119 protein-coding genes, 2 tRNA genes, 1 pseudogene, 4 riboswitches and 2 other annotated features (2 of these 128 only partly in view) are annotated in these 115,343 nt (G+C 32.8%); of the genes and pseudogenes, 107 read left to right on the plus strand and 15 right to left on the minus strand.

Features of this window, described 5'->3' with window-relative positions; all coding sequences use genetic code 11:
- The 59 genes from thyX to rpsI all read left to right on the plus strand — a co-directional run.
- Window positions 1-561 carry the 3' portion of an FAD-dependent thymidylate synthase gene (gene thyX, locus ACWJJT_RS12495; protein ID WP_462954922.1) on the plus strand. 243 nt of this gene lie to the left of the window's left edge, so only the last 561 of its 804 coding nucleotides appear in the window; the start codon falls outside the window, past its left edge; its stop codon occupies window positions 559-561.
- Window positions 562-921: 360 nt separating this feature from the next.
- A complete protein-coding gene (rlmB, locus tag ACWJJT_RS12500; protein ID WP_462956771.1) occupies window positions 922-1,659 on the plus strand; it encodes a 23S rRNA (guanosine(2251)-2'-O)-methyltransferase RlmB in 738 nt (245 codons plus the stop codon).
- A 9-nt stretch (window positions 1,660-1,668) separates the two neighbouring features.
- On the plus strand, window positions 1,669-2,178 hold the full coding sequence (locus ACWJJT_RS12505) for an NYN domain-containing protein (protein WP_462954923.1): 510 nt from the start codon (window positions 1,669-1,671) through the stop codon (window positions 2,176-2,178).
- Between the two features lie 99 nt (window positions 2,179-2,277).
- The gene (gene sigH, locus ACWJJT_RS12510; RefSeq protein ID WP_165414377.1) at window positions 2,278-2,895 is read left to right on the plus strand and encodes an RNA polymerase sporulation sigma factor SigH; all 618 of its coding nucleotides are present in this window, start codon (window positions 2,278-2,280) and stop codon (window positions 2,893-2,895) included.
- 69 nt (window positions 2,896-2,964) lie between these two features.
- Window positions 2,965-3,039: transfer RNA gene (locus tag ACWJJT_RS12515), tRNA-Gly, on the plus strand.
- 9 nt (window positions 3,040-3,048) lie between these two features.
- A tRNA-Thr gene (locus ACWJJT_RS12520) sits at window positions 3,049-3,124 on the plus strand.
- An 81-nt stretch (window positions 3,125-3,205) separates the two neighbouring features.
- Window positions 3,206-4,399, plus strand: coding sequence for an elongation factor Tu (tuf, locus tag ACWJJT_RS12525; RefSeq protein WP_462954924.1), 1,194 nt, complete (start codon window positions 3,206-3,208; stop codon window positions 4,397-4,399).
- Between the two features lie 190 nt (window positions 4,400-4,589).
- Window positions 4,590-4,739 carry a 50S ribosomal protein L33 gene (gene rpmG / locus ACWJJT_RS12530; RefSeq protein WP_125002828.1) on the plus strand — a complete coding sequence of 50 codons (150 nt, stop codon included), beginning with the start codon at window positions 4,590-4,592 and terminating at the stop codon, window positions 4,737-4,739.
- A gap of 38 nt (window positions 4,740-4,777) precedes the next feature.
- On the plus strand, window positions 4,778-5,002 hold the full coding sequence (gene secE, locus ACWJJT_RS12535; RefSeq protein WP_462954925.1) for a preprotein translocase subunit SecE: 225 nt from the start codon (window positions 4,778-4,780) through the stop codon (window positions 5,000-5,002).
- 46 nt (window positions 5,003-5,048) lie between these two features.
- The gene (gene nusG, locus ACWJJT_RS12540; RefSeq protein WP_216302360.1) at window positions 5,049-5,570 is read left to right on the plus strand and encodes a transcription termination/antitermination protein NusG; all 522 of its coding nucleotides are present in this window, start codon (window positions 5,049-5,051) and stop codon (window positions 5,568-5,570) included.
- Window positions 5,571-5,647: 77 nt separating this feature from the next.
- Complete coding sequence (gene rplK, locus ACWJJT_RS12545; protein ID WP_071614644.1) at window positions 5,648-6,073, plus strand: 50S ribosomal protein L11; 426 nt, start codon at window positions 5,648-5,650, stop codon at window positions 6,071-6,073.
- Window positions 6,074-6,131: 58 nt separating this feature from the next.
- Window positions 6,132-6,821 (plus strand): 50S ribosomal protein L1, encoded by a 690-nt coding sequence (gene rplA, locus ACWJJT_RS12550; RefSeq protein WP_462954926.1) that lies wholly within the window; start codon window positions 6,132-6,134, stop codon window positions 6,819-6,821.
- A 37-nt stretch (window positions 6,822-6,858) separates the two neighbouring features.
- Window positions 6,859-6,995: a sequence feature (ribosomal protein L10 leader region), on the plus strand.
- A gap of 34 nt (window positions 6,996-7,029) precedes the next feature.
- Entirely contained in the window at window positions 7,030-7,530 is a 501-nt protein-coding gene (rplJ, locus tag ACWJJT_RS12555) for a 50S ribosomal protein L10 (protein ID WP_462954927.1), read from the plus strand.
- 119 nt (window positions 7,531-7,649) lie between these two features.
- Window positions 7,650-8,009 carry a 50S ribosomal protein L7/L12 gene (gene rplL, locus ACWJJT_RS12560; protein ID WP_462954928.1) on the plus strand — a complete coding sequence of 120 codons (360 nt, stop codon included), beginning with the start codon at window positions 7,650-7,652 and terminating at the stop codon, window positions 8,007-8,009.
- A gap of 259 nt (window positions 8,010-8,268) precedes the next feature.
- Window positions 8,269-11,982, plus strand: a complete 3,714-nt coding sequence (gene rpoB / locus ACWJJT_RS12565) for a DNA-directed RNA polymerase subunit beta (RefSeq protein ID WP_462954929.1) — start codon at window positions 8,269-8,271, stop codon at window positions 11,980-11,982.
- Between the two features lie 20 nt (window positions 11,983-12,002).
- Window positions 12,003-15,536, plus strand: a complete 3,534-nt coding sequence (gene rpoC, locus ACWJJT_RS12570) for a DNA-directed RNA polymerase subunit beta' (RefSeq protein ID WP_462954930.1) — start codon at window positions 12,003-12,005, stop codon at window positions 15,534-15,536.
- Between the two features lie 121 nt (window positions 15,537-15,657).
- Window positions 15,658-15,900, plus strand: a complete 243-nt coding sequence (locus ACWJJT_RS12575) for a ribosomal L7Ae/L30e/S12e/Gadd45 family protein (RefSeq protein ID WP_165414406.1) — start codon at window positions 15,658-15,660, stop codon at window positions 15,898-15,900.
- Window positions 15,901-16,017: 117 nt separating this feature from the next.
- On the plus strand, window positions 16,018-16,398 hold the full coding sequence (gene rpsL, locus ACWJJT_RS12580; protein WP_165414407.1) for a 30S ribosomal protein S12: 381 nt from the start codon (window positions 16,018-16,020) through the stop codon (window positions 16,396-16,398).
- A gap of 143 nt (window positions 16,399-16,541) precedes the next feature.
- Window positions 16,542-17,012, plus strand: a complete 471-nt coding sequence (rpsG, locus tag ACWJJT_RS12585; RefSeq protein ID WP_165414408.1) for a 30S ribosomal protein S7 — start codon at window positions 16,542-16,544, stop codon at window positions 17,010-17,012.
- A gap of 74 nt (window positions 17,013-17,086) precedes the next feature.
- Window positions 17,087-19,150 (plus strand): elongation factor G, encoded by a 2,064-nt coding sequence (gene fusA / locus ACWJJT_RS12590; protein ID WP_462954931.1) that lies wholly within the window; start codon window positions 17,087-17,089, stop codon window positions 19,148-19,150.
- A 45-nt stretch (window positions 19,151-19,195) separates the two neighbouring features.
- Window positions 19,196-20,389, plus strand: coding sequence for an elongation factor Tu (gene tuf, locus ACWJJT_RS12595; RefSeq protein WP_462954924.1), 1,194 nt, complete (start codon window positions 19,196-19,198; stop codon window positions 20,387-20,389).
- A 410-nt stretch (window positions 20,390-20,799) separates the two neighbouring features.
- Complete coding sequence (gene rpsJ, locus ACWJJT_RS12600; RefSeq protein ID WP_071614633.1) at window positions 20,800-21,108, plus strand: 30S ribosomal protein S10; 309 nt, start codon at window positions 20,800-20,802, stop codon at window positions 21,106-21,108.
- 120 nt (window positions 21,109-21,228) lie between these two features.
- Window positions 21,229-21,858 (plus strand): 50S ribosomal protein L3, encoded by a 630-nt coding sequence (gene rplC / locus ACWJJT_RS12605; RefSeq protein ID WP_462954932.1) that lies wholly within the window; start codon window positions 21,229-21,231, stop codon window positions 21,856-21,858.
- A 23-nt stretch (window positions 21,859-21,881) separates the two neighbouring features.
- Complete coding sequence (gene rplD / locus ACWJJT_RS12610) at window positions 21,882-22,502, plus strand: 50S ribosomal protein L4 (protein ID WP_462954933.1); 621 nt, start codon at window positions 21,882-21,884, stop codon at window positions 22,500-22,502.
- Window positions 22,502-22,795 carry a 50S ribosomal protein L23 gene (gene rplW, locus ACWJJT_RS12615; protein WP_165414238.1) on the plus strand — a complete coding sequence of 98 codons (294 nt, stop codon included), beginning with the start codon at window positions 22,502-22,504 and terminating at the stop codon, window positions 22,793-22,795. The genes rplD and rplW overlap by 1 nt, the downstream gene beginning before the upstream one ends.
- A gap of 56 nt (window positions 22,796-22,851) precedes the next feature.
- Window positions 22,852-23,685 carry a 50S ribosomal protein L2 gene (gene rplB / locus ACWJJT_RS12620; RefSeq protein ID WP_165414239.1) on the plus strand — a complete coding sequence of 278 codons (834 nt, stop codon included), beginning with the start codon at window positions 22,852-22,854 and terminating at the stop codon, window positions 23,683-23,685.
- Window positions 23,686-23,747: 62 nt separating this feature from the next.
- A complete protein-coding gene (gene rpsS / locus ACWJJT_RS12625) occupies window positions 23,748-24,029 on the plus strand; it encodes a 30S ribosomal protein S19 (protein ID WP_462954934.1) in 282 nt (93 codons plus the stop codon).
- Window positions 24,030-24,049: 20 nt separating this feature from the next.
- Window positions 24,050-24,385 (plus strand): 50S ribosomal protein L22, encoded by a 336-nt coding sequence (gene rplV / locus ACWJJT_RS12630; RefSeq protein ID WP_165414241.1) that lies wholly within the window; start codon window positions 24,050-24,052, stop codon window positions 24,383-24,385.
- A 16-nt stretch (window positions 24,386-24,401) separates the two neighbouring features.
- On the plus strand, window positions 24,402-25,067 hold the full coding sequence (rpsC, locus tag ACWJJT_RS12635; protein WP_165414242.1) for a 30S ribosomal protein S3: 666 nt from the start codon (window positions 24,402-24,404) through the stop codon (window positions 25,065-25,067).
- A 25-nt stretch (window positions 25,068-25,092) separates the two neighbouring features.
- Entirely contained in the window at window positions 25,093-25,536 is a 444-nt protein-coding gene (gene rplP, locus ACWJJT_RS12640) for a 50S ribosomal protein L16 (RefSeq protein WP_165414243.1), read from the plus strand.
- Complete coding sequence (gene rpmC / locus ACWJJT_RS12645; protein ID WP_165414244.1) at window positions 25,526-25,738, plus strand: 50S ribosomal protein L29; 213 nt, start codon at window positions 25,526-25,528, stop codon at window positions 25,736-25,738. The genes rplP and rpmC overlap by 11 nt, the downstream gene beginning before the upstream one ends.
- Window positions 25,739-25,759: 21 nt before the next feature.
- A complete protein-coding gene (gene rpsQ / locus ACWJJT_RS12650) occupies window positions 25,760-26,014 on the plus strand; it encodes a 30S ribosomal protein S17 (protein WP_165414245.1) in 255 nt (84 codons plus the stop codon).
- 36 nt (window positions 26,015-26,050) lie between these two features.
- Window positions 26,051-26,419 carry a 50S ribosomal protein L14 gene (gene rplN, locus ACWJJT_RS12655; protein ID WP_165414246.1) on the plus strand — a complete coding sequence of 123 codons (369 nt, stop codon included), beginning with the start codon at window positions 26,051-26,053 and terminating at the stop codon, window positions 26,417-26,419.
- Window positions 26,420-26,436: 17 nt separating this feature from the next.
- Window positions 26,437-26,760: a 50S ribosomal protein L24 gene (gene rplX, locus ACWJJT_RS12660; RefSeq protein WP_224579081.1), complete on the plus strand. Its 324-nt coding sequence runs from the start codon at window positions 26,437-26,439 to the stop codon at window positions 26,758-26,760.
- Window positions 26,761-26,782: 22 nt separating this feature from the next.
- Window positions 26,783-27,325 carry a 50S ribosomal protein L5 gene (gene rplE / locus ACWJJT_RS12665; RefSeq protein WP_165414247.1) on the plus strand — a complete coding sequence of 181 codons (543 nt, stop codon included), beginning with the start codon at window positions 26,783-26,785 and terminating at the stop codon, window positions 27,323-27,325.
- Window positions 27,326-27,340: 15 nt separating this feature from the next.
- Entirely contained in the window at window positions 27,341-27,526 is a 186-nt protein-coding gene (locus tag ACWJJT_RS12670; protein WP_165414248.1) for a type Z 30S ribosomal protein S14, read from the plus strand.
- Window positions 27,527-27,558: 32 nt separating this feature from the next.
- Entirely contained in the window at window positions 27,559-27,957 is a 399-nt protein-coding gene (gene rpsH, locus ACWJJT_RS12675) for a 30S ribosomal protein S8 (protein ID WP_165414249.1), read from the plus strand.
- Window positions 27,958-28,158: 201 nt separating this feature from the next.
- A complete protein-coding gene (gene rplF / locus ACWJJT_RS12680) occupies window positions 28,159-28,698 on the plus strand; it encodes a 50S ribosomal protein L6 (protein ID WP_462954935.1) in 540 nt (179 codons plus the stop codon).
- Between the two features lie 20 nt (window positions 28,699-28,718).
- Entirely contained in the window at window positions 28,719-29,081 is a 363-nt protein-coding gene (gene rplR, locus ACWJJT_RS12685; protein ID WP_165414251.1) for a 50S ribosomal protein L18, read from the plus strand.
- 17 nt (window positions 29,082-29,098) lie between these two features.
- A complete protein-coding gene (rpsE, locus tag ACWJJT_RS12690; protein ID WP_165414252.1) occupies window positions 29,099-29,596 on the plus strand; it encodes a 30S ribosomal protein S5 in 498 nt (165 codons plus the stop codon).
- Window positions 29,597-29,608: 12 nt separating this feature from the next.
- On the plus strand, window positions 29,609-29,788 hold the full coding sequence (gene rpmD, locus ACWJJT_RS12695) for a 50S ribosomal protein L30 (protein ID WP_462954936.1): 180 nt from the start codon (window positions 29,609-29,611) through the stop codon (window positions 29,786-29,788).
- Between the two features lie 18 nt (window positions 29,789-29,806).
- Complete coding sequence (rplO, locus tag ACWJJT_RS12700) at window positions 29,807-30,247, plus strand: 50S ribosomal protein L15 (protein ID WP_165414254.1); 441 nt, start codon at window positions 29,807-29,809, stop codon at window positions 30,245-30,247.
- Window positions 30,248-31,528 carry a preprotein translocase subunit SecY gene (gene secY / locus ACWJJT_RS12705; protein ID WP_462954937.1) on the plus strand — a complete coding sequence of 427 codons (1,281 nt, stop codon included), beginning with the start codon at window positions 30,248-30,250 and terminating at the stop codon, window positions 31,526-31,528.
- Between the two features lie 22 nt (window positions 31,529-31,550).
- Window positions 31,551-32,204 carry an adenylate kinase gene (locus tag ACWJJT_RS12710; RefSeq protein WP_462954938.1) on the plus strand — a complete coding sequence of 218 codons (654 nt, stop codon included), beginning with the start codon at window positions 31,551-31,553 and terminating at the stop codon, window positions 32,202-32,204.
- A complete protein-coding gene (gene map / locus ACWJJT_RS12715; RefSeq protein ID WP_462954939.1) occupies window positions 32,201-32,947 on the plus strand; it encodes a type I methionyl aminopeptidase in 747 nt (248 codons plus the stop codon). Before ACWJJT_RS12710 ends, map begins: the two co-directional genes overlap by 4 nt.
- A 5-nt stretch (window positions 32,948-32,952) precedes the next feature.
- Window positions 32,953-33,243, plus strand: a complete 291-nt coding sequence (locus ACWJJT_RS12720) for an RNA-binding protein (RefSeq protein WP_462954940.1) — start codon at window positions 32,953-32,955, stop codon at window positions 33,241-33,243.
- A gap of 7 nt (window positions 33,244-33,250) precedes the next feature.
- Window positions 33,251-33,469: a translation initiation factor IF-1 gene (gene infA, locus ACWJJT_RS12725; RefSeq protein ID WP_125002904.1), complete on the plus strand. Its 219-nt coding sequence runs from the start codon at window positions 33,251-33,253 to the stop codon at window positions 33,467-33,469.
- A gap of 15 nt (window positions 33,470-33,484) precedes the next feature.
- The gene (rpmJ, locus tag ACWJJT_RS12730) at window positions 33,485-33,598 is read left to right on the plus strand and encodes a 50S ribosomal protein L36 (protein ID WP_021122033.1); all 114 of its coding nucleotides are present in this window, start codon (window positions 33,485-33,487) and stop codon (window positions 33,596-33,598) included.
- 129 nt (window positions 33,599-33,727) lie between these two features.
- The gene (rpsM, locus tag ACWJJT_RS12735; protein WP_462954941.1) at window positions 33,728-34,096 is read left to right on the plus strand and encodes a 30S ribosomal protein S13; all 369 of its coding nucleotides are present in this window, start codon (window positions 33,728-33,730) and stop codon (window positions 34,094-34,096) included.
- A 15-nt stretch (window positions 34,097-34,111) separates the two neighbouring features.
- Entirely contained in the window at window positions 34,112-34,504 is a 393-nt protein-coding gene (gene rpsK, locus ACWJJT_RS12740) for a 30S ribosomal protein S11 (RefSeq protein ID WP_165414260.1), read from the plus strand.
- Between the two features lie 33 nt (window positions 34,505-34,537).
- Entirely contained in the window at window positions 34,538-35,158 is a 621-nt protein-coding gene (rpsD, locus tag ACWJJT_RS12745; protein WP_165414261.1) for a 30S ribosomal protein S4, read from the plus strand.
- Window positions 35,159-35,221: 63 nt separating this feature from the next.
- The gene (locus ACWJJT_RS12750) at window positions 35,222-36,169 is read left to right on the plus strand and encodes a DNA-directed RNA polymerase subunit alpha (protein ID WP_216302374.1); all 948 of its coding nucleotides are present in this window, start codon (window positions 35,222-35,224) and stop codon (window positions 36,167-36,169) included.
- Window positions 36,170-36,181: 12 nt separating this feature from the next.
- Window positions 36,182-36,523, plus strand: coding sequence for a 50S ribosomal protein L17 (rplQ, locus tag ACWJJT_RS12755; protein ID WP_165414263.1), 342 nt, complete (start codon window positions 36,182-36,184; stop codon window positions 36,521-36,523).
- 80 nt (window positions 36,524-36,603) lie between these two features.
- On the plus strand, window positions 36,604-37,449 hold the full coding sequence (locus ACWJJT_RS12760; protein ID WP_462954942.1) for an energy-coupling factor transporter ATPase: 846 nt from the start codon (window positions 36,604-36,606) through the stop codon (window positions 37,447-37,449).
- Window positions 37,434-38,288 carry an energy-coupling factor transporter ATPase gene (locus tag ACWJJT_RS12765; protein ID WP_462954943.1) on the plus strand — a complete coding sequence of 285 codons (855 nt, stop codon included), beginning with the start codon at window positions 37,434-37,436 and terminating at the stop codon, window positions 38,286-38,288. Before ACWJJT_RS12760 ends, ACWJJT_RS12765 begins: the two co-directional genes overlap by 16 nt.
- A gap of 78 nt (window positions 38,289-38,366) precedes the next feature.
- Entirely contained in the window at window positions 38,367-39,170 is an 804-nt protein-coding gene (locus tag ACWJJT_RS12770; protein WP_462954944.1) for an energy-coupling factor transporter transmembrane component T family protein, read from the plus strand.
- 62 nt (window positions 39,171-39,232) lie between these two features.
- Entirely contained in the window at window positions 39,233-39,973 is a 741-nt protein-coding gene (gene truA / locus ACWJJT_RS12775) for a tRNA pseudouridine(38-40) synthase TruA (RefSeq protein ID WP_462954945.1), read from the plus strand.
- A gap of 164 nt (window positions 39,974-40,137) precedes the next feature.
- Window positions 40,138-40,572, plus strand: a complete 435-nt coding sequence (gene rplM / locus ACWJJT_RS12780) for a 50S ribosomal protein L13 (RefSeq protein WP_462954946.1) — start codon at window positions 40,138-40,140, stop codon at window positions 40,570-40,572.
- Between the two features lie 24 nt (window positions 40,573-40,596).
- A complete protein-coding gene (gene rpsI / locus ACWJJT_RS12785) occupies window positions 40,597-40,989 on the plus strand; it encodes a 30S ribosomal protein S9 (protein WP_165414269.1) in 393 nt (130 codons plus the stop codon).
- A gap of 116 nt (window positions 40,990-41,105) precedes the next feature.
- Here the strand turns inward: rpsI and ACWJJT_RS12790 are convergent, their stop codons facing one another.
- Window positions 41,106-41,750, minus strand: a complete 645-nt coding sequence (locus tag ACWJJT_RS12790; RefSeq protein WP_462954947.1) for a superoxide dismutase — start codon at window positions 41,748-41,750, stop codon at window positions 41,106-41,108.
- A 404-nt stretch (window positions 41,751-42,154) separates the two neighbouring features.
- Here ACWJJT_RS12790 and ACWJJT_RS12795 point away from each other — a divergent pair, with 404 nt between their 5' ends.
- The gene (locus ACWJJT_RS12795; protein ID WP_462954948.1) at window positions 42,155-43,771 is read left to right on the plus strand and encodes a Na/Pi cotransporter family protein; all 1,617 of its coding nucleotides are present in this window, start codon (window positions 42,155-42,157) and stop codon (window positions 43,769-43,771) included.
- A 224-nt stretch (window positions 43,772-43,995) separates the two neighbouring features.
- Window positions 43,996-44,709, plus strand: a complete 714-nt coding sequence (cwlD, locus tag ACWJJT_RS12800) for an N-acetylmuramoyl-L-alanine amidase CwlD (RefSeq protein WP_462954949.1) — start codon at window positions 43,996-43,998, stop codon at window positions 44,707-44,709.
- Between the two features lie 174 nt (window positions 44,710-44,883).
- Here cwlD and ACWJJT_RS12805 read toward each other — a convergent pair whose 3' ends face one another.
- Complete coding sequence (locus ACWJJT_RS12805; protein WP_462954950.1) at window positions 44,884-45,663, minus strand: DUF3048 C-terminal domain-containing protein; 780 nt, start codon at window positions 45,661-45,663, stop codon at window positions 44,884-44,886.
- Window positions 45,664-45,947: 284 nt separating this feature from the next.
- Between ACWJJT_RS12805 and ACWJJT_RS12810 the strand changes: the two genes are divergently transcribed.
- The 3 genes from ACWJJT_RS12810 (at window position 45,948) to ACWJJT_RS12820 (ending at window position 48,886) form a co-directional block, all read left to right on the plus strand.
- On the plus strand, window positions 45,948-47,267 hold the full coding sequence (locus tag ACWJJT_RS12810; protein WP_462954951.1) for a tetratricopeptide repeat protein: 1,320 nt from the start codon (window positions 45,948-45,950) through the stop codon (window positions 47,265-47,267).
- 223 nt (window positions 47,268-47,490) lie between these two features.
- A complete protein-coding gene (trxA, locus tag ACWJJT_RS12815; RefSeq protein ID WP_462954952.1) occupies window positions 47,491-47,808 on the plus strand; it encodes a thioredoxin in 318 nt (105 codons plus the stop codon).
- A gap of 208 nt (window positions 47,809-48,016) precedes the next feature.
- Window positions 48,017-48,886, plus strand: a complete 870-nt coding sequence (locus tag ACWJJT_RS12820; RefSeq protein WP_462954953.1) for an NAD(P)/FAD-dependent oxidoreductase — start codon at window positions 48,017-48,019, stop codon at window positions 48,884-48,886.
- Window positions 48,887-49,015: 129 nt separating this feature from the next.
- Here the strand turns inward: ACWJJT_RS12820 and ACWJJT_RS12825 are convergent, their stop codons facing one another.
- Together ACWJJT_RS12825 and ACWJJT_RS12830 are read right to left on the minus strand one after the other, a co-directional pair.
- Window positions 49,016-49,570 carry a cell wall hydrolase gene (locus tag ACWJJT_RS12825; protein WP_462954954.1) on the minus strand — a complete coding sequence of 185 codons (555 nt, stop codon included), beginning with the start codon at window positions 49,568-49,570 and terminating at the stop codon, window positions 49,016-49,018.
- Window positions 49,571-49,692, minus strand: a riboswitch (cyclic di-AMP (ydaO/yuaA leader).
- Window positions 49,693-49,771: 79 nt separating this feature from the next.
- Window positions 49,772-50,806 (minus strand): hypothetical protein, encoded by a 1,035-nt coding sequence (locus tag ACWJJT_RS12830; RefSeq protein WP_462954955.1) that lies wholly within the window; start codon window positions 50,804-50,806, stop codon window positions 49,772-49,774.
- Between the two features lie 235 nt (window positions 50,807-51,041).
- Between ACWJJT_RS12830 and cdaA the strand changes: the two genes are divergently transcribed.
- The 12 genes from cdaA (at window position 51,042) to ACWJJT_RS12890 (ending at window position 64,347) form a co-directional block, all read left to right on the plus strand.
- Window positions 51,042-51,890: a diadenylate cyclase CdaA gene (cdaA, locus tag ACWJJT_RS12835; protein ID WP_462954956.1), complete on the plus strand. Its 849-nt coding sequence runs from the start codon at window positions 51,042-51,044 to the stop codon at window positions 51,888-51,890.
- Complete coding sequence (locus ACWJJT_RS12840; protein ID WP_462954957.1) at window positions 51,860-53,134, plus strand: CdaR family protein; 1,275 nt, start codon at window positions 51,860-51,862, stop codon at window positions 53,132-53,134. The genes cdaA and ACWJJT_RS12840 overlap by 31 nt, the downstream gene beginning before the upstream one ends.
- Window positions 53,115-54,713 (plus strand): NAD(P)/FAD-dependent oxidoreductase, encoded by a 1,599-nt coding sequence (locus tag ACWJJT_RS12845; protein ID WP_462954958.1) that lies wholly within the window; start codon window positions 53,115-53,117, stop codon window positions 54,711-54,713. Before ACWJJT_RS12840 ends, ACWJJT_RS12845 begins: the two co-directional genes overlap by 20 nt.
- 90 nt (window positions 54,714-54,803) lie before the next feature.
- Complete coding sequence (ptb, locus tag ACWJJT_RS12850; protein WP_462954959.1) at window positions 54,804-55,712, plus strand: phosphate butyryltransferase; 909 nt, start codon at window positions 54,804-54,806, stop codon at window positions 55,710-55,712.
- A 107-nt stretch (window positions 55,713-55,819) separates the two neighbouring features.
- Entirely contained in the window at window positions 55,820-56,890 is a 1,071-nt protein-coding gene (gene buk, locus ACWJJT_RS12855; RefSeq protein WP_462954960.1) for a butyrate kinase, read from the plus strand.
- A gap of 336 nt (window positions 56,891-57,226) precedes the next feature.
- A complete protein-coding gene (locus ACWJJT_RS12860; protein ID WP_462954961.1) occupies window positions 57,227-57,613 on the plus strand; it encodes a DUF2089 family protein in 387 nt (128 codons plus the stop codon).
- Window positions 57,613-58,029 carry an SHOCT-like domain-containing protein gene (locus ACWJJT_RS12865; protein WP_462954962.1) on the plus strand — a complete coding sequence of 139 codons (417 nt, stop codon included), beginning with the start codon at window positions 57,613-57,615 and terminating at the stop codon, window positions 58,027-58,029. The genes ACWJJT_RS12860 and ACWJJT_RS12865 overlap by 1 nt, the downstream gene beginning before the upstream one ends.
- 285 nt (window positions 58,030-58,314) lie before the next feature.
- Window positions 58,315-59,664 carry a phosphoglucosamine mutase gene (gene glmM, locus ACWJJT_RS12870; RefSeq protein ID WP_462954963.1) on the plus strand — a complete coding sequence of 450 codons (1,350 nt, stop codon included), beginning with the start codon at window positions 58,315-58,317 and terminating at the stop codon, window positions 59,662-59,664.
- A 479-nt stretch (window positions 59,665-60,143) separates the two neighbouring features.
- Window positions 60,144-61,970, plus strand: a complete 1,827-nt coding sequence (gene glmS / locus ACWJJT_RS12875; protein WP_462954964.1) for a glutamine--fructose-6-phosphate transaminase (isomerizing) — start codon at window positions 60,144-60,146, stop codon at window positions 61,968-61,970.
- A 344-nt stretch (window positions 61,971-62,314) separates the two neighbouring features.
- Complete coding sequence (locus ACWJJT_RS12880) at window positions 62,315-62,575, plus strand: hypothetical protein (RefSeq protein WP_462954965.1); 261 nt, start codon at window positions 62,315-62,317, stop codon at window positions 62,573-62,575.
- The gene (locus ACWJJT_RS12885) at window positions 62,572-62,733 is read left to right on the plus strand and encodes a hypothetical protein (protein WP_462953449.1); all 162 of its coding nucleotides are present in this window, start codon (window positions 62,572-62,574) and stop codon (window positions 62,731-62,733) included. The genes ACWJJT_RS12880 and ACWJJT_RS12885 overlap by 4 nt, the downstream gene beginning before the upstream one ends.
- A 267-nt stretch (window positions 62,734-63,000) precedes the next feature.
- Window positions 63,001-64,347, plus strand: a complete 1,347-nt coding sequence (locus ACWJJT_RS12890) for a B12-binding domain-containing radical SAM protein (RefSeq protein ID WP_462954966.1) — start codon at window positions 63,001-63,003, stop codon at window positions 64,345-64,347.
- A 290-nt stretch (window positions 64,348-64,637) separates the two neighbouring features.
- On the opposite strand, the gene ACWJJT_RS12895 is transcribed toward ACWJJT_RS12890, so the two are convergent.
- The gene (locus tag ACWJJT_RS12895; RefSeq protein WP_462954968.1) at window positions 64,638-67,124 is read right to left on the minus strand and encodes a transglycosylase domain-containing protein; all 2,487 of its coding nucleotides are present in this window, start codon (window positions 67,122-67,124) and stop codon (window positions 64,638-64,640) included.
- Window positions 67,125-67,721: 597 nt separating this feature from the next.
- Here ACWJJT_RS12895 and ACWJJT_RS12900 point away from each other — a divergent pair.
- The 6 genes from ACWJJT_RS12900 (at window position 67,722) to rbr (ending at window position 74,328) form a co-directional block, all read left to right on the plus strand.
- Window positions 67,722-68,783, plus strand: coding sequence for an IS30 family transposase (locus tag ACWJJT_RS12900; protein ID WP_462954875.1), 1,062 nt, complete (start codon window positions 67,722-67,724; stop codon window positions 68,781-68,783).
- A gap of 130 nt (window positions 68,784-68,913) precedes the next feature.
- Window positions 68,914-69,033, plus strand: a riboswitch (SAM riboswitch).
- Between the two features lie 92 nt (window positions 69,034-69,125).
- Window positions 69,126-69,229, plus strand: a riboswitch (SAM riboswitch).
- A gap of 117 nt (window positions 69,230-69,346) precedes the next feature.
- Window positions 69,347-70,354, plus strand: a complete 1,008-nt coding sequence (locus ACWJJT_RS12905; RefSeq protein WP_462954969.1) for a methionine ABC transporter ATP-binding protein — start codon at window positions 69,347-69,349, stop codon at window positions 70,352-70,354.
- The gene (locus ACWJJT_RS12910) at window positions 70,344-70,988 is read left to right on the plus strand and encodes a methionine ABC transporter permease (RefSeq protein ID WP_462954970.1); all 645 of its coding nucleotides are present in this window, start codon (window positions 70,344-70,346) and stop codon (window positions 70,986-70,988) included. The genes ACWJJT_RS12905 and ACWJJT_RS12910 overlap by 11 nt, the downstream gene beginning before the upstream one ends.
- Before the next feature lie 49 nt (window positions 70,989-71,037).
- Window positions 71,038-71,841, plus strand: coding sequence for a MetQ/NlpA family ABC transporter substrate-binding protein (locus ACWJJT_RS12915; RefSeq protein ID WP_462954971.1), 804 nt, complete (start codon window positions 71,038-71,040; stop codon window positions 71,839-71,841).
- A gap of 224 nt (window positions 71,842-72,065) precedes the next feature.
- Entirely contained in the window at window positions 72,066-73,595 is a 1,530-nt protein-coding gene (locus tag ACWJJT_RS12920) for an alanine/glycine:cation symporter family protein (RefSeq protein WP_462954972.1), read from the plus strand.
- Between the two features lie 148 nt (window positions 73,596-73,743).
- Window positions 73,744-74,328 (plus strand): rubrerythrin, encoded by a 585-nt coding sequence (gene rbr, locus ACWJJT_RS12925; RefSeq protein ID WP_462954973.1) that lies wholly within the window; start codon window positions 73,744-73,746, stop codon window positions 74,326-74,328.
- 269 nt (window positions 74,329-74,597) lie between these two features.
- Here rbr and ACWJJT_RS12930 read toward each other — a convergent pair whose 3' ends face one another.
- On the minus strand, window positions 74,598-75,140 hold the full coding sequence (locus tag ACWJJT_RS12930; protein ID WP_462954974.1) for a DUF1003 domain-containing protein: 543 nt from the start codon (window positions 75,138-75,140) through the stop codon (window positions 74,598-74,600).
- Between the two features lie 194 nt (window positions 75,141-75,334).
- Entirely contained in the window at window positions 75,335-76,189 is an 855-nt protein-coding gene (locus ACWJJT_RS12935) for a DMT family transporter (RefSeq protein ID WP_462954975.1), read from the minus strand.
- Between the two features lie 289 nt (window positions 76,190-76,478).
- Between ACWJJT_RS12935 and ACWJJT_RS12940 the strand changes: the two genes are divergently transcribed.
- The 3 genes from ACWJJT_RS12940 to ACWJJT_RS12950 are packed head-to-tail and all read left to right on the plus strand — an operon-like array spanning window position 76,479 to window position 78,207.
- Window positions 76,479-76,883, plus strand: a complete 405-nt coding sequence (locus ACWJJT_RS12940) for an ArsR/SmtB family transcription factor (RefSeq protein ID WP_462956772.1) — start codon at window positions 76,479-76,481, stop codon at window positions 76,881-76,883.
- A gap of 52 nt (window positions 76,884-76,935) precedes the next feature.
- Entirely contained in the window at window positions 76,936-77,952 is a 1,017-nt protein-coding gene (locus ACWJJT_RS12945) for a permease (protein ID WP_462954976.1), read from the plus strand.
- Between the two features lie 27 nt (window positions 77,953-77,979).
- The gene (locus tag ACWJJT_RS12950) at window positions 77,980-78,207 is read left to right on the plus strand and encodes a thioredoxin family protein (protein WP_462954977.1); all 228 of its coding nucleotides are present in this window, start codon (window positions 77,980-77,982) and stop codon (window positions 78,205-78,207) included.
- 114 nt (window positions 78,208-78,321) lie between these two features.
- Here ACWJJT_RS12950 and ACWJJT_RS12955 read toward each other — a convergent pair whose 3' ends face one another.
- On the minus strand, window positions 78,322-78,759 hold the full coding sequence (locus ACWJJT_RS12955) for a hypothetical protein (protein WP_462954978.1): 438 nt from the start codon (window positions 78,757-78,759) through the stop codon (window positions 78,322-78,324).
- A gap of 1 nt (window position 78,760) precedes the next feature.
- Window positions 78,761-78,958, minus strand: a complete 198-nt coding sequence (locus tag ACWJJT_RS12960) for a helix-turn-helix transcriptional regulator (RefSeq protein ID WP_462954979.1) — start codon at window positions 78,956-78,958, stop codon at window positions 78,761-78,763.
- 374 nt (window positions 78,959-79,332) lie between these two features.
- On the opposite strand from ACWJJT_RS12960, the gene arsB reads away from it, so the two are divergent.
- From arsB to ACWJJT_RS13015, 11 genes and pseudogenes are all read left to right on the plus strand, one after another.
- Window positions 79,333-80,388, plus strand: coding sequence for an ACR3 family arsenite efflux transporter (arsB, locus tag ACWJJT_RS12965; RefSeq protein WP_462954980.1), 1,056 nt, complete (start codon window positions 79,333-79,335; stop codon window positions 80,386-80,388).
- A 115-nt stretch (window positions 80,389-80,503) separates the two neighbouring features.
- The gene (gene arsD, locus ACWJJT_RS12970; RefSeq protein ID WP_462954981.1) at window positions 80,504-80,899 is read left to right on the plus strand and encodes an arsenite efflux transporter metallochaperone ArsD; all 396 of its coding nucleotides are present in this window, start codon (window positions 80,504-80,506) and stop codon (window positions 80,897-80,899) included.
- A gap of 206 nt (window positions 80,900-81,105) precedes the next feature.
- Entirely contained in the window at window positions 81,106-82,848 is a 1,743-nt protein-coding gene (gene arsA, locus ACWJJT_RS12975) for an arsenical pump-driving ATPase (RefSeq protein WP_462954982.1), read from the plus strand.
- An 89-nt stretch (window positions 82,849-82,937) separates the two neighbouring features.
- Window positions 82,938-83,003: riboswitch (Fluoride riboswitch) on the plus strand.
- 64 nt (window positions 83,004-83,067) lie between these two features.
- The gene (locus ACWJJT_RS12980; RefSeq protein ID WP_462954983.1) at window positions 83,068-84,249 is read left to right on the plus strand and encodes a cation:proton antiporter; all 1,182 of its coding nucleotides are present in this window, start codon (window positions 83,068-83,070) and stop codon (window positions 84,247-84,249) included.
- 263 nt (window positions 84,250-84,512) lie between these two features.
- Window positions 84,513-84,755, plus strand: coding sequence for a hypothetical protein (locus ACWJJT_RS12985; RefSeq protein ID WP_462954984.1), 243 nt, complete (start codon window positions 84,513-84,515; stop codon window positions 84,753-84,755).
- 94 nt (window positions 84,756-84,849) lie between these two features.
- On the plus strand, window positions 84,850-85,281 hold the full coding sequence (locus tag ACWJJT_RS12990) for an arsenate reductase/protein-tyrosine-phosphatase family protein (protein WP_462954985.1): 432 nt from the start codon (window positions 84,850-84,852) through the stop codon (window positions 85,279-85,281).
- Window positions 85,282-85,888: 607 nt separating this feature from the next.
- A complete protein-coding gene (locus tag ACWJJT_RS12995; protein WP_462954986.1) occupies window positions 85,889-87,571 on the plus strand; it encodes a ribonuclease J in 1,683 nt (560 codons plus the stop codon).
- Window positions 87,572-87,894: 323 nt separating this feature from the next.
- Window positions 87,895-88,800: a metal ABC transporter substrate-binding protein gene (locus ACWJJT_RS13000; RefSeq protein WP_462956773.1), complete on the plus strand. Its 906-nt coding sequence runs from the start codon at window positions 87,895-87,897 to the stop codon at window positions 88,798-88,800.
- A gap of 244 nt (window positions 88,801-89,044) precedes the next feature.
- Window positions 89,045-89,227: pseudogene (locus tag ACWJJT_RS13005) on the plus strand (HAD hydrolase family protein); the annotation flags it as partial.
- A 117-nt stretch (window positions 89,228-89,344) separates the two neighbouring features.
- On the plus strand, window positions 89,345-90,382 hold the full coding sequence (locus tag ACWJJT_RS13010; RefSeq protein ID WP_220286313.1) for a Gfo/Idh/MocA family protein: 1,038 nt from the start codon (window positions 89,345-89,347) through the stop codon (window positions 90,380-90,382).
- Window positions 90,383-90,582: 200 nt separating this feature from the next.
- Window positions 90,583-92,241, plus strand: coding sequence for a glutamine--tRNA ligase/YqeY domain fusion protein (locus ACWJJT_RS13015; RefSeq protein ID WP_216302407.1), 1,659 nt, complete (start codon window positions 90,583-90,585; stop codon window positions 92,239-92,241).
- A gap of 54 nt (window positions 92,242-92,295) precedes the next feature.
- Here the strand turns inward: ACWJJT_RS13015 and thrS are convergent, their stop codons facing one another.
- The 3 genes from thrS to ACWJJT_RS13030 all read right to left on the minus strand — a co-directional run bounded on the left by thrS (window position 92,296) and on the right by ACWJJT_RS13030 (window position 95,990).
- On the minus strand, window positions 92,296-94,233 hold the full coding sequence (gene thrS, locus ACWJJT_RS13020) for a threonine--tRNA ligase (protein ID WP_462954987.1): 1,938 nt from the start codon (window positions 94,231-94,233) through the stop codon (window positions 92,296-92,298).
- A gap of 136 nt (window positions 94,234-94,369) precedes the next feature.
- Window positions 94,370-94,572, minus strand: a binding site (T-box leader).
- A gap of 102 nt (window positions 94,573-94,674) precedes the next feature.
- Entirely contained in the window at window positions 94,675-95,571 is an 897-nt protein-coding gene (locus tag ACWJJT_RS13025; protein WP_462954988.1) for a polysaccharide deacetylase family protein, read from the minus strand.
- Window positions 95,572-95,735: 164 nt separating this feature from the next.
- A complete protein-coding gene (locus tag ACWJJT_RS13030; RefSeq protein WP_462954989.1) occupies window positions 95,736-95,990 on the minus strand; it encodes a hypothetical protein in 255 nt (84 codons plus the stop codon).
- Window positions 95,991-96,300: 310 nt separating this feature from the next.
- On the opposite strand from ACWJJT_RS13030, the gene ACWJJT_RS13035 reads away from it, so the two are divergent.
- The 3 genes from ACWJJT_RS13035 to ACWJJT_RS13045 all read left to right on the plus strand — a co-directional run bounded on the left by ACWJJT_RS13035 (window position 96,301) and on the right by ACWJJT_RS13045 (window position 100,086).
- The gene (locus tag ACWJJT_RS13035) at window positions 96,301-97,368 is read left to right on the plus strand and encodes a C40 family peptidase (protein WP_462954990.1); all 1,068 of its coding nucleotides are present in this window, start codon (window positions 96,301-96,303) and stop codon (window positions 97,366-97,368) included.
- Between the two features lie 630 nt (window positions 97,369-97,998).
- Window positions 97,999-98,679, plus strand: a complete 681-nt coding sequence (locus tag ACWJJT_RS13040; RefSeq protein ID WP_165413827.1) for a response regulator transcription factor — start codon at window positions 97,999-98,001, stop codon at window positions 98,677-98,679.
- Between the two features lie 3 nt (window positions 98,680-98,682).
- Window positions 98,683-100,086: a sensor histidine kinase gene (locus ACWJJT_RS13045; RefSeq protein WP_462954991.1), complete on the plus strand. Its 1,404-nt coding sequence runs from the start codon at window positions 98,683-98,685 to the stop codon at window positions 100,084-100,086.
- Window positions 100,087-100,348: 262 nt separating this feature from the next.
- Here ACWJJT_RS13045 and ACWJJT_RS13050 read toward each other — a convergent pair whose 3' ends face one another.
- Window positions 100,349-101,266, minus strand: a complete 918-nt coding sequence (locus tag ACWJJT_RS13050; protein WP_462954992.1) for a transposase — start codon at window positions 101,264-101,266, stop codon at window positions 100,349-100,351.
- A gap of 294 nt (window positions 101,267-101,560) precedes the next feature.
- Here ACWJJT_RS13050 and ACWJJT_RS13055 point away from each other — a divergent pair, with 294 nt between their 5' ends.
- From ACWJJT_RS13055 to ACWJJT_RS13075, 5 genes are all read left to right on the plus strand, one after another.
- Entirely contained in the window at window positions 101,561-101,806 is a 246-nt protein-coding gene (locus tag ACWJJT_RS13055; protein ID WP_165413825.1) for a FeoA family protein, read from the plus strand.
- Between the two features lie 83 nt (window positions 101,807-101,889).
- A complete protein-coding gene (locus tag ACWJJT_RS13060; protein WP_462954993.1) occupies window positions 101,890-102,651 on the plus strand; it encodes a FeoB small GTPase domain-containing protein in 762 nt (253 codons plus the stop codon).
- A 13-nt stretch (window positions 102,652-102,664) separates the two neighbouring features.
- Window positions 102,665-104,059, plus strand: coding sequence for a nucleoside recognition domain-containing protein (locus ACWJJT_RS13065; RefSeq protein ID WP_462954994.1), 1,395 nt, complete (start codon window positions 102,665-102,667; stop codon window positions 104,057-104,059).
- A gap of 615 nt (window positions 104,060-104,674) precedes the next feature.
- Window positions 104,675-106,399, plus strand: coding sequence for a phospho-sugar mutase (locus ACWJJT_RS13070; RefSeq protein ID WP_462954995.1), 1,725 nt, complete (start codon window positions 104,675-104,677; stop codon window positions 106,397-106,399).
- A 208-nt stretch (window positions 106,400-106,607) separates the two neighbouring features.
- The gene (locus tag ACWJJT_RS13075) at window positions 106,608-106,952 is read left to right on the plus strand and encodes a hypothetical protein (RefSeq protein ID WP_462954996.1); all 345 of its coding nucleotides are present in this window, start codon (window positions 106,608-106,610) and stop codon (window positions 106,950-106,952) included.
- Window positions 106,953-107,049: 97 nt separating this feature from the next.
- Here ACWJJT_RS13075 and ACWJJT_RS13080 read toward each other — a convergent pair whose 3' ends face one another.
- Window positions 107,050-107,319: a late competence development ComFB family protein gene (locus ACWJJT_RS13080; protein WP_462954997.1), complete on the minus strand. Its 270-nt coding sequence runs from the start codon at window positions 107,317-107,319 to the stop codon at window positions 107,050-107,052.
- Window positions 107,320-107,565: 246 nt separating this feature from the next.
- On the opposite strand from ACWJJT_RS13080, the gene ACWJJT_RS13085 reads away from it, so the two are divergent.
- Window positions 107,566-107,892 (plus strand): ribosomal protein L7/L12, encoded by a 327-nt coding sequence (locus ACWJJT_RS13085; protein WP_462954998.1) that lies wholly within the window; start codon window positions 107,566-107,568, stop codon window positions 107,890-107,892.
- A gap of 114 nt (window positions 107,893-108,006) precedes the next feature.
- On the opposite strand, the gene ACWJJT_RS13090 is transcribed toward ACWJJT_RS13085, so the two are convergent.
- Entirely contained in the window at window positions 108,007-110,088 is a 2,082-nt protein-coding gene (locus ACWJJT_RS13090) for a methyl-accepting chemotaxis protein (RefSeq protein WP_462954999.1), read from the minus strand.
- Between the two features lie 515 nt (window positions 110,089-110,603).
- Between ACWJJT_RS13090 and addB the strand changes: the two genes are divergently transcribed.
- Window positions 110,604-114,212, plus strand: coding sequence for a helicase-exonuclease AddAB subunit AddB (gene addB, locus ACWJJT_RS13095; RefSeq protein ID WP_462955000.1), 3,609 nt, complete (start codon window positions 110,604-110,606; stop codon window positions 114,210-114,212).
- Window positions 114,212-115,343, plus strand: the 5' end (the start) of a protein-coding gene (gene addA / locus ACWJJT_RS13100; RefSeq protein WP_462955001.1) for a helicase-exonuclease AddAB subunit AddA. 2,783 nt of this gene lie beyond the right edge of the window; 1,132 of the gene's 3,915 nt are visible here — the first part of the coding sequence; its start codon is at window positions 114,212-114,214; the stop codon falls past the right edge of the window. Before addB ends, addA begins: the two co-directional genes overlap by 1 nt.

A 115,343-nucleotide genomic window follows, 5' to 3' on the forward strand; every position in this document is an offset into this window, starting at 1 on the left:
AGGGTGGCATCATATTCTCAACAGAGTCAGAGATATGTAAAGCTTAAACAATTTGAATATATAATTCCTCCCAATATTGAAAAAGATGAAGAAGCAAAAATAATATTCATAGAATCTATGCAGCGCATTCAAGAGGAATATAATCAGTTAGTAGAGATATTGTGTAGAAATGAATTGACTAATCTTTTAAAAGAAAACTTAAAGGATGAAAAATTAATAAATACTCAAGAAATTGAGAAAAAACAATATACAATTCTTAAGGGCAAAGCTGAGAAAAAGGCTATCGAAGATGCGAGATATGTATTTCCAAATGCTTGTGAAACTAAAATGATAGTTACTATGAATGCTAGAGAATTAATTCATTTCTTTAATCAGAGATGTTGCACTAGAGCTCAATGGGAAATACGTGAAATGGCAAAAAAAATGCTGATGCAAGTGAGAATTGTAGCACCTGTACTTTTTAAATATGCAGGGCCGAGTTGTGCTAGTGGACCATGCCCTGAAGGCGGTATGAGTTGTGGAAAAATGATGGAAATAAGAAAAGAATATGAAGTTAAATAGATAAAGAGAGAGGTGTTTGAAATGAGCGATAATAAAAAATATCAAGGAAATAGTGAATTTGGAAGTAGTAGGGAAGAGAAAACTGGAACAGGGTCTAAAAGAGTTAGGACGAGCGAAAAAGGTGCAAAAGAAAGTAGAGGGTTTTCAAGTAGTAAATATGATAAAGGTGGAACGTCTTCCAGAAGTTTTAGAGGTGACGAACAAGGTACAAAAGAAAGTAGAGAAGATAAAGGCAAAGTAGGTAATAAAAGAAACAAACAAAGTGAAGAGAATGCACCAGAAAACAAAAAAAATACTAGGGAAAGAACTGAAATAAGCCCTAAGAATAGTAATATTAATAATGAAGTTGAGAATAAAACCATGAGAGAGGATTTAGTTGAAGGAAGAAATGCAGTTATAGAAGCGCTAAAATCAGATAGAACCATAGAGTACATCCTTATTGCCAAAGGTGATATGGTAGGATCTATAAGCGTGGTACTCGCACTAGCCAAAGAAAAAGGAATTGTTACGAAAGAAGTGGATAGAAGAAAACTAGATGAAATATCACAAACTTCATCACATCAAGGAGTTATTGCTATAGTAACACCTTACAAATATTTTCAATTGAATGACATATTTGAATATGCTCGAGAAAGAGGAGAAAAGCCTTTTATAATTATACTAGATGAAATTGAAGATCCACATAACTTTGGGTCTATCATAAGAACTGCAGAGGTATGTGGGGCCCACGGAATAATCATACCTAAGAGAAAAAATGTGGGAGTTACTCCAACAGTGTATAAAACATCAGCTGGTGCAATTGAACATATGAAAATAGTAAAAGTAACTAATATAAATGCAACTATTGAAGAAATAAAAGGACTCGGAGTGTGGGTTTATGGTGCGGATATGGATGCCGAAAATTATGTTTTTAATACTGATTTAACTGGTGCGGTAGCTCTTGTTATTGGAAGTGAAGGTAGAGGTATTTCTAAACTTACAAAAGAAAAATGTGATGTGATAGTAAAAATACCCATGGTAGGAAAAATAACATCTTTAAATGCATCGGTTGCAGGTGGTATAATAATGTATGAAATTATGAAGCAAAAGATTAAATAGAGGTAAAAAGTGAAAACAGTTTTTGTTGATGGGTATAATGTTATAAATAGCTGGTCAAATCTTAAAAAGATTAAAGATTTTAGTTACGAATCCTCACGCATGCAGCTTATTGACACTCTTCAAAACTACTCGGGATTTAAAGGATATAAAATATTTATAGTTTTTGATGCACAGATGGTTAAAGGTAGCCTACAAAAAAAAGAAAGACAAGGGAATTTAGTTGTGATTTTTACAAAAGAGGGCGAAACGGCGGATGATTATATTGAAAGAATGGTTAACAATATAGGACGGAAAGTCGAAGTCTGTGTTGTCACATCAGACTCGTTAGAGCAACAAGTTGCCTTTCAAAGAGGGGCTACTCGAATGTCTTCCATTGAATTTTATCACGAAGTAATTAGTACACAAAAAGAGATTCAAATAAATATCGAAAAAAAGCATTTAGGAAAAAGAAATTGGTTAGAAGAGAGGATAGATGAAAAAACATTAAAAAAACTTGAAAAAATACGCAGGAGCCATTGAATTTTATTGACTATAGAAATTGCGCTAAGGTATAATCATCTATATGACACATGTTTGGTGTGGAGGGGATATTTGTTGGAAAAAATCATTAGAGCTAGTATGGATACTTCATGCTTTGAAGAAAGATTGGATGAAGAAGTAGTCATTGAAGCACAAAATGGGAATGTTAGAGCACAAGAATATTTAATTAATAAATACAGGAATTTTATTAAAGCCAAGGCTAAGTCGTATTTTTTGATTGGGGCCGATAAAGAAGATATTTACCAAGAAGGAATGATAGGTCTCTATAAGGCCATTAGAGATTTTAAGGCAGATAGATTATCTTCTTTTAGGGCTTTCGCAGAAATTTGTGTTACAAGACAGATAATTACAGCAATAAAAACAGCTACTCGCCAAAAACACATTCCCCTTAATACATATATATCTTTAAATAAGCCAATATATGACGAGGAATCGGACAGAACATTATTGGATGTGTTATCAGGTGCTAAAATTACTGATCCCGAAGAGCTAGTTATAAGCCGTGAAGAAGTAATAAGTATTCAAAATGAAATTGGCGAGGTTCTTTCAGAACTAGAGATGGAAGTATTGATGTCATACTTAGATGGTAAATCTTATCAAGAGATTGCTTGTGATTTAGATAGGCATGCAAAGTCTATTGATAATGCGCTACAAAGAGTAAAAAGAAAATTAGAAAAATGTCTAAGTAAAAGGTGAAAATACATTGACAAAAAAATAAACAGGAGTATAATCTATAATTGGTGTATAGCTTTAAGTTGTACGTCGGCGGGAGTAGCTCAGTGGTAGAGCACCAGCTTCCCAAGCTGGGTGTCGCGGGTTCGATACCCGTTTCCCGCTCCAAAATTTAATGCCCATATAGCTCAGTCGGCAGAGCGTCACCTTGGTAAGGTGGAGGTCACCGGTTCAATTCCGGTTATGGGCTCCATAACTATTAAATCCGTACAATACACTAGGATGAGTTTACTTGCACAAAAGTGTAATTATTTATATTGAGGAGGAATACAAAATGGCAAAGGCAAAGTTTGAAAGAAGCAAACCACACGTAAACATTGGAACAATAGGGCACGTAGATCACGGCAAGACAACATTAACAGCTGCAATAACAGCAGTACTCGCAACTAAAGGGTTAGCAGAAGTATCTAGGTTTGACCAAATTGACAAAGCACCTGAGGAAAGAGAAAGAGGAATTACAATAAATACATCACATGTTGAGTATGAAACAGATAATAGACATTATGCACATGTTGATTGCCCAGGACATGCAGATTATGTAAAGAACATGATCACAGGCGCAGCACAAATGGATGGAGCAATTCTAGTTGTTAGTGCAGCAGATGGCCCAATGCCTCAAACAAGAGAGCATATACTATTAGCAAGCAGAGTTGGAGTAGGATATATAGTAGTATTCTTAAACAAAGCAGATATGGTAGATGATCCAGAATTATTAGAACTTGTTGAAATGGAAGTAAGAGAATTATTAAGCGAGTATGACTTCCCTGGTGACGACATTCCAGTAGTAACAGGATCAGCATTAAAAGCATTAGAAAACCCAACTGATGCAGAAGCATCAAAATGCATAGCTGAATTAATGGAAGCAGTAGATAGCTACATTCCAACACCAACAAGAGCAACAGATAAATCGTTCTTAATGCCAGTAGAAGATGTATTCACAATCACAGGTAGAGGAACAGTTGCTACAGGAAGAGTTGAAGCTGGGATACTTAAAGTTGGAGAAGAAGTAGAAATCGTAGGACTTAGCGAAGATAAAAGAAAAGTTGTATGTACAGGAGTTGAAATGTTCAGAAAACTTCTAGATCAAGCAATGGCCGGAGACAACATCGGAGCATTACTAAGAGGAGTACAAAGAACAGATATTCAAAGAGGTCAAGTACTTTCTAAGCCAGGTTCAATACATCCACATGATAAATTTGTAGGTCAAGTATATGTACTTAAAAAAGAAGAAGGCGGAAGACATACTCCATTCTTCGATGGATATAGACCACAATTTTATTTCAGAACAACTGATGTAACAGGATCAATAAAATTACCAGACGGAATGGAAATGGTAATGCCAGGAGATCACATAGACATGAATGTTGAACTAATCACTCAAGTAGCAATGGATGAGGGATTAAGATTCGCAATCAGAGAAGGTGGAAGAACAGTAGGTTCAGGAGTTGTTACTTCAATAGTTAAATAATACAAACAAAAAATGCATTATGAATTAGAAGTAAGAAAATTGTTTAATAAAAAAACACCTTGAACTAATTCATTGACATATGTATTAAATTGTGATAACTTATTTAAGTATAACAAAAATGCTAAAGATAGCTTAACGCTTAATAAGTATGAGCTTTCTTAAATAGATGGAAAACCGGGAGGTGTAGATTGTGAGAGTAAAAGTAACTTTAGCTTGTACTGATTGCAAACAGAGAAATTACAATACAATGAAAAACAAAAAAAATAACCCAGACAGAATAGAAATGAAGAAATACTGTAAGTTCTGCCACAAACATACACTTCATAAAGAAACGAAATAATACAGCATAAAACACAAAACGGTAGGGATGTGAATAAAATGGCTGTTACTGGGAATGTTAAAGTAAAGGAAAGATCAAACCAAAAAGGTATAGTGAAGTTTTTCAATGAACTTAAGGCAGAGGCGAAAAGAATAACTTGGCCTTCAAAACAAGATGTTAAAAAGGCAACTTTTGCAGTGACAAGTTTTTGTTTTATTTTTGTGATTTTAATAGGTTTGTTGGATTATGGTTTTAAGAACCTCTATAAACTAATCTTTAAATAAGGTAAAGGAAGGAGGTAGGGGGACGGAATACTCCACCCCTTGAACTATGGCAGATAAAGCTAAATGGTATGTTGTACATACGTATTCTGGTTATGAAAATAAAGTTAAAGTCAACCTAGAAAAGGCGATCGAAAATAGAAATCTTGAAGAATATGTACACGATATTCAAGTACCTATGGAAGAAGTAGTTGAAGTAAAGGATGGAAAAAAGAAAATAACTTTAAAAAAGGTGTTTCCAGGTTATGTTATGGTTAAAATGCTTATGACAGATGAATCTTGGTATATAGTTAGAAATACCAGGGGTGTAACTGGGTTTGTAGGACCGGGTTCTAAACCGGTAGCTCTTACTGAAGATGAAGTTAGAACTATGGGTATAGCAGAAAAGACTATAGTTGTTGACTACGAAATAGGTGAGAATATTCAGGTGACATTTGGACCATTAGAAGGATTTGTTGCTTTAATACAAGAAATTCATTTGGAAAAGCAAAAAATTAAAGCACTTATAAATATGTTTGGCAGGGAAACTCCTGTTGAACTAGAATTCAATCAAATACAAAAACTAGACTAGATACTTAATAAAACGAAAGTTTTAGTAAGTGGGAGGATTTTTAATCCGCTTTACCACAATATAGGAGGTATAAATTCATGGCTAAGAAAATAACAGGAATGATAAAACTTCAACTTCCTGCAGGAAAAGCTACCCCAGCACCACCAGTTGGACCAGCACTTGGACAACACGGAGTTAATATCATGGGATTCTGTAAAGAATTCAATGCGAAAACTTCGGATCAAGCAGGTATGATAATACCAGTAGTGATAACAGTATATCAAGATAGATCTTTTAGTTTCATACTAAAAACTCCACCAGCGGCAATATTGTTAAAGAAAGCAGTTGGATTAGAAAGTGGTTCTGGTGTTCCAAACAAAACCAAAATTGCTACAGTTTCTAAAGCTAAAGTAAGAGAAATAGCAGAACTTAAGATGCCAGATTTAAATGCAGCATCAATTGAATCTGCAATGAGTATGATAGCTGGAACAGCAAGAAGTATGGGAATAGTTGTAGAAGAATAAATTTAAATTAATTACGTGGGAGGTAAAAACCGTTATTACCACGAAGGAGGATACTATTATGGGAAAGAATTACATAGAAAGCGCTAAGCTTATAGATAAAAATGCTCTATATACACCAGCAGAAGCTATGGAACTTGTGGTGAAAACATCTAAAGCTAAGTTCGATGAAACTATAGAACTCGCTATAAGCCTTGGTGTTGATCCAAGACATGCAGACCAACAAGTTAGAGGTGCAGTAGTACTTCCTCACGGAACAGGTAAAACAGTTAAAGTTTTAGTTTTTGCTAAAGGTGAGAAGGCTAAAGAAGCGGAACTTGCAGGAGCAGACTTCGTTGGGACTGATGAATTAGTTGAAAAAATACAAAAAGAAAATTGGTTTGAATTTGATATAGTTGTTGCTACTCCCGATATGATGGGTGTTGTTGGTAAGTTAGGTAGAGTACTTGGACCTAAGGGATTAATGCCGAATCCAAAGTCAGGAACAGTTACATTTGATGTTGCTAGAGCGATAAATGAAATAAAAGCTGGTAAAGTTGAGTATAGAGTTGATAAAACTTCTATAATTCATGTACCGCTTGGGAAAAAAACTTTTGGTGCTGAGAAGTTAGTTGCAAACTTTCATGCTTTAATGGAAGCAGTAGTTAAAGCTAAACCATCAGCAGCTAAAGGACAATACTTAAAATCAGTATCAGTTTCAAGCACTATGGGACCTGGAATAAAAGTCAATCAAGCTAAAGTATTAGACTAGTATTGACAAATAGGGTTAAACATGATACAATTTCCAGAGTGAAATAAATGATATTCCGTAGATAGTAGGTGCGAAAGCGTAAAAGACAACATGCCTACCGAGGATTCCTATAAGTATACTTGTATACTTATATTAGGTCTCTTCGTGTCTGCGGAGAGATTTTAATTTTTTATAAAGCAGTTAAAAACTGTTAGGAGGTGGATATATAGTGTTAAGCAATAATAGACAATTAAAAGAAGCAAAAGTAGCAGAAATAAAAGAAAAATTAGCAAAAGCTCAAGGTGTAGTATTTAGTCAATATCAAGGTCTAAATGTAGAAGAAGATACGCAACTAAGAAAAAACCTTAGAGAAGTTGGGGTAGAATATAAAGTTTATAAAAACACTTTAGTTATTCTAGCGGCTAAGGAATTAGGAATTGAAGGTATAGAAACTCACCTACAAGGATCTATTTCAATGGCATTTGGATATGAAGATGCAACTGTTGCGGCTAGAGTTTTAAATGAATTTGCAAAAACTCATAAAAAATTAGAGCTTAAAGCAGGCATAATTCAAGGAAAAATATTCGATGGTGCCGAGGTTAATGCTCTTGCATCAATACCACCAAGAAATGTTCTTATTGCAAAATTACTTGGAAGCTTCAAAGCTCCATTATCAAATCTTGCATACCTATTGAATTCAATTAAAGAGCAAAAGGAATCAGCTCAATAATATTTCAAATATTAAGCTGAAGTACATAGCAATTTTTAATTGATTCAAAGCATACCTTTTTTTAAAAAGGTAAGTACAAAACAATATTTATATGAAAAAAATTCGGAGGTGCATTTATAATGACAAGAGAAGAAATTATTCAAGCTATAAAAGATATGAGTGTTTTAGAATTAAATGAATTAGTAAAAGAGTGTGAAACAGAATTTGGAGTGAGTGCTTCTGCACCAGTTGCAGCTGCAGGAGTTGCTACAGCAGCTGTTGAAGAAAAAACTGAATTTGACGTAATTTTAACTAGTGCAGGCGCTAGCAAAATTAAAGTTATTAAAGTTGTTAGAGAAATAACTGGATTAGGATTAAAAGAAGCTAAAGATATAGTTGATGGAGCACCTAAGGCAATTAAAGAAGCTATAAGCAAAGAAGATGCAGAAGCATTAAAAGCTAAAATAGAAGAAGTTGGCGGCGCAGCAGAAATAAAATAATTTTATCATAAACAGGGTACTTTTAGATAAGAGTGCCCTTTTTTAAAATGCTATGTTGACATAGAATTATACTTATGATAATATAGCGTAATGCATTAAAATTAGTAGTTTAGCGTTGAAAAAAGAAATTATTGGTTAATGTGAATTTAATTAACAAGAATGGTTATAATAACATAATAAATATGTGAATCCAAAAGCATAAGGTCCTAGGGGAAAGTGTGTTTTTGGTTATTTTAGTTTATACAAGGGGTGAAAGCTGATGGTACATCCTGTCCAATTAGGTAAAAGAACAAGAATGAGTTTTTCAAAAATAGGTGAAGTAACTGATATGCCAAATTTAATTGAGATACAGTTAGACTCTTATAATTGGTTTTTAAAAGAAGGACTTCAAGAGGTTTTTGACGATATAAATCCTATTCAAGACTATACTGGGAATCTTGTTCTAGAGTTTGTAGGATACAAACTTGATACAGATAACATTAAGTATACTGAAGAACAATGTAAGGAAAGAGATACAACTTACGCAGCACCGTTAAAAGTTAAGGTTAGATTGCGTAATAATGAAACAGGTGAAATTAAGGAACAAGAAGTCTTTATGGGAGACTTCCCACTGATGACACCACAAGGAACATTTGTTATAAATGGAGCAGAAAGAGTTATAGTAAGTCAATTGGTTAGATCACCAGGGGTTTATTACAATTATTCTGTTGATAAAACTGGAAAAAAACTTTACTCTGCAACGGTAATCCCAAACAGAGGAGCGTGGCTCGAGTATGAAACAGATTCTAATGAAATTGTATATATTAGAATTGACAAGACAAGAAAACTGCCTATAAGTATTTTGGCCAGAGCTATGATGGACAATGGTAGTGATTTAGACTTACATCAATTATTAGGTGAAGAAGAAAGACTAAAAGCTACAATAGAAAAAGATAATACTAAAACAAGAGAAGAAGCTTTGATAGAAATATATAAGAGATTAAGGCCAGGCGAACCACCTACAGTGGATAGTGCGGTATCTCTTATTGATTCACTATTCTTTGATGCTAAGAGATATGATTTATCAAGAGTTGGTAGATATAAATTTAATAAGAAGTTATCAATTAATCACAGAATTGCAAACAAAATTGCTGCTGAGAATATTGTTAACCCTTCAACTGGCGAAGTTATAGTTGAAAAAGGTCAAAAGATAGATAGAGAAGTTGCTCTAGAAATTCAAAACTTAGGAATTAATGTAGTAGATCTTCAAGTAGAGGATAAGGTGTTAAGAGTTATAGGAAATCACTTTGTTAACATTAATAAAGTAGTTAGCTTTGATATTTCTGATCTTAATATTAGGGAAATGGTCCATTATCCAACATTAAAAGAGATATTGGATAATTTTAGTGATGAAGAATCAATTAAAGAACAAATAAAAGCTAATAAAACTAGATTAATACCTAAACATATAATTAAAGATGATATGTATGCTACAGTGAGCTACGAGTTAGGACTAACTTACGATATCGGTTATATTGATGATATTGATCATTTAGGAAACAGAAGAATTAGATCTGTAGGTGAACTTTTACAAAATCAATTTAGAATTGGTTTATCTAGAATGGAAAGAGTTGTCAAAGAAAGAATGACAATCCAAGACCAAGAAGGAATAACGCCTCAGGCGCTTATAAACATAAGGCCTGTAGCCGCAGCTATAAAAGAATTCTTTGGAAGTTCACAACTTTCTCAGTTTATGGACCAAACAAATCCATTATCAGAACTTACAAATAAAAGAAGATTATCTGCACTAGGACCAGGCGGTCTCTCTAGGGAGAGAGCTGGGTTTGAGGTTAGAGATGTTCATTACTCGCATTATGGCAGAATGTGCCCTATAGAAACTCCAGAAGGACCAAATATAGGACTTATTAATTCACTTGCGAGTTACGCTAAAGTTAATGAATATGGGTTCATTGAAACACCATATAGGATTGTAGATAAGAAAACATCGGTAGTTACAAACGAAATTGTGTATATGACTGCGGATGAAGAAGATGCATATCTAGTAGCACAGGCAAGTGAACCAATTAGTGAAGAGGGTACTTTTGTAGATGAAAAAGTAACTGTAAGAGCTAAAGAAGAAGTAATGGTTGTTCCAAAAGAAGAAGTAGATCTTATGGATATATCACCAAGACAGATAGTTTCTGTTGCTACAGCAATGATTCCATTCCTTGAAAATGATGATGCTAGTCGTGCGCTAATGGGTTCCAACATGCAACGTCAAGCAGTACCACTACTTAAATCACAATCGCCAATTGTAGCTACTGGAATAGAATATAGAGCTGCAGTAGATTCTGGTGTACTTCCGAAAGCTAAAAACGCCGGCACAGTTGAGTATGTAAGTGCTAACGAAATTAAGGTAAGAAGAGATTCAGATAGTGGATTAGATGTTTATAAAATTCTAAAGTTTAAAAGATCTAATCAGGGTACTTGTATAAATCAAAAACCTATAGTTAATAAAGGCGAAAAAGTTGAAGTAAATACTGTTTTAGCAGATGGACCTTCAACTGACCTTGGAGAAATAGCATTAGGTAAGAACATCCGTATTGGGTTTGTAACTTGGGAAGGTTATAACTATGAGGATGCGATGTTAATATCTGAAGAACTTGTTCGTGATGATATATTTACATCGGTGCACATTGAAGAATATGAATCAGATGCAAGAGATACAAAGCTTGGACCAGAAGAAATAACTAGGGATATTCCTAATGTTGGCGAAGATGCACTTAAAGATATAGATGAGGGCGGAATAATAAGAATAGGTGCTGAGATAAGATCTGGAGATATTCTAGTTGGAAAAGTAACTCCAAAGGGAGAAACAGAACTTACCGCAGAGGAAAGATTATTAAGGGCAATATTTGGAGAAAAGGCAAGAGAAGTAAGAGATACATCACTTAGAGTGCCACATGGCGAAGCTGGAATAATAGTTGACGTTAAAGTGTTCACTAGAGAAAATGGTGATGAACTTCCACCAGGTGTAAATGAACTAGTTAGATGTTATATAGCTCAAAAGAGAAAGATATCTGTAGGCGATAAGATGGCAGGAAGACATGGTAATAAAGGGGTTATATCTAGAGTATTACCAGTAGAAGATATGCCATTTTTACCTGATGGAAGGCCACTTCAAATATGCTTAAATCCACTAGGTGTTCCTTCTCGTATGAATATAGGCCAGGTATTAGAGGTCCACTTAGGATGGGCAGCTAGTGAATTAGGTTGGCATATTGCAACACCAGTATTTGATGGTGCGCTTGAGGAAGAAATTGAAGCATGCTTGGAAAAAGCAGGATATAATACAGATGGAAAAACTGATTTATATGATGGAAGAACAGGAGAAGCATTTGACAACAGAGTTACTGTTGGATATATGTATATCTTAAAGTTACATCATTTAGTAGATGACAAAATACATGCTAGATCTACAGGTCCATATTCTCTCGTAACTCAGCAACCATTAGGTGGTAAAGCACAGTTTGGTGGCCAAAGGTTTGGAGAAATGGAAGTTTGGGCATTAGAAGCTTATGGTTCAGCTCATACATTACAAGAGATTTTAACAGTTAAATCCGATGACGTTGTAGGAAGAGTTAAAACATATGAAGCAATAGTAAAAGGCGAGAATATACCAGAACCTGGTGTGCCTGAATCCTTTAAAGTTCTTATAAAGGAATTACAAGCGTTGTGTTTAAATGTTAAAGTTCTTACTGATGAATTAGAAGAAATTAAACTGAAGGAATCAGTTGATGATGAAATGGAAGAATTAAATTTAAATGTTAACATAGAAGGATCAGAAGATATAATTCCTGAAGCGCCAACGGAAGAGTACATTGAGCTTATCGATGAAGATGAAGAACTGGACATTGATATAAATTATGATGAAATACCGGCAGAAGAATTTGGTGAAGACTTAGAATTAAATGATTTTAATGATGAACATTAATATGAAGGGAGGATGAACCCTTGTTTGAATTTAATAATTTTGATGCTATTCAAATAGGATTAGCATCACCGGAACAGATCAGAGAATGGTCAAAAGGTGAAGTAAAAAAACCAGAGACTATAAACTATAGAACTTTAAAACCTGAAAGAGATGGGTTGTTTTGTGAAAGAATATTTGGACCAATTAAAGATTGGGAATGTCACTGTGGAAAATACAAGAGAGTAAGATATAAGGGAATAGTTTGTGATAGATGTGGTGTTGAAGTTACAAAATCTAAAGTAAGACGTGAAAGAATGGGGCATATCGAACTCGCTGCCCCAGTATCTCACATTTGGTATTTTAAAGGAATACCATCTCGTATGGGACTTATTTTAGATATGTCACCTAGATCTCTAGAAAAAATTCTTTATTTTGCTTCTTATGTAGTATTAGATCCAAAAGAAACATCACTACTTAAAAAACAAATCCTTAGTGAAAAAGAGTATAGAGAAGCTATTGATAAATTTGGAAATGATAGTTTTGTAGCTGGTATGGGTGCAGAATCTGTGAAAGTACTTTTACAAGATATAAACTTAGAAGAATTATCTAAGGAATTAAAAGAAGATCTAAAAACGAGTACAGGACAAAAAAGAATCAGAAGTATAAGAAGACTAGATGTGTCAGAATCATTTAGAAAATCTAAAAACAAACCTGAATGGATCATAATCGATGTAATACCAGTTATACCTCCTGATTTAAGACCGATGGTACAATTAGACGGAGGAAGATTTGCTACATCTGATTTAAATGATTTGTATAGAAGGGTAATAAACCGTAACAATAGGCTAAAAAAACTTCTAGATTTAGGTGCTCCAGATATAATTGTTAGAAATGAAAAAAGAATGCTCCAAGAAGCTGTAGATGCATTAATTGATAATGGAAGAAGAGGAAGGCCAGTTACGGGACCAGGGAACAGACCTTTAAAATCTCTATCAGACATGTTAAAAGGAAAGCAAGGAAGATTCAGGCAAAATTTACTTGGAAAACGTGTTGATTACTCAGGCCGTTCAGTTATAGTTGTTGGACCAGAGTTACAAATGTATCAATGCGGTCTTCCAAAAGAGATGGCTTTAGAATTATTTAAGCCTTTTGTTATGAAAAAGCTAGTTGGAAGTGGAGTAGCACATAATATTAAGAGTGCTAAGAGAATGGTAGAGAGAGTTATGCCTCAAGTATGGGATGTACTTGAAGAAGTAATATCTGATCACCCAGTACTATTAAATCGTGCACCTACACTTCATAGACTAGGAATTCAAGCTTTCCAACCTATACTTGTAGAAGGTAGGGCTATTAAACTACATCCGCTTGTATGTACGGCTTATAATGCTGACTTTGATGGAGATCAAATGGCGGTACATGTACCTCTATCTGTTGAAGCTCAAGCTGAAGCAAGGTTCTTAATGCTTGCTGCACATAACATTATGAAACCATCAGATGGTAAACCGGTTTGTGTGCCTACTCAAGATATGGTTTTAGGCGCTTACTATTTAACTATTGATAAAGATGGTGCTAAAGGTGAGGGAAGATCATTCTCATCACCAGATGAAGTAATAATGGCTTATCAAGTAAAGGATATTGATATTCATGCTAAAATTAAAGTTAAGTTATTTGGCACCGTTGATGGTGTAAGTATAACTTCAATTATAGAAACTACACCTGGAAAACTAATTTTCAATGAAACTATACCTCAAGATTTAGGGTTTATTGATAGAAGCATTCCTGGAAATGAATTGAAATTTGAGATAGACTTCTTGGTAAGTAAAAAGAATCTTGGTAGTATTATTGATAAATGCTACTTAAAATATGGGCCTTCAGAAACTTCTAAGATGCTAGACAAAATAAAGGCTAAGGGATATCATTACTCAACAATTGGAGCAATTACGGTTGCTACATCTGACATGGTGGTTCCAGAGGCTAAAAAAGCATTGTTAAAAGATGCGGATGAAACTGTTGAAAAAATTGAGAAGATGTATCGAAGAGGATTTATATCCGAGGAAGAAAGATACCAAAGAGTAATAGAAAAATGGACTAAAACTACAGAAGATGTGGCAAATGCACTAATGGATAGTTTGGATAAATTCAATCCGATATTCATGATGGCAGATTCAGGTGCCAGAGGGTCTAAGAGTCAGATCAAGCAACTAGCAGGTATGAGAGGCCTTATGGCTAATCCATCTGGTAAGATAATTGAGTTGCCTATTAGAGCATCCTTTAGAGATGGACTAAGTGTATTAGAGTACTTTATTTCAACACATGGAGCTAGAAAAGGTAACGCAGATACAGCACTTAAAACAGCTGACTCAGGTTATTTAACAAGAAGGCTTGTTGATGTATGCCAGGATGTTATCGTAAGACACGAAGATTGTGGAACGGATGAAGGTTTTGAAGTTTCAGAAATTCGTGATGGAAGTGAAGTAATTGAACAGTTAGTTGAAAGATTGACTGGAAGATATTCCGCTGAAGATATTATTCATCCAAAAACAGGCAAAGTATTAGTTCCTAAGAATGAGTATATGGATATTAAGTTAGCAGAAGAAGTTCAAAAGTCTGGTGTAAAAAAAGTTATGATTAGATCGGTATTTACATGTAAGGCTAAAATTGGAGTTTGTTCTAAATGTTATGGAATGAATATGGCAACGTCTCAAAAGATTAACATTGGCGAAGCCGTAGGTATAATTGCAGCTCAATCTATAGGAGAACCGGGAACTCAACTTACAATGAGAACATTCCATACAGGTGGAGTAGCGGGATCAGATATAACCCAAGGTCTTCCAAGAGTTGAGGAATTATTTGAAGCTAGGAAACCAAAGGGACTCGCAATAGTAAGTGATGTATGCGGTAGTGTTAAAATGGAAGATACTAAGAAAAAGAGAGTTGTCATTGTAATTGGTGATGCAGGAGAAGAACTAAGTTATGATATACCTTTTGGATCAAGATTAAAAGTTGCAAATGGTGATAGAATTGAGGCCGGAGATGAGATAATTGAAGGTTCAGTTAATCCGCACGATATTTTAAGAATAAAAGGCGTTAACGGAGTTAAAAATTATTTATCGTCAGAGGTACAGAAAGTTTATAGACTTCAAGGTGTTGATATAAATGATAAACATTTAGAGGTTGTTGTGAGACAGATGACAAGAAAAGTAAAGGTTGAGGAATCTGGAGATACTGAACTACTTCCAGGGAATTTAGTAGATATATTTGCTTTTGAAGATGCTAATGCAAAAATTGAAGCTGAAGGTGGCGTACCTGCTCAGGGGAAAATTTCTCTATTAGGTATAACTAAAGCGGCACTTGCAACGGAATCATTCTTGTCAGCAGCATCATTCCAGGAGACAACAAGAGTACTTACTGATGCGGCTATTAAGGGTAAAATTGATCCATTGCTTGGATTAAAAGAAAATGTAATAATTGGTAAACTGATACCTGCGGGTACTGGAATGACAAGATATAGAACAATAAAAATCAATACTGAAGATGATGAAAAGGTAGAAATTGAAAATGATTTGGAAGTATAGGTTGTAACTAGTTGACAGGGTGATAGTAAAATGATAAAATACACCTTGTGTGTGATTTAAATCAAGTAGATGAATCTTAATTAGGTAAATCTTTTGATTATAATTGTGAAGGGGGTTAGAAATGGTAGGTAAAATTGTAGGTCAGAAAGTCGTTGGAGTTAAACAAACCCTAAAAGCGTTAAAGAATAGTCGGGGTAAAGTTTTGTATATAGCCAAAGATGCTGATAGTAGTATTACTGATCCTATTCTAAAACTAGCCAAGGTTAATTCCCTACAAATAATATTTGTAGACACAATGAAAGAATTAGGAAATCTTTGTGATATAGATGTTGCATCAGCAACAGCATTGCGTTTCGAAGATTAAATTAATGCTAGCAACTAAATAATATAGATATATCCATGCGGTAACATTGACGTTTAGTTATGTTACGCTGCATTGATATAAATGAAGAACAGCTTACAAAAATGAGGGGGTGAAATCATGCCAACTATCAATCAATTAGTAAGAAAAGGCAGAAAGACATTAGCAACAAAATCAGCTGCACCAGCATTAAAGAACTGTCCGCAAAAAAGAGGAGTTTGTACAGTAGTTAAAACAACAACTCCTAAAAAGCCAAACTCAGCATTAAGAAAAGTAGCAAGAGTTAGACTTACAAACGGATACGAAGTTACTGCTTATATACCAGGTGTAGGCCACAATTTACAAGAACATAGTGTTGTACTTATAAGAGGTGGAAAAGTTAAGGATTTACCAGGAGTTAGATACCACGTCATCAGAGGGACATTAGACTCTGCTGGAGTTGCGGGCAGACTACAAAGTAGATCTAAATACGGTACTAAGAGACCAAAGCAAAAAAAATAATGCTTTGAATTAAGGTGCAATGTCTTCAGCATTTATATATATGAAAATTTATATTTACATACATTTGCAGGAGTACAGAGTACTTTGCGGTAGAGATATCGAGTACCTATGAGTTAATTAAAATTGTTAAGGAGGGAAGTAAAGTGCCGAGAAAAGGATATATTGCAAAAAGAGATGTATTACCAGATCCTATGTACAACAGCAAAGTCGTTACAAAGTTAATAAACAATGTAATGGAGGATGGTAAAAGAGGAGTAGCACAAAAAATATGCTATGAGGCTTTTGACATAATCAAAGAAAAAACAGGTAAAGAACCTTTAGAGGTTTTTGAAGAAGCATTAAATAATGTTATGCCATTACTTGAAGTAAAAGCTAGAAGAATAGGTGGAGCTAATTATCAAGTGCCTATCGAGGTTAGACCTGAGAGAAGACAGACATTAGGACTAAGATGGTTGCTTATTGCTGCAGATAATAGAGGAGAGAAGTATGCAAGAGAAAAACTTGCTAACGAATTACTCGAAGCTGCAAACAATACTGGAGCAGCAGTAAAGAAGAGAGAAGATATTCATAAAATGGCTGAAGCTAACAAGGCTTTTGCACATTACAGGTATTAATACTAAAACTGTTTTGGCTTTGCCAAGACAGTTTTGTCAAATTTAAAATCACTCGTTGACAGGAGGCGCAAATAGTGGGTAGAGAATATTCTTTAGAAAAATTCCGTAATATAGGTATTATGGCTCATATTGATGCTGGTAAAACAACAACAACTGAGCGTATATTATTCTATACAGGAAAAACACACAAGATTGGTGAGGTTCATGATGGCGGAGCTACTATGGACTGGATGGTACAAGAACAGGAAAGAGGTATAACAATAACCTCTGCGGCTACAACTTGTTTCTGGAAGGGTTATAACATAAATATCATTGATACACCAGGGCACGTAGATTTCACAGTTGAAGTTGAAAGATCTTTGAGAGTACTTGATGGTGCAGTTTCTGTATTCTGTGCAAAAGGTGGAGTAGAACCACAATCTGAAACAGTATGGAGACAGGCAACTAAATATAAGGTACCAAGAATGGCATATGTTAACAAAATGGATATAATGGGTGCAGACTTCTATCACGTTGTAGACATGATGAGAGAAAGACTTCATGCTAATGCAGTTCCAATACAGCTTCCAATAGGTAAAGAAGAAGGATTCCTAGGCATTATAGATTTAGTTAGAAATGTTGCAGAAGTCTATAATGATGATTTAGGAAAACAAATAGAAGAAATAGAAATTCCAGAAGATATGAAAGCGTTAGCAGAAGAATACAGATCGGCTATGGTTGAAGCAATAGCTGAACTAGATGAAGAGCTTATGATGAAATATCTTGATGGTGAAGAAATAAGTGAAGAAGAATTAAAAGCAGCATTACGAAAAGGTGTAATTAAGAATGAAATAGTACCTGTAATTTGTGGTTCTTCATATAAAAATAAAGGCGTTCAAATGATGATAGATGCTGTTATAGAATACATGCCGTCACCACTTGATATACCAGCTACCAAAGGACAAGATGTTGATACTGGTGAAGAAATGGAAAGGCACCCAAGTGATGATGAGCCAATGGCAGCATTAGCGTTTAAAATAGCTACAGATCCCTTTGTTGGCAGACTTGCGTTTACGAGAGTTTACTCAGGCGTAATGAAAACTGGTACATATGTATTAAATGCTAACAAAGGTAAAAAAGAAAGAGTTGGTAGACTAGTTAAAATGCATGCTAATCACAGAGAAGAAGTTGAAGAATTACGTTCAGGAGAATTAGGTGCAGTAATTGGACTTAAAAACACAACTACTGGAGAAACTTTATGTGATGAAGATCACCCAATATTGTTTGAAACCATGGTCTTCCCAGATCCAGTTATTCATGTAGCTATTGAACCAAAAACAAAAGCTGGTCAGGAAAGAATGGGTATGTCTCTTGCGAAGCTTTCTGAAGAAGATCCTACTTTTCAAACTTATACTGATCAAGAAACAGGTCAAACAATAATCGGTGGTATGGGTGAACTTCATCTAGAAATTATTGTTGATAGACTTCAAAGAGAATTTAAAGTTGAATGTAATGTAGGAAAACCACAAGTAGCTTATAAAGAAACAATACGAAAAGCAGTTAAAGCAGAGGGTAAATACATTAAACAATCAGGTGGACGTGGACAATACGGTCACTGTTGGATAGAGTTAATACCAACTACTGAACCTTACTCATTTGAAAATTGTACGGTTGGTGGATCTATTCCAAGAGAATTTATATCTCCAATTGAGAACGGAATTAAAGAAGCATCAAAGAATGGTATTCTTGGTGGATACCCAGTTCTTAACTTTAAAGTTAAAGTAGTTGATGGATCATACCATGATGTTGACTCAAACGAAATGGCATTTAAGGTTGCTGGTTCAATGGCATTCAAGAACGGTATGGCAAAAGCAGATCCAGTTTTGCTTGAACCAATAATGAAGGTCGAAGTAACAGTGCCAGAAGAGTACATGGGAGACGTTATGGGAGACATTAATTCAAGAAGAGGTAGAATAGAAGGAATGGAAGCTCAATCAGGCGCTCAAGTAATTAGGGCAATGGTTGCATTATCAGAAATGTTTGGATATGCTACGACGCTTAGATCAAGAACTCAGGGTAGAGGAGTATACAGTATGGAATTTGCTGCATATGAGCCAGTTCCAAAGGGTATTCAAGAACAAGTTATAGGAAGTAAATAACAAGCAAAATATAAGATAATATGCAAATATAAGGAGGAATACAAAATGGCAAAGGCAAAGTTTGAAAGAAGCAAACCACACGTAAACATTGGAACAATAGGGCACGTAGATCACGGCAAGACAACATTAACAGCTGCAATAACAGCAGTACTCGCAACTAAAGGGTTAGCAGAAGTATCTAGGTTTGACCAAATTGACAAAGCACCTGAGGAAAGAGAAAGAGGAATTACAATAAATACATCACATGTTGAGTATGAAACAGATAATAGACATTATGCACATGTTGATTGCCCAGGACATGCAGATTATGTAAAGAACATGATCACAGGCGCAGCACAAATGGATGGAGCAATTCTAGTTGTTAGTGCAGCAGATGGCCCAATGCCTCAAACAAGAGAGCATATACTATTAGCAAGCAGAGTTGGAGTAGGATATATAGTAGTATTCTTAAACAAAGCAGATATGGTAGATGATCCAGAATTATTAGAACTTGTTGAAATGGAAGTAAGAGAATTATTAAGCGAGTATGACTTCCCTGGTGACGACATTCCAGTAGTAACAGGATCAGCATTAAAAGCATTAGAAAACCCAACTGATGCAGAAGCATCAAAATGCATAGCTGAATTAATGGAAGCAGTAGATAGCTACATTCCAACACCAACAAGAGCAACAGATAAATCGTTCTTAATGCCAGTAGAAGATGTATTCACAATCACAGGTAGAGGAACAGTTGCTACAGGAAGAGTTGAAGCTGGGATACTTAAAGTTGGAGAAGAAGTAGAAATCGTAGGACTTAGCGAAGATAAAAGAAAAGTTGTATGTACAGGAGTTGAAATGTTCAGAAAACTTCTAGATCAAGCAATGGCCGGAGACAACATCGGAGCATTACTAAGAGGAGTACAAAGAACAGATATTCAAAGAGGTCAAGTACTTTCTAAGCCAGGTTCAATACATCCACATGATAAATTTGTAGGTCAAGTATATGTACTTAAAAAAGAAGAAGGCGGAAGACATACTCCATTCTTCGATGGATATAGACCACAATTTTATTTCAGAACAACTGATGTAACAGGATCAATAAAATTACCAGACGGAATGGAAATGGTAATGCCAGGAGATCACATAGACATGAATGTTGAACTAATCACTCAAGTAGCAATGGATGAGGGATTAAGATTCGCAATCAGAGAAGGTGGAAGAACAGTAGGTTCAGGAGTTGTTACTTCAATAGTTAAATAATCATTTACAATGTATTTATAACCATCAATTGATGAATTTCAATAATAATAAAAGCTTTTATTATTAAGGAGAAGAGGACGCTCTTCTCCTTTTAAATACAACAAAACTTTTGTATAAATATAAGCAGAAACCACAAATATAAAAATTATGAAATAATAGTGAAAAAAATACTTGTCAAAGCAAAAGAAGTGTTGTATACTTTAGAAGTTGTATTGTGGTAACAGTGATGAGGTAAGAGGTTGCCGGACTTCCGGGTAATTCTTCACCGAACATGTCCCGATCTTGAATCGGACGACGGGGTTCCTACGATTGTTTCATGCATTTATTACATGAAACACCCGGAGCAGTTTACAGAACATCCGCTGTTGCACGTAAGAAGTAGAGCGTGCGATGAAAAGGAGGAAATAATAATGATAAAACAAAAAATCAGAATTAGATTAAAGGCTTTTGATCACAACATATTAGATCAATCAGCTGAGAAAATTGTTCAAACAGCTAAAAGTACAGGAGCTAAAGTAGCTGGTCCAGTACCGCTACCTACAGAAAAAGATGTAATTACAGTGTTGAGAGCTCCGCACAAGTATAAAGATTCAAGAGAACAATTTGAAATAAGAACTCATAAGAGACTAATAGATATAATTAGTCCATCACCTAAAACTGTTGATGCCTTAATGAGATTAGACTTACCAGCTGGTGTTGATATCGAAATAAAACTATAAGCGTACATATAAGTGCGATTAAGCGTATAAGTATAATTTACTGTACGTAAGCATTAAATTAATATTACTAACTGTTATGATCACTAATGTGGTCCGCTAATAAGTAGGAGGTGTATTTTCATGAAAAAAGCAATAATGGGTAAAAAACTTGGTATGACTCAAATATTTGATGAAAATAAAAGAGTTGTTCCAGTAACAGTTGTTGAAGCAGGTCCATGTGTTGTTATTCAAAAGAAAACTATCGAAAATGATGGTTACAATGCAATTAAAGTTGGCTTTGGTGACATAAGAGAAAAGTTAGTTAACAAACCAATGCAAGGACAATTTGCTAAAGCAGGAACATCTTTAAAAAGATTCGTAAAAGAATTTAGAATGGAAGATATAAGTGCTTATGAAGTAGGTCAAGAATTTAAGGCAGATATATTTGCTGCTGGAGATAAAATTGACGTATCAGGAATATCTAAGGGAAAAGGATTCCAAGGTTGTATTAAAAGATGGAATCAACATACAGGACCAATGAGTCATGGATCTAAATTCCATAGAGCGGTTGGATCAATGGGAGCATCTTCTGATCCATCAAAAACGTTTAAAAACAAACGTATGCCAGGTCATATGGGTAATGTTAGTAGAACAGTAATAAACCTTGAAATAGTTAAAGTAATGCCTGAAAAGAACATTATATTAATTAAAGGTGGTATACCGGGACCTAACAAAGGCACAGTTGTAATAAGAAATGCTGTTAAAGCGTAACTTTAAAGAAAGGAGGATGCAGAATGCTTACATTAGATTTATTTAGTAAAGAAGGACAAAAGGTTGGAGACATTCAACTAAATGAAAATATATTTGGAGTTGAGGTCAACGCAGATGCTATGCATCAAGTTGTAGTAGCACAACTTGCAAATAAAAGACAAGGAACTCAATCAGCTAAAACTAGAGCTGAAGTTCGAGGCGGCGGTATAAAGCCTTGGAGACAAAAAGGAACTGGTAGAGCAAGACAAGGTTCTATAAGAGCACCACAATGGATACATGGTGGTATAGTATTTGCTCCAAAGCCAAGAGATTACCGTATGTCTGTACCGAAGACAATGAGAAGAGTTGCTTTCAAATCAGCTTTATCAGCTAAGGTAGCTTCGAACGAAATGATAGTTTTAGATAGTTTAGAATTTGACTCACCAAAAACTAAAGCAATGTTAGAGGTTTTAAAAGCTTTTGATGCTAAAAAAACTTTAATAGTTGTTGAAAAGTCAGAAGAAAATATCTATAAATCAGCAAGAAACATACCTGGAGTACAAGTATCACCAGTAAACAATTTGAATGTTTATGACATACTAAAGTATGAAAAATTCATAGTTACAAAGGATGCTGTATCTAAAATTGAGGAGGTGTATATATAATGAAGCTAACTAGCCATGATATTATAAGAAAACCGATAATTACTGAAAAAAGTATGGCTGTAATGGCGGAAAAAAAATACACCTTTATAGTTGATATTCATGCAAATAAAACTCAAGTTAAAAAAGCAGTAGAAGAAGTATTTGGAGTTAAAGTTGAAAATGTAAGAACACTAAGAAATATAGGTAAAACTAAAAGAGTTGGGGTTCACATTGGAAAAAGAGCTGACTTCAAAAAAGCTATTGTTACTTTAACAACAGAAAGCAAGACAATTGAGTTTTTTGATGGAATGTAATTATTAAGCAGGTATTGGCAGAGGCCAGATAAGCGAGAAAGAAGGAGGAAAGTCACATGGGAATTAAGAAATTTAGACCGACCACACCTTCAAGAAGAAATATGACTATGGCTGATTTTGCAGAAATAACAACAGATAAGCCATTAAAATCACTTCTTGTAAGCACAAAAAGATCAGGTGGTAGAAATAATCAAGGTAAAATAACTGTTCGTCACCGAGGTGGTGGAGCAAAACAAAGTTACAGACTAATAGATTTCAAGAGAACTAAAGATAATATTCCAGCAAAAGTTTCTACAATTGAGTACGATCCAAATAGATCTGCTTACATAGCTCTTGTTGCATATTCTGATGGTGAAAAAAGATACATAATTGCTCCAGTTGGATTAAAAGTTGGAGATGTAATTGTATCCGGTGCTGATTCTGATATAAAAGTTGGGAATACTCTTCCAATAATTAATATACCAACAGGTTCTACGATTCATAATATAGAACTACAAGTTGGAAAAGGTGCTCAACTTGTAAGATCAGCAGGTTCTTCAGCGCAACTTATGGCTAAAGAAGGAGAATATGCTCAAGTAAGACTTCCAAGTGGTGAAGTAAGATATGTTAGAGTAAATTGTAGAGCTACTATAGGAACGGTTTCTAATGTAACTCATGGGATTGTTAACATAGGTAAAGCAGGAAGAAAAAGACACTTAGGATTTAGACCTACAGTCAGAGGTTCAGTAATGAATCCTTGTGATCATCCACATGGTGGTGGAGAAGGTAAATCTCCTATAGGCCACGCTAGTCCGATGACTCCATGGGGTAAACCGGCACTAGGATATAAAACTAGAAAAACTAAAAAATACTCTGACAAATTTATTGTCAAGGGAAAAAATAGAAAATAGTTTGAAGAGAATTTAAATTCTTTTTAAACAATGGTTATGGTGTATGAAGGGAGGCCACAAAAATGAGTAGATCAGTTAAAAAAGGACCTTATGTACAAGAAGTTTTGTTAAGCAGAATTAACGAAATGAATAAAAATGGCGAGAAAAAAGTAATAAAGACTTGGTCAAGAAGTTCTACTATTTTCCCGCAAATGATAGGGCATACTATCGCAGTACATGATGGAAGAAAACATGTACCAGTTTATGTTTTAGAAGATATGGTAGGACATAAATTAGGCGAATTTGCTTTAACTAGAACATTTAAAGGACACATTGTTAGAGAAAAAACAAGCAGAGTAAAATAGTGTGGAAGGAGGAGACAATCATGGAGGCTAAAGCTATAGCTAAATATGTGAGAACGTCCTCAATGAAAATCGGGATTGTTCTTGATTTAATAAGAGATAAAAATGTAAATGAAGCTTTTGCTATATTACAATACACTCCAAAAAATGCAGCTGAAGTAGTAACTAAAGTACTAAAATCAGCTGTAGCAAATGCAGAGAATAATTTAAATTTAGATATCAATAGACTATACGTTGCTAAGGCTTATGCATGTCAGGGTCCAACACTTAAGAGATTTAGACCGCGTGCACAAGGAAGAGCTTATAGAATAAGAAAAAGATCTAGCCATATAACTATTATAGTTACGGAAAGATCATAAGAAGGAGGGTTTTAGCGTGGGACAAAAAGTACATCCACACGGCTTTAGGGTTGGTGTAATAAAAGACTGGAGTTCTAAATGGTATGCAGATAAAAAGAATTTTGCAGATAATCTTGTTGAAGATTTTAAGATTAGAGAATTCTTAAAAAGTAAACTTTACACAGCTGGAATTTCTAAAATTGAAATCGAAAGAGCTGCTAAAAGAGTTAAAATTAACATACACACTGCTAAACCAGGAATGGTTATCGGTAGAGGTGGCTCTGGAATTGAAGCTATAAAGTTAGACATGAAAAAAATTATAACAGATAAGAATGTTTTAATTAACATAGTAGAAGTAAAACAAGCTGAAAACAACGCTCAATTAATGGCTGAAAATGTTTCTTCGCAATTAGAAAAGAGAATTTCTTTTAGAAGAGCAATGAAACAAACAATTCAAAGAGCTATGAGATCTGGCGTAAAAGGTGTTAAAATTTCATGTGGAGGAAGACTTGGCGGAGCAGAAATAGCTAGGACTGAACACTATCATGAAGGTACAATACCATTACAAACTTTGAGAGCTGATATAGACTATGGATTTGCAGAAGCAGATACAATATACGGTAAAATTGGCGTAAAAGTTTGGGTATATAGAGGCGAAGTTCTTCCTACAAAGAAAATCGTTAAGGAAGAAATAAAAGCGTAGAAGTGTAAGGAAGGAGGAATAAGACATGTTAATGCCTAAGAGATCTAAACATCGTAAGGTTCAACGTGGTAGAATGAGAGGAAAAGCTACAAGAGGAAACTTTATTGCATATGGTGAGTATGCATTACAAGCTATGGAATGTGGCTGGGTTAAAAGTAATCAAATAGAAGCTGCCAGAGTTGCTATCAATAGAGAAGTAAAAAGAGGCGGAAAGGTTTGGATAAAAATCTTCCCTGATAAGCCAGTAACTGAAAAACCGGCTGAAACTCGTATGGGTTCTGGTAAAGGATCAGTAGAATATTGGGTAGCAGTTGTTAAGCCAGGTAGAGTCTTATTTGAAATTGCAGGAGTAACAGAAGAAGCTGCTAGAGAAGCAATGAGACTTGCTTCACACAAACTTCCAATTAAAACTAAGTTTGTATCTAGAAAAGATTTTGAGGAAATGGGTGGTGAAGTCATTGAAGGCTAATGAATTAAAAGAATTAAGACAAAGTAATCCTCAAGATTTGCTAGTGAAAATGTCTGATCTAAAGGCAGAATTATTTAACCTTAGATTTCAGTTAGCTACAGGGCAACTAGAAAACCCTATGAGAATTAAACAAGTGAAAAAATCTATAGCCCAAATTAAGACCATTCTTAGGCAAGAAGAAATAAAAGCTTTTGAACAGTAAAACTGAAAGGAGGTTGCTCTTGTGGAAAGAAATAATAGAAAAACAAGAACAGGTAAAGTAGTTTCTGATAAAATGGATAAGACAATAGTTGTTGCAATTGAAACAAAAGTTCGTCATCCACTATACGGAAAAATACTTAATACAACAACAAAATTTAAAGCTCATGATGAAAAGAATGAAGCTAAAATAAATGATAAAGTTACAATTATGGAAACTAGACCATTGTCTAAAGATAAAAGATGGAGAATTACTGGAATAGTTGAAAAAGCTAAATAGTATTTCGGTTTAACAACTGAAAGGAGGGTATTTGATATGATACAACAGCAATCGAGATTAAAAGTTGCGGATAATTCTGGTGCAAAGGAAATTATGTGTATTAGAGTATTAGGTGGTTCTAAGAGAAAATGGGGAAACATCAGCGATACAATAGTTGCTAGCGTAAAAAGTGCAACACCAGGTGGAGTTGTTAAAAAAGGTGAAGTAGTTAAGGCAGTTATAGTTAGATCAGTAAAAGGATTAAGAAGAGCGGATGGATCATACGTCAAATTTGATGATAATGCAGCTGTTATCATAAAAGACGACAAAACCCCAAAGGGAACTCGTATATTCGGACCTGTTGCAAGGGAGTTAAGAGATAAAGACTTCAGTAAGATTTTATCATTAGCGCCTGAAGTTCTATAAGATAGGAGGTGTCTAACATGGCAGTTAAAAAAATGCACGTAAGAAAAAAAGATACAGTAATGGTTATATCAGGTAAAGACAAAGGCAAAATAAGCGAAGTCTTAGCTGTATATCCTAAAACTGGTAAAGTTTTAGTGAAAGATGTTAGTGTAGTTACGAAACATCAAAAACCAAGCAAGCAAAATATGCAAGGTGGAATAACTCACAGAGAAGCGGCTATAAATAGTTCAAAAGTTATGTTATATTGTACAAAATGCAAAAACGTAACAAGAATAAGTAGCAAAATTCTAGAAGATGGAACTAAAGTAAGAGTTTGTAAGAAATGTGTAGAAACATTTTAATTCCTGAAAGGAGGTTTAACATATGAGTTCAAGACTACAAGAAAAATATGATAATGAAGTAGTTCAAGCGCTAATGGAAAAATTCGGTTATAAAAATATAATGGAAGTACCAAAGCTTGAAAAAATTGTTTTAAATATGGGAGTTGGAGAAGCTAAAGACAATTCTAAAGTTTTAGATGCAGCTCTTAGCGATATGCAAATTATAGCAGGTCAAAAACCAATTATAACAAGAGCAAAGAAGTCAATAGCTAACTTTAAGTTAAGAGAAAATACTCCAATAGGTTGTAAAGTTACATTAAGAAAAACTCAAATGTTCGAATTTGCAGATAAATTAATGAACGTTGCATTACCTAGAGTTAGAGATTTTAGAGGAGCTTCTTCTAAAGCATTTGACGGAAGAGGGAATTACGCTATAGGGATTAAAGAACAACTTATATTTCCTGAAATAGATTATGATAAAATTGATAAAATAAGAGGAATGGATATAATATTTGTTACTACAGCAAAGACAGACGAGGAAGCAAGAGAGTTATTAAGATTCCTTGGAATGCCATTTGCTCAATAATAGGGAGGGAAACATATGGCACGTAAGGCTTTAATAGAAAAATGGAAAAAAGAACCTAAATTTACAACTAGAGCTTATACAAGATGTAGACTTTGTGGAAGACCACATTCTGTTTTACAAAAATTTGGTATATGCCGTATCTGTTTTAGAGAGCTTGCACACAAGGGAGAAATTCCTGGTTGCAGAAAAGCAAGTTGGTAATTAGAACATTCTAATGAAAGGAGGCACGAAAAATGGTTATGACTGACCCAATCGCAGATTTGCTAACACGTATAAGAAATGCAAATGTTGTTAGACATGAAATAGTAGAAATACCTTCTTCAACTATAAAGAAGGAAATTGCAAATATATTGCTTCAAGAAGGATATCTTAAAAACATTGAAGAGTATAATGATGGCGTTGTTCCAATGATGAGACTTGCAATGAAGTATGGTCAAAACAAGGAAAGAGTTATCACTGGACTTAAGAGAATATCTAAACCAGGTTTAAGAGTATATTCTAAAAATGAGGATATTCCAAAGGTACTAAACGGATTAGGAGTTGCTATAATATCAACTTCAAAAGGTTTAGTAGCGGATAGAGATGCTAGAAAATTAGGTTTAGGCGGAGAAGTTATTTGTTACATTTGGTAATATAATAATTTTAATGCATAACAGTATTGAGTTATTATGTACATAGTAATAATAGATAATTCATAGAAAAACGAAATTGTTATGTGCCTAAAGTAATATGGAGACTAAACAATTAAGAATTGGTTAGTATTTAAAATGAACACACGGGACGTAACAATTAATAATTGTTATGTGTCTAAAAAGAATACAGGAGGTGTAAGTATGTCGAGAATCGGAAGACTTCCAGTAGCTATACCTAATGGAGTGACTGTTACAGTTTCACCAATGAATGTTGTAAATGTAAAAGGACCAAAAGGTGAGTTAACTCAAAGCATGAATACTAAAATGAATATAGCTATGGAAGATAATACTGTAGTAGTTACAAGACCAAGCGATGTAAAAGAACATAGAGCTCTTCATGGATTGACAAGATCATTGATAAACAATATGGTTATTGGAGTAACAGAGGGATACCAAAAAACGCTTGAGTTAGTTGGCGTTGGTTATAGAGCTCAGTTAAAAGGCACTAAAATAACATTAAGTCTTGGATATTCACATCCAGTTGAAATAGATGCAGTTGCAGGAATCCAATTTGAATTACCTGATGCTAACAAAATTATAGTAAAAGGTACTGATAAACAATTAGTTGGAGCTGTTGCAGCAACAATAAGAGCTTGGAGAAAACCAGAACCTTACAAAGGAAAAGGAATTAGATATGCTGGCGAAGTTGTCAGACGTAAGGAAGGTAAAACAGGTAAATAAAGTAGGAAGGAGTGAATGATGTGTTCAAGAAAGAAGATAGACAAAAGTCAAGAGTTAAGCGTCATCTTAGAGTTCGTAAAAAGATCTCTGGTACAGCACAAAGACCTAGATTAGCTGTATATAGAAGTGAAAAGAACATATATGCTCAAGTAATAGATGATGTTGCAAGAATCACACTAGTTTCTGCTTCAAGCGTAGATAAAGCTTTTGAACAAAAGATAGGAAGCAATAAAGATGCTGCTAAATTAGTAGGAAAAATGATTGCTGAAAGAGCGCTTGAAAAAGGAATAGAAGAAGTAGTTTTTGATAGAGGCGGATATGTATACCACGGTAGAGTGCAAATTCTCGCTGAGGGAGCAAGAGAAGCTGGACTTAAATTCTAAGAGAAGGAGGGAAACACATGAAAATAGATCCTAGCACATTAGATCTTAAAGAAAAAGTAGTTAATATAAACAGAGTTGCTAAGGTTGTTAAAGGTGGAAGAAACTTCAGATTCAGCGCACTAGTTGTTGTTGGAGACGAAAACGGACACGTTGGCGTTGGAATGGGTAAATCTGTAGAAATTCCTGAAGCAATTAGAAAAGGAATAGAAGATGCTAAAAAGAACTTAATAAATGTAGCTATGGTTGGAACAACTATTCCACATACTATTGATGGAAAGTTTGGTACTTCGGTTATACACATAATGCCGGGCGCTGAAGGTACAGGAATTTTAGCTGGTGGTCCAGTTAGAGCAGTTCTAGAATTATCAGGATTAAAGGATGTTAGAGCTAAATCTTTAGGCTCTAGTAATGCAAGAAATGTGGTTAATGCTACTATCGAAGGTTTAGCAGGTTTAAGAACAGTAGAAGACGTTGCTAAATTAAGAGGCAAGACAGTAGAAGAAATTTTAAGATAGGAGGGGAAAACCTTGGCTAAAGTTAAAATAACATTGGTTAAAAGCTTAATAGGTAGAAAGAAAGAACACATAGCTACAGTTAATGCTTTAGGATTAAGAAAAATAAGAAATAGTGTTGAGCACGAGGAAACTCCTCAGATCAAAGGTATGATAAACAAAATTATATATCTAGTAAAAGTAGAGCAAGTATAAAAAAGAGGAGGTGTTGACATGAAACTTCAAGATTTAAGACCTGCGGAAGGTTCCAAAAAATCTCCTAAGAGAATCGGTAGAGGTACTGGTTCAGGATGGGGAAAAACTGCAGGAAGAGGTCAAGATGGACAAAACTCTAGATCAGGTGGAGGAACAAGACCAGGATTTGAAGGAGGTCAGATGCCTTTATACAGAAGATTACCTAAAAGAGGGTTCACAAATATTTTTGCGAAAAAATATTCTTGTATAAATGTAGATAGACTGAATATGTTCGAAGATGGTACAGAAGTTACAACAGAATTGCTATTAGAGAGAAGAGTCATAAGAAAAGCATATGATGGAGTTAAGATACTTGGAAATGGTGATTTAGAAAAGAAATTAACTGTAAAAGTATCAAGATTCTCTAAAGGAGCAGCTGAGAAAATTGAAACAGCTGGAGGAAAAGTTGAGGTGATATAAATGTTATCAACCCTACGTAATGCCTGGAAAGTTCCTGATTTAAAAAAGCGTATGATATTCACGCTACTTATGGTTGCAATTATGAGGATGGGTATTTATATTCCTGTTCCTGGTGTAGATGCTAGCAAGCTTGTAGACTTAACTAGTAATGGTGGAACGTTGATTAGTTTTTATGATATGATGTCAGGTGGTGCATTAAGTAAATTTAGTATTTTTGCTATGGGTGCTGGTCCATACATAAACGCATCAATTATAATGCAGTTACTTGTAATAGCAATCCCATATTTAGAGCAACTTTCTAAAGAAGGGCTTGAAGGACGCAAGAAAATACAAGACCTTACTAGATATGTTTCAATAGTGCTGGGGGCTTTACAGGCCTTCGGTATGTATGCAATTATTGCAAGTACTGGAGCATTCTCAGATACATCTAGTTTAGCCATATTTCTAGTGATACTAACGATGACTACTGCATCAACATTTTTGGTGTGGATAGGTGAACAAATCACAGGTAAAGGTATAGGCAATGGTATTTCATTAATAATTTTTATTAATATTGTATCTGGATTACCTTCTACGGTGTATAAAATTGCTGAACTTCAGAAGGCAGGCACTGTAAATTTTGTAGAGGTTATAATGTTTATTATAGTTGCTATAGCATTATTAGTTGCAGTAGTAATAGCAAGTTTAGGTGAAAGAAGAATTCCAGTTCAATATGCTGGAAAAGCTGTTGGAAACAAGGTTTTTAAAGGACAATCAACACATATTCCAATTGGTGTAACCGCATCTGGAGTTATCGGTATAATTTTTGCAATGTCAGTAATGACATTCCCAGAAACAATAGCACAGTTTAAACCGACATCTTCAATTGCAAAATTCATTGTAGGAAGTCCTTGGAGCATATTTGAAAAAAACAGTTGGAAATACTCCTTGGTGTATTTTGTATTAATAGTATTCTTTACATGGTTTTATACTCAGGTAACATTTAAACCAGATGAAATGGCTGAAAATATGCATAAATCATCAGGTTTCATACCAGGGATTAGACCAGGCGAGAATACAGCAACTTATATCGATAAGGTATTGACTAAGATTTCGATACTTGGAGGAACTTTTGCCGCTGTTATAGCAATATTCCCAATTTTTATAGAGGGATATACTCACTTTAAGGGGATATATTTTGGAGGTACAATGTTATTAATCATGGTGAATGTTGCTCTTGAAACTTTAAGACAACTTGAATCACAATTAGTAATGCGACATTACCAAGGATTCCTTAAATAAATTATCACCAGGAGATGATACTATGAGAATAATCTTGTTAGGTCCTCCGGGAGCCGGAAAAGGAACGCAAGCAAAATCCATAAGTAATAAATTTTCCATACCACATATATCAACAGGGGACATATTCAGGAAGAATATTTCAGAAAAAACCCCTCTTGGAATTGAAGCTAAGAAACATATTGATAAGGGGCACTTAGTCCCAGATGAATTGACTATAGATATAATCAAGGATAGGTTAAATAATGAAGATTGTAGTAATGGATTTTTACTAGATGGCTATCCTAGAACTGTTAATCAAGGTGAAGCCTTAAAAACTTTATTAGACGGAAAGGGTAACTCCCTTGATACAGCGTTATTAATAAAGGTGCCTAGAGAATTTATTCTAGGTAGAATGACTGGTAGAAGGGTTTGTCTTACATGCGGTGCTAGCTATCATATTACATTCAATCCGCCGAAAGTGGACGGAAAATGTAATTTATGTGGAAGTGATATTGTACAAAGAGCTGATGACACTGAAGAAACCGTTAATGAACGGATAGACATATATGAGGCTCAAACACAACCATTGATAAAGTACTATGAAGATAAAAACTTACTATCAGTAGTTGATGGGACACTAGAAATTAACAGTGTGTTTGAAAGTATCTGTGATATCTTAGAAGAAATAAAAAAATGATAAACATAAAAAGTGATATGGAAATTCAATACATGAGAAGTGCGGGTAAAGTGGTTTCAGAAGCTCTTGTAATAATTGAACAGGTAATAAAACCTGGAATAACCACTGCAGAACTGGATAAATTAGCTGAAGAGTTCATAGTAAAACAAGGTGCTAAACCATCTTTTAAGGGTTATTGTGGATTTCCAGCTTCCATATGTACATCTGTTAATGATGAAGTGGTTCATGGAATTCCATCTAACCGTATTTTACTTGAAGGAGACATAATTAGCATAGATTGTGGTGCCATATTAAATGGCTATCATGGAGATGCTGCTAGAACTTTTCCAGTAGGAAAAGTATCCAATGAAGCTACAATGCTCATTGAGGTCACTAAAAACAGTTTCTTTAAGGGTGTTGAAAAAGCTATAATCGGTAATAGATTATCAGATATATCTGCTGAAATTCAGTGTTATGCTGAAGGCCGTAGGTATTCTGTGGTTAGGGATTTTGTAGGTCATGGAATTGGTAAATCAATGCATGAGGAACCAGAAATTCCTAATTATGGTGTTCCAAATAGAGGACCTAAGTTAGTTCATGGTATGGTACTTGCAATTGAACCTATGATAAATATAGGAAAGCATTATGTCAAAGTAAAGTCTAATAAGTGGACGGTAGTAACGCGAGATGGCAGTTTATCTGCACATTATGAAAATACTGTTGCTATTCTAAAAAATGGTCCTGAAATATTAACTTTGAACTAATAGAGGTGAATGATTTGGAGAAAAATAGCCTTATAGGTAAGGTAGTACATTCTAAAGCGGGAAGGGATATGCATAGAAATTTTATTGTGGTAGGAATACTAAATAACGAATATGTGTATATTTCTGATGGAGAGTTAAGAAAGATTGAAAAGCCTAAGAAAAAGAAGGTTAAACATCTAAAATTTACTCACACAGTAGCTGAGGAAATTAGAGATATAATTTTATCTAAAAAAGAGGTTACTAATTCTAAAATTAAAATATTTTTGCAGTCTGCAGATATTGGTAAGGAGGTTTAATTACCTTATGTCAAAAGATGATATAATTGAAATGCAAGGTGTGGTATTAGAAACTTTGCCCAATGCAATATTTCAAGTTGAGCTTGAGAGTGGGCATAAAATATTAGCTCATATTTCAGGAAAGTTAAGAATGAATTTCATAAGAATATTACCAGGAGACAAGGTTACAGTAGAACTTTCCCCATATGATTTGACTCGTGGGAGAATAACTTGGAGAGACAAGTAATAAGGAGGGTTAGCTATGAAAGTAAGGCCATCAGTTAAACCTATGTGTGAAAAATGTAAGGTTATAAAGAGAAAAGGAAGAGTAATGGTTATCTGTGAAAATCCTAAACATAAACAAAAGCAAGGTTAATCGGTTTTATTTACAAATGATATTGTATTAAATATCAAAGCTAATATATTAATAAATGTTTATTATATCGTTTTTAATTATAGATGTGATAAATTATAACAACAATTACGTGGGAGGTGTAAACAGTAAATGGCAAGAATAGCAGGTATTGACCTACCAAGGGAAAAAAGAGTTGAAATAGGTTTAACATATATATTTGGTATTGGTTTAACTAAATCACAGGGAATCCTTAAAACAACAGGAATAAATCCTGACACAAGAGTTAAGGACTTAACTGAAGAAGAAGTTAATGAATTAAGAACATACATCACTAAGAACTTTATTATTGAAGGTGACTTAAGAAGAAGAGTTGCATTAGATATAAAAAGGTTAATGGAAGTTGGATGTTATAGAGGAATAAGACATAGAAAAGGTCTTCCAGTAAGAGGACAAAAAACTAAAACTAATGCAAGAACAAGAAAAGGCCCTAAGAAAACAATGGCGGGTAAGAAGAAATAGTAAGGAGGGAATGTAATGGCTCAAAAAGTTAAAAGAAGTAGAAGAAAAAAAGAAAGAAAAAATGTTGAGCACGGTTGTGCACACATAAAGTCTACTTTCAATAATTCCATCGTTACACTTACAGATGCAGCTGGTAATGCTTTATCTTGGGCAAGTGCAGGTGGATTAGGTTTTAGAGGATCAAGAAAGAGTACTCCATTTGCAGCTCAGATGGCAGCAGAAGCTGCTACAAAAGCAGCTATGGAGCACGGATTAAAGAGTGTTGACGTATTCGTTAAAGGACCAGGAGCAGGTAGAGAAGCGGCAATTAGATCACTTCAAGCGGCTGGATTAGAAATTACATTAATCAAAGACGTTACTCCGATTCCACATAACGGATGTAGACCACCAAAAAGAAGAAGAGTATAGTACTTAATATAGTAAATAGGAGGTGTAATTTGAATGGCAAGATATACTGGAGCTACTTGTAGACTTTGTAGAAGAGAAGGCATGAAGCTAAACCTTAAGGGTGATAGATGCTTCACAGATAAATGTGCATTTGCCAGAAGAGGCTATGCACCAGGACAACATGGACAGAGTAAGAAAAAAATGTCTAATTATGGATTACAATTGAGAGAAAAACAAAAGGCTAAGAGAATATACGGAGTACTTGAAAGTCAATTTAGAAGATACTATGAAAAAGCTGACAAGTTAAGAGGAATAACAGGTGAAAACTTATTAAGACTTTTAGAAGTGAGACTTGATAATGTAGTTTATAGATTAGGTTACGGAAATTCAAGACAAGAGGCTAGGCAACTAGTAACTCACGGACATTTCTTAGTTAATGGTAAAAAGGTAGATATTCCTTCTTACAGTTTAACAGCAAATGAAGTAGTATCTGCATGTGAAAAAAGCAGAGCTACTGAGAAGTTTAAGGTTTTCATTGAAAATCCTAAAGCTTTACCAAATTGGTTAGAAGCTAACTTAGAGAAATTTGAAGGAAAAGTTTTAGCACAACCAACTAGGGAAGATATAGATGTTCCTGTTAATGAAACGTTAATCGTCGAGTTATACAGCAAATAGTCATTAATATAGAATCAGTTGCCCTCATAATAGGTTGCCAATTAAAAAAGAGGAGGGTTTATTATGTTAGAGATAGAAAAGCCAAAAATAGAATGTGTAGAAACAGCTGAAGATGGTTCTTATGGTAGATTCGTAATTGAACCATTGGAAAGAGGCTATGGTATAACTTTAGGGAATGCATTAAGAAGAATTCTTCTTTCTTCATTACCTGGAGTTGCTACAAGTGCAGTTAAGATTGATACAGTACTTCACGAATTCTCCACTGTTAAAGGTGTTAAAGAAGATGTTACAGAATTAATTCTAAACATCAAAAGCTTAGCACTTAAAATGGAGGGAGAAGGTCCTAAAACAATTTATATTGATGCTAAAGGACCTGGAGTAGTTACTGGAGCAGATATTAATACTGATGGAGATATAGAAGTCGTTAATACCGATTTACATATAGCAACATTAGATGATGATGCTAAATTATATATGGAACTAACTGTTAACAAAGGTAGAGGATATGTGTCTATGAGTAAAAACAAGACAGATGAATTGCCGATAGCTACAATACCAGTAGATTCAATTTACACTCCAGTTAAGAGAGTAAATTTTGCTGTTGAAAACACTAGAGTAGGCCAGATTACTGATTATGATAAATTAACTATTGAAATTTGGACTAATGGAACAATTAGACCAGATGAAGCTATTGGTTTATCAGCTAAAATCCTTATCGAACACTTTAAGTTATTTATGACATTAACAGATCATGCTGATAATGTTGAAATAATGGTTGAAAAAGAAGAAGATAAGAAAGAAAAAGTTCTTGAGATGACTATTGAAGAACTTGACCTTTCCGTTAGAAGCTATAATTGCTTAAAAAGAGCTGGAATTAATACAGTTCAAGAACTAACAGAAAGATCAATGGATGATATGATGAAAGTTAGAAATTTAGGTAAGAAATCACTTGAAGAAGTTGAACAGAAACTTCAAGCTTTGAGTTTGAACTTAAAACTAACTGAAGAGTAAGGAGGAGAACACATGGCACAATATCGTAAATTAGGACGCGCCACTGATCAAAGAATTGCAATGTTTAGAAGTCTTGCAACTAATTTGTTGAAATATGGAAAAATTGAAACTACAGTAACTAGAGCAAAAGAAACTAGAAAATTTGCTGAAAGAATGATAACTCTTGGAAAAAGAGGAGATCTTCATGCTAGAAGGCAAGCACTTGCATTTATTACTGAAGAAAGCGTTGTTAAAGATTTATTTGAGAATATTGCACCCAAGTATGCTGAGAGAAACGGCGGATATACTAGGATAATGAAAATGGGTCCAAGAAGAGGCGACGCAGCAGAAATGAGCATAATAGAATTAGTATAGTTTGAGAAAAGGGGATTAAGTGGGAACAAACTTAATCCCCATTTTCATATTCATATTTATAAACGTAGGGAGTGACACTTATGGGTGAAAAAATGGTTATATGTAATAAACTTGTTTATAAGTACCCTCGAAGTGAAGATGAACAACCTAAAGTAGCCATAGATGGATTAGATTTAGAGGTTAACAAGGGTGAATTTTTAGTAGTATTAGGTCATAATGGTTCAGGAAAATCAACCTTTGCTAAACATATAAATGCACTTTTAATACCAACTGAAGGGGAACTCTATGTATATGGATTGCAAACCTCTGTAGAATCTAATCTATGGAAAATTAGGAATGTAGCTGGCATGGTATTTCAAAATCCAGATAATCAAATTGTTGCAACGATTGTAGAAGAAGATGTAGCATTTGGTCCAGAGAACTTAGGCTTAGATCCTAAAGAAATTAGACAAAGAGTGGATGAATCATTAAAAAATGTTAAAATGTACGAATATACAAAACATGCGCCACATTTACTTTCAGGTGGTCAAAAACAAAGGGTAGCTATCGCTGGTATTCTTGCTATGAGGCCAAAGTGTATTGTTTTTGATGAACCAACAGCTATGCTTGATCCATTTGGGAGAAAAGAAGTTATTAGAACTATTAAAGAAATAAACAAAAAACATGGCATAACAATAATTTTAATAACGCACAATATGGAAGAAGCAGTAGAAGCCGATAGGATTGTAGTTATGGATAGTGGCAAAATCGTCATGAATGGAAAACCTAAAGAGATATTTAGAAATGTACCTGTTATGAAAAAAATAGGTTTAGATGTTCCAATGGTGACAGAACTCGCGTATGAACTTAAGCAAAATGGCATTAATATAGAAACAGATATATTAACTATAAATGAGATGGTGAATGCATTATGTCAATTAAAATAGAAAACTTAACGTATATATATATGCCAAAAACTCCTTTTGAAAAAAAAGCTATAGACAATGTATCTATAGAAATAAAGCAAGGGGAATTTGTAGCACTAATTGGGCATACAGGTTCAGGCAAATCTACTCTAATACAACATATAAACGGACTACTAAAACCAACATCAGGTAGAATATTAGTAGACGACATAGATATAACAAACAAAAATGTGAAATTGACAAACATAAGAAAAAAGGTTGGACTAGTATTTCAGTATCCTGAATATCAACTTTTTGAAGAAACTATTGAAAAAGACATTGCTTTTGGGCCACAAAATTTAGGCTTAGATAATGATGAAATAAACAAAAGAGTTCAGCGAGCTATGAAAATTGTTGGACTGGATTATGAAGAGTATAAGGACAAATCACCTTTTGAAATAAGTGGTGGTCAAAAGAGAAGAGTAGCTATTGCAGGAGTAGTAGCTATGCAGCCAAAGGTTTTAATTTTAGATGAACCAACTGCAGGACTCGATCCAAAAGGAAGAGACGATATCTTAAGTAAGCTTGTTGAATTGTACAACCAAAACGACATGACTATAATTTTAGTATCGCATAGTATGGAAGATGTGGCCAAGGTTGCAAATAGAATTGTAGTAATGGATAAAGGAAAGTGTATTCTAGACGGGTCGCCACAGAGGGTATTTAGTGAAATAGAATTATTAGAAAGTGTAGGTCTAGCAGTGCCACAGGCAACATACTTAATTAGGGAACTACGTAATAAAGGATTCGATTTATCACAAGATATATTTACCTTAGAAAAAGCTAAACAAGAATTGCTTAGAGTATTAAAAAAGAATTAGTATAAATTTTTTGTATTAAGAAGACATCATATATAAAGCAGTAAGATGTGCTTCTTTCAGCACAGTGGAGGAATTTGTATGATCAAAGATATTACAATAGGTCAATATATACCAGGGGAGTCTTTTGTACATAAATTAGATCCAAGATTTAAGATACTAATATCCCTTTTGTTTATTGTGGACCTATTTTTGGTAAATAATTTTATAGGCTATTTATTTATAATTATATTTCTTTTAGCCACAATAATAATAGCTAATTTGTCATTTAAGTACATTTATAATGGGTTAAAGCCTATTTTAGTTTTATTACTTATTACAGCAGTATTAAACATTTTTATGACTAGCGGGAAAGAGTTAAATTTAATTTTTCACTATGGGTTTATAAATGTTTATAAAGAAGGTCTAATAGTTGCAGCGTTTATGATTCTTAGACTTGTGTTTTTAATTATGGGAACATCAATATTGACATTAACTACATCCCCAATAGAGTTAACAGATGGCATAGAAAATCTTTTAAATCCATTTAAAAGAATAGGCGTGCCAGCCCATGAGTTAGCAATGATGATGACTATTGCATTAAGATTTATTCCAACTCTTATGGATGAGACTGATAAAATTATGAAAGCACAAATGGCAAGAGGTGCTGATTTTGAGTCTGGGAATTTGATAAGTAGAGCAAAAAGTTTAATCCCTATTTTAGTACCCTTGTTTATAAGTTCTTTTAGGCGGGCTGATGAATTAGCAATGGCTATGGAATCAAGATGTTACAAAGGTGGAGAAGGAAGAACTAAAATGAAACAACTAAAGATAACAAAAAAAGATTATGTTGCAAGTTTTGCTTTTACACTGTTGTTTATTATTACTATTGTTAGTAGAACATAATATTCTACTAAAGTGCAAAGGATTATTAAATCCTAGGTATAAATAGAAAAGGACGTGGAATAGTGAAAAATATAAAGCTCATAATAGAATACGATGGAACAAACTATTCAGGTTGGCAAAGGCAAAAGCAAAATAATGTTAGAACTATTCAAGAAAAAATAGAGCTTGCTATTGAAGAGATTACAGGTGAAAAAACTCAAATTACGGGGTCTAGTAGAACAGATGCCGGAGTTCATGCAAAAGGGTATACAGGAAACTTTTATACTGATAGTAAAATATCTGCGGAAAAATTCACAGGAGCTATAAATAGCAAGCTCCCCTTAGATATTGTGATTTTACATTCTATTGAGGTTCCATATGAGTTTCATTCAAGGTATAATAGTAAAGGGAAGCGGTACAGTTACACTATACTTAATAGGCGAGAGTCTGTTGCCGTGGGACGTAATTACATATACAACCATAAAGAGATATTAGATGTAGATGCTATGAAACTAGGGGCGTTATATTTTATAGGTACTCATGATTTTTCTGCATTCAAAAATCTGGGCAGTTCGGTTAAAACTTCTGTAAGAACTATTTCGCAACTAGATATAATAAAGGATGAAGAACTTATAAAAATAGATATTGCTGCTGACGGATTCCTTTATAATATGGTTAGAATAATAGTTGGAGCGCTAATTAGGGTTGGAGAAGGAAAAATCAAACCTAATGAAATTAAAGATATAATTGAGTCAAAAGAGAGAGCAAAGGCTGGAAAATCTGCTCCACCCGGGGGATTATGTTTGGAGGAAGTTTTTTATTAAAATAAAAAACAATAAAATTCAAACAGCACGTGTAAAAACATTGACACACCCGGTAGAATGTATTATACTTATTAATGTTTGTATAAAATATCGTGTATAAGATCCACTAGCCCCGGATCTTTAGCATAGGAAGTTAATTGTTAAAAGTTCAGGGAGGGAAAATAATGAAATCATACTTAGCAAAACCACTAGAAGTAGAAAGAAAATGGTTCGTTGTAGATGTAGAAGGAAAAGTTTTAGGAAGAGCAGCTAGTCAAATAGCAGCTATATTAAGAGGAAAGCACAAACCAACATTTACACCACATGTTGACACAGGTGACTTTGTAATTGTAATAAATGCTGATAAGATAGTTTTAACTGGTAAGAAATTAGACCAAAAAATGTTAAGACATCACTCTTTTTATCCAGGTGGATTAAAAGAAGTTCCATATAGAATAGCAATAGTTAAAAAACCTGAGTTTATTTTTGAAGAAGCAGTAAGAAGAATGCTTCCAAAGGGACCATTAGGTCGTCAAACACTTAAGAAATTAACTGTATACAGAGGATCAGAACATAAAAATGAAGCACAAAATCCAGAAACACTAGTGCTTAAATACTAATTAGATTCGGAGGGAGGATACATAATGGCAAAGGTTCAATATATAGGAACAGGAAGAAGAAAGAAATCAGTTGCTAGAGTAAGACTTGTACCTGGCGAAGGTAAAATTGTTATAAACAAAAGAAACATAGAAAATTATTTTGGATTAGAAACTTTAATTCTTATAGTTAACCAACCTTTAGTATTAACTGGAACTAAAGATAAATTTGATATTCTAGTTAATGTAAACGGTGGTGGATATACAGGTCAAGCTGGAGCAATAAGACACGGTATTTCTAGATCTTTATTAAAGGCTGACGAAACTTTAAGACCAGAGCTTAAAAAAGCAGGATTTTTAACAAGAGATCCAAGAATGAAAGAAAGAAAGAAATACGGCCTTAAAAAAGCAAGAAAAGCATCTCAGTTCTCAAAGAGATAGTCTTTATAAAGTCAAAAATCCCTCAAACAATTATGTTTGGGGGATTTTTATTTCTTTTAAACTTATAAAATGATTTAAAACCACCTATAACTGACAAATGTTTAGAAAGTTATCCATTAAAAAAGACTATATGGATAATATCTATGTTGGTTCATATTCGCGGACCTCATTGAAAAGACGTATTTTTGGAATCTGTCATTTAAAATACTCCAATTTATATTTTCAATAAACGTAGAAATATATTTTTTCTTATCTGTTCCAAAATCCATGAAATATGCATGCTCATAAACATCCATTACTAATATGGGGAAAGATTGCCATACTGCTCCAGTATCGTGTGAATCGCTTCCTATTATGTGTAATTTATTATCAAGCGAATCAATAGAAAGAACTACCCAACCTCTCATGGATAATCCTACATTTGTAAGATAGGAGATAAAATCATCATAGGTCGTAAACTGATTTATTATAGCATTAAATATGGGACCATAAGGGGTGTTACTTCCCCCAGTCATGTTTTCAAAATAAAGGTTGTGAAGCTTTACCCCATTCAGTGCATATGTTTCACCTAGTTTTAAACTGCGCATTTTGGAATAAGTGGCATTGCTATCAGTATAATTACCTGGTATATAGGGAATGTTCCAAATTTCATTTAACTTGCTTACGTAACCCGAATATAGTTTGTAATGCTCATCTAGCTGCTTCTTGGAAAAGCCATTCACCGATTTAAAATCAAAAATGTAAGGCTTTAAATTGTACATTAGATCACCTCTATAAAATATTTTATTCCATTATATTTTAATTATATGATATGTAATGGAAATTTATTATAATATTGTTTTATAAGGATAGTTAAATCATCTCCTGCGGAGCTGCGACAGCTTTGAAGAAGCTGCATTGACGACTTCAGAAGGGGCTTTATACTAGATTTATACTCCCACTGAAGTTTTTATTTGTTAGGGTATATAACTCCCACGTATAGAAGTAGGAGACTTCCCTTCTGAAATGTCGTTAAAAGTAAATACCTCATATGTTATGTTTGTGTTAAGTTTTATAAAGTCTATGTTAAATATGTCGTAAATTACTTAACATAAAGTATAAACCTATAGTATTATTTGTGTGAATGATTAAAATACTTATAATACATTAGACATGGAGGAATTTTATGCAGGCTATAAATATGGTTATAGGCCTTTTTGGAGGCGTCGGGTTATTCTTATATGGAATGAAAATGATGGGTGATGGGTTAATAAATGCATCAGGAGAAAAACTCAAAAAGATATTTGATAAAATAACATCTAATCCTATTAAAGGTGTAGCTACAGGAGCTGCAATAACAGCAGTTATTCAAAGCAGTAGTGCAACTACAGTAATGGTAGTTGGTTTTGTTAATGCAGGACTTATGGACCTATATCAGGCAGCGGCGGTAATTATGGGAGCGAATGTTGGAACCACTATAACAGCGCAGCTAATTGCATTTAAACTTGATAATATAATGCCAGTATTTTTAGGAATAGGTTCCTTAACAATATTATTTTCAAAAGATAAAAAGGGTAGGGAAACAGGCAATATTATATTAGGCTTTGGTATTCTTTTCTTAGGAATGGAATTAATGAAGAATGCTATGTCTCCACTAGCCAATTCGCCAGCTTTTGCAACTTTAATAATGAAATTGGAAGGAAATACTATCTTAGCAGTTTTAACGGGTGTACTTATGACTTCAGTACTCCAAAGTTCTTCTGCGTCCACGGGTATTTTAGTAGCATTAGCGTCTACATCAGCATTGCCACTCGGAGTGGCGGTACCAATTTTATTTGGTAATAATATAGGCACATGTATAACGGCTTTATTATCGAGTATAGGAACGTCTAAAACAGCAAAAAAAGCAGCTCTAATACATCTGTTTTTTAATATATTTGGTACATTAATTTTTATTCCGCTAATAAACCCAGTAATACAACTTGTACAGGTTATATCACCGGGTGGGGGTATGGGTATAAAAAGACAAATTGCGAATGCCCATACAATATTTAACATAACAAATACCATAATTATGGTGCCATTTATAAGATATCTTGTTTTACTTGTTAACAAGATTATACCTGGAGAAGATGAAGTTGTAATAATGGGGGTTAAGTATATAGATGATAGATTACTAGAGACGCCAGTTATTGCGGTTGGGCAAACATCGCAAGAGGTAGTTAGAATGGCTAACTTAGCAAAAGAAAATGTACAGCTTGCTATGGAGTGTTTTACTAACAATAACGAAAGTAATATAAGAACTGTTTATGAAAATGAAAAATTAATAAACTTACTTGAAGATGAAATTACATCATATTTAGTAAAGCTTTCATCAACACAATTATCGGAGGAACAAACTAAAATAGTAACTTCTATGTTCAATGTAGTAAATGATATAGAGCGTATAGGAGATCATGCTGAAAATTTAGTGGATTTAACTAGTGAAAAGATTCAAAAGAATTTGAAATTCTCAAAAGAAGCTATAGAAGAGTTAGATGGAATGTATAAATACATAGTAAATGCTCTAGAAATTAGTATTGAGAGTTTTGAAAACAATGATATTATGAAAGCGGAATCCGTTATGGCAATAGAAAGTAGAATTGATAGTTTAGAAAACGAATTAAGATCATCACATATAAGAAGATTAAATAGTAGCGGATGCGGGGCTACAGTTGGGACAATGTACCTAGATATTATTAGCAATTTTGAAAGAATAGGAGATCATGCAACCAATATCGCAGAAGTGGTAATAAACAAATAATCATAATTTATATAAGTGAAATATATTTACATATAACTTGAGGAAAGCAGAAAGCAGTCGCTATAATTTTTAGCGGGTGCTTTTTGTTTGCCGTTAAATTGTAAATATAAATACTGTTTATAGATTTTTATAAAAAAGGATCTAAAGCAAATATGAAAATACTAATAAATCATCTGCAAGTTGAATAAAGTTAACATATATTAATAAATAAAAGGGTGGATGAATTGAGGTATAAAAATAACAAATTAGTAGCTATTATCCTAGTAATCATTGTAGGGATGGTAGGCTTTATAGGCGTAAATCTAAGCTTTTCAAAAGAAACTATGAATGCGGGTAAAGGGAATAAAAAAATACTCATCGATGCCGGACATGGAGGGATGGATGGTGGCACAAGCTCTCAAAATGGTACTGTAGAAAAAGATATAAATTTAAGTATAGCAAAAAAGCTTAAAGAGAGCTTGAAAAAATCAGGATATGAAGTAGTTATGACAAGAGAAGAAGATACAGGAGCTTATTCAAAAAGTGGAACTATAAGGTCAAATTACAATGAAGATTTAAAAAATAGATGTGATTTAAAGAAATCAAGTAATTGTGATATGTTAATTAGCGTTCATTTAAATTATTTTTCACAGAGTAAATATTATGGAGCACAAGTATGGTACTCAGATTATAAAGATAGCGTTACATTAGCTAGTACAATTCAAAAAAACCTTAGGGTAGATTTGGATCCCAATAATAAGAGAATACAGAAGCCCGCTAAAAATGCTTACAAGTTATTAAGGGTGAATGACAATATGCCAAGCGTTATAGTGGAATGTGGATTTTTATCAAACAATGAAGAAGAACAAAAGTTAAAGTCAGATGAATATCAAAGAAAAATTGCAGACTCCATAAGCAAATCTGTAGACGAGTTTTTTAAAAGTAATCCAAAAGAGTAAATAAGTATATTGGAGCAAGTTTGGATTAGTTTGAAAAATAATACTTATTTAAATGCGGGCAACCTAAAAAAGCATATTATTCTAGAAATATGCTTTTTGGTTTGTAATTAAATTTTCATAATAATGCAGCCTCGAAGATGGTGCTGAACAGATTTAAAAAGGATGATTTAATTGCTAATCGTAGGCTATAGAAGAGGTTCCATCAATAAAAGTCCACCATGTAGGGCCTGGCATTAGTGAGATAGGGTCCCCTTTTCGGCCTGTAATATTTATTTTAGAATTATTCTTCCTATCCCATTTAATATCTTGAGCTTTTCCGCTACAAAATAACAATCCAGTGCCATGAGATTCAGACGAAGCTAAGGTTTCATCATTTACAATATTACCGTGGACAAATTGTACAATAACATTAGTTAGCTTTACAGGAGTATTATTATCATTATCAATGTTTAAGCCTCTATAATGATAATACTCTCCATTTTGATATAAAAAATTTGAAGATGAATCTTCATTAAAACTTATAAAAATGGAAGTTGCATTGGTACCTTTAAGGGCTTTTGTATCAACGTTATTGGAAAATTTTAATGTTGGTAAATATGAATTGCAATAATCTTTTAAATTAATTGTTGAACTAATATTTTTAGCACTTTCTTGGCTAAATATAGCTTTACAAGTAAGGCCATTAGACTTACTTAAAAACTCAAGGATCAAATCTGCATTACTAAGTCCTTTAATAGATGGTTCGTTAGTAGTATTAATAAAAGTTGCAATTTTTTTAAGTTTGGCAGAATAAGTTTTAGAAACTCTTTCACCTGTATATTTTGGTGTAGTTATTCGATCATGTAAATTAAGGTAACAAATATGCATAGAAAACCTATAAACAAATAGTGAAAGAACTAATACTAAAATAGAACTTAGAAAATATATGATAAAAGTAAAATTTTTTTTTGTCATAAGGTCCTCCCATAGTATCTATATATATTATTTTAATAGTCTTATTCAACCAGGAACAGGTCGCAAGTAGTAAAATTATTAGAAGATTAACGAGATTTTCTTTATTCAGAGAACCTCCTTATAATTAGTGCATTAATATCATAATATGAAATAATTAAAATTTTAATACAAAAAAATATAATAATATATTTTTACTATTATAATTATGAATAATTCTATTAAAAAAAATAAATCCTATGATATAATTAGATTAATTATAAATATAGGAAATAAAAGGTGAGTTTATGGACAAATCAGGGAAAATATATGTAAAAGCTATGAATAAATATAATGATGGATATATAGACAAAGCGTTAGCACTATGTGAAAGAAGTATTTCGCTAAACAATACAAATGCTGCCGCTTTAAATTTGAAGGGTATTTTGTATTATATAAAAGGTGATTTAGAAACTGCTAAAAAAATGTGGAATATAAATTATAAAAGAAACAATGATCAGGTATCAAAAAAATATCTAAATGATAGTATACGTGATAAGGGAAAATTACAGCTGTATGTCAATACCATGCAGCTAATTAAGCAATTTAATATACTTGGGGCTCTTGAGAATTTAAAACAGTGCGAAACCAGTCACTTTAATTTTATAAATGTGAATAATCATATTAGTGGATGCTACATAAAGCAAGGGGAATATGAGAAAGCACTACATTACATAAATGAGGTTATAAAAGTAGATAAAAAAAATACACAAGCTATTATGAACAAAAAAATATTAATAGAATATGGTAGCTTAAAGAGAGAAATAAACTATAAGAAAATAGTTATAGTTACTGCTAGTATATGTTTATCTGTAACGCTGCTACTTCTAGGCAAAGTTTATATGTATAAGGCAAAAAACATATCAACAACTGCTATAAAAAAAGCGCAAAGCGTAATAGCGTTAATTAATAAAGAAGATAAAGAGGAAACTAAAAACAAAGTAGAAATAGAAAATCAAAATTTTCAAGAAGTTAAAGATAATACTGAAGTAGAGAATCAAGGTACAAGTAAGAATAAAAAAAACACAATAAAAAATAAATCACAAGAAATGACGAAATTCCCACAAGAACAATTTAAAGAAAGTATAAATAGTAATGATATAGAGCAAATGATTGAATATATAAATAGGTGGAAGAATGATGACTTGGGAATGAATGATAAGTTACTTATGGTAAAAGGAGAAGAAATTATTAAAAATAGTGGAGTGCCAATTTTTTATGAAAAAGGTATAAATTGTATGAATGATAAAATGTTTGTTGAAGCTCGGAAATATTTTTTATATGCATTACCATATTCTAAAGATAGTTATTTACAAGAGCATATTGTTTATATGCTAGCTTTAAGTTACAAATCTATTTCTGACTTTCAAAATGCTGTTAAATACTATGAACTTAGTTTAAAACAATTTCCTAGTGGAAGTTACACTAATGAAGTTTTATATAATTTAATTCTTATAAATAAAGATTTAGATTCAAATAAAGCAAAGGTTTATGCAGAAAAACTAGTGAAACAATTTCCAAATTCGCAATATAATAACGCTATAGTGAAAAAGATATTAGGAACATAAAAATAAGTAATAATACAAAGGAGTATAGACATTTTTAAGATTTGCTTTGGGTATACTAATCTTGAAATGTGTATATAAATTTAGAAATTTTACAATATTTACAGTTATACAAAAAAACTTAAATCCAACAGATTTAAGTTGAAATATTGACTAGTAAAATAATAAGGTATACAATTAAGATATAAACATACCCTGGTGGGGTATAATAATTGGAGGTAATAATATGATTAAAGAAGTTAATGATAAAAATTTTAATGAGGAAATTGGAAATTCAGATAACATAGTTGTAGTTGATTTTTGGGCACCTTGGTGTGGACCTTGTAAAATGTTAACTCCAGTAATTGAAGAATTAGCAAAAGAAATGGGAACAAAAGTTAAATTTGCAAAAGTAAATGTAGATGAGAGTCCTATGATATCATCAAAGTATAAAATTTCAAGTATTCCAACAGTTATGGTATTTAGAAAAGACGCGGTTAAAGAAACTATGGTAGGATTCAGACCTAAAGCAGATTTAAAGAAAATAATAGAAAATCATATATAAAATCTTACAGTACTAAAAATGATGATTGATATGGTAATAAGGTTAAATAAAGTAATGTAAGTATTAAATAGAAATGTTGGAGATAGATATTTTAAATTTTTATAATTTAAATAAATATCTCCATTTTCTAAGTGAAGAATTTTTACTTATCATAGGGTCAAATAAGTAGAATAGTTTTATTAGGATGAAAACATTAGGAGGAAAAATTATGGGTGAGAGATATGATATAGCTATAATTGGAACAGGCCCAGCAGGCCTTGAAGCAGCTATTAGTGCTAAAATTAGAAATAAAAACATAATAATTTTTGGAAGCAAAGAATTAAGTCCAAAACTAGTAAAAGCAGCAAAGGTAAACAATTTTCTAGGGTTCTATAACGTTTCAGGAAAGGAACTTAAGAATGAATTTGCAACACATGTTGATGCCATGGGGATAGGTATTGTAAATGAGAGAATAAATAATGTTTATGCCATGGGGGATTATTTTGCTTTGATGGTAAACGAAAAAATATATGAGGCTAAAGCAATAATTTTAGCTACGGGGATAGAATACACGAAAGCATTAAAAGGAGAAGAAGAGTTTTTAGGAAAAGGAGTAGGGTACTGTGCTACTTGCGATGCTCCATTATATAAAGGAAAAACAGTTGTTATAGTCGGATATAATAAAGAAAGCGAAGAAGAAACTAATTATGTAAGTGAATTGAGTGGAAAAACATATTATATCCCTATGTACAAAGGGGAATATGATTTAAATTCTAACGTGGAGATAATAAAAAATAAGCCTTTAGAAATAGTTGGTGAAGATGTGGTAACTAAGGTTATTTTAGAGAAGGGCGAGATAACTACAGATGGAATTTTCATGCTAAGAGATAGTGTGTCTCCTAGTCAATTGGTGCCAGGTCTTGAAATCGAAGAGGGACATATAAAAGTTGATAGAAGTATGAAAACCAATATAGAAGGATGTTTTGCAGCAGGCGACTGCGTAGGGAAGCCATATCAGTATATTAAGGCTGCAGGTGAAGGATTAGTAGCAGCATTAAGTGCAGTTACCTATTTAGATAAAGAACATAAAAATAAATAAGATAGATGCTGACTATTGATTTTTATGTTATTAACAATAAAATTAGGTAGCTAACTGTAGTTAGAACTAGCTGTAGCTAGAATTAACTAAAGTGAGCTACCTGACTGTAGTTTATAACTACAGTTTTTTTTATTTAACTACAAAGAAAACATGATTTCCTATAGTTTTTACATTTGTTTTTTTTATACCTATCATCCACTGAGAAGTAGATATTTCAGGGTTATAAAAGAAAACAGCATTATATGTAGGATCTTTACCTTTTAATGCATCTAATACAGCAGTGTAACAAGCAGAATCGGGAATAACATTCGATTTGCCATTGTGAATTATTTTCCCATCTTTAACACAAGAAAAAGCGTTTTTTTGATTTATAACACCAGAAATAGATTTTGGGAAATGACCATCACGAGCACGATTTAGTATAACGGATGCTACTGCGAGTTTGCCGATATCAGGTTCACCACAACTCTCGGCGTATACAACTTGCGACATTAAATAAATATCGTTATCACTAATGTAAATTGAGCTATTTGACTGCTTAAATACTGCTACTGCTTTTAGTTTATCATTATATAAATCTTTAATTTCTGAATCAAATGAGTATAAATTTTTACCATTTACTCTTAAACTAGGCAATACTAATAAGAATGTTAGCATACAAGATAAAAAAGCAAATTTTTTCATAGTATCTCTCCTTTTGCCTACGGAGTTAGCTGACGGGTTCGGGAAAGGTTTAACCTACACAATAAGTGATTCACCCCAAATGCTTGGTTCCTCCGTATTTTTTACTTAGGCTAATAATAGTGTGACCAAGAGTACGAAAATAATACACTGAATTTTTATATTATAACGAAAAACAATTAAGTTATAATAATATATACGTATTTATTTATTATTCTTTAGCTGAGAATAGACTTTAATAAAATCATTATAAGAACGTTCCACTTGTGTAAATAGCACATTAGAAGAATTGTATAGAGCATCTAATGCGGCGGTGTCTACAGCCGTACTTAAAGTTTGAACTTTCTCACTTGTTAGCGCAAGTTTAAAATCCCTTAAATAGCTTTCCTGGTTATCTAATAAAAGTTTGAAGGATTCATAAGTAGTAATAGCCGCAGGAGGCACAGATAAACCTTTAAATGTAGTTTGCATTTCGCTTAATTTTGTAAAATCACTATCTACTAGTGACAAAAGGTCATCATAGGATATCTCTTTTTTTCTTGCTTTTATTACATTTGAGTAAAAATCAGTTTTAGAATCTAAAAAATCCACGGATAAGCTATCAGTTTTATTGATAAATTCTTGGGTTTGTTCCGATTTAATATCTGTTTCTTTTCTTATCATTACGGCGCTATAACTGTAATTAAGTACATTGTCAATGAAGACTAAAGATGTTCTTGGCAGTGTTATTTCAATATTACGAATATCTACTAAGGAGTAAAAATTCATGCAATCATTTCTAAAGGTTTTAAGATCCTCCACGGATTTTTCTACATCTCGACCAGAAGGATTATTTAAAATTGCTAGTGTTTGTCTGTATATTAATAGGTTTTTGTCTAAGCCTGATTTTAAATTTTCATGGTCTTTTTTATATTTCGCGGTAGGCTCTGAATTTGATAAATTATCACGGAGCTTAGCTAAATCTTTAATAATACTAGGTAATTGTTCTTTGGCATAACCAACATCTATTGTTTGGCCACTATTAAACTGTCCTGTATTGTTATTAACCCTATTGATAACATTAATATTAGTTATTAAGGCGGTTTTATAGGAATCATATACCTTATTTATAGATTTGTAATAGATAGTGAAGGAAATACCTATAGAGATCATGATAATAGATAGAAAAAGTATGATTTTAAATGTTTTTCCTTTGTTATTAGTATCTATAATATCTACATTTTCTTTTTGCTCGTTCAAAAAAACTCACTCCCTTATTATTTGTCTTATATTCATATATTAATTTAATACATATATTATTCTAGTTTAATTATAGAATTATACTCTTAGAATCTAAAATGGGTATAAATTGAATAGAATTACCTTGAAATGTGAGCTTAATTGTTATAATAAAATTAACTTATAATATATACTAATAAAGCAAATCATGGTGTATAATTGTAAATAGGAGTTTTAGTAGAGGGGTGTGAGCTTTATGGAAGTATTTAAGTTAATGATAAGCACAATCAAAAATATAAGCATATTTTCAATTTTGGATATATTAGTGGTGGCGTTTATATTCTATAAAAGTTACATGCTAATGAAAGAAACAAGAGCTATACAGTTATTAAAAGGAATGATTTTTATTTTTGTGCTTATTCCGATAAGCCAATTGCTTAATTTAACAGTATTAAATTGGGTTTTAAATAAGACAATAACAATTGGTGTTTTGACTATTGTTATCATATTTCAACCAGAAATAAGAAGGGCTTTAGAGCACATCGGAAGGACCGCTTTTGCTGATAAACACGTATTTGAAGATGAACAAATAATGGAGAAGGTTATAACTGAAATCGTAAATGCCATTGAAATTTTATCAAAAAGTAAAACAGGTGCACTAATAGTAATAGAACAAAGGACAGGTATTGCAGAAATTATTAAAACAGGAACCACATTGGATGCTGTAATATCTACAGCTTTACTAGAAAATATATTTGTAGTTAATACCCCGCTTCATGATGGGGCTACAATAATTAGAAATGATAGGATAATCGCGGCAGGATGCTTTCTGCCTTTAACAAATAATGATGTAATAAGTAAGAAACTAGGAACGCGGCATAGAGCGGCAATAGGAATAACGGAAACTTCAGATGCTCTAACGATAATAGTATCAGAAGAAACAGGAACTATATCTATAGCAATGAATGGAAGATTGCTAAGGAACTATGACAAGGATAAGCTTAAAAAAATACTTCTTCAAATAATAAGAAGAAGACAAATTAAAAAAATAACCTTAAAGGAGAGAGTAAAGGCATGGATAAAAACGGAAAACAAGAATTTATAATTAAAATTTGCTGCGTAATAGCTGCCTTTGCTTTATGGCTTTTTATATCAAGCACAGAAAATCCACTTACTGCTTATAAGCTTCAAAACATACCTGTACAGCTTTTAAATACAAATGTATTAACCCAGTCAAATCTCGTTTTAGTACCAGGGCAAGATTTAACAACATCCATAAATATTAAAGGGGCTAGTACTAGTATAATTTTGGGTAAGAAAGCAGAAGATTTCACATTAGTTGCAGATTTAAGTGCATATGCTCTTAAAACTGGAGAACAAATGATTCCTATTGAAATAAGAAAAAGCCCTAATAATATAACCGTGGTAAATAGTAATGGTCTTTTTGTAAAGGTAAACTTAGATAAACGGATTGAATCTAATTTACCTATAAATGTAATTACAAGTGGAAAACCCAAAGAAGGCTTCTATGCATCTGAACCAGAAATATCCCAAAGTAATGCTAAAGTAGTAGGTGGTTCAAAGTTTGTAAATGCAGTGAAAAAAATATTAGTAGAAGTTAATATACAAGACGTGGAATCAAATATTGCAAAAACATACACGCTTAAACCAGTAGATGAAGAAGGTAAGGAAGTAAAAGGAGTGGTTGTAAACCCAGTTCAGATAGATGTTAAGATTCCTATAAGGAAGACTAAGTCTGTAGGAGTAACGGTGAAAACCATAGGAGTTTTAAATCCTAATTTTACGCTAAAGAGCATAAAAGTGCAACCAGAACGATTTGATGTAACAGGAAGTGTAGATGCACTTAACCAAGTGGAAAATTTAAACACGGAAGCTATTGACCTAAGTAAAATAAACAAAAGTACTACGATGAATGTTAAAGTGTTAATTCCAGGTGGATTAAGTTTAGTTAGTGGTACTGCTTTAGTTAAGGCTGAGATTAATTTAGATGAGGTAGTGAAAAAGAATATAGATGAGGTAGTGCAAAAAAAACTAAGTCAAGACATCAAATATATTAATTTAGATGAAAAATATCAAGTGAAACTCGAAAAAAATAATGACTCACTACTGGTTTCAGGTACGCAGGCAGTTATGAATTCTTTGGATTTGACAAAAATTAGCGCCGTAGTAGATTTAGCTAATTTAGTAGAAGGAGAACACTCTGTGAAAGTAGTGACAAGTATGCCAGAAGGAGTAAATTTAATATCACAAGACCAAGATAAAATATTAGTAACTATTACGAAGAAACAAACGGAGGTAATGACAGGAAATGACAATAAGAGTGAATAACATAGTCCTAGATATAGACGATACTATAGATACTATAAAAACAAAGGCAGCAAAAATAATGAGAGTTGATGAGAACGAAATAAAAGATTTTAGAATAGCTAAAGAATCCATAGATGCTAGGAAAAAGAATAACATTAAATTTAATTATGCTGCTTGTATTAAAATGGATGATGAATTAAAAATTGTAGAGAGGGCAAATCATAAAGATGTTAAACTTGAAGAAGTTAAGTATAATGCTGAGTTTGAATTTGGAACGAGTGAGATGCAGCATAGACCTATAATCGTAGGAATGGGTCCAGCAGGTATGTTTGCTGGGCTTCTTATGGCGCAAAAGGGATACAAGCCTCTAATTATTGAAAGAGGAGAACAGGTAGAGCTTAGAACAAAAAGCATAAACAAATTTTGGACTAGGGCGGTGCTCAATACAGAATCAAATGTGCAATTTGGTGAAGGTGGAGCGGGAACCTTTTCAGATGGAAAGCTAACTACAAGAATAAAGGACACTAGATGTGACTACATATTAGAGGAATTTGTGAAAGCTGGTGCACCTGAGGAAATATTGTATATTGGCAAGCCTCACATAGGTACAGATGTGTTAAAAGAAGTTGTGAAAAATATCAGAGAAAGTATTATTAAGCTAGGTGGAGAAGTAAGATTTAATAGTAAGCTTTCCGATATAAAAATTAAAGATAAAAAGGTGAAAAGCATAATAGTAAATGGGGAAGAGTTGCCTTGTGATAGCTTAATTTTAGCTCCAGGACATAGTTCCAGGGATACCTATGAAATGTTATATAAAAAAGGCATATTTATGTCTAGTAAGCCATTTGCAATGGGGGTTCGAATAGAGCATCCTCAGGATATGATCAATGAAAATCAATATGGAAAATATGCTAACCATCCAAGGTTAAAAGGTGCTGATTACAAGCTTACTTATACAAGTGGAAAATCCGGAAGAGCAGTGTATAGTTTTTGTATGTGCCCAGGTGGACAAGTAGTCTCGGCAGCTTCAGAGCAGGGGTGCCTTGCAATAAATGGTATGAGTGAATATAAGAGAGATAAGACTAATGCAAACTCAGCTGTAGTGGTATCTGTAGGTCCTAAAGACTTCGGAGCGGATAGCCCACTTGCTGGTATTGAGTTTCAGAGGCATTATGAAGCCCTAGCTTATAAAATTGGAGGATCCAACTATAATGCACCCGTGCAATTAGTTGGAGATTTCCTTAAAGGAATAGACAGTAACAAAATAGGGGGTATAAAACCAAGCTATACTCCGGGATATAAATTTGCTGATCTTACTGGGTGTTTGCCTAGTTATGTAACAGATGCTATAAAAGAGGCTTTACCTAAATTTGATTATAAAATAAAGGGTTTTGCAAGAGAAGATGCAGTTATGACTGGTATTGAAACAAGAACATCGGCGCCAGTAAGAATTGATAGAAACGAGGAATTACAAAGTATATCTGTAGAAGGATTATACCCAGCAGGAGAAGGAGCGGGGTATGCAGGTGGAATAATTTCTGCGGCAGTTGATGGATTAAAAACAGCAGAAAGTATAATGAAAAAATGGAAACCTGAATAAGAAATTTTATTGAACATTGGATTCCACCTACGAAATATGTTAAAATATACTAAGAAGGGTTAAAATAGACAGTAGAAGGAGTGTAATCTAATGAGTAAAACTTTCGATAAAATATTAGGCACCGCAAAGGCACAGGGGATGAAAACCGTAGTAGTTGCTGTAGCGCAGGATGAGCCAGTACTTGAGGCTGTGCGCGATGCTAAGAAAAACGGCATAGCAGATGCAATACTAGTAGGGGATAAAGAAAAAATAATATTTATTGCTAAAAACATAGGAATGGATGCAGAAGAGTTTGAAATTATAGATGAAAAAGACGTTAAAAAAGCATCATTAACTGCAGTTCAGATTGTATCCTCAGGAAAAGCTGATATGCTTATGAAAGGACTCGTAGAAACGGCCACATTCTTAAGAGCTGTATTAAACAAAGAAGTAGGACTCAGAACTGGTAAATTAATGTCACACGTCGCAGTATTTGAGATACCAAGTTATGATAGGTTGATATTTTTAACAGATGTTGCATTTAATATGTACCCAGAATTAAAAGAAAAAAAAGGTATAATAAACAATTCAGTAGCGGTAGCAAAAGCTTGTGGTGTTGAACTTCCTAAAGTAGCAGTAGTTTGTGCAGTAGAAGTAGTAAACCCAAGTATGCAAGCAACACTAGATGCAGCAATGCTTTCAAAAATGAGCGATAGAGGGCAAATAAAGGGATGTGTTGTTGATGGACCTTTATCATTAGATATTGCAATATCAGGCGAGGCTGCAAAACATAAAAAAATAGAGGGACCAGTAGCAGGTAAAGCGGATATTCTTGTAATGCCCAATATTGAAACAGGAAATGCTATGTACAAATGCTTAAATTACACTACTAAATCTAAGAGCGGTGGATTACTAGTAGGGACTTCTGCTCCTGTTATATTAACTTCTAGAGCGGATAGTCCTGAAACAAAATTACATTCTATAGCACTTGCAGCATTAGTTGCAGAATATAATAAATAAAATTACTACTAGCTTAGGCTCGTGGAAATAGGTAGCAAGTTAAAGGTGCTTAGCATATTTGCTTGCTATTTATTTGAATGCGACGTGAAGCACAAAGGAGGAACAATATGTCATATAAATTGTTAATTATTAACCCTGGTTCAACTTCCACTAAAATAGGTGTGTATGAAGATGAAAATGAAATTTTAGAAGAAACATTAAGACATTCATCAGAAGAAATAGGTGAATTTAAAGGTATATTTGAACAGTTTAATTTCAGAAGGGATGCTATATTAAATATACTTAAAGAAAAGAACTTTGATATAAAAACTTTGGATGCCATAGTAAGCCGCGGAGGACTTCTAAAAGCTATTGAAGGTGGTACTTATGCTGTAAATGAGGCTATGCTTCATGATTTGAAAATCGGAGTTCAAGGCCAGCACGCTTCAAATTTAGGAGGACTAATTGCAAGCGAAATTGGAAAATCTTTAGATATACCAGCGTTTATAGTTGATCCAATAGTCGTGGATGAACTTATTGATGTGGCTAGAATATCAGGTATGCCAGAAATAGAAAGAAAGAGTATTTTTCATGCTTTAAATCAAAAAGCAGTAGCTAAAAGATATGCAAAAGAAAATGGTAAAAAATATGAAGAACTTAATTTGATAGTTGCACACATGGGTGGCGGAGTTTCAGTAGGTGCTCACAAAGATGGAAAAGTTGTTGATGTCAACAACGGACTAGATGGAGAAGGCCCATTTTCACCAGAAAGATCTGGAGGACTACCAGTAGGAGATTTAGTTGAAATGTGTTTTAGCGGAAAATACACTTTAGAAGATATGAAAAAGAAGATAAATGGAAAAGGTGGATTTGTTGCTTATCTTGATACAAATGATGCTAGAGAAGTAATAGAGAAAGTAGAAGACGGCGATAAAAAGGCTAAATTGGTTTTTGAGGCTATGGCATATCAAGTAGCTAAGGAAATTGGACAATGTGCAGCAGTTTTATCAGGAAAAGTCGATGCTATAGTTTTAACTGGAGGAATAGCTTATGGGAAGGCTACAGTTAAGTATATAAAGGAAAGAGTAGAATTTATAGCAAATGTTGTAGTTTATCCAGGTGAAGATGAATTACTAGCACTAACTCAAGGTGGCTTAAGAATATTAAACGGTGAAGAAAAGGCAAAAGAATATAAATAACAACTATATTAATAAGCTGTTTTTATAATTTTAAAATAATTCATTTAGGTAGCTCCAAAAAAATAGACTAGCATACCAGTTAGTTATTTTTTTGAAGCTGCCTTAAATCATCTCCTGGGTCGCTGAACAGCTTTGAAGAAGATGAATTAACGACTTCAGAAGGAGATTTATACTCCCACTGAAGTTTTCTATTTGTTGGGGCATATAACTCCCACTTATGGAAGTAGGGGACTTTCCTACTGAAATGTCGTTTAAAATATTGAAATAATTAATTTCTATGTTGAATATTTCAATTAATGATAATATAATGAATACAATGGAAGAAGGTGGTAAAACATGGCATGCAAAATATTAAGTAAATGCCCAGTTTGTAGTTCTAGATTAAAAGCGACTAGATTGAAATGTGATGGATGTAATACTGTGGTAGAAAACCGATTTGAATTATCTAGATTTGATTATTTAAATAGTGAACAGTTAAATTTTGTTGAAGTATTCTTAAAAGCTAGAGGAAACATTAAGGATATGGAAAAAGAACTTGGCATAGCAGACCAGGCAGTGACAGCAAAGCTAGATGAGGTTATTGAAGCACTTGGGTATACTGTTTTAAAGCAAAAACTAGCCACTGATAAAAAGGATGTATTAGATATGTTAGACAAAGGTGAAATTACTGCTGATGAAGCATTAATTATGTTAGCAACATTTCAGAAAAAGGAGGGGAAATAATGAATGATGAAATCTCAAGAATATTAAAAATGGTTGAAGAAGGTAAAATTAATTCAGAAGAAGCTATGCAGCTTATAGACGCTTTAAATGAAAAAAGTAAAGAATTTATTATTTTGGATAAAGTAGCACCAAATAATAATAGCCACACTAAGGGCAAAACACATTCTAAAATGCTCAAAATAAGGATAAAATCTAAGGGAAATGACAATGCAAATATTAACATTCCGCTGAAATTTGTAAGTGGTATGATAAGAACATTCGGAAGAATTCCAAACGTAAACGTAGATGGTATGGAAAATGTAGATATGGATGCAATGACTCAAAGTATATTAGATGCCATAGATAATGGAATGGATGGAAAAATTGTAGACATAAAAAGTGGAGACGGAGATGCAGTTGAGATTGTTATAGAATAAGGCAGCTTCTTAGACGCTGTGAAGCTACCCAGGAGATGATTTACCCCAACCCAAATAAGTGAGTTGGGCTATTTTTTTTACAAGTATATTGTAAAATACTGAGACTTTTTTTACAAATACTTATACCTGTAGTATAATATGATTAAGTTTTATTCATTTATGCAAAAAGGGATTTAATATATATATACATAAATAGTAAAATAAAACACTAGCATATTGATTAGTTGTTTTGTTTAGGATGATCTGTAATAAACCCATATAATATTGAGAAAGAGGTAGAAAAATATGAGTAGAATGTTCGGGACAGATGGAGTACGTGGTATAGCAAATACAGAATTAACAGTGGAGCTTGCATATAAGTTAGGGAGATCAGGAGCGTTTGTATTAACAAGCGGAGCTCATAAACCTAAAATTTTAGTAGGAATGGATACAAGAGTTTCGGGAGATATGTTAGAATCAGCCTTAGTTGCAGGGATTTTATCGGTAGGGGCAGAGGCAATATGTCTTGGAGTAGTTCCAACACCCGCTATAGCATATTTAACTAGAAAATATGGAGCAGATGCAGGGGTTGTTATTTCAGCTTCTCACAACCCGGTAGAATATAATGGAATAAAATTTTTTAACAACAATGGGTTCAAGCTGTCTGATGAATTAGAGGATACAATACAAGCAGTCATAGAAAGTGATTTTAAAGGAGTACCATCACCAATAGCAGGTGATTTAGGTAAAAAAACAGTTAATCACAGTGCTGTAGATGATTATATAGAATTTGCTAAATCTACTATTTCAGGAGACTTAAAAGGACTTAAAATAGCATTAGATTGTGCTAATGGGGCTTCGCATATTACATCAGTAAGAGCTACAAGAGATCTAGGAGCTGAGGTTTTAGTTATTAACAATGATCCAGATGGCATAAATATAAATAGAGACTGTGGATCTACTCATCCTGAGCATTTAATGGCTTTTGTTAAAGAGAACAATTGTGATTTAGGATTAGCGTTTGATGGTGATGCAGATAGATGTTTAGCTGTTGACGAGAAAGGAAATCTCATAAATGGAGACATTATAATTGCTATTTGTGCTAAACACTTAAATGATATTGGTAAATTAACTAAAAATACAGTAGTAGTAACAGTTATGAGTAATTTGGGCCTTGATATTGCGATGAAGGAAGAAAACATAACTACAGTTAAAACTAAAGTAGGAGATAGGTACGTACTTGAGAAAATGCAAGAAGAGGGTTATAGCCTAGGTGGAGAGCAATCAGGACATGTAATTTTCCTGGATTTCAATACTACAGGGGATGGACTTGTATCAGGACTTCAATTAGCCACTGTTATTAAAGAATCAGGAAAACCATTATCGGAGCTTGCGGCAATGATGACAGAACTTCCGCAAGTATTAGTTAATGCAACAGTACCTAATGATAAAAAGGACATACATGAAACTGATAGTGAAATAGTTGAAGAGATTAAAAAAATAGAAGAAAAATTAGATGGTTGTGGAAGAGTACTTATAAGGCCTTCAGGTACAGAGCCTTTAGTGAGAGTAATGCTCGAGGGTAAAGTACAAAGTGAATTAGACGTAATGGCTCATGCTCTTGCGAAATTAATCCAGGAAAAAGCAAATAAGTAAGATAGTATAAAATTTCATGATTGCTAAATAATATGGAAAATAACATGAATTATAGTAGAAAAAAGTAACTATTAAGTTAACTTATCATTAAAAGCATTGACGTTTAGGCTATAAAATGAATATAATAGACTGAAAGCTTATGTGAAAGGTTCATAAGCTTTCAGTTTACGTATTTGTGAATGTAAATATTATGGTAAAGGAGGATAGAGAAAATTAGATGATTTTAAAGCGCCAGGACTCATAATGAGCATTAGTAGTTATTATGCATTATGAGTTGACGAGGATGGGGAGTATCGAATCTTCGGCGGATGCCCCGCGGTAGCGCACTACCGTTAATGGTTGATAAAAGCGATTAGTGATTTTCGTTACAAGATCAATCTGGTGTTAAAACCTTTATAAATATTACGAATAGCACCAAAGGTAATAAAGCACCTTAGTGTTGATTTGTGTAAAATTTTAAATTTGAGAGGAAGATGAATATGTGCGGAATAGTTGGATATTTTGGGAAAAAACAGGCTTCACCAATCTTGGTAAAAGGTCTTAGTAAATTAGAATATAGAGGATACGATTCAGCAGGAATCGCAATTATAAATGATGGAGTTTTAAGCGTTACAAAGTGCAAAGGAAGGCTTGCAAATTTAGAGGCTCAATTATTAGAAGAGCCGCTTATTGGACAAGTGGGTATAGGACACACTAGATGGGCCACTCATGGTAAACCATCAGATGAAAATTCTCACCCACATACTAATGAAAAAGGAACTATTAGTGTAGTTCACAATGGGATTATAGAAAATTATATACGGTTAAGAGAATGGTTAATGTCAAAAGGATATAAATTTACATCTGAAACTGACACAGAAGTAATACCACATCTTATAGATTTCTACTTTGATGGAAATATTGTTGAAGCGGTAATGAAGGCTACTACTAAAATGGAAGGTAGCTATGCAATAGCAGTAATATCAAGTGATGAACCAGATAAATTAGTGGCAGTAAGAAAAGATAGTCCGTTAATAGTAGGTATTGGCAAAGATGAATTTTTTGTAGCTTCAGATATACCAGCAGTATTAAACCACACAAGAGAAGTATATTTATTGGAAGATAACGAATTTGTTGTAATTTCAAGTGATGGAATAAAGCTTATTAATGCTGAAAACGAAGTTATAGAGAAAGAAGTATTCCATGTAACTTGGGATGCAGAAGCCGCTGAAAAAGGTGGATATGAGCACTTTATGCTAAAAGAAATCCATGAACAACCAAAGGCAATCAGAGACACAATGACTTCAAGAGTAGTTCTAGGAGAGCCAATATCTCTAGATAAAATAACTATAACTAAAGAGCAAATTCAAAATTTAAATAAAATATATATAGTAGCATGTGGAACTGCATACCATGCAGGAGTTGTAGGTAAATATGTTATAGAAAAACTTGCAAGAATACCAGTAGAATTAGATATAGCTTCTGAGTTTAAATATAGAGACCCAATAATGGACGAAAATACATTGATGATAGTTATTAGTCAATCAGGAGAAACTGCAGACACTATGTCCGCTTTAAGGCTTGCAAAGTCAAAAGGTGCTAGAGTTATAGCAGTAACTAATGTAGTCGGTAGCGCAGCTTCAAGAGAAGCAGACGACGTACTATACACTTGGGCTGGACCAGAAATAGCAGTTGCATCTACTAAAGCTTATGTAACTCAGCTTATAGCGATGTATATAATAGCATTATTCTTTGCTCAGAATAACGAAACATTAAGCGTAGATGAATTAGAAGAAATTAAAGCAGCTATGCTAGAGCTTCCAGAAAAGGCAGAGCAGGTGCTTAAAAATAAGGAAACTGTTCAAAAATTCACAGCGAAAACTTATATGCATAGAGATATGTTCTTTATAGGCCGTGGACTTGACTATGCAGTTGCAATGGAAGGTTCATTAAAGCTTAAAGAAATATCATATATCCATTCAGATGCCTATGCGGCAGGAGAGTTAAAGCATGGTCCTATAGCGCTTATGGAAGAAGGAACTATAGTTATAGCACTAGCTACTCAAGAAGAATTATTTGATAAGATGGTAAGTAATATAAAAGAAGTAGCTACTAGAGGAGCAAAAGTATTTGCTTTTGCGCCAGAAGGACACACTGAAATTGAAAAATCAGTATACTCCGTAACTTATATACCAAAAGTAATGGATATATTAGCACCAGTAATTTCAGTAATTCCACTACAATTATTATCTTACTACATGGCAATTCAAAAGGGTTGCGATGTTGATAAGCCAAGAAATCTTGCAAAATCAGTAACGGTGGAATAAGAAAAAATAGATGATATACATGTATTGTACACAAACAACAAACTCTGTCCAAGAATATTAAAGATGTCCCCAAAAATGAAGGAAATGCAGGTGACCCGACCTGCACTCCTTCATTTTTTTATTCCCATTATCGAATAGTCTTACCAACAAGATTAGATTCAAGGCGTGATAGATTAAATAATGATGTACAAAACTATCAACACCCACCCAAACACAAATGTAGGTATCAACAAAATTGTACACATCAGGCTTATAAAGAGGGGGTTTATTGTGGATGATTTCCATTATGGGGATCTATACTTTCGGTAATAATCTTATTAGTATTATGTGGATGTGTAATATTTTTGTGTATACCTTTGGTTACAGGAATAATAGCACTTGCAGGTTTTGGGGGAGGATTATGGAGTATAGCAGGCTCTTTCTTTTGCTTAAAGCAGGGAGTTCATATTGTTGTTACGCAAATAGGATTTGGATTTTTATTATTAGGGATAGGTGTTTTATGTGCATTGATAACACAATTTACATTTATAAAATTTTTTAATGTTACAAAATTCTTTATACAGAAAATCTCTTATACATTTAGAAAGAAGATGGTGAGAATATGAAAATTATAAATATAAAAAAATTTTGTTTAAAGTTAAGTTTTATTCTAACACTTACGGGACTGATTATATCCTTTATAGGATTTGGAATGTCAGGTTTTGATAAAAATGCATATAAAACAACTGGAGAAAGCCACTGGTATAGAACCATCAATTTGTAGGATAAATATGTATACTAATTTCAAATATAGAAGAAATTCTACAATACAGAATTTCTCGTAAAAGAGAATAAGAAAGCGCACTTTAATAAGCTTCAAGAAATATGAAACATGTAACATTGTCCAGCTGAGTCACACAGGAGAAAGTTATACGGGCGGGGAAAATAGAAAAAATAGTAAGTTAATTATGGTATGTAATGGTATAATTTATTAGGGTCGTCTCACTAGCGTAGAATATTATGCGATATCGCTTTATTTGAGGAGGATTATATGAAAATCAAATTAATTCAACCTGCAATGGTACAAAGACCTATGGATACAAAATTAAAAACAAGAATGTCTCCTTCGTTAGCTTTATTAACAATAGCAAATCTTACGCCAAAAGGGCATGAAGTTAATATTGAGAATGAAAATGTTGAAAAGATAGATTTCAATGAACCGGTAGATTTGGTGGTTATAACTGTTACTGTAGATGTTATGAATAGAGCAGTAGAAATATCAAAGGAGTTCCAAAAGCTTGGTGTAACAGTAATTGCGGGGGGGATACACATAACATCAGATCCAGAGGGAACTGTTGATAGTTTTGACGCAATAAGTGTGGGAATGGCTGAGAGAGTTTGGGTAAAGATACTTAAGGATAAAGAAAACAATTCCCTTAAAAAGATATATTATGATATGGAAAATATTTCGGGAGAAGAAATAGTATCACCTAATTATGATATTATCGATAATGAAAAATATTTATATACTAATATAATTAGCACAAGCAGGGGATGCCCATTTCAATGTGATTTCTGCTATAATAGTTGCAAAAATGTACTTAAAACCTATATTAATAGACCTATAGATGATGTAATTAAAGATATAAATAAATTAAAAACAAGACATATAATGTTTATTGATGATAATTTTGTTGGAAATCCAAAATGGACAAAAAAATTATTAAAGGAAATGAAACCTCTTAAATTAAAGTGGAATGCAGCAGTTACTTCTAATATAGTTGACATGCCTGAACTATTAGATGAAATGAAGGCGGCAGGCTGTCAAAGCCTTTTTATAGGTTTTGAAAGTATAAACAGTAAGTCATTAAAAAGTGTTCATAAAGTACAAAATAGTGTGAATAGATATGAGAAGCTTGTGGATGAAATTCATAAAAGAGGAATAATGATAAATGCTAGTTTTGTTTTCGGATTAGATGAAGATGATGCCTCAATATTTAAGAGTACATTAGAATGGGTAGTTAAAAATAAAATAGAAACGGTAACATCCCATATTCTTACCCCCTATCCTGGCACAAAGTTATACTTATCATTATTCGAGGAAAATAGAATAGTAGATTTTAATTTGTCTAATTATAATACTGCCCAAGTTGTATATAAACCCAGGAGTATGACAGCAGAAGAATTATATAATGGCTATCTATGGATATATAAAGAGGTGTACACGTTTAAAAACATAATGAAAAGACTGCCGAAATTCAAAAAACAATGGATTCCATTTTTAACATTTAATTTTTGTTATAGAAAATTTGGAAAACTAACTGAGATCTTGTGCAATATAGTTTCTTTTAAAAATATAGGAAGATTTTCTAGCTGGTTGGCTTATAGAACAAAGTAGGTGGCGGCATTTTTATTTACTGAATCTCCATCAATTAAATGGAAATTTAAAAAATCAACCTTGAACATCATCCAAAAGAGAGCGACTTATGTATTAAGTTGTGTTATTAAAGGGGATTTGTATATAGGATATCAACGGTATGCTTAAATATAGCGTTAAAAAAAGAGGGGAAGTATTTTTGAATACTTCCCCTCTTTTAAAATAAAATATAATTATTGATTAACGACATTTCGGAAGGAAAGTCATTAATAATGCAGAACCGTAGGCAATGATTTAACGTTCGTGCTGGGTTATTGTGTAGGTGCTGTGGCTGGTGGGTGTTCATTTGCCGCTGCGTCTGCAGCGGCTTTGTCAGCTGCAGCTTTGTCGGCTGCTGCTTTGTCGGCTGCTGCTTTTGCGGCGGCTTCATTTGCGGCGGCTTCATTTGCGGCGGCTTCATTTGCAGCAGCTTCATTTGCGGCGGCTGCGTCTGCGGCAGCTTTTGCAGCGTCATCGCTTGCTTTTTTTGCAGCATCATCGCTTGCTTTTTTGGCAGCATCATCGCTTGCTTTTTTGGCAGCATCATCAGTTACTTTTTTGGCAGCATCATCGCTTGCTTTTTTTGCAGCATCATCACTTGCCTTTTTTGCAGCATCATCACTTGCTTTTTTTGCATCATTATCACTTGGTTTTTCTATGACTTTATTTTCTGCTTTTATTTTACCATTTTCATTTAATTTGATATATAGAGTATTCATTAATACCCCATTTCTATCAACTACTGTATTAGGACGAATAAAGTCTTTTTGTTCTAAATCTTGGTGTAGGTACTCCATATATTCTTTCCATATCTGACCTGGTTCTTGAGCTCCATACATGTTTTGTGGCGCTGGAATATCATCTCCTACCCATACAGAGGTTGTATAATAAGGTGTATATCCTACAAACCAAGCGTCTTTTGATTGATCTGTAGTTCCTGTTTTACCTGCAGTAAAGGGATAGTTACTAAGTGCTAAATTTGAATGACTTCGACTTTCTGTTAGCACACCCTTTAAAGTATCTGTCATAAGATAAGAAGCACCACTATCATATACTTTAGTCTGTTTATGGTTATTTTCAAATAACACTTCATTAACTACTGTATTGGTTATTTTACGTACATTAGTCGGGCTTATAAATTCACCGTTTCTTGCAAGGGTTGAATAACCAGAAGCCATTTCAACTGGCGTAACACCCTTTGTAAAACCACCTATAGCAATTATAGGGTAAATATCTTGAGGAGTTGTATACTTAAACTCCATGTTTTGTAGATATTTCAACGAATTCTTTACGCCCATTTCTGCCACTAATCTAACAGGGATAGTGTTTATAGATTGCTCAACTGCATATCTTAAGGATACAGACCCTCTGTATTTAAAATCAACATTAGCGGGACCATTATCAAATGCAGTATCGTTATATTCACTAGCGGGAATGTAGCCTTTTTCAAATGCGGGGGTATATGCAATTAATGGCTTTATAGCGGAACCTGGCTGTCTCACACCTAAGAAGGCTCTGTTAAAGGTGTTACCATCTTGGCTTCTACCACCAACTATAGCTACTACTTCTCCAGTATTGTTATCAACAGTGACGCTTGCACCTTGCTTTTTATATAAACCCGTTTTGTCATCTGTGCTTGTATATTGATCCAAATGACTATCAACTGCATTTTGTAATTTTTCTTGTTTTGTAGTATCGATAGATGTATCTATCCTATATCTTCCACTAAGAAGTTGTTTTTCTTTATTCTCATATTCATCATTATATTTAGTGAAATAAGTTTTTCTATCATTATCATTACTGAAAGAGTATTTAGAAACAAAACCATCTTTTTCCATTAACTTTAAGGTTGCATTGTGAACAGCATATTGTATATCGTAACTCATAGGTTCAGGTGCTGTATGAGGTTTAATATTTAATTTAATAACGTCTGCTTTTGCTGTATCAAAATCATTTTGTGAAATTTGTTCTAAGCTTAGCATTTTATCTAAAACTAAGTCTCTCCTCTTTATAGCATTGTCCAGATGCGTCACGGGGTTAAAAACAGATGGATTATTGGGTATTGAAATGAGCATAGCTATTTCAGATATATTTAAATCCTTATTATTCTTTTGAAAGTAAAATTGTGAAGCACTTTCAATACTATAACATCCATTACCAAAGTTTATATTATTTACATAAAATTCCAATATTTGATCTTTTGAATATCTTTCTTCTAATTTCTGTGCTATAACAGACTCTTCTAATTTTCTTGATAAGGTTACATCAAATGAAAGGAATACATTTCTTGCAAGTTGTTGAGTTATTGTTGAACCACCTTGTATGATATCGCCCTTGGACTTTATATATACCCAGGCAGCTCTCCTTATCCCCTTATAATCTATACCACCATGTTTATAAAACCTTTGGTCTTCTATTGAAGTAACAGCTTTGGCTACATAGGGATTTAAGTCTGCTTCTTTTGTGTAATAATATGTATTGGTCTTAAATTCTTTTAATAGTTTACCGTTAGTGTCGTAAAATTGTGTTGGTTTTCGGGTATTAAAGGAGGTCTCGTTTATGGTTTGTGCTATATTGTTAGCATCTTTTATAGTTGCCTCTATTTTAGACCCATATTTAATATAACCATATCCTAAAGTTATCGTAGCTGATACGAAAATTATTGCAGAAAATATCAATAAACCTTTAACGATTTTTTTCCAAAGTTTCTTTTTAACCGGTGCTATTTTTACTGTTTCTACATTTTTATTATTATCCATTGATATCGCCTCCTTATTTTTATTATACAAAAAAATGTCCAGGGTTAGCCCTGGATGACCATGATTCATATATACGTAAAGGGGGGTTGTCTTACTTGGTCGCCATAAGTATTATCCTTTTTTTAGGCATATATTCAATTGTTATTACTGAATTTCTAATACTAGGTCACATAAAAGAGACCTTATGGGTCTGTTTTATACTATTAAAAAAGTGCTTAGTTTATGTGTGTATAATACGATTATTTTACAATTTTGTCAATAACACCACGATATATGATTTCTATTGGTGTTAATTATTTTTTATTGGCATTTCAAACATTAGCCATACAACGTATCCTCCTAGAACAATATAATTATTATAATATATTATAACATAAATAATGTAACATGAATATTAACATGAATATTTATGTTACATATAAAGTATTAACAAAATATATATTATGATGAAACATCATTAGACAGTTATATGATGTTTGGAGAAAGTGGTAAGTTGTATAATGAAATGACCGAAGAGTAACAAAAAAATAAAGACTCAAGAGAAATACTCTTGTATAATGTTAAGTGACTAAACCAACATATACGGGAGGATTTCAAATGAGTCAATTAGATTTTATCACACAGAGCAGAAAAGGTAAACACATAACATACGAGGAACGCATAAAGTTAGAAGCTTTACACAAAATGGGACTTAATTCAACTCGTATTGCGGAGCAAATAGGTGGGCGCTCAGAACGTACAATAAGGCGTGAAATTGCTAAAGGAATTGTAGAACTATTGAATAGTGACTTAACCACTCGAATGGAATATAGCGCAGAAATTGGGCAGTCAGAGCATGACAAACAAGGTGCCGCTAAAGGTCCTGCATTAAAAATAGGAAAAGATCACAAATTGGTGAGGTACTTAGAAAAAGCTATTGGTATAGATGGCGAATCTCCGTATGCAGCTATTCAAAATATCACAAATAAAAATCTACAATTTGAAACAACTATTTGCTTCAAAACTGTGTATAACTATTTGGATAATAATTTGTTTTTAAATATAAGTAACAAAGATCTGCCTGTTAAAAAGAATGCTAAAAAGAGAAACTATAAAAAAATAAGATCAGCGTATAACAATACCAAAGGAACTAGCATATCGGAGAGACCTGCAGCGGTAGCTGCACGTGATGAGATAGGCCATTGGGAAATGGACACTGTAGTTGGCAAACAGGGTACAAAAACTGTCTTAATGGTGTTAAGTGAAAGAGTAACTCGTAAGGAGTTAGTCTTTAAAATACCATCTAAATCACAGGCGGCTGTCGTGAAAGAATTGGACAAATTGGAGCGTAAAATGGGAATGTTATTCTCAAAAACATTTAAAACAATCACCTGTGATAACGGCTGTGAGAACCTTGATTTCGAGGGTATTGAGAACTCAGTAAGAAATAAACGAAAGAGAACTAAAGTGTATTATGCTCACCCATATAGTTCATGGGAGCGAGGCACAAACGAAAATATCAATAAAATGATACGACGATTTATCCCAAAAGGTGTGGATATTTCAGCATTCTCTAAAAAACAAATTATGCAAATACAGCACTGGATCAACAATTATCCAAGAAGGATTTTCAACGGTTTATCTGCCAATATGATGGAACAGAAAACCATTACAACTTAACATTATATTTTTCGTGAAAATTTCGGACATTTTATATTGCAATCTACAATGTTTGGAGAAAGTGTATAAAAACTTCTTTACATAGCATTCATATAGTGATATTATAAATCTAATTTAATAAATAAGTTAATTCTCATCAAGAGAGATAGAGGGACTGGCCCGATGACATCTCGGCAACCATCAGACGTTATTGTCTGAATAGGTGCTAAATCCTGCGTTAATTTCATTGTAAATTATCGGAAGATGAGAGAGGTGTCTTTGTAATTTTATACCTCTTTCATCATTATATAATGATGAAAGAGGTTTTTGTTTTTTGAATAGATGTAAATAAAATTTAATAGTGTCTTATCAAGAGAGGTGGAGGGACTGGCCCTATGAACCCCGACAACCAGTATCATATTATGATACATGGTGTTAATTCCTGCAGCATTGCTGCAAGATAAGAATAAGTTTGGAAGTAGTGCCCAAGTTTATTCTTGGGCTCTATTTTTTTAGAGTAATGTTTAAAGAAAGTATCAAAAGGTAAAGATGAATTATAAGAAACGAAAAGGAGAAGGGATATCATGATTAAAGTTCGAGGTGTAAGTAAAAGTTTTTCAGCGGTTAAAGTGTTAAATGATGTTTCATTTACAGTGGAGGAAGGTGATATTTATGGTGTTATTGGTCACAGTGGAGCTGGTAAATCCACTTTACTTAGATGCTTTAATGGGCTTGAAACCTATGATACAGGTACCATTAATATAATGGGAAAAGGGGTGAAACAGCTAAGTTTGAAAGAACTTCGCGAGTTTAGGAAAAATGTAGGCATAATATTTCAGAGTTTTAATCTTATTAACAGTAAAAATGTTTTTGAAAACATAGCATTTCCATTAGAAATATGGGGAAACGACAAAAATTTTATTAAAAAAAGAGTAGATAGCTTAATAGAGTTAGTAGGACTTAAGGATAAGGAAAACGTCAATGTAAAACAACTTAGCGGTGGGCAGAAGCAAAGAGTTGGAATTGCAAGAGCGCTTTCACTTAATCCGAAGATATTACTTTGTGATGAAGCCACCTCTGCACTAGATCCTAAAACTACAAAATCTATATTAGAACTTTTAAGAGATATCAATAATAAATTTAATATAACAATTATTGTAGTTACCCATCAGATGGAAGTGGTAAAAGAAATTTGTAATAAATTTATTCTTTTAGAAGGAGGGGAAATCAAAAGTCATGGCATTACCGATGAACTATTTATTAGGCCAACAAAGGAAATGAAAACACTTATGGGAGAGGAAGAATTACTACCTAGCACGGGATATAACATTAAAATATTTTTTACAAAGGAAATTACTAAGAGTTGCCTCATAACATCCATTGCCAGGGAATTAAACATTGATTTTTCAATAGTATGGGGAAGGCTTGAAAAATTTAGGGATAACGTAATGGGGAGTCTCATAATAAATGCAAGTGAGGATAATAAAGAAAAAATATTAAGATATTTAGATGAAAGATCAATAGCGTGGGAAATCAATGATTGCTCAATGCAGAGTGAAGAATATGAAGGGGGGAGTATAAATGCTATTTAAAGAAATCTTATTACCCGCACTAATAGACACAATATATATGGTAACGGTATCCACGATTTTTACAGTTATTTTAGGATTTGTTTCAGCAGTAGGATTAATTATAACTGGACCTATTGGCCTAAGGCCAAACACTTTAATCTATAAAATTTTAAATTTAGTAATAAATATACTTAGGTCTTTTCCGTTTGTTATACTAATGATATCTATATTCCCTTTAACTAAGATCATAGTTGGAACAACAATAGGTACTAATGCAGCTATAGTTCCTCTAACTCTTGGCGCAGCACCTTTTGCTGCAAGAATAATAGAATCTGCACTTTTAGAAGTGGATTATGGGATTGTTGAAGCAGCTAAATCATTTGGTGCAAAAACCTATCAAATTATTTTTAAGGTTATGTTAAAAGAGGCAATGCCATCTATAGTTCTTGGAGTTACGTTAACAATAATAAACATTATAGGTTACTCAGCTATGGCTGGGACAATTGGTGGAGGGGGACTTGGAGATGTAGCCGTAAAATATGGTTACTATAGATTTAAGTCAGATATCATGATATACACTGTAATTATATTAATCGCGATTGTGCAAGTAATTCAAGCCTTAGGAAATATATTGTATAGAAAAATGATTAAATAAATTTTGGATTATAAAAATATTAAAAGAAAAATAAAGGAGGAAATTAAAAATGAAAAAAATATTAAGCATATTATTAACAATAGTTGTAATTTTTACACTGAGTGGATGTGGAGCAAAAAAAGAGGCGGATGTAACTGAGAAAAAAATCATTAAAGTAGGTGCGTCACCAGTGCCTCATAAAGAAATATTAGAGGTTATAAAGCCGATTCTCGCAAAAGAGGGATATACTCTCGAAATAGTAGAATTTACTGACTATGTAACACCAAACACTGCACTAGCCGAGGGACAATTAGATGCTAATTTCTTTCAACATATTCCTTATTTGCAATCCTTTAGTAAAGAAAAGGGAGTGGACCTAGACTATACTGTAAAGGTTCATCTTGAACCTATGGGTGTGTACTCTAATAAATATAAAAAGCTAAGTGATTTAAAAGATGGAGCTAAAATAGCCATTCCAAGTGATCCTACAAATGGAGCAAGAGCACTTAGAGTGCTAGAGAAGGAAGGGCTATTAAAACTAAAAAGTGGAGATCTTATTTCTAAACTTGATATTACTGAAAATAAAAAGAATTTTAAAATAACTGAATTAGACGCTCCTCAACTTCCAAGGATTTTAAAAGATGTGGATGCAGCAGTTATAAATTCAAATTTTGCAATAGAAGCCAATTTAAATCCGACAAAAGACGCACTAGCAATTGAATCCAAAGATTCGCCTTATGCAAATGTGCTTGCAGTTAGAAAAGAAGATAAAACTAAACCTCATATAGAAGCACTTTCAAAGGCATTAAATTCTCCAGAAGTTAAAAAATTTATTGAAGATAAATATAAAGGAGATATAATTCCTGCTTTCTAAAAAAATATAAAACCATAAAATCATTTTGCTTTGGGCGTAATAGTCGAAAGTAAGATGATTTTTTTATAGTAAAGCATAAAGTTTAACGACAGTTTTATACTTTTATTTTTTTAAAAATTCATTTTATACCTTATTAGTGTATAATTACCGTATGCAAATAATTTTTGGAGTAATTAATTCTAAAATGCATAATAAGGATAACATTATAATATGGAGGTTTAAAAATGAGTGTATTATTTCAAGCAATAAATAATTTTTTTGATTTTATAGTTCCTATTGCGGATTTTCTATGGGAATTTCCAACTAATTTTAAGTGGTATCAAAACATTCCGGTTTTGGGTAATTTTGCCTTTGCAGTTATTTTACTTTTAGGAACAGGAATTTATCTTACATTTAAAACTGGATTTATTCAAGTTATGGCATTTAAAAAAGGAATTAAGATTCTTGCTACAAAAAAGGAAACAGATACTGGAGTTAGTTCATTAGCATCATTTTTACTAAGTTCTGCTATGCGTGTAGGTCCAGGTAATATTATGGGGGTTACAGGAGCAATATCTGTTGGCGGACCAGGGGCACTATTTTGGATGTGGGTTTCAGCTTTCTTTGGTATGTCCACGGCTTTTGTAGAATCTGTACTTGCACAGCTTTTTAAAGAGAAAAATGGCAAGGAGTTCGTAGGTGGACTTCCATTTTATGGTCAAAAGATTTTGGGAAATAAACGGTGGGTAGGTATTATACTGTCTTCACTTTTTATAATATATGCACTGTTTGTTATCCCATCTCAAGCTTTTCATTTATTTACAAGTTTCGGTTCAATAGCTGATACTATAGCTGGAAAAACCTTTGGACGTCAATCTACAGTTTATTATGGTATAGCAATAGTCTTAATAATTACTGTTCTTTTGACTGTAATTGGAGGAATAAAAAGAGTTACTGCAGTTACAGATGTACTGGTACCTATTATGGCAGTTATTTATACACTTATAGTTATTTTAATAATATTAGTTAACTTAGATAAAGTTCCGTATTTCTTTAAAGAAGTGATTGGTGGAGCATTTAAGCCCAATGCATTATTTGGTGGGGCATTTGGTGTGGCTTTGGCTCAAGGAATTAAGCGTGGGTTAATGTCCAATGAAGCTGGACAAGGAACAATTACAATGGCGGCTGCTACAGCGGAGAATAAACATCCTGCAGAACAAGGTTTTGTACAATGTCTAGGAGTTTTTCTTGACACAATGGTAATATGTAGTATGACTGGATTTGTTATTGTTATGGCACATGTTTGGACAGGCACTGCTGGAGTTTCATGGGAAAGTATAGAAGCGTCGAAACTTACAGTTTACCTATCCTCAATCAAATACTTAGTTCCTGGTACTGCATTAGATGGGACGGTTACAATTATTGTTTCGCTATGCTATGGAATGTTTGCATTTACAACATTGCTCGGTTTAATATTGTTTGCAGAAGTCTCCGCAAATTTAATATCTAGAAATAAGAAATTTATCATGGGAATACGTTTGGTTGGTGCATTATTCTTTGTTCCATTTGGCGCATTAACAGTTCTTGCTGGTTTAGAACTTACAAATTTATGGTACATAGGTGATTTTGTAAATATTGTTTTAGTTTATGTAAATGTTCCAATTATATTAATTGGGTCTAACTATGCATTAAAAATACTGAAAAATTATAAAAAAACCGATGGAACTAAGTTCAAATCAAAATCTATTGGTGTTGATACTGATGTTTGGAAATAAGGTACAAACTTAGAATAAACTTAATTAACAGGTAATTTAGTAAACTTTCTTAAAATAGTATGGATTAAAAGAAACAAACTATACTATTTAGGGTATACTCTAATAGAGATAATTATTTTCTTTAAGTAGAAATACAAGGAGGCATTTTATGAAAACATTAAAGGGTACAAAAACAGCTGAAAATCTTATGAAATCATTCGCAGGTGAATCACAAGCTAGGAATAGATATACTTATTATTCATCTATAGCGAAAAAAGAGGGATATGTACAAATAGCTAATATATTCATAGAAACAGCAGATAATGAAAAAGAACACGCTAAAAGATTTTTTAAGTTCCTAAATGAAAGTTTAAATGGAGAAGTGGTAGAAATTAATGCCACATATCCTGTAGGTCTTGGAGATACTAAAGCAAATTTATTGTCAGCAGCAAATGGAGAAAATGAAGAGTGGTCAGATCTTTACCCAGCATTTGCGAAAGTTGCGCAGGAGGAAGGCTTTGATGATATCGCGTTTGTTTTTAGAAAAATTTCTGAGGTTGAAAAACATCATGAAGAAAGATATAGAGAACTATTAAGTAATATAGAAAATAATACAGTATTTAATAAAGAAGAATCAGTTATTTGGAAATGTAGAAACTGTGGTTATATTTTTGAGGGAAAAAGTGCTCCGAAAATATGTCCAGCTTGTGTACATCCTCAAGCATATTTTGAAATATTCGCTGAAAAATATTAATAGCATTTCAAATGATGCAGTATTAAAAATGCCGTAGCAACGTTTATGGATTCTTAATATAAAACATAAAAACAACCCCCATTTTAATTTAATTAATTTGGGGGTTTTTCTATATACTGATGAATCTATGAATGGATTTTATCCTGAGTCTAAAATATTTCTGAAAAAAATTAATCATTGAACTAAATGAAGCTGGAAAACCAATTTTATGTTCAATTCATGATTTTGAGTATGTAGAAGGATTATTTAAGAGAATTGTTGTAAGTAAATTACTTTAATTTTGGTAAATTTTCAATATATTCTACCATTTTAGATTGATTCTCTACTAATATTTTTTGATTTTTAATTAATAAATCCATTTTTTTATGCATATCTTGAATAATTAATTCTGATTTAAGATTTATTTTATAATCATTTTTTGATTTTATTCTATCTTTATCTTCCTGTCTATTTTGACTCATCATTATTACAGGTGCTTGTATAGCGGCAGTACATGATAGTACTAGATTAAGAAGTATAAATGGAAAGGGATCAAATGAATTTTTTAAGATGATATTTAATACTATCCATATTGCTATAATTGCTAATGCTGCAATTATAAAACTCCAGCTGCCTACTGATGCGGCTATTTTATCAGCCATCTTATTTCCAAAAGTAAGAGTTTGTTTATGAGTAATCGTAGTGTCTTTGGATATCTTATTTCCTATTAAATCATGCAATAACTCTTCTTCAATATCGTTAAAAATCTCTCCCTGCTCTAATATTTCATTTACAATTCTTTCTGTATCTAAAGCATCATTTCCGTTTGACATAGTAATACCCCCTTATATAACTTTAAAGTGTATATATAGTTAATTCATATTAAAATTTGTTATCTTTCATTGCTAGATGTACATAATTATACTATAATTCTTATTTTCACATAGGTATTTTATGTAAATAATCATGTGTTTTAGATATATTACATTAAATATAAAATGAACTATTTGGATTTAACGACATTTACTTATGAAGATGATTTAATAGTTGAGTAAAAAACAGCACTTAAAATAACCATTCCTCCTAGGATTTCTCTTAATGTTGGTATTTCTTTTAATAAAAAAGCAGCAAATATTATACCGTAAACTGGTTCAAGGCTGGAAATGATTCCTGCTGTTTGTGTTTTAATATTTTTCAAACCATTTATGAATAATGAATGAGAAATCCCAGTGAAAACAATACCTAAGTAAATCATCAAAAATATATCTTTAATATTAAAAACAGGTTTCTGTAAGAAGAAAAAAGGAGTTAATACAATTGTAGCTACAAATTGTTCGTAAAAAGCAATTACGAAGCTTGAATATTCTTTTACATATTTTCTATTAAGCATTGAAACAATCGCATAAGTAAAACCAGATACTACTCCCCATAAAACTCCCTGGGTTAAATTATTAGAAGGGTCAAACCCTGGGATTATAAGCACTACCCCTAAGAATGTAACAATTGCAATTATAATATCAGATAATCTGATTTTCTCTTTGAAAAAGTATGGCTCAAGAAAAGTAACGAAAACAGGGAACGTAGTAAATGTTAGTAACCCTATTGCTACTGTAGATACCTGAATAGATTTAAAAAAAGTACTCCAGTGGATTGCTAAAATTACTCCCGTTATAACAAAATAGAAATAATGCTTTTGCTGTTTTGGTTTCATGTCTTTCTTAAGATAAAGCAACATAATTAATAAAAAAATACTTGAAAAGAAAACCCTCCCAAGGACAATTATTATTGGAGACAATGAGAGCAATTTTCCAAATAATCCTGATAATCCGAATAAGAAAACTGCTAAATGTGTTTCTATTAAACTTTTATTTTTTGCATTCATATAATCACTTCCGATTCAAACTAAAGTTTAGCCTATAATTGAGTAGCTCCGCAGGAGATGATTTAATATATAAGACCTCTGAATTTCATAAAATAAAGGTAACATATTACAAATCACATTATAGCATGAAATTTCAAAAAGATTATTAAACATAATCTTTTTATTTTAGAAAAATAGTGAGAAATGGTTGACAATTAGTCTATTTAAGCATATTATACTTATATGCACATGCGGGTATATAAGTATAGTGTTATTGTAGCGTCGCAGGTAATTAATAGCTTTGAAGAAGATGAACAGCTTCGAAGAAGATGAACTTATTAAGGATGTGAAATATATGGAAAAACTAATGAATTTATTTAAAGTACTATCTGATGAAACGAGACTTAGAATTTTAGTATTGTTACATCATAAAAAACTCTGTGTATGCCAAATTCAAGGGATATTGGGGGAACCGCAGCCCAAAATTTCAAAGCACTTAGGTAAACTTCGTGATATGGGCTTTGTAAAAGATGAAAGACAAGAACAATTTATATACTATTACATTAACAAAGATAACGAACTTCTTAAAGAGATACTAGAGAAAATAATCTTAGATTCAGAAAATTATGCTACGATTCAAGAGGATTTAAAAAGCCTTCAAAAAGGTGATGAATTCGTTGAAATGTTCAAAAGCAAATGCAACCCTAATAGTTAATCTTGCAGCTCAGCAGGAGATGATTAAATTAGAATAAAGGTAGGTGAAAATTATGAATGTAATAGAACAAATATTTACTTGGATCAATAATGAAATCTTAAAAATGACTTGGCTCTCAAATCTTATTGGAAAGCTTGTAGAAAATGTATTTGGATTATCAATTAAAGAAAGATTAGGTGGCAGTGTACATTTTTTTATTTATGACACTATAAAAATCTTTATACTATTATCAGTGTTGATTTTCCTTATATCCTATATTCAAAGTTATTTCCCACCAGAAAGAACAAAAAAACTTCTTGGAAACATTAAGGGGATTAAGGGAAATATACTAGGGGCATTACTTGGAACCATTACACCATTTTGTAGTTGCTCGAGCATTCCAATATTTATAGGATTTAACGCAGCGGGGCTACCCCTTGGAATAACTTTTTCATTCCTTATATCATCACCACTCGTAGATTTGGCATCACTATTAATTTTAATGTCCTTCTTTGGTGCGAAAATTGCTATAGCATATGTTGTTGTAGGACTAATTTTAGCAGTAGCAGGTGGAACTATTATTGATAAATTGGGCCTTGAAAAGTATGTAGAAGGTTATGTGAAAGAAATTGAGAATGTAGATGTAGAATTAATTGAGATGACAAGGAGCGAACGAATATCTTATTCAAAGCAGCAGGTCAAAGATGTATTTCATAAGGTTTGGCTATATGTTTTAATAGGGGTTGGTATTGGCGCGGCAATTCACAATTGGATACCGCAGTCGATAATAGAAACTGTAGTTGGTAATAATAACCCTTTTGCAGTGTTGCTGGCAACTGCTGTAGGTATACCAATGTATGCTGACATATTCGGCACATTACCAATAGCAGAAGCATTATTTCAAAAAGGTGTAGGAATTGGTACGGTGTTATCATTTATGATGGCAGTAACTGCTCTTTCACTTCCATCAATAATTATGCTCAGTAAAGTTGTTAAGCCTAAATTATTAGCTATATTTGTGGCTATAGTTGCAACAGGTATAGTTATAATTGGATATCTATTTAATGCATTTTCATTTATATTTGTTTAGAAAAATAGATTTAGAGGAGGAAATATTATGATAATTAAAGTTTTAGGTTCAGGATGTGCTAATTGTAAGAAACTAGAGGAAAACACAAGAAAGGCAGTGGAGGAATTAGGTATTGAGGCAACTATAGAAAAGGTTACTGATTTTAAATTAATAATGGCTTATGGAGTTATGAAAACTCCTGCTCTAGTAGTTGATGAAAAAGTGAAGATAATGGGAAGAGTTCCATCAGCTGACGAGATTAAGAAATATTTATAATTAACCCAGTAAAGTAGGAAAAATTGGTTTGGTAGGGGTACCGCTAGCATTAAAGTTGGCTAAGTACCCCTAAAATTAAAAAATTTCTATTAAAAGTATATTACATTTTAGAGTTTACATCTTCCTACTAAAATGCTTATATGCTATAAAAAATGCTGACAATTGAATATACAATGCTCCAATAGAGATAAACGCTGGTATTTTATAATCAAGCCAAACAAATACAAAAGCCGTTATTGCAAAAAGAACACTCGCTATAGTACTAGCAACAGAATAAGCAATTCTTAAAATTTGAATATTTCTTTCATCATTTAATTCAATTTCTTCTTCCTTTAATTTTACAATAGAAGTTCTTTTATAATGAATTAATTTAACTGTTCCGATCGCTACAAATGCACCACCTAAACCAGTAAACATCCCCATAAGCATATTAAAATTATTTGCGTCAGCAGGAATTCTTATAGCACATACTACCCCAAATATAAAAGTTATAACCCCAACAATAACTAAAGTTGCCCAAAATTTATTACTTTTAACTGATTTACAAAACATATTATTCCTCCTCATAAATAAAAATTTCTTCAATTGACATATTAAAATATCGAGCGATTTTAAAAGCTAATGTAATAGATGGGTTATATCGCCCATTTTCTAGTGATCCAATGGTTTGCCTTGAAACTTCCAAGGCTGTTGCGAGTTCTTCCTGCTTAATACCATTTTGCTTTCGAATTTCTTCTAATCTATTTTTCATAGGCAAATTGACTCCTTAATTTTGTTATTTTACGGAAAGTTAACTTTACATTTATACTACTACTTATGTTACTCTATGTCAAGCAAGCTTTCCGTTTGAAATAGGGGAGGGAGAAGTTCCTTCTAAAATGTCATTAAATTAGTCTAATAGTTTCGCAGAAGATAATTTATTGATATTAGGGTCTTTTTAAATATTTATAACTGTGGGAATATTAGAAAGTTATAAAAAAGCACAATGGACATACTACAAAATAGATAATAAATTTATAGAGAAAAACGGGATAAATGTAAACTACAAAATTTATGTGATTGTAAAACACAAAGTTAACGACATTTCAGTACCACAGGTGATGATCTAAGGAGGAGTGATTAATTATGAGTGAAGTTAAAACACCGGAGATTGGATTTTTCGAAAAATACTTGACTGTTTGGGTGGCTATTTGTATGACAGTAGGCGTACTTATCGGTAAGTTTATTCCAGGTATTCCAGATTTCTTCAATCGGTTTGAGTATGCCAAAGTTTCCATACCCACAGCTATACTTATTTGGGTAATGATTTATCCTATGATGATGAAGGTAGACTTCCAAAGCGTTAAAAATGTAGGAAAGAACCCTAAAGGGTTATATGTAACCTGGATAACGAATTGGCTCATAAAACCATTTAGTATGTATGCAATAGCTTCATTTTTCTTTTTTGTAGTATTCAAAGCATTTATAACACCGGAACTAGCTACACAATATCTTGCAGGAACCATATTACTTGGGGCCGCTCCCTGCACTGCCATGGTATTTGTATGGAGCTCTCTTACTAAGGGTAATCCCGCTTATACCGTTGTGCAAGTAGCCACGAATGATTTAATTATACTGGTTGCATTTATACCTATCGTAAAGTTTCTTTTAGGGGTCAGTAACATCACAGTTCCTTGGAATACGCTAATTCTATCAGTAGTTTTATTTGTTGTTGTTCCTCTAGTTGGGGGCATTTTAACTAGGCTTACGGTAACAAAGAAAAAAGGCACAGAGTACTTTGAAAATAGATTCCTCCACAAGTTTGATAATGCAACTACCGTTGGATTGCTACTTATGTTGGTATTGTTATTCTCATTCCAAGGTGAAACTATAATAAACAATCCAATGCATATTTTACTAATTGCTGTACCACTAACTATTCAAACATTTCTGATTTTCTTTATTGCTTATTTAACAAGTAAAAAGTTAAGGCTAACGCATGATATTGCCGCACCTGCTGGAATGATTGGAGCATCAAACTTTTTTGAACTCTCAGTTGCAGTTGCCATTTCACTGTTTGGTATGGACTCTCCGGCAGCTCTAGCTACAGTGGTAGGAGTGTTAGTTGAAGTGCCAGTTATGTTAATACTTGTAAGGATAGCAAGCAAAACAACTAATTGGTTTCCTAAAAGACAGTTTTAATAAAGACGTTACAAACGTATGATTAGGGGATTATGGATCGCAATATTGATATGTCACAAATGATATTTATGATAACTAAATATTAAAATAATAAAAATGATTGGAGAGATTATTAATGAAAAAAATGCAAATATTTGAACCAGCTATGTGTTGCTCAACAGGGCTTTGTGGCGTAGGCGTAGATCCAGAGCTTCTTAGAATTTCGACTGTCCTTAGTGCATTAAAGAAAAATGGAGTTGAGGTAGAGAGGTTTAACCTCACAAGTTCGCCACAGGAATTTGTGAATAACAAAGTAGTTAATGACTTTATAAATGAAAAGGGCATTGATGGGTTGCCGGTTACTGTTTTGGACGGTGAAATCGTGTTAATAGGTAAGTACCCAACCAATGAAGAACTAGTTAAATTTCTAAATATAGAAGCTAGCTTTTTAGGTCAAGAGCGAAAGACATTCAAAATAAAAGTAACTCCTAAATCAGGGGATTGTGGCTGTTCTGGTGGGAAATGCTGTTAACGACATTTTAGAAGGGAAGTCTCCCACTTCTGTAAGTGGGAGTTACATGTCCTAACAAATAGAAAACTTCAGCGGGAGTATAAATCTCCTTCTGAAGTCGTTAATATTCAGCTCCGCAGGAGATGATTTAATAATGTAATCGAAGAGTATCAAATACAAGCCAAATTACAAAAGTGACTTAATAATGAAGCTGGAGGTAAATAAACATGGAAATTTTTAATCCGCAAAATATTAAACTTACAAAATATTTATTTTACACAGGAAAAGGTGGTGTAGGTAAAACTTCAACCGCTTGCGCTACAGCAGTCACCCTTGCAGACAATGGGAAAAAGGTGCTTCTTATAAGCACTGATCCTGCGTCAAATTTGCAGGATGTTTTTAACACTGAGCTTACCAATAAAGGCATCCAAATTAAGGAAGCTCCAAATCTCGTTGTTGCTAATCTTGACCCAATTCAAGCGGCAGCCCAGCACAGAGAGAGCGTAATCGCACCTTACCGTGGTAAGTTGCCAGATGCAGTGCTTAAAAACATGGAAGAACAACTTTCTGGCTCCTGCACTGTTGAAATCGCAGCGTTCAATGAATTTTCAAAATTCATAACCGATGAAAGATTGCAGGAGGAATATGACCATATTATATTTGATACTGCGCCTACTGGTCATACACTTAGGATGCTTCAATTACCATCGGCGTGGAGTAATTTTATTAGTGAAAACACACATGGTGCATCCTGTTTAGGCCAGCTTTCTGGTCTAGAGAGTAAAAGAGAAATCTATAAAAAAGCAGTAGAAACATTATCTGATGGAGAATTAACAACACTTATGATTATCTCTAGGCCTGAAATGACACCGCTTAAAGAAGCGGAAAGAGCATCAAAAGAACTTTCGCAGATTGGTGTAAACAATCAAACAATGATAATTAATGGTGTGATGAGCTCTTATGATGACAGTGTGTCCGAAAGGCTGTATCAAAAACAGCAAAAGTCACTTAAGGAAATGCCACAGGGACTTAAGGGAATTACTGCCTACATGGTACCCCTCAGAGCTTACAATATAACAGGTATGGAAAATGTCAGGGCACTTCTTACCAAAGATAATTATAGTGTTAGCAATGAAAAGATAAACACTGAAACCATTCCTCAGCTGAAAGACGTTGTTGAAGAACTGTATAAAAGCAATAAAAAGGTAATCTTCACTATGGGTAAGGGTGGCGTTGGTAAAACTACAATTGCAGCGGCTATTGCTTTGGGATTATCGGCAAAGGGTAAAAAAGTGCACCTTACCACAACTGACCCTGCGGCTCATCTAAAATATGTTATTAATGAGAGTAGTAATATTACGATGAGCCACATTGATGAGCAGGCTGAACTTAAAAAATATAAGGATGAAGTGCTGTCTAAGGCAAGAGAAACTATGGCAGATGATGATATTGCTTATGTTGAGGAGGACCTCCGATCTCCATGTACACAGGAGATTGCAGTATTTAGAGCCTTTGCAGAAATAGTAGAAAAGGCGGTCGATCAGATCGTTGTCATCGATACCGCTCCAACAGGGCATACTTTACTGCTACTTGAGTCAACTCAAAGCTATAACCAAGAAATCAAACGCTCACAAGGCGATATTCCACAATCTGTGAAAAAACTGTTGCCAAGGCTCCGAAATGCTGATGAAACTGAAGTCATCATTGTAACTCTTGCTGAAGCTACACCTGTATATGAAGCAATTCGTCTTGAAGAAGATTTAAAACGTGCGAAAATTTCGACAAAATGGTGGATTATAAACTCATCACTACATGCGACAGGTACAACCAATAAATTGTTAGCCGCAAAGGCAAGCAATGAAATTGAATGGATTAACAAGGTTGATGCACATGCAAACGGTAAATTTGCGATCATCGCGTGGAGTCCTGATGAAATTAAAGGCGACAAGTTAAATGAGTTATTAGTATAAATTCTAGATAGCAGGAACTTCGGTGGAATTGGTATTCGTTTTCATGTGTCAAACTATTGATTTAATTTATTTGTGGAGTATAATATATTTATAAGATAGGTGATGGAGTTCACCTTAACTATTGCAATTTTGCGATTAATGACTCCTACTTAGTGGTTTATGCTAAGTAGGAGTCTTTTGTTTTGTAAAAAATATCAAAGAAAAGAGAGGGATTGTAATATGGCAATAAGTTTAGCAATTATAATTATTCTAGGACTAATGGCCAATAAATTATTTGAAAAATTAAAACTTCCAGGACTGCTTGGAATGCTAATTTTGGGGGTGTTACTAGGACCTTATGGTACAAATATAATAAGTTCGGATATACTTAGAATTTCACCAGATTTAAGAAAAATTGCACTTATTGTTATACTGCTAAGAGCGGGCCTTGGGATTAAAAAGGATACTTTAAACAAAGTCGGGGTTCCTGCCTTAAAAATGAGTTGCATACCTGGTATTTTTGAAGGGATTAGTATTATGTTTATAGCAAGCTATGTACTTGGAATAACAAAAGTTGAGGCTGGAATGCTTGGATTTATAATAGCTGCAGTTTCACCAGCAGTAGTTGTACCACCTATGCTTAATTTTATATCCATGGGGAAAGGAGAAAAAAAAGGCATACCAACCATAATACTCGCAGGGGCTTCTATTGATGATGTTTTTGCAATAACTATATTTTCAACTTTCTTAGGTTTATATGGCGGTAAAAATGTAAATATACCAATGAAAATATTGGATATTCCCATATCTATTTTTATTGGGATAGCAATTGGTGTCATAGTAGGAGGTTTATTAGTAGAGACATTTAAGAAATATCACATGAGAGATACTAAGAAAACTTTAATAATAATTGCTGCAGCAATTATACTTACAGGAATTGAAGATGCTTTTAAAAATATAGTACCCATTGCAAGTCTTTTAGGCGTAGTGACTATTGGTTTTATCCTTTTAGAAAAATACGCTAAAGTAGCTAATAGAATATCTTTAAAACTTAATAAGGTCTGGGTAATTGCAGAAATTTTACTTTTTGTATTAGTTGGAGCGGAGGTTAATATATATGTTGCCTCATCATCAGGTGTATTAGGACTGATTATTATTGCAGGTGGGTTAGCAGCGAGAAGTATAGGGGTATTAGTATCATTAATGGGTACTTATTTAAATGTAAAAGAGAGACTGTTTTGTGTGATCTCATATATTCCTAAAGCGACTGTGCAGGCAGCTATGGGCGCAGTACCATTAGCTGCTGGAGTTAGATCCGGAGAACTTATATTGGCAATTGCTGTATTGTCCATATTTGTAACCGCACCACTTGGAGCTATAGGTATTAAAGTAGCAGGGGAAAAGTTATTGCCAGACGACTAGATTTCATATCTATATTACTGCTGTATTAAAAGACGTCTTATTTATAAACTTAGAATAAAATTTAAGTAATTGTTTATTTTTTAAAATATGGTTAATAATTGTAAGAGGGTAGGGTAATTATTAACTTGATAAAAAAAACAGTATAATATAACATACCAATGAAAGTTGATTATATATGAACAATTATATATAATAGAGTGTAGGATAAAAAACATAATATATATAATAATATTATTATTAGTATTATACGAGGAGGAATGTAAATGAATATAGACGTAAACACGCCAACAGATGACCTGTTAAAAACATGGGCTATGTATTCTAAAAAAATTATAAACACTATGCTTGAAAAAGAAGAACGTGATGAATTTAAAAGAATAAAATTAGTCCTAGTAACAAAAGGAATTATTAATTTAGAAATACATAATGTTTATGACAAAGAATATATTTTGCACTACACTAAGCAAGGCGGTATATTTAAAAAGCAAATAATGTTAGATAAATAGCTAACTTAGAATAAAATTTTTTAAGAAAATGACTAGTGATTGCTAGTTATTTTCTTATATTTATATATAGAAATTTTAGAAGGAGAATGATGTTATGAAACTAAAAGTAGCATTTATATGTGTTCATAATTCTTGTAGATCACAAATGGCAGAAGCGCTCGGAAAGATATTTGGGTCATCTGCGTTTGAAGCTTATTCAGCAGGTACTGAAACTAAGCCCCAAATTAACCAAGATGCGGTAAGAATAATAAAGAATTTATACAATGTGGACATGAATGAAACTCATGCATCAAAATTAATAGATGATATACCAGAAGTTGATATTGTAATAAAAATGGGATGTAATGTATCATGTCCAATTATGGCACACAAGTATGAAGAAGATTGGGGTCTAGAAGATCCTACTGGGAAAGCTGATGAAGAATTTATAATAGTGGCGAAGATAATCGAAGAAAAGGTTAAAAGATTAAGGAAAAGAATAGAAAATAACGAAATTGATCTAACAGCATTAAAGATGATAATTTAATAGCGCCGTAGGTGATGATTTAAGGTTGAGAAATTACTTCTCAACCTTTTTTATATAATAATTGGATATAATCAATTGTTATATGGTATAATTATATTTAACTAGAATAAAGGTAACATTGGTTAATGTATTTATTAGGAAATTACAAACATTTTATTATTTTAACGACATTTCAAAAGGGAGGCTCCCACTTCTATAAGTGGAAGTTACGTACCCTAACAAATAGAAAACTTCAGAAGGAGTATAAATCTCCTTCTGAAGTCGACGATTCATCTTCTTCAAAGATGTTTAGCTTCGCAGGAGATGATTTAACGTTTAGTATGATAAGAAAAGTGTTATAAAATATATACTTAAATAAAGAGAGTGGTGTTTATATAATAAGCGGCGCTTTGAAATATAATTTTATTAAAAATATAAAAGAAAAGGTAGGTGAAAAACCTGATTTATGGCTAGGTAATAGGAAGAGAATACTTGGAATAGTAAGTTAATATTAGTATAGTGGTACTGACCTAAGTAGTTGAGTCCTGTGATACTGTCATTATGTTTAGTCGACAAAACGAAAATATTGGATGGATAGATTGCCAAATATTTAGGAATCAGGGAAGTATTGAATAATAATTATAAAAGTAAAGGTAAAAATAAAATTAGGGTTATTCCAATAGGTGGACTTGGAGAAATTGGGAAAAATATTACTGCGATAGAATACAAAGAAGAAACTATCATAATAGATTGTGGAATTTCATTTCCAGATGTGGATATGTATGGAGTGGATTTAGTTATTCCTGATATAACATATCTTTTAGAGAATAAAGATAGAATAAAAGGGATTTTTCTAACACATGGTCATGAAGATCATATAGGCGCATTACCATATGTTTTAAAACAAATGAATGTTCCAGTGTATGGAACACGTCTAACGCTCGGACTTGTAGAAAATAAGTTGCAAGAACATGGGATATTGGCAGATTGCACCCTAAATGTAGTAAAACCGGGAGATATTATAAAGCTAGATAAAATCAGTGTAGAATTTATAAGAGTTAGTCATAGCATAGCAGATGCCTGCTCCATTTGTATACACACGCCTATTGGTAGGATTATACACACAGGTGACTTTAAGATAGACTATACTCCAATTGATGGAGAAGTTATCGATTTAGAGCGATTTGCAAAATTAGGTGGGCAAGGAGTACTACTACTAATGGCTGATAGTACTAATGTAGAACGCCCTGGATTTACTATATCTGAGAAAGTAATTGGAGAAACTCTAAATAAAATATTTTATAAGGCAGAAGGCAGAGTAATAGTAGCTTCATTTGCATCAAATATTCATAGAATACAACAAATTGCTAATGCTGCAGTTTCGAATGGAAGAAAAATAGCATTTAGTGGAAGAAGTATGGAAAGAATTTCTGAAGTAGCTATGAACCTCGGATATTTACATATACCGCCGGAAGCTATAATTACTGTATCAGATCTTCATAATTACCCTGATGATAAGGTAACAATAGTAACTACCGGTAGCCAAGGTGAACCGCTAGCTGCATTAACAAGAATGGCATCATCAACTCATAGAAGTATCCAAATACAAAAAGGTGATTTGATTATTTTATCTGCATCTCCTATTCCAGGGAATGAAAAGTTCATATACAATGTTATAAATGAACTATTCAAAAAGGGAGCTAATGTAATATATAATACCACAGAGGAAATTCATGTTTCTGGGCATGCGTGTCAAGAGGAATTAAAATTAATCCATACGCTAGTTCGTCCTAAATATTTTATGCCAGTTCATGGTGAATATAGACATCTTAAACAACATGCGTTGCTTGCAGAGAAATTAGGAATGGATTCTGAAAAGATTTTTATTGCAGAAACAGGACAAATATTAGAAGTATCCCCAAGCGAATGTAGAATAGCAGGAAGAGTTCAAACGGGAGCCATAATGGTAGATGGACTTGGAGTAGGGGACGTTGGGAATATTGTTCTTCGAGATAGAAAGCATTTAGCAGAAGAAGGTATACTTACAGTGGTAGTTACTATAGAAAGAGAAACTTATAGTATAGTAGCAGGACCAGATATAATAACTAGAGGGTTTGTATATATGAAAGAATCCAATGAACTTATTAATGAGGCCAGAGACATCGTGAGAAAAGAATTAGAACAGTGCTTAAATAATAAGATTAAAGAGTGGGTAGTAATAAAAGCTAGTATCAGAAACGCTTTAGGTCAGTTTTTATATATAAAAACTAAGAGAAGACCTATAATTATACCAATAATAATGGAAATTTAAGAAAATTAAATTTTTATGTTCTTTATTTTTAACGATATTTTAGAAGGAAGTCGCCCACTTTTATAAGTGGGCGTATAAATCTCCTTTTGAAGTCGTTAATTCATCTTCGTTGCAGCTGTTCAGCTTTGCAGGAGATGATTTAAATAAGCAAAAAAGTATGTATTATAATAATACATACTTTTTTTATATACTTTTTGTTAAAGTCGAATAAAATATTGACAGATTGCAAATACTTGGATATAGTATAAGGGTAAATGCAAATGACTTGCAACAAGCAACAATAATATAACAGCACCACAGGTGAGGATTTAAGGAGTGAAAAAATATTGAGGAAAATTATTAATGCCATACTTTTAACATGTATGATAGGTACATTAGTTGGGTGTTCAAATGCTACAAGCAGTAAGCAAAGTGATCAGTCAAAGCTACAAGTGGTAGTGTCTTTTAACCCATTAAAGGAATTTGTGCAGGCTATTGGGAAAGATAAAGTGGAAGTGAGAACAATTGTACCGGAAGGTTCTGAACCACATGAATTTGAACCGAAAATAAAGGATATGGAAAACATAAGTAAAGCTAGTTTGTTCGTCTATACGGGATTTGGAATGGAATCCTGGGTAGATAAAACTTTAACGGCTATAGATAATAAAAATTTAGTTGTAGTTGATTCATCTATTGGGGTAAATCCAATAAAAAACGAGGGCGAAAAAATTAAGGAGTATGGGCAATATGATCCACATATATGGCTGAGTCTAAGAGAAGCAAAAATCCAAACTAAAAACATAAAAGAAGCATTAGTTAAGGCTGATCCAAAAAATAAAGATTTTTATGAGAAAAACTTCCAAGAATTCTCAGATGAACTTGATAAGCTTTATAACGAATATAAAGTAAAATTTGATGCGGTAACAAATAAGAATTTTGTTACAAGTCATGCTGCTTTTGGGTATTTGTGCAGAGATTTTGGCTTAAAGCAAAATAGTGTAGAAGGTGTATTTGCAGGAAGTGAGCCTACCCCTCAAAAATTAAAGGAGATAATAGATTTTTCCAAGAAAAATAAAATAAAAGTTATTTTTATGGAAGAACTTGCAAGTGCAAGAGTATCTGAAGCCATTGCAAAAGATTCAGGTGCTAAGGTGCAAAAAATATACACAATAGAAAGTAATGAAGGAAATAAAACATATATAGAGAGTATGAAAGAAAATCTATCCAATATATATAATAGCTTAAAATAATAATTAACCCCATCTTAGATTAATTAAGGTGGGGTTAATTAATTTTAATTTCTTAATGTTATCAGCAGATAACCTTATATACTATTTGATGTCTATAGTCTATTGTTTGTTCCTATTGTATAATTAAACTAACAAGAATTTAATATATAATTACAAAATTCACTGTTTTAAAAGTAACACCTTTTATTGTAGAAGTTATGAAGAAAAGCTCTAGTAAAAGGTCAGGCATAGAAAAGCTTGCAGAGAAATAGAAATAAAGCCACATGAAATTATATGCATAGGGGCTTTAGGGAATGATAAACAAAGGATTGGGTATGTAGGACTTGGAGTGGTAATGGGGAATGCCTTTGTGGAAATTAAAAAAAACGCTGATTATGTGATAACTGATCAGTTCTATCTTGGGATAGACAAGTTCTATCAAAAATAATATTAGCTACATTACGTATACATTATATATAGTAAGGTGGAGATACTATGTTTGCAGAGTAAATTGTAGAAAAGACAAATGTAGAGCTTACATAAAATGAAAGCGGGGTATAAATCTATGAAAAAAATAAACTTTGCGATAATAGGATATGGTGGTATAGCAAAAACTCACTTATTAGCAGTTTACGACGCTAACGTAAGGTTTTCACTCCCTTATGAGTTAAATTTAACACATATTGTAACTAGAAAGCCTACAAACATACCCATAAGTTGTGTGAGAAATGTTACGGACATTGAAGAGGTCCTTAAGGATGAACAAGTTCATTTTATAGATATATGTACCCCGAATGATTCACATTTTGATATTGTAAAAAAAGCAGCTGCGTATGGAAAAGCTATTTACTGTGAAAAGCCTCTAGCAACGAATATTTTTGATGCTATGGAAATGGAGAGACTTGTTAAGAAAAATAATATAATAAATTCTGTAGCCTTAGTTTATAGATTTATGCCCGCTCTCTCACTATTAAAAAGAGAACTTGAAAAAGAGACCATAGGGAAGATTATAGATTTTAAAGTTAGAACTTATCATGATAGTTATTTAAATGAAAAGAAAAAGGGCACTTGGAGAACTGGGAAAAATTCTGGCGGAGGGGCACTACTGGATTTAGGTGTTCATTTAATTGACATGATACAATTTACTATGGGAGATATAGAAGAAGTAGAAGCGAAGACTAGGATTTATTTTAAGGAAAGAGCAGAAGTTGATGAAATTGCAAATTGTGATTTTACATTAAAAGATGGAACTTTCGGAAGTCTAGAGGTTTCAAGGGTATTTACTGAAAGAGAACAAACAGATGATTTCGTAGTTTATGGTAGCAAAGGTAGTATAAAAATTAATTTTAATAATCCTTATGAAATTGAAATATATAGATATGAAAGTAGCTCAACAGAAATTAAAAACGTAGCATCAGGAGATAGTCTATTAAAATATTATGCTGACAAAAGGAACTCCCTAGGATTTTTCCAAAATTGTCATACAGCTTCACTTATAAATTTTGCTAATAAAATTTTTAATAATTGCAGCGATGGCATCGATGGCGATTTCTCAGATGCATTAAAATGCCAGAGAATAATTGATAAGGTGTATGGGAGATAGGCATTAAATCACTATAAACAAAACGGGATACTTAAAAAGCATAACATTTAATACCCGCTACGTAGAAAAAAAACTGTTTTTGTGATATATTTATTAGCATATAGGTAAAACTTACAAGGTATGTGAGGTATACAAGGTATGCGAAGCATACAAGATATGATTAGCATAAAGTATGCTAGATTAAAAGGAAGGTGTCAAATATGGAAAATAAAACGACTTCATCAAATTTTATAAGAAATATTGTTAAGGAAGATATAGAAAGCGGAAAACACAAAAAAATAATTACTCGTTTTCCACCAGAGCCAAACGGATATTTGCATATTGGGCATGCAAAGTCAATTATTTTAAATTTTGAATTAGCAGATGAATTTAAAGGTAAGACAAATTTACGTTTTGATGATACTAACCCAGCAAAAGAAGACAAAGAGTACGTTAAATCTATAGAAGAAGATGTAAAGTGGCTTGGATTCAAGTGGGATGATTTATTTTTTGCATCAAACTATTTTGATGAAATGTATAAACGGGCTGTATTATTAATAAAAAAGAATATGGCTTATGTGTGCGATCTTACAGCTGAGGAAATGAAAGAGTACAGAGGTACTTTAAGAGAGCCAGGTAAAGAAAGTCCATACAAAAATAGAACTGTGGAAGAGAACCTAGATCTATTTGACCGTATGAGAAAAGGTGAATTCGTTGATGGATCCAAGGTTCTAAGAGCTAAAATTAATATGAGTTCTCCTAATATAAACATGAGAGATCCAATAATTTATCGTATATCTCATGCGGTGCATCATAATACAGGAGATAAATGGTGTATTTATCCTATGTATGATTATGCGCATCCAATAGAAGATGCAATTGAGGGTATTACACATTCAATTTGTACTTTAGAGTTTGAAGATCATCGTCCATTATATGATTGGGTAGTAAATCAATGCGAAATGGAAAGTAAGCCAAGACAAATAGAGTTCGCAAGATTAAATATAACAAATACAGTAATGAGTAAAAGAAATCTTAAGCAATTAGTAGACGAAGGAATTGTAGATGCTTGGGATGACCCACGTATGCCAACTATAGCAGGACTAAGGCGTCGTGGCTACACACCAGAAGCTATACGCAATTTTTGCAGAGAAATTGGCGTTGCAAAAGGTAACAGCACTGTAGATGGACAAATGCTAGAGCACTTTATAAGAGAAGATTTAAGCCCAAAGGCGCTTAGAACTATGGCAGTTTTAAGACCATTAAAAGTAGTTATTACAAATTACCCAGAAGCTCAAGTGGAAATGCTTGAAATTGAAAATAATCAAGAGAATCCAGAAATGGGAACTCGTCAGGTCTCATTCTCAAGAGAAATATATATAGAACGAGAAGATTTCATGGAAAATCCACCTAAGAAATACTTTAGATTGTTCATAGGTAACGAAGTAAGGCTTAAGGGAGCATACTTTATAAAATGTAATGAAATGATTAAAGATGCTGACGGAAATATATGTGAAATTCATTGTACTTATGACCCAGAAACTAAGAGTGGTAGTGGATTTACAGGGAGAAAAGTTAAAGGAACAATTCACTTTGTAGATGTAGTAAATGCAGTGCCTGCAGAATTTAGGTTATATGAGCCTTTAATTTTAGATGAGAAGCAAGAAGAAGGAAAAACTTTCATAGATCAAATAAATCCGGATTCTATAGAAATATTACAAGGGTTTATAGAACCAAATATGAAGAATTCAAAACCACAAGATAAATTTCAATTCTTCAGACATGGATATTTTAATGTAGATTCTAGATACACAACCGATGATAAAATAGTGTTTAACAGAATAGCATCTTTAAAAAGTTCATTTAAAATTAATAAATAAAAGTTAATGAAAAAAGCAAGTACAAGATTTTATCCTGTACTTGCTTTTTTTTAATTATAATAGTTTAGTTTCTATTTCTTCTTTAATTCTTGAAATAAATGAGTCTAAAGAAGTTGCACCTTCATCACCATTTTTGCGGCTTCTAACAGAGACTTCATTTAGTTCTGCCTCTTTTTCACCAACTATTAATAGGAAAGGGGCTCTTTCATTACGAGCTTCACGAATCTTGTAGCCGATTTTTTCTGCTCTAAAGTCTGCAGAGGATCTGATTCTTGATTCCTTAAGCTTTGCAACTACCTTTTCTGCATAATCATGATATTTTTCAGAAATAGGTAATACCTTAACCTGTAGTGGTGCAAGCCAAGTTGGGAAGGCACCAGCATATTTTTCGATAAGCATTGCAAGTGTTCGCTCATAGCAACCAATAGAAGTTCTATGGATAACATATGGACGCTTTTTAACTCCATCTTTATCAATATAAGTCATGTCAAATCTATCTGGCAGTGCGAAGTCAATTTGCACTGTAATTATAGTATCTTCTTTACCATGAACATTTTTGAATTGAAGGTCAAGCTTAGGACCGTAGAAAGCAGCTTCACCAATAGCTGTTTTATAATTTATTCCTAAGTGATCTAGTATATCTTTCATCTTCGATTCGGTTTCTGCCCAAGCCTCAGGATTGTTAATATACTTATCTTTATTTTTTGGATCCCATTTAGAGAATCTGTAAGTAATATCATTTTCGATTCCAAGTGTTTTCATTACATAGTTAATTAAATTTATAACATCTTTAAATTCTTCTTCTAATTGTTCAGGGGTAACAACTAAATGACCCTCTGAAATAGTGAACTGACGTACTCTCATAAGACCATGCATTTCACCGGAAGATTCATTTCTAAATAAAGTTGAAGTCTCCCCATATCTAATTGGAAGGTCACGATAACTCTTTTGATCTGCATTATAAATTGTAAATTGGAATGGGCATGTCATTGGGCGAAGTGCCATGACTTCCTCATTTTTAGATTCATCACCAAGGACAAACATTCCATCTTTATAATGATCCCAGTGACCAGACATTTTATATAAATCGCTCTTAGCCATAAGAGGAGTCTTAGTTAAAACATAACCTCTTTTTTCTTCCTCATCTTCAACAAAACGTTGTAATAATTGGATTACCCTTGCGCCATTAGGCATAAGTAGAGGCAAACCTTGACCTATAACATCTGATGTTGTAAAGAATTTTAGTTCACGGCCAAGCTTGTTATGGTCTCTTTTTTTAGCATCTTCCATCTTCTCTATATGGGCATCTAAATCGGATTTTTTAGTGAAGGCAGTTCCGTATATACGGCTAAGCATTTTGTTTTTCTCGTTACCTCTCCAGTAAGCTCCTGCAACTTGAGTAAGTTTAAATGCCTTTACATACTTTGTAGACATTAAATGTGGTCCCGCACAAAGATCTGTAAATTCGCCATGTTTGTAGAATGATAATTTTGCGTCAACTGGTAGGTCTTCAATTAATTGAACTTTGAAATTTTCATCTCTTTCTTCCATAAAAGCAATAGCTTCATCTCTTGCAAGCTCGAATCTTTCTATTGGAAGATCTTCTTTAACAATCTTTTTCATTTCTAATTCGATTTGTTTAATTTCATCTGCTGAGAAAGAATCTTGTTTATCAAAATCATAGTAGAACCCCCCATCTATAGCAGGTCCGATGGCAAGTTTTGTACTAGGGAACAATCTCTTTACTGCTTGAGCTAAAATATGAGTAGCACTATGCCTAAAGGCTTTTTTACCTTCTTCGCTATCAAAAGTTAATATACTAACATCGCAGTCCTTAGTGATTTTATAACGTAAATCTACGATTTCATCATTAACCATTCCGGCACAAGCAACTCGTGCAAGGCCCTCACTAATATCTTTCGCAATTTCAATTACAGTCATTTCAGATTCATAAGTTTTAATTGAACCATCTTTTAATTTAATGTTTATCATATGTATTGCTCCTTTCTTTTATCTTATAGGGTTAAGTCATATTTGAGAAATAACACTAGCATAAATATTATGCACAATTCTTTAAACCTATATTTTTTATAAAATAAAAAAAACCCCGTCCCAATTCTAATTATAGAATTGGGACGAGATTATAATTTCCCGCGGTTCCACCCAAATTGTTTATAAAATAAACCACTTAATAATTATAACGGAATTACCGGACTTTATTGAAGTCACTCAGAGGTAGTCTTCAGCTAATTTCATTTAAGAATACTTCCAGCTAAGGTATCCTTTCTCTGTAAATGTGCCATGGCTTACTTTTCTCTTCGTAGTATTAAATTATTATATTTATATTAATTATAGCACTTACGCTAAAGATGTCAAGGTAGCAAATAAAGTTATTTAGGTGTTTTCGATAAAATAAATAATAGGTAAGATTTTCTATTTTACTACTTTAAATTGTGGTGAATAAGTATCTTCAGAAAGTACATCAAAGATGAAACCTTGATTTTTGAGACCCTCAATAATTTCAGGTAAGGCTTCAACTGTTGTAGTTTTTGGGTTTAAATCATGCATTAATATAATGGCGTGTTTAGTCCGACTAGATTGAGTTAAAACTGATTCTATAATCTTATGTTTGTGCTGACAAAAAGCGGAAGCATCACTGGAATCAACATTCCAATCAAAGTATTTATAACCATCCTTATTCATTTCACTAATTACAGAGTTCATTATTTCCATGCCACCGTAACTGTGACTAATAGTATTATTAGAACCACCAGGATATCTTAAAATATGACTAGGGTTTTTACCTGTAATTTCTGTAAGGAACGAATCTAATTTTTTTACGTCTTTTTTAAAATTATCTGGCGATGCATAAATACTATTATAATCATGACTGTAAGTGTGATTAGCTAAAGTGTGCCCATCCTCAGAAATTTGTTTATACAAAAATCTTGATTCAGGGTGACCATTTACAAAAAAAGTAGCCTTAATATTATATTTTTTTAGGACTTTTAAAATTTGTAAAGTGTTGCTAGATACCCCATCATCGAAGGTTAAATAAGCTATTTTGGTATTATCTAATTTGTCTTTATATAAGACTTCATCCTTTTTGATAGTACTTTCGAGAATCTTATTTTGTGATTTTAACTTCTTATTGTCCTCATGAATCTGAGCTATCTGATGCGACAATAAACTATGTTGATGTTTACTTGAAACAACGGTTACTTGGCTAACTGCTACTCCTAAAAATGAAGTAATACATAAAGTAAAAATAGCAATTTTTACTATTAGGAATTTTAATGAGTGCTTTTTTTCTATAATTGAAATTATCATGGTAATACCTTCCCTTTTTTATATTCATGTACCTATATTATCTATATTAATTTGTAATAGGTTTAACGACATTTCAGAAGGAAGTCTCAAACTTCTATAAGTGGGAGTACACCCCCGAACAAACAGAGAACTTCAGTAGAAGTATAAAGTTCCTTCTGAAGTCGTTAATACTTCAGCTCCGAAGGAGATGATTTAAACCTATTAACTTTTTCTGAAACGCTAGAAGCTGCTTCAATCAATTGATAATTTGTCTTTGTTAAAGTCTGATTTTCACCTTTTAGAGAATCAAATTCGATTCTTAAAGATTCAATTTTGAGTTTATTAGCATTTATTTTACTGTTATTAAAAAAATAAAAAAATATTGAATTTAAAAATAGGGCACTAACAAGCATTATTGAAATAATATTTTTCTTTTTCATTTCTTACTCTCCTTCCTTGTAAAACTTACCAATCGACAATATTATACACTGCAATATGTTATAACTCAACTTTTGTGTTAATAAAAATGGATTTTTTTAATAAATTAGGTAATAATTTTGCAGACAAAGTGGGGGACGGTTAACAACTATTGATATAATTGTTAAATAACTTGTAAGGTTTCATGAGAAGTTTATTTTATGTAATGTTTCCCAATTGCATAAAAATGGACAATTTTCATAACAAATACATAAATCTGTGGTATATTTCTTAGGAAGCTATAAATTCTAAACCAATGAAGGGGATGTACTAATGAAGAATGCATTAAGAAATCTTGCAGTTATGATGATATTAATTTTTAATTCAAACGTAACTGTATTAGCTGTTGGACCAAATGCAGAGGTGCAGGAGAATGACTCATTATCTAAAATTGAAGGACAAAGAGAAAAAATCGAAATGAAAATAGAAGAATTTGATAATGAAATTCAACAAAACATGGCTAAAACAGAAGAGAATAAAGAGAAAATATCTAAAACTGAAAGGGCAATTGAAAGTGCCGCAGTGGAGATTAATCAGTTTGAAAAAGAGGCTGAAAAAGAACAGAAGGTATTTAATAGTAGGATGAGGACCATGTACATAAACGGGTTTAATGGGTATGCGAGTATAATACTTGATTCAGAGAGTTTCGGTGATTTTGTATCAAGAGTAGAAAATATAAAAACCGTTATAGAATATGATAAAAAAGTAATGGATGAGTTTGAAGATACCAGAAAAGAATTAAATGAAAAACAGCAAAATTTAAACAAGACAAAAAAGGTATTATTGAGTTTACAAGTAGAAAATAAGCAGAAGTTAAATAAGATGATTGCAACTAAAGAATCACAAAACAAATTACTGGCTGAGCGAAATATCAAGGAAAAACTTCTTCCAGTAGGGACAAGCAATCCACAAATATTAGCAACTAAAAACATAACAAAAGCAAATGAAGCATCACCTAAATTTACACCTTCAAGAGGCGCAGTTACTCCATCAAGTAATGCTATAATAGCCTATGCTTCTAACTTTCTTGGCACACCATATTTATGGGGCGGTTCATCGCCAGCGGGATTTGATTGCTCAGGATTTACGCAATATGTATATGCACATTTTGGAGTATCTATAGGAAGGACAACCTTTGATCAGATAAAGGATGGCGTACAAGTGTCTAGAAATAGCCTTCAATCTGGAGATTTGGTGCTGTTTGGAAGCGTTGGTAATCCCCATCATGTAGGTATATATGTAGGGAATAATACATATATACATGCTCCTAGTACAGGAGATGTGGTTAAAGTTTCAGCTATGACAAGATCAGATTTTATATCAGCTAGACGAGTGAAATAGAAAGTACATAATTAAAAATAGTAAAGCATAAAATTGCTCCTTTGTGACGTGCAAACGAAAGAGAATTTTATGTTTACCATACAACATAGTGGGGACGGTTAACAATTATTAGTTATAATTGTTAACCGTTTTTAAAGTTTTACGAGGAGTTTATTTTCACAAAATAATTCCAAATTGATAATCTTCACAACAACTACATAAGTTTTTGATAAATTTTTTCTATGATTATAATTTACTTTATCATATTACAAATCTTAGTATCCATGATTACTAATAGCTCTTTATTAACCTTTGAATGATGAATATTGCATTTATGGTATTTTAAAAGATATTTGATTTGGATATCTTTATATTAGGATGAGTTTCGGTTATCATAGTAATAACAGCATTAGACAATTGATTTTTCTTGCAGAATTTCACTTTCATATTATAATTCCTGTATATATCGATTATGCTAAACCTAAGGGGAATATAATAATGATCGGAATTTAATTTAAACAAGAGGGACGGTTAACAATTATTTGTCTTTTAATTGAAGAAATAAGTGGGGACGGTTAACAACCTTTTAGCTTTTATAATATAAAAATGTGTAACTATCAACTATTAGGATTAAAGAAGGGGTAATTAAACATGGATAATATATTGATTATTGAAGATGAAGAAAAGGTTTCAGAAATATTAAAAGCATATCTTGAAAAAGAAGGCTATAGAGTACATTGCACCACAAAGGGACTGGAAGGCATAAAACTTTTCGAAAAAATTGAATTCAGATTAGTTATTTTGGATCTAATGCTACCGGACATATCTGGCGAAGAGGTGTGCGGTGTGCTAAGAAAGATCTCTGAAGTGCATATATTTATGCTTACGGCAAAGGGTACATTAGAAGATAGAATACAAGGATTAAACCTTGGAGCAGATGAGTATCTTGTTAAGCCTTTCAGCCCGCGAGAACTAACAGCAAGAGTAAATGCTTTATTTAGAAGGATTAATGTAAATAAGTTTGAAACAAAAGTTTATAATAATGGAGATTTAGAAATTAATTATGACAAAAGGATAATTAAGGTACGCGGGACAGAAATAGCTCTTACACCAAATGAATTTGACATAGTGCATATTCTTTCATCTAACAGGGGAAAAGTATTCACAAGAGAGCAGCTTATTGAGAGAATAATGGGAATAGATTTTCAAGGTTTTGATAGAACGATAGATGTACACATTAAAAATATACGTAAAAAAATAGAAGAAGACAGTAGAAATCCTAAATATGTAATAACCGTAACTAGAATTGGTTATAAATTTGGTGGTGATTAATTTATGAGAATTATAAACTTTATGCGAAGTATAAAATTTACGCAAAGCATAAGAAAAAGGTTAAGTATTATTTTGGTATGCACCTCTATATTAGCGCTTTTTTTGTCTACACTTTTGGTGAATATAACAATATCAAGAACCTTCAACAGGTACTTAGTCGAAATACAAAATAAGAGGGATATTAGAATAGTAAAATATTTAGAAGAAGTATATAAAAAAAATGGTAAGTGGTCAGAAACTTCAGGAATAGAAATTATGCATGAAGCCTATATGAGTAGATACTGCCTTACTCTTAAGGATGAAAATAAAAAAGCCGTTTGGGGAATGAACGCTAATGACATAGTTAACAATACTAATATCACTATGCACGTCAAAAATGAAGGGGTTTATACTACAAGTACCTTTGAAATAAAATCTAAGGACAAGATTGTAGGATACATAGAAATAGGGCAATACGCACCAGTTCTATTATCCAAAGAAGATGTGGATTTTAAACTCTCAATAAATAAGAGTATTATTTTAAGTGTCGTACTTTCAATTTTAATAACAATATTAATTAGTCTTTTTATTTCGAAGCAATTCTCTACTCCGCTTAGGCAAGTTTCAAAGATTTCAGTCAATCTTTCAAATGGAAACTATAATGCAAGGGCAAATGATAAGAGTAGCATTTTAGAACTTGAAGATTTAAGAAATAGCATAAATACACTTGGAGAAAAGCTTCAGCATCAGGATGTCCTTAGAAAGAGGTTAATATCAGATATATCTCATGAAGTCAGAACGCCTCTTAATATTTTACAAAATAATTTTGAAGCTATGATTGATGGTATTTTCCCCGTAGATAATGAAAGATTGACTTATCTTAATGAAGAAGTTATTAGATTTGGAAAGCTTATAGACAACTTAAATGCATTAAAAGAGGTTGAAGGAGAAGAAGTAGCATTAAACACGGAGAAAATTTCTTTGAAAGATATCCTTTCTTCAGTTGTAATGGAATTTGAATTAATAACAGAAAATAAGAATATTAACATGACCTTAGAATTAAACACAAGTAAACAATGCAACATTTTAGGAGACAGAGATAAAATAAAACAGGTGGTTATTAACTTACTTTCAAATGCAGTTAAATTTACTCCCAAGCAGGGGAAAATTGATATTGCTTTAAAAGAAGCTGATGAAAAAGTAATATTAAAAATAGAAGATACCGGCATTGGTATTAAGGAAGAAGACTTACCTTATATATTCGAAAGGCTCTATAGGGGAGATAAAAGTAGACATGAAATGGAAGGCTCAGGGATAGGTCTCACTATTGTACGCAATATATTAACCCTTCATAAAGCAAATATAGAAGTGGAAAGTAAAGAAGGCGCCGGTTGCGTTGTAACTGTAAAATTTAATGTGGCTTTGTGATTAACATCAAGAAAACAAAAGTGGGGACGGTTAACAAACAATTAAACAAATGGTGAAATAGATAGGGACGGTTAACGAGTAATGAAAAGATGCATGTTTAAAAAAACATGTATTTTTTCATTGCTCAGCATATTTAAGAGAACTTGCTTTAATAATTTTATCTTATACATTATAGAAGATCATATTTATGTATGCTTGTCCAAGTATATGAATAAAATAACCATATTTTATTCTCTAAAAAATTTTCGTTTATTACAAATGGCTAAGCATAGGATTTAATAAAATCACCTATAATATTTTCGTATTTTTCGTCTGTTCCGATTAATTCTATACCGATAGTGCTTAATTTTGATACTCTAGCCTGCGTAATGTTCCCAAGTGTGTTAGATATATCACAGGATTTAAAGTTGCAGAGGCTTCTCATTAGAACAACTGTTAACGCTTTTGCTTTTACAAGTTTTCTGCTGTACTTCATATAAAGATGAACTTTTGATATATTTAATTTTGATGCTATAAATTCTGCTATATCCTCTGGGTTAAAGTCTCTTATAAGTATTTTCCTATCACTTTTATACTCTGTTTTTTCATCTTCGAATTCAAAATCAATTTCTTCTTTCAGCTTTTCTTCGTTGTCTCTAAAAATAAGGTTATAGTAATTTTTTCTTGCACTTTTAAGGCTATTTCCAAAAAGACTCATAATAAATCCATAATCTATTAATTTAAAAGAATCACGTCTTTTCCCTAAGAATATTGCTAGACTAGAAAATGCATATTTTTCAGGACAATCCTTATATTCCACTATGGCTGTAGGATTATTGTGTGTATATAGCGATAAGGTCTTTAAATACCTTTCATTAGCAACTATTATACTCTTAAACCTATCTCTAAAAAGATGACCTTCCCTTTTATGTTTTTTATTAAAATACATTGCATAAGAAAAATTTATTCCATGCATTACTTTTGATATGTCTGATCCGTTAGCATCAATTATTAAATGTAAATGGTTATTCATTAGGCAGTACCCATAAAGTTTAAAATCATATAGGATCTTATATTTTTTTATAAGAGATAAATACTTTTTCTTATCATCAGCATCCTTGAATAAATCTACCTCAGTGATACTTTTGCACATAATATGATATATAGATTGTTCACTTTTTAATCTAAAAGTTCTTGACATAAAAAATCATCCTTTCCCATAAGCTTTTCTTAAAATTATTGCCTATGGGTCAGGATGATATTCATATTCTAAAGTCAATAGTTTAAATAGTTGTTAACCGTCCCCGGTGTTGGGAACTTTTCTTTTTTTATTTTAAGTGACGATTTTAGCTTTAAACACATAATATAAAGCAAAGGCACATTAAAATAAATAACAAATCACTATACGAGTATTCTTACCTAGTTTATTTTTCGTTATCTTTGACTTGTTTTTTATTCTTGTGGGTCATAAGACAATATCGAGGTAGGTGAAAAAATGGAAACCTTAATAGTAAAACTAACAGAAATTGCAGTAGGGAAAAAAGTACAAGTGGTAGAATTGCTCTCGGAAGGTTTATCAAGACAACGAATGCTGGATTTAGGGATAGTGCCAAACACCACTATCCACGTACTTAGGCAGAGTCCTTTTGGAGATCCAACGGCATATCTTATAAGAGATACTTGTATTGCACTGAGAGAAGAGGAAGCTCAAAATATTATAGTAAGAGACATAGAATTGTAGCTATTAGAATACAATGACTGTTAAATGTCATCTCAGGGCTAAATAGTTATAAATATAAATATTAATAGAGAAAGGAGAAAAAAATGGGACTAACTTACAGTTCTAGTAATAAGCAGGGATTAAAGGATCTTTTTAATGTAGAGAAATTAAAAGAAGAAGATTATGTCATTGCACTTGCAGGAAACCCAAACACAGGAAAGAGTACGGTATTCAATGCACTGACTGGACTTCATCAGCATACAGGAAATTGGCCGGGCAAAACCGTTGTAAACTCCCAAGGGAAATTTACTCATAAAGGCACAGACTTTACTATTGTGGATTTGCCAGGCACTTATTCTCTTCTTGCAAGTTCTGTCGAAGAAATAGTAGCTAGAGACTTCATTTGCTTTGGAAAGCCAGACGTAACAGTGGTTGTTTTAGATGCCACGTGTATTGAGAGAAATTTAAACTTGCTTTTGCAGGTGATTGAGATTACTGATAAAGTAATAGCTTGTGTAAATATGATGGATGAGGCTAAAAGTAAAAACATAAGTGTAAATATAGAAGCTTTATCAAAGGAATTAGGTATACCGGTGGTGCCAACTACTGCAAGAAGTAATATAGGCATGAATATTTTAAAAGATACCATATATGATTTATGCACTAATAAAATTCATACCTGTCCCGTACAAATTCAATATCCTAAAAGTATTACGCAGCAGCAGCAACAGCTCACCCCAATGCTTATCTCGATTTTTAAGGATAAAATTAATGCTAAATGGCTTGCATTAAGACTTCTAGATGGAGATGAATCGCTTTTAAATTCTATAAGCAAATTTTTAGGTTATGACCTAAGAAGTAATTAATAGGGAGGTGTAATTGTTGAATCTAAAGGAAGACGCAAATATTAAGGCGATTCTAAAAAAATCAAAACTTTTTAGGACACAAAACAATGAAAACATAAGAGACACCATTGTAGAAACTATTTATAAAACGGCGGAGGATATAACAAGAAAAACTGTTATAAAAGACACTGAAAGGTTATTGTCTCAGCAAAAAATTGATGACATAGTTACCTCTAAAAAAACGGGTATCCCAATAATGATACTACTGCTAGCAGTGATATTTTGGCTTACAATTCAGGGAGCAAATTATCCTTCACAGTTTTTGTCAAAATTCTTGTTTTGGATAGAAGCAAAGATCAGTTTATTCTTTATCTATATACAAGTTCCCCTTTGGCTAAATAACCTTTTAGTACTAGGAGTATACCGAACTTTCGCCTGGGTAGTAGCCGTAATGCTTCCACCTATGGCAATATTCTTTCCTATATTTACACTACTTGAAGATGCTGGATATCTGACTAGAATATGCTTTAATTTAGACCATTCTTTTAAAAAAGCTTGCTGTCATGGAAAACAAGCACTAACTATGTGTATGGGGTTTGGTTGCAATGCTGCCGGGGTAATAGCCTGCAGAATAATTGAGTCACCAAGAGAGAGGCTTATAGCCATTGTAACCAATAATTTTGTACCCTGTAATGGTAGATTTCCAACTCTTATAGCTCTATCAATGGTGTTTGTAGGAGTGAGTATAACGCCTGCTAGTAGGTCTGTTATAGCTGCACTGATGGTAGTGCTTTTAGTGCTTATAGGTATAGGGATTACATTACTAACATCCTATACATTATCAAAAACAATACTAAAAGGTATGCCCTCAAGCTTTACATTAGAGATGCCACCCTATAGAAAGCCTCAACTCGGAAGGGTATTATATACATCTATAATTGATAGGACCATGTTTGTGTTAGGAAGAGCTATAATGGTAGCTGTGCCCGCTGGTGCTATAACCTATATTCTTGGCAATGTCATGATTGGAGATATAAGTATACTAGCCCATGCAGCAAAATTTCTAAATCCCTTTGCGAATGCCATAGGTTTAGATGGCTTTATTTTGATAGCTTTTATTTTAGGATTTCCAGCAAATGAAATCGTGCTACCTATTCTTTTAATGGCATACTTATCTAAAGGATCCATGCTTCAATTTGAAAGTATAGATCAGCTTAGGGAGATTTTGCTAAACAATGGGTGGACATACTTAACACTCATAAACACAATGTTATTTTCACTATTGCACTTTCCGTGCGCCACAACAGTATGGACTATAAAAAAAGAAACCGGAAGTATAAAATGGACAATATTATCTGTATTAATGCCCACAGCCATTGCTATAATCATATGCTTTTGTACCACCAAAATTTATAGGATTTTCATGTAGTCAAAACAAAACCTTAGGGACAGTTAACAACTAATTAAACTTTAGTTTAGGTCAAAACCTTAGGGACAGTTAACAACTAATTAAACTTTAGCTTAGGTCAAAACCTTAGGGACAGTTAACAACTAATTGAACATTAAACTGTCCCTCACAAATATATATGAAAAAAATAAAGACTTTTGTTTTAACAAATCTTGCGAATTTGCTAAAACAAAAGTCTTGTTCCAAGTAAATCTTGCACCAAACCGGGCGTAAGCCAGTATGTCGATTTGATGTATAAGGCAAAGCCTTACGAACTACTCCCTTTCATTTTAAAGTAAAGATTATATTGATAAATCACTAAAAGGATACCGTTAATGACTTCAGAAGGATAAAAATTAATTAATGGTTATTAACTATTGTTGAAATAATAATAAGCACAATTGGATCCAAGGAGGAATTCATTCTGAAGTGCCATTAAGGTATCCTAATATATTATATGTGCAAAAGGATAAGGTGTTACAGATATTTATACTATATGTGAAGTTTATCCTAAAAATTGTTATTAGCTGTTTAAAATGCATAGGAAGTAATGTATAATGTTATCAAATGGTAATTATTTGGAAGGTGGGAGTTAAAATGACTTATATAAAAAAATATGAAGAATGGTTAAATAATAAATATTTTGATGAAAAGACTCGAGAAGAATTAAGGGCAATATCAAAAGACAATAATGAAATTCAAGATAGGTTTTACATGGACTTAGAGTTTGGAACTGCAGGTCTAAGAGGAAAATTAGGTGCGGGACTTAATAGAATGAATTTATACATAATTTCAAGAGCAACGCAAGGGCTTGCGGATTATATTAAAGGTTATGGACAAGCATATATGGATAGAGGTGTAGCAATAGCTTATGATTGCAGACATTTTTCTCTTGAATTTGCAGCTACAGCATCACAAGTTTTAGCGGCAAATGGAATAAAGGCTTATCTATTTGAGGAATTAAGACCTACTCCAGAACTATCTTATGCAGTAAGAACGTTAGGTACTGCTGCAGGAATTGTTGTGACTGCTAGCCATAATCCTAAAGAATATAACGGATACAAGGTATATTGGGAAGATGGTGCCCAGATCTTATCATCTACTGCAAATGGAATAACCGAAAAAATTCAGAGCATTACAGATTTTAGTACTATAGAAATCATGGATCTTGAGGAAGCTAAGGAAAAAGGATTAATAGTAATGCTCGGGAAAGCAATGGATGATGAGTATATGGAGAAAGTAAAGGAACTAGCTTTAAGGGATAATATAGATAAAGATATAAAAATTGTTTATACACCTCTAAATGGTACCGGAAATATGCCTGTACGAAGAGTACTAAAGGAAAGAGGTTTTACTAATATAATAGTAGTGCCAGAGCAAGAAAACCCAGATCCAGACTTTACAACCGTTGGATACCCAAACCCAGAGGATGTAAAGGCCTTCAAATATGCCCAGGAACTTGGTAAAAAAGAAGGGGCAGAGTTATTAATAGCTACAGATCCGGATTGCGATAGACTTGCTATAATGGTCAGAGATAAAAATGGAGAATATGTTGCCTTCAATGGTAATCAAACAGGGGCTATATTAATAAAATATGTTATAGAAGGGATGAAAGAAAAAGGCACGCTTCCTAGCAATGCGGCCATAGTAAAATCGCTAGTAACAGGGGATTTAGGCAGGCAAATAGCTAAGAAATATGGCGTGGAAACCTTCGAAGTACTTACAGGATTCAAAAATATTTGTGGTAAAATCAATGATTTTAAGAAAGATGATAGCCATGAATTTATATTTGGATACGAAGAAAGCATTGGGTATGTTGCTGGGACTTTCGTTCGTGACAAAGATGCAGTGATATCTTCCATGCTTTTATGTGAAGCTGCAGCCTACTATAAATCACAAGGGAAAACTCTAATAGATATATTAAATGAGATATACGAGGAATTTGGATATTATAGAGAAAACCTAATATCTCTAGTTCTAGAAGGCATAGAAGGACAAGAAAGAATTTCTAGAATGATGGAAGAATACAGAAAAGATAATCCAAAGACAATAGGCACTGCGAAGCTTACTAAATATATAGATTACGATATAGAAAAAGCTTATGACGTAATTAATGGTACAGAAGAATCTAGTGGAATTCCAGTATCTAATGTACTTAAATTCTACTTTGATGATGAGAGCTGGTATGCTGTAAGACCTTCAGGTACAGAACCAAAAATTAAAATATACATGTACTCAAGGGGAGGAACTTTAAAAGCTGCAGAAGAAAAATTGGTAGAAATGAAAGATATAATTATGGAAAAACTTCAAAGTACAAAATAAACATAAGAAACATATAATATATTAAAGGGATTCATGCATTGCGCTGAATGCATTCGGCTGCACTGCATGGATTCCTAAATACAACTAGATTTATCCCTAATGAATTTACAGTTATACTTGTCCCATAAAGGCTTACTATAAATTTTAAATGGAATATCAATAGTTGTATAGATACAACAATTAATAAATTGAGAAGGGGAATTTCAGTATGAGGATATTTAATTTAGTAGTGATTATAATATCATTAATTTTTGTTGGGCTAGGTTTTAGCTTAAACTATAATGTTTTTAAAAAAATTAATGAATATAGTTTGAAATTCAAGGTGTTTTTTAGTCCTCAATTTCAGGAGAAATTAAATGGAAATTATACAAGTGCAGTTAAAATAATTGGAACAAGTGACATAGCATTAGGAGTAATGCTTATAATTTGGGTGTTTTTATTTGCAGCATTCCCTAACACTTTTAAAAATAATAATATTAGTTGTATTGTAATTGGTATTTTATCAATTATGAATCAGATTATATTAAATCTGAAACTTAAGAAGATAAAATAAACAATATTTTATATTGTTTCATAATTATTGTGGGAAAATTTATTGGCTTGTCGGAAATAGACAAACCAATTTTAGAGATGATTTAATCTAAAGATATCTAATGTATAGGATTAGCAGATACTATTTCTATAGCTTTTATAATAGCGGTGGTAACATCAATTGTTCGCTGGTTATCGATTTCAGATAATGCAATAGTATATATTTCATCTTGATCACAAACGGTATATTTTGTAGACAAGGAGTTTAGGGCTAAAGCCCTAATAGCTAATTTACACTTTTCGCATTTGCATATATTAATATATCTGTTTAATATTGAGTCTAATAGTTTACTGACTTCAGTTTCTGAAAAGTTTTTTAAATTGTACATTATAATCCTCCCAGTAGTATTTCCCTTATATAATATAATACAGAAATCATAGAGTATATGTTACATGGAAAGTTTACATTATTAAGAACTATCGCTGATTATTTAAGTGGATACAATGTTTTATAGATGATAAAGAAATAATCAGATTACTCGCACTTAAAATTCGCATTATGATTAGTAGGTAAATAAACTATAGTTTATTATACATAACTGTAATATTATGACGAATTTGAAAGGCGTGAAATTATGAGTGATACATTTGTTTTGGTACTTATAGGAGCGGGAGTAGTGTTAACTATATCAAGTACAGTAAATGCTATTAGTATGATGCGAATCGACATTGCGCAAATGAAGAGAACTTTAAATATGATTGCGGATAAAGTTGGAGTTCCGAGTGAAACAGGACTTCCTGGGGAAATGCGAGTCTCTGATGAAATAATGGATGAATTAAAAAGCCTTATTTTAGAAGGCAAAAAGATCAAAGCAATTAAAAAATACAGAATGGCTACTGGAATAGGGCTCAAAGAAGGCAAAGATTTTATTGACTCTCTAAGTGAAAAGGAATTAAAATAGGCGTGTAATATACACGTCTATTTTAATTCATAATTATCAAGAGGGAATTATTGGATTGTAATAAATAGACAAGCCAATTTTAGTGTATGTTAATTCTAAGTGTGCCAGATGACCCTAAACTTTAAACTTCTGGACTAACTCATTAAGTTTTTGTGCAAGCTGTGCTTGATCTTGTGATGCTTGTGCAACTTGCCCCATAGCTAATGATGTTTCGCTAATATTAGCCTTAATATCTCCTGTACGTTCTGCAGAAAGCTGCGAATTTTGTGACAGAACTTGTACCGCTGTACTAACTTGATTTACTGTGGCGTCTACCTCTTCAGACATTGATGCAATTTCATCTGACATGGAGCTTACAAATTGTCCATCTTTGCCATATTGAATGCCGGCTGCAGCATATTGTTCTAAAACAGGGTTAATATTTTCTACAATGAATTTAAGCAGGTCACTGCTATTTACCGATAAATTGTTAAATGAATCTTGAACTTTTACTATAATATCTTGAATGCTATTTACAGTTTCGGCAGATTGTTCTGCAAGTCTTCTTACTTCCTCAGCAACCACTGAAAAACCTTTTCCTTGCTCGCCTGCTCTTGCTGCTTCAATGGCTGCATTTAATGCAAGCAAATTAGTTTGTCCTGCAATAGCTGCAATTCCATCAGCCATAGTTTTTATTTCAGCTACGACTTGTCCATCTTCTATAGCTTTTAATATCCTTGTTTCCTTTTCTTTATAAATACTAGCGCTTTCTTCTAACGCCTTTTTAGCCTCTATTTGGACTTGATTAGCTTTTTCTTTTATTTGTAAAGCATTGTTGCTACCTTCCATAGCCTTTGAAGACAGTACATCCATACTAGAGTTAACTTCCTCAACAGATGCAGTTATTTCCTCTGATGTGGCACTTGCTTCTTGAGTATTTTTATTTATTTCCCCTGTTGAATGGTCTATAATTTCCATTTTAGATGTTATTTCTTGTACTGTAGCTGAAAGTTCTTCCGAAGATGAACTCATACTTGAAGAGTTATTAATTATTTCTTTAACTAGCTCTTTAATATTTTCCTGCGCAGTATTTAGTGCCATTGCTGTTTGTCCAAATTCATCTTTTCTCTTTAAATCAATTCCTTTTGACAAATCATAGGAAGATAACCTTACTGCTAAGTGTTTTATTTTATCAATCGCCTTAGTAATGTCCCTAGATAATATACTTACAATTATTGAAGCGATTACTAATAATATAATAGCGGAAATTATATTTTTGTATCTAATACCATTTATGGCAGCAAGAGCATCCGATTCCTTTTCAACTGTTATAACAGCCCAATTATCTGAATTTCCAGGGAGTTTTATAGTATCGTAAGCACTAATTACTTTATCCCCATTTGTATCTACATATTGTGTAATTCCTTTTTTACCACTTAATGCAGAACTTGTTATATTTTTTAATTCATCTGGTACTTTAATATTTTTAACTTCTGTTTTGGCAACGCTATGAGCATCTTTTACCACATTGCCAGATGAATCTTTTACTTTGATTGTTTTAGTCATATTTTTATAATTGTATATTTCTAAAACTTGATTGTTATCAGGATGGGCAATTACTGCGCCTTCTCCGTCTATTACATAAGCATAATTACTTTTAGTGCTATATTTTTTAACTATATTTTGTAATTCTTCAAGTTTTAAATCGGCATCCATTACACCTGTGAGCTTAGAATCCTTATTGTAAATTGGATATATAATAGAATTTATTGCGTAGTTGTCACCATTAACTGTTAAATATGATTTTGAAATAAAAGGCTCTTTTGTCTCAATGGATTGTTTAAACCACCATCTATCAGCTCTATTCGCAAGATTTCCGCTAGAACGAGAGGTTTGATCACCTTTTAAATCTTGAATACAGAACAAACTGAAATATGGGTTTCTTTCCATAGTCCCTTTAATGGCTTCAGTTTGATTTGCAGGCACAAAATCACTGACAGATTTACTCTTTACTAATTCCTCAGTTAAAGCATAAGATTTAGTCATATAATCTAAAACGCTGTTACCAATGGTTTTAGCTAAAACCTGATTACTCTCGTAAACATCTTTTTCTAATTGATTCGACATGTAATAATCAGAAATTAAATTTGAGATTAAAAATGGTATTCCTACTATTAATATTGCAATGATAATTAATTGATGTTTTATAGATTTCATTTTCAGACCCCTTTTTCTTATATTTAAACATATATGTAATAAGTATATACTAAAAATTGCGTTAAAGGGTTACATTTATGGAAAAATGTAAAAGTATGACGAAATAAATGCAACTATATGAATAATATGTATAATACCATATAGTTGATTGTTTTTCGTCAGATAATTTTATTTAGCTTAATATATAAAGATTATAAGTTATTATGTCGTTAAATCATCTCCTGGGTCGCTGCAACAGCTTCGCAGAAGATAAATTGATGACTTCAGAAGTAGATTTATACTACCGCTAAAGTTTTCTATTTGTTAGGGCAAGTTACTCCTACTCTAAGTAGGTACTCCTACTTAGAGTAGGTACTCGAACCTATAGAAGTGGAAGACTTTCCTTCTGAAATGTCGTTAAACATTCAAGGATAATATGTCCCACATGGTATAATATAATAAATACAAAGTGAACTGTGTTGAATAATTATACATGGTATAATATGTATAGTAAATTAAAGGAAGGACGTGTTTTTGTGAGTTTAAGATTTATATACGGAGGAGCTGGAAAAGGGAAGAGTACGTTCTGCTTAGAGGACATAGAAAAACGAAGTACCGCCGAGAGCGAAAAACCCTTAGTACTTTTGGTACCAGAACAATTTTCCTTTCAAGCTGAAAAAAATCTTATAAAAGTAGTTGGATCTACAGGAATAAAGAACGTCCAAGTACTTAGTTTTAATAGATTAGCGTACAAAGTGTTTAGCGAGGTTGGAGGCATAACCCGTAAACCTATGGATTCTTCAGGAAAGGCAATGCTTATTCATAGCATACTTCAAAAAAAGAAAGATGAACTCAAGGTATTTAAAGGAGCAGCTAGACAAAAAGGCTTTGTAGATAATGTAGCTTCTGCAATTACAGAGTTTAAAAAATATAATGTTTCTGTTGAAGATTTAAATAAGACATTAGGCAATTTAGGGGAAAACACCTTGCTAGTAGATAAAATAATGGATTTATCTCTTATATACGGAGAATTTGATAATATTTTAAATAAAAACTACGTGGATCCAGATGACGATTTAACACGCTTAAATAGTGCCCTTGATGAATGCAATATTTTTGATGGTTCTGAGTTTTGGATCGATGAGTTTACAGGCTTTACACCACAACAGTATGGAATACTCGAAAAGCTATATAAAAAAGCTAGGAGGATAAATATAACGCTTCCATTAAAAAGCTCAGAGCATTCAAAATGTATGGAGGAATCTGATGCATTTTATTCCATTAAGTTTACAGAAAATAAGCTTTTAGGTTTAGCAGAGGATAGTGGGACAAGTATCGAAGCACCTATAGAGCTGGGAGGTAATAAAGAATACAAATTTAAGAACAATAATGAACTATCTTTTCTTGAAAAAAATTATTTTGCATTCCCATATACACCAAGTACTGAGAAATGTGAAAACATAAAGGTATTTAAAGCTCTTAATGGATACTGCGAAGTGGAACATGTGGCAAAGGATATCTTAAAACTATGCCGGGATGAGAATATAAGATTTAATAAAATAGCAGTAGTAACAAGAGACTTACCTTCCTATGAAAAGTTAATTAAAGCCATATTTACAGAATATAATATTCCGTTATTTATAGATAAGAAAAAGGATATAACAAGTAACCCCTTAATTGTGCTAATAACCGGAGTCGTTGAGATTTTCACTAAGAACTTTAGCTATGAGGCAATGTTTAGGTATCTTAAAACAGGGCTTTTAGATATAGAAAAGCAGCATATAGACATACTAGAAAACTTCGTAATAGCAGCGGGCATAAAGGGCAAAAGAAAATGGACAGAACCTGATCTATGGCAGGAGAAAATAGAATACTATTTTAGAGACTACTATAATGATAAAACTGGCATAGACGAAGCTTCAGAAAAAGCTACAGAGAAACCTGTAGAAAAAGTTGCAGGTTCTCCTGAGGACAAAGCTGAAAGAATAGAAGCCACTATTAAAATTTTAAATGATACTAGAGAGAAAGTCATAAATCCACTACTACAATTCAAAGAAAAATTAAAAGGCGGATGTACCACCAAAAAAATATGCACAACTTTATTTGAATTTCTAGAAACTATAAATATATATAAAACAATAGAGGAGTGGATAGAAAATTTCAAAAGGGAAGGTGCGCAAGAGCTCGTTACCGAGTACAGTAAAATATGGAACTTAGTTATGGAACTATTAGATCAGATGGTGGAAGTCCTTGGAAAAGAAACCCTATCCCTTGAGGACTTTGTAAAAGTACTATCTATGGGATTTAGTAAACATCAAATGGGAATTATTCCACCTGCACTAGATGGAGTAACTATTAGCAGCGTGGAGCGCATAAAAAGTCATGATATAAGTGCACTGTACATTATAGGGGTAAATGATGGAGTATTCCCAATGGCAAACAAGGAAGATGGAATATTAACGGACAATGATAGAATGATTTTAAAAGAAAATGCATTAGAACTTGCAAATGACACAAAAACTGAGGTGTTTAATGAGCAGTATTTAATCTATGCTACAATAACCATCCCAAGTAAATATTTAAATATAAGTTATCCTATTGCAGATTATGAAGGCAAAACGTTAAGACCTTCTATTATAATATCTAGGTTTAACGCCTTATTCAAAGGTCTAATAGAAGAGAGCAATATAACTCAGTTTAGTGATGGGCTACAAGAAACGAATGATATGCAGCAGCTGTGTGCTAAAGTTCCAACATTTAACGAGTTGATATTTTATCTAAGAAAATATTTAGAGGAGGGAGTTATATCGCCACTTTGGATTGAGATTTATAAGTGGTACCAAAAGGACCCTTTATGGCGAGAAAAAAGCAACACCATGTTTCAGGGATTTGACTACAAAAATGAAATGAAAATGCTTGAGAAAGAAAAAGTAAAACTACTTTATGGAGACAAAAATTATTTTAGCGTATCTAGAATAGAAAAATATGAAGAATGTCCCTTTGCATATTTTGTGCAATATGGCCTAAAAGCTAAGGAGCGAAAAACTTTTACATTTTCATCTCCAGACTTAGGCAGCTTTATGCACAGTGTACTTGATGATTTTTCAAAGCTTGTGGATAAAAATGAAATAAAATGGGCGGACCTTCAGCGTGAATGGTGTGAAAAAAATATAGCAAGTATTGTAGAAAAAGAAGCAGAGCAAGGCATAAGTGGCTATATATTGAACAGTACCCCAAGGTACAAGTACTTTACAGAGCGGTTAAAAAGAGTTTTAAAACGAACTATTATGGTGATAGTTGAGCAAATGAAAAACAGTGGATTTGAACCCTTTGGCTATGAAGTATCCTTTGGATTTGAATATGGAGATTATCCACCAATAAAAGTAGAACTATCCACAGGGGAAGTAGTAAATCTAGTTGGTAGAATAGATAGAGTAGATAAGTTAATTAATGAAGGAGAAGAATTTTACAGGATAATAGATTATAAATCTGGAAATAAGGATTTTAAACTATCCGATGTATATTACGGACTTCAAATACAGCTATTGACGTATTTAGACGCCATGCTTAAAAGTGAAAGAGCAATTTCTAAAGAAAACGAAATTTCAGAGGAGCCAATTTTCCCAGCAGGTATTTTGTACTTTAAAATAGATGACCCAGTAATAAAAGCTAAAAATGATTTAGATGAAGAAGAACTGGAAAAAGCAATAATGAAGGCTTTAAAAATGAAGGGGTTACTACTAGCAGATACTAAGATAATTAGGGAAATGGATAGAAATATTGAAGGCGCATCTCTAGTTGTCCCAGCATCTATAAAAAAGGATGGGAAGTTAGGCTCAAGATCATCAGTTGCAACTAAGGAGCAGTTTGAAATGTTACTCCGCCATGTAAAGGAAAACCTAATAAGCACCTGTGAACAAATGTTAAGTGGAGAAATAGACATAAAGCCATATAAGAAAAAAGATGCTACACCTTGTGCTTACTGTGAATACACGGCTATTTGCCAATTTGATCCTACATTAAAGGAAAATACCTATAAGATAATAAAAGATAAGAGAGACAAGGAAATATGGGAACTCTTATCGTCAGTCGAAATTGAGCAAAATAGTGTAAAGACTCAAGAGATCGGAGTGGATGAGGAATAATGATAAAGAGAGAGAATGAAATTAAACATGTAAAAACAGAGGTTTCATGGACCGAGGATCAGAAAAAGGCTATCTATACTCGCGATTGCAACGTTCTAGTAGCTGCAGCGGCAGGCTCAGGTAAAACAGCGGTACTAGTTGAGAGAATAATAAAGATAGTAACAGATGAAGATCGGCCTACAGATATAGATAAGTTATTAGTGGTTACATTTACGAACGCGGCGGCATCCGAAATGAGGGAGAGAATAGCTGCGGCTATTTCAAAGGAACTTTATAAAAATCCACAAAGTAAACTACTGCAAAGACAGTTAACCTTATTAAATAAATCCAGTATTACAACTATTCACTCCTTCTGCCTTGAGGTTATTAGAAGCAATTTTCATATAGTAGATTTAGACCCTAATTTTAGAATAGCAGATGCAACAGAAGCAGTTCTTTTAAAACAAGAAGCTCTAGAGGAACTATTTGAGGATAGATATGTAGAAATGAATGATGAAAATGAAACCGAAGATGAAGATAGCGATTTATTTGTAGAAAAGGATACTAGCTCTATAAATCTAATCGAGGATTCTAGTTTCTTAAAACTCGTTGAAGCCTATAGTAATAATAAAGAAGATTTAGGCCTTAAGTCTATAGTGTTAAGCCTTTATAATTTTGCCATGAGTTCTACAAATCCAACAAAATGGCTACTTGATGCGGCAGAGGATTTTAACATAAAAGATGGGTATAGTTTTAGTGATACCCCTTGGGCAAAGGTTTTAATGGAAGATGTTAAAATAGAGCTACTAGGCATTGAAAAAGTAATGATTAAAGCATTGAAAATCATAGAAAACAATGAAGCTATAGCATTATATTACGAAGTGTTCAAATCAGATTTAGAGTTAATTGCAGATTTAATAAGCGCTGAAAGCAATTGTTTTGAAAGCTTAGCAGAAGCGTTTGAAAATTTAAGCTTCCCAAAACTAACAACGATAAAAGCCTGCAAAGATAAGGAAAAACAAAAGGTAGTACAAGAGATAAGAAATAAGGTGAAAAAACAATTAGGGGAGCTGGGGCAGCAAATAATGAATGCAAATTCAGAAACTGCTTTAAGAGATATAAAAACATTGTATCCACAAATGCTTGAGTTAT

Source organism: Clostridium sp. CM041 (assembly GCF_055081035.1).

Excerpts from the sequence above, each read along its gene's own strand:
- rpsL (WP_165414407.1), top strand. The coding sequence starts at position 16,018 with ATGCCAACTATCAATCAATTAGTAAGAAAAGGCAGAAAGACATTAGCA.
- rpsK (WP_165414260.1), top strand. The coding sequence starts at position 34,112 with ATGGCTCAAAAAGTTAAAAGAAGTAGAAGAAAAAAAGAAAGAAAAAAT.
- ACWJJT_RS12990 (WP_462954985.1), top strand. The coding sequence starts at position 84,850 with ATGAAACTAAAAGTAGCATTTATATGTGTTCATAATTCTTGTAGATCA.
- secY (WP_462954937.1), top strand. The coding sequence starts at position 30,248 with ATGTTATCAACCCTACGTAATGCCTGGAAAGTTCCTGATTTAAAAAAG.
- rplO (WP_165414254.1), top strand. The coding sequence starts at position 29,807 with ATGAAACTTCAAGATTTAAGACCTGCGGAAGGTTCCAAAAAATCTCCT.
- rplQ (WP_165414263.1), top strand. The coding sequence starts at position 36,182 with ATGGCACAATATCGTAAATTAGGACGCGCCACTGATCAAAGAATTGCA.
- tuf (WP_462954924.1), top strand. The coding sequence starts at position 19,196 with ATGGCAAAGGCAAAGTTTGAAAGAAGCAAACCACACGTAAACATTGGA.
- rplN (WP_165414246.1), top strand. The coding sequence starts at position 26,051 with ATGATACAACAGCAATCGAGATTAAAAGTTGCGGATAATTCTGGTGCA.
- ACWJJT_RS13035 (WP_462954990.1), top strand. The coding sequence starts at position 96,301 with ATGAAGAATGCATTAAGAAATCTTGCAGTTATGATGATATTAATTTTT.
- ACWJJT_RS13045 (WP_462954991.1), top strand. The coding sequence starts at position 98,683 with ATGAGAATTATAAACTTTATGCGAAGTATAAAATTTACGCAAAGCATA.
- ACWJJT_RS12945 (WP_462954976.1), top strand. The coding sequence starts at position 76,936 with ATGAATGTAATAGAACAAATATTTACTTGGATCAATAATGAAATCTTA.
- ACWJJT_RS12795 (WP_462954948.1), top strand. The coding sequence starts at position 42,155 with ATGCAGGCTATAAATATGGTTATAGGCCTTTTTGGAGGCGTCGGGTTA.
- rplP (WP_165414243.1), top strand. The coding sequence starts at position 25,093 with ATGTTAATGCCTAAGAGATCTAAACATCGTAAGGTTCAACGTGGTAGA.
- ACWJJT_RS12710 (WP_462954938.1), top strand. The coding sequence starts at position 31,551 with ATGAGAATAATCTTGTTAGGTCCTCCGGGAGCCGGAAAAGGAACGCAA.
- ACWJJT_RS13015 (WP_216302407.1), top strand. The coding sequence starts at position 90,583 with ATGGAAAATAAAACGACTTCATCAAATTTTATAAGAAATATTGTTAAG.
- rpmJ (WP_021122033.1), top strand. The coding sequence starts at position 33,485 with ATGAAAGTAAGGCCATCAGTTAAACCTATGTGTGAAAAATGTAAGGTT.
- ACWJJT_RS13025 (WP_462954988.1), bottom strand. The coding sequence starts at position 95,571 with ATGATAATTTCAATTATAGAAAAAAAGCACTCATTAAAATTCCTAATA.
- nusG (WP_216302360.1), top strand. The coding sequence starts at position 5,049 with ATGGCAGATAAAGCTAAATGGTATGTTGTACATACGTATTCTGGTTAT.
- ACWJJT_RS12930 (WP_462954974.1), bottom strand. The coding sequence starts at position 75,140 with ATGTCAAACGGAAATGATGCTTTAGATACAGAAAGAATTGTAAATGAA.
- arsD (WP_462954981.1), top strand. The coding sequence starts at position 80,504 with ATGAAAAAAATGCAAATATTTGAACCAGCTATGTGTTGCTCAACAGGG.
- ACWJJT_RS13055 (WP_165413825.1), top strand. The coding sequence starts at position 101,561 with ATGGAAACCTTAATAGTAAAACTAACAGAAATTGCAGTAGGGAAAAAA.
- infA (WP_125002904.1), top strand. The coding sequence starts at position 33,251 with ATGTCAAAAGATGATATAATTGAAATGCAAGGTGTGGTATTAGAAACT.
- rpsJ (WP_071614633.1), top strand. The coding sequence starts at position 20,800 with ATGATAAAACAAAAAATCAGAATTAGATTAAAGGCTTTTGATCACAAC.
- ACWJJT_RS13090 (WP_462954999.1), bottom strand. The coding sequence starts at position 110,088 with ATGAAATCTATAAAACATCAATTAATTATCATTGCAATATTAATAGTA.
- rplK (WP_071614644.1), top strand. The coding sequence starts at position 5,648 with ATGGCTAAGAAAATAACAGGAATGATAAAACTTCAACTTCCTGCAGGA.
- ACWJJT_RS12670 (WP_165414248.1), top strand. The coding sequence starts at position 27,341 with ATGGCACGTAAGGCTTTAATAGAAAAATGGAAAAAAGAACCTAAATTT.
- ACWJJT_RS13060 (WP_462954993.1), top strand. The coding sequence starts at position 101,890 with ATGGGACTAACTTACAGTTCTAGTAATAAGCAGGGATTAAAGGATCTT.
- map (WP_462954939.1), top strand. The coding sequence starts at position 32,201 with ATGATAAACATAAAAAGTGATATGGAAATTCAATACATGAGAAGTGCG.
- rplM (WP_462954946.1), top strand. The coding sequence starts at position 40,138 with ATGAAATCATACTTAGCAAAACCACTAGAAGTAGAAAGAAAATGGTTC.
- ACWJJT_RS12820 (WP_462954953.1), top strand. The coding sequence starts at position 48,017 with ATGGGTGAGAGATATGATATAGCTATAATTGGAACAGGCCCAGCAGGC.
- rplX (WP_224579081.1), top strand. The coding sequence starts at position 26,437 with ATGGCAGTTAAAAAAATGCACGTAAGAAAAAAAGATACAGTAATGGTT.
- ACWJJT_RS13040 (WP_165413827.1), top strand. The coding sequence starts at position 97,999 with ATGGATAATATATTGATTATTGAAGATGAAGAAAAGGTTTCAGAAATA.
- ACWJJT_RS12770 (WP_462954944.1), top strand. The coding sequence starts at position 38,367 with ATGATCAAAGATATTACAATAGGTCAATATATACCAGGGGAGTCTTTT.
- ACWJJT_RS12940 (WP_462956772.1), top strand. The coding sequence starts at position 76,479 with ATGAACAGCTTCGAAGAAGATGAACTTATTAAGGATGTGAAATATATG.
- rplC (WP_462954932.1), top strand. The coding sequence starts at position 21,229 with ATGAAAAAAGCAATAATGGGTAAAAAACTTGGTATGACTCAAATATTT.
- ACWJJT_RS13085 (WP_462954998.1), top strand. The coding sequence starts at position 107,566 with ATGAGTGATACATTTGTTTTGGTACTTATAGGAGCGGGAGTAGTGTTA.
- secE (WP_462954925.1), top strand. The coding sequence starts at position 4,778 with ATGGCTGTTACTGGGAATGTTAAAGTAAAGGAAAGATCAAACCAAAAA.
- ACWJJT_RS13010 (WP_220286313.1), top strand. The coding sequence starts at position 89,345 with ATGAAAAAAATAAACTTTGCGATAATAGGATATGGTGGTATAGCAAAA.
- glmM (WP_462954963.1), top strand. The coding sequence starts at position 58,315 with ATGAGTAGAATGTTCGGGACAGATGGAGTACGTGGTATAGCAAATACA.
- rpsS (WP_462954934.1), top strand. The coding sequence starts at position 23,748 with ATGAGTAGATCAGTTAAAAAAGGACCTTATGTACAAGAAGTTTTGTTA.
- ptb (WP_462954959.1), top strand. The coding sequence starts at position 54,804 with ATGAGTAAAACTTTCGATAAAATATTAGGCACCGCAAAGGCACAGGGG.
- ACWJJT_RS12860 (WP_462954961.1), top strand. The coding sequence starts at position 57,227 with ATGGCATGCAAAATATTAAGTAAATGCCCAGTTTGTAGTTCTAGATTA.
- rplE (WP_165414247.1), top strand. The coding sequence starts at position 26,783 with ATGAGTTCAAGACTACAAGAAAAATATGATAATGAAGTAGTTCAAGCG.
- rplW (WP_165414238.1), top strand. The coding sequence starts at position 22,502 with ATGAAGCTAACTAGCCATGATATTATAAGAAAACCGATAATTACTGAA.
- rplL (WP_462954928.1), top strand. The coding sequence starts at position 7,650 with ATGACAAGAGAAGAAATTATTCAAGCTATAAAAGATATGAGTGTTTTA.
- ACWJJT_RS12805 (WP_462954950.1), bottom strand. The coding sequence starts at position 45,663 with ATGACAAAAAAAAATTTTACTTTTATCATATATTTTCTAAGTTCTATT.
- ACWJJT_RS13030 (WP_462954989.1), bottom strand. The coding sequence starts at position 95,990 with ATGAAAAAGAAAAATATTATTTCAATAATGCTTGTTAGTGCCCTATTT.
- ACWJJT_RS12865 (WP_462954962.1), top strand. The coding sequence starts at position 57,613 with ATGAATGATGAAATCTCAAGAATATTAAAAATGGTTGAAGAAGGTAAA.
- ACWJJT_RS12575 (WP_165414406.1), top strand. The coding sequence starts at position 15,658 with ATGGTAGGTAAAATTGTAGGTCAGAAAGTCGTTGGAGTTAAACAAACC.
- rplF (WP_462954935.1), top strand. The coding sequence starts at position 28,159 with ATGTCGAGAATCGGAAGACTTCCAGTAGCTATACCTAATGGAGTGACT.
- ACWJJT_RS12955 (WP_462954978.1), bottom strand. The coding sequence starts at position 78,759 with ATGTTTTGTAAATCAGTTAAAAGTAATAAATTTTGGGCAACTTTAGTT.
- ACWJJT_RS12980 (WP_462954983.1), top strand. The coding sequence starts at position 83,068 with ATGGCAATAAGTTTAGCAATTATAATTATTCTAGGACTAATGGCCAAT.
- ACWJJT_RS13050 (WP_462954992.1), bottom strand. The coding sequence starts at position 101,266 with ATGTCAAGAACTTTTAGATTAAAAAGTGAACAATCTATATATCATATT.
- ACWJJT_RS12920 (WP_462954972.1), top strand. The coding sequence starts at position 72,066 with ATGAGTGTATTATTTCAAGCAATAAATAATTTTTTTGATTTTATAGTT.
- rplV (WP_165414241.1), top strand. The coding sequence starts at position 24,050 with ATGGAGGCTAAAGCTATAGCTAAATATGTGAGAACGTCCTCAATGAAA.
- thrS (WP_462954987.1), bottom strand. The coding sequence starts at position 94,233 with ATGATAAACATTAAATTAAAAGATGGTTCAATTAAAACTTATGAATCT.
- ACWJJT_RS12985 (WP_462954984.1), top strand. The coding sequence starts at position 84,513 with ATGAATATAGACGTAAACACGCCAACAGATGACCTGTTAAAAACATGG.
- arsB (WP_462954980.1), top strand. The coding sequence starts at position 79,333 with ATGAGTGAAGTTAAAACACCGGAGATTGGATTTTTCGAAAAATACTTG.
- cdaA (WP_462954956.1), top strand. The coding sequence starts at position 51,042 with ATGGAAGTATTTAAGTTAATGATAAGCACAATCAAAAATATAAGCATA.
- rpsD (WP_165414261.1), top strand. The coding sequence starts at position 34,538 with ATGGCAAGATATACTGGAGCTACTTGTAGACTTTGTAGAAGAGAAGGC.
- tuf (WP_462954924.1), top strand. The coding sequence starts at position 3,206 with ATGGCAAAGGCAAAGTTTGAAAGAAGCAAACCACACGTAAACATTGGA.
- ACWJJT_RS13080 (WP_462954997.1), bottom strand. The coding sequence starts at position 107,319 with ATGTACAATTTAAAAAACTTTTCAGAAACTGAAGTCAGTAAACTATTA.
- ACWJJT_RS12825 (WP_462954954.1), bottom strand. The coding sequence starts at position 49,570 with ATGAAAAAATTTGCTTTTTTATCTTGTATGCTAACATTCTTATTAGTA.
- ACWJJT_RS12895 (WP_462954968.1), bottom strand. The coding sequence starts at position 67,124 with ATGGATAATAATAAAAATGTAGAAACAGTAAAAATAGCACCGGTTAAA.
- trxA (WP_462954952.1), top strand. The coding sequence starts at position 47,491 with ATGATTAAAGAAGTTAATGATAAAAATTTTAATGAGGAAATTGGAAAT.
- ACWJJT_RS12845 (WP_462954958.1), top strand. The coding sequence starts at position 53,115 with ATGACAATAAGAGTGAATAACATAGTCCTAGATATAGACGATACTATA.
- rlmB (WP_462956771.1), top strand. The coding sequence starts at position 922 with ATGAGAGAGGATTTAGTTGAAGGAAGAAATGCAGTTATAGAAGCGCTA.
- rpoB (WP_462954929.1), top strand. The coding sequence starts at position 8,269 with ATGGTACATCCTGTCCAATTAGGTAAAAGAACAAGAATGAGTTTTTCA.
- rplD (WP_462954933.1), top strand. The coding sequence starts at position 21,882 with ATGCTTACATTAGATTTATTTAGTAAAGAAGGACAAAAGGTTGGAGAC.
- rplA (WP_462954926.1), top strand. The coding sequence starts at position 6,132 with ATGGGAAAGAATTACATAGAAAGCGCTAAGCTTATAGATAAAAATGCT.
- buk (WP_462954960.1), top strand. The coding sequence starts at position 55,820 with ATGTCATATAAATTGTTAATTATTAACCCTGGTTCAACTTCCACTAAA.
- ACWJJT_RS12890 (WP_462954966.1), top strand. The coding sequence starts at position 63,001 with ATGAAAATCAAATTAATTCAACCTGCAATGGTACAAAGACCTATGGAT.
- ACWJJT_RS12935 (WP_462954975.1), bottom strand. The coding sequence starts at position 76,189 with ATGAATGCAAAAAATAAAAGTTTAATAGAAACACATTTAGCAGTTTTC.
- ACWJJT_RS12765 (WP_462954943.1), top strand. The coding sequence starts at position 37,434 with ATGTCAATTAAAATAGAAAACTTAACGTATATATATATGCCAAAAACT.
- rplB (WP_165414239.1), top strand. The coding sequence starts at position 22,852 with ATGGGAATTAAGAAATTTAGACCGACCACACCTTCAAGAAGAAATATG.
- ACWJJT_RS12900 (WP_462954875.1), top strand. The coding sequence starts at position 67,722 with ATGAGTCAATTAGATTTTATCACACAGAGCAGAAAAGGTAAACACATA.
- rbr (WP_462954973.1), top strand. The coding sequence starts at position 73,744 with ATGAAAACATTAAAGGGTACAAAAACAGCTGAAAATCTTATGAAATCA.
- ACWJJT_RS12760 (WP_462954942.1), top strand. The coding sequence starts at position 36,604 with ATGGGTGAAAAAATGGTTATATGTAATAAACTTGTTTATAAGTACCCT.
- rpsH (WP_165414249.1), top strand. The coding sequence starts at position 27,559 with ATGGTTATGACTGACCCAATCGCAGATTTGCTAACACGTATAAGAAAT.
- ACWJJT_RS12840 (WP_462954957.1), top strand. The coding sequence starts at position 51,860 with ATGGATAAAAACGGAAAACAAGAATTTATAATTAAAATTTGCTGCGTA.
- sigH (WP_165414377.1), top strand. The coding sequence starts at position 2,278 with ATGGATACTTCATGCTTTGAAGAAAGATTGGATGAAGAAGTAGTCATT.
- ACWJJT_RS12885 (WP_462953449.1), top strand. The coding sequence starts at position 62,572 with ATGAAAATTATAAATATAAAAAAATTTTGTTTAAAGTTAAGTTTTATT.
- ACWJJT_RS13070 (WP_462954995.1), top strand. The coding sequence starts at position 104,675 with ATGACTTATATAAAAAAATATGAAGAATGGTTAAATAATAAATATTTT.
- rpsE (WP_165414252.1), top strand. The coding sequence starts at position 29,099 with ATGAAAATAGATCCTAGCACATTAGATCTTAAAGAAAAAGTAGTTAAT.
- ACWJJT_RS13075 (WP_462954996.1), top strand. The coding sequence starts at position 106,608 with ATGAGGATATTTAATTTAGTAGTGATTATAATATCATTAATTTTTGTT.
- ACWJJT_RS12790 (WP_462954947.1), bottom strand. The coding sequence starts at position 41,750 with ATGTACAATTTAAAGCCTTACATTTTTGATTTTAAATCGGTGAATGGC.
- ACWJJT_RS12810 (WP_462954951.1), top strand. The coding sequence starts at position 45,948 with ATGGACAAATCAGGGAAAATATATGTAAAAGCTATGAATAAATATAAT.
- ACWJJT_RS12915 (WP_462954971.1), top strand. The coding sequence starts at position 71,038 with ATGAAAAAAATATTAAGCATATTATTAACAATAGTTGTAATTTTTACA.
- ACWJJT_RS12905 (WP_462954969.1), top strand. The coding sequence starts at position 69,347 with ATGATTAAAGTTCGAGGTGTAAGTAAAAGTTTTTCAGCGGTTAAAGTG.
- ACWJJT_RS12910 (WP_462954970.1), top strand. The coding sequence starts at position 70,344 with ATGCTATTTAAAGAAATCTTATTACCCGCACTAATAGACACAATATAT.
- ACWJJT_RS12960 (WP_462954979.1), bottom strand. The coding sequence starts at position 78,958 with ATGAAAAATAGATTAGAAGAAATTCGAAAGCAAAATGGTATTAAGCAG.
- ACWJJT_RS12950 (WP_462954977.1), top strand. The coding sequence starts at position 77,980 with ATGATAATTAAAGTTTTAGGTTCAGGATGTGCTAATTGTAAGAAACTA.
- rpsM (WP_462954941.1), top strand. The coding sequence starts at position 33,728 with ATGGCAAGAATAGCAGGTATTGACCTACCAAGGGAAAAAAGAGTTGAA.
- ACWJJT_RS12750 (WP_216302374.1), top strand. The coding sequence starts at position 35,222 with ATGTTAGAGATAGAAAAGCCAAAAATAGAATGTGTAGAAACAGCTGAA.
- rpsI (WP_165414269.1), top strand. The coding sequence starts at position 40,597 with ATGGCAAAGGTTCAATATATAGGAACAGGAAGAAGAAAGAAATCAGTT.
- arsA (WP_462954982.1), top strand. The coding sequence starts at position 81,106 with ATGGAAATTTTTAATCCGCAAAATATTAAACTTACAAAATATTTATTT.
- glmS (WP_462954964.1), top strand. The coding sequence starts at position 60,144 with ATGTGCGGAATAGTTGGATATTTTGGGAAAAAACAGGCTTCACCAATC.